The organism is Robinsoniella peoriensis (assembly GCF_000797495.1).
GTDB lineage: Bacteria > Bacillota > Clostridia > Lachnospirales > Lachnospiraceae > Robinsoniella > Robinsoniella peoriensis.
In genome coordinates this window covers 1-115,343 of sequence record NZ_JTGN01000019.1, presented here as the reverse complement: position 1 = coordinate 115,343, position 115,343 = coordinate 1, and the positions used below count along the sequence as shown (strand labels likewise).

The following is a 115,343-nucleotide window of genomic DNA, read 5'->3' as shown; positions in this document are numbered from 1 at the left end:
AAAATAAGGTTATACGTCTGGGTTTAAAAAAATGATTAAAGAGAAAGGCTGCTGTTGCGGAGGTATAGCCAAAACGTAGATATACAGATGGCGGAGATGTATTTTAAAATGCGCTCTGGGAAGCTGCAATATGCAATGGGTGATAATATGAATTTAAAAGCAAAGAAGAAAGGAAAGAATTGGCTGCCATATCTGTTTATACTGCCGGCAATTGTCATTTTCTTATTTGTGTATGCCGGACCAATGGTGGCAACGGCTGTTCTTGGGTTTACGGATTGGAATGGAATTTCACCAAATTTTGAATTTATTGGTTTAAAAAATTTTATAAAAATTTTTACGGATAAAAGTCTTCAGGAACCGCTGCTCAATACATTTGAGTTTACCATTTTAACTGTAGTTATCCAGGGTGTATTGGCACTTCTGCTGGCAGTTGCTTTAAACAGGAGCTTTCGTGGAAGAAATCTGTTCAGAACGGTATTTTTTCTGCCCTGTGTGGTCTCCATGGTAGCGGTTGGATATGCATGGTCTTTGATCTTCAATCCGGTCATGGGGCCGCTGGGGTTGCTTGCAGACCATTTTGGCTGGGAATTTCTCTCTAATATCAAGTGGCTTTCCGATCCTAAGATTGTCATGTATTCCATTGTGCTTGTAAACGTCTGGCAGTGGACCGGTTACAATATGGTAATTTACCTTGCAGGACTGCAGTCCATACCAAACCAGTTATATGAAGCAGCATCTATTGATGGTGCTAATAAAGTACATCAGTTTTTTAAGATTACACTGCCGCTGGTTGCACCATCCATTACGATTAATACAGTAATGGCTACCATGGGCGGATTAAAAGCTTTCGACCTGATGTATGTTATGACCAATGGAGGGCCGGGACACGCCAGCCAGACTTTTGCCATGGCAAGTGTGGATGCATTTTTCAGGCAAAAGGATGCAGGACTTGGATCTGCCATGTCACTCCTTATGTTCCTTATGATTCTGCTGGTTTCCTATGTCCAGAATCGGCTTTTAAGTAAGAGAGAGGTGGGGGTTTTATGATCACAAAAAATAATCGATTACAGAAGTTTTTGAAGATTCTTCTTCTGGGAGTAATTGCGTGTTTTGTAATGGCACCTATTTTAATTGTAGTTATAATTTCCTTTAAGACAGAACCGGAATTTATGAAGTCAAATTTTTTGCCGGGTTTTCCCCTTCATCTGGATAATTACATTAAAGTATGGAAAGATGCCGATATACCGGGGGTAACGTTTACCAGTCTGACCATTACCGTGTGTGCTGTGCTTGGACAGGTTTTTATAGGCTCCCTGGCGGCTTACGCGCTGACCAGCATGAAATTCAGACATGCAAAATTATTTTCTGCCCTGTTTCTGATTCCGCTGGTGTTTGCAATTCAAACCGTAATTTTTCCATTATTTATGATTTATAAAGAATTACATTTACTGAATACGAGATTCGGATTGATTATTATTTACATAGCAACAGGTCTGGCTACCTGTATTTTTATATTTACTAAGTTTATGCAGACGGTTTCCAAAGAAATTCTGGAATCGGCGCAGATTGACGGGGCCGGACATTTCCGGTCATATTTCCAGATTATGCTCCCTTTGACGAAGGCACAGATATCGACGATCGGGATTATAAATGGTCTTGGAGTATGGAACGACTTCTTTCTTCCCCTGATGATGTTCACGGATGGCTCCATAAAAACCCTGCCGTTGAGCATGTATACGTTCACTACGGAGTATGGTCTGAAATGGACGCTGGTGAGTGCGGATATTGTCTTTATGATGCTGCCGATGGTTATAATCTATCTGCTGCTTCAGAAATATATCATTGAAGGTGTGGCTGCCGGGGCAGTCAAGGGATAACTATGGCATCAGGAAAGTTGAGGTAAAGCATATGGTTTACAGCTTATCGAATTGTGAATGGAAAGTAAAAGGATATTATCCATGGGTTCCGTTGAAAGACCGCAGTATGGAGACCGGAAAGGAACTGCTTGGAATTACAGAATGGCTTAAAGCCACGGTTCCTGGTGGTATACATTATGACTTATACAGGGCAGGATTGATCTCCGATCCATATAAGGATATGGACAGTTTCAAATGTGAATGGGTGGAAAACAGATGGTGGCTTTATAAAACAGTGGTACATAGCAAGGTAATTCAGGGGAAATACCAGTCATTAATTTTTAAAGGAATTGATTATAAAGCAATTATTTATGTAAATGGAATGGAAAAATGCCGGCATGAAGGAATGTTTGAACCAATTACCCTGGATATTTCAAATGAAGCAGCATCCGGAGAAGATATAGAATTAAAAGTATTGATTTTGCATGCGCCGGATGAGATGGGGCAGATTGGAAAAACATCACAGACATTTACACAAAAAAGCCGCTTTAACTATAAATGGGATTTTTCAACCAGGTTGGTGAATCTGGGGATCTGGGACGATTGTTATATAAGGTTTGAAGATGAAGCCCTCCTGGAAGAACCCTGTATTTATTCGGATTATCAGGACAGTAAGGGATTTATCAGCTTTGAAGTGAAAATAAGTGAAAGATATTCAGGGCAGGGGAAATATGAAGCAGAAGCAATTCTGGAAAAGGATGGCATAAAAATACAACAGGTATTTCCGGTATTAGCAAAACGGGTAACCGGGAGTTTTGTGGTGGAAAATCCACTGTTGTGGTATCCAAACGGATATGGAAGTCAGGAACTTTATAAACTTAAGCTGACACTGAAAAAGAACAACCGGGTTCTGGATAATTACGAGGCGGAAATCGGTATCCGGAGCGTACAGTACCGGAACAATGAAGGCAGTCCTGAAAATGCGCTGCCGTATACGTTTTGTATTAATGAGGTACCGGTCTACATAAAAGGGGTGAATATGACACCGCTGGATCACATTTATGGAAATGTTTCGGACAGCCATTATGAGCATCTCATTAAAATGATGAAAAATATGAATGTAAATATGGTACGCGTATGGGGTGGAGGGGTCATTGAAAAGGATGTATTCTACCGGCTGTGTGACCAGTACGGTATCTTAGTATGGCAGGAATTTATACAGTCCAGTTCGGGAATTGATAATACACCTTCAAAACGTCCTGTTTTCTTAAATCTGCTGAAAAGAACAGCGGAATCGGCATTACGGAGGATCCGCAGCCACACTTCATTGACCGTCTGGAGCGGGGGAAATGAATTAACAGATAATGATTTTGTGCCGGCAGGTTATGAAGATGAGAATATTGCAATGCTAAAAAAATTGGTGGAATCAATGGATCCCCAGAGGCTCTTTCTGCCCACATCAGCGTCCGGTCCTAATGAGTTTATAAACAAAGAGGAAGGTGTCAGCCATGACATACACGGAAACTGGAACTATATGGGGAATCCGGAACATTATGAATTATATGCAGGTTCTGACAGTCTGTTCCACAGTGAATTCGGGACAGAAGGAATGTGTTCCGTAAGAAGCCTGGAAAAATTTCTTTCTGATGAGTACCGGAATCTACTGCCGGCAGAGGACAACATGGCATACCGTCATCATGGAGAATGGTGGTGTACTTATAAAAGGGATCAGGATATATTTGGAGAACGGAACAATATGGAGCAGATGTCTAAATGCAGCCAGTGGCTGCAGGCTGAGGGACTCAGATATATTTTAGAAGCAAACCGGAGAAGAAAATTCCATAACAGCGGAAGTATCATTTGGCAGATCAATGAACCCTGGCCTAATGTGTACTGCACCAGTCTGATAGATTATTACATGGAACCCAAAATGGCATACTACTGGAGTAAAACAGTTTTTTCTGATCTTACAGTTTCTATGGATTACCGGAAACTGGATTACCAGCCGGGTGAATTATTTCAGGGGACGGTCTATGTGGGAAAAGAGCAGCCGGAAGCTGATATGGAGTACTTGCTGACCTGTGAAGTGATAGATCTGAAGGGAAGGAGCATCCTTCAAAAAGAGCAGGCAGGGAAAGCGGATTGCACGAAAACGTTAAAGGCTATGAATCTCCAATTTAGGTTACCCCAGATTCAGGATGAAATGTTTATAGTCAGGTTACGGGTAAAAATGAATCAGCAAAGCAGTGAAAATCTATATTTCTTTGGCTGCGGAGATGGAATGCCTTATGAAGCGGCAATGGGAATGGAAAAGGGCGAGTTGGTGGTAAAGCAGCAAAACGAAAACGATGGGGTAATAAAGGCAGAAATCAGAAATACAGGAAATACTCCGGTGTTGCATATTCATCCGTATTGTGAGGAATCGTATGATCTGCTCTGTGACCGGAGTTACTTTACCCTATTTCCAAATGAATCAGCAGAAATAAAGGTACAATATACGGCGAAATCTGAGTCCGGATTTTTGAATCACCAGGTGAAGGAGAATAACGGAATCCCAAATATTAAAATGGATTATTTTAACCGATAGGTTTACTGGAGGTAAAACATGGACAGATATGTGTTAGAAAAGCTTGGGCATCGCATACGGGAACTGGAGAGTTATATCCATATGGAGTCACTTCCGGTAACGGAATTATGTTATCTTGAGAAGGATGACAGACGGTATAGTGAGACCGTATTTGATGATTCCGGGTGGACGGACTTAAGGGGCGGACAGGTCTGGGGCGGCAGAGACCAGGTTATTTGGATCAGAGGAAAGATCAGGATACCAAAAGCTTTTAGGAAGAAAACACTGGATCTAAAGGTGGAGGCAGGGCCTGAGGAATCCATGGAAATAAAGGCAGAAGCTCTGCTCTGGATAAATGGAACGGAAGCCTGTGCTTTTGATCAATGGCATTCGAGGATGCGCCTGAGCGATGAGGAGGCAAGCGGAACAGAATTTAGTATTGCCCTGCGGGTATGGTCAGGGATGAACCAGCCAAAACAAATGCGGCATTTTCAGGGAATCTGGCTGGAAACAGTTCATAAAGATACGGAGAAGTATTATTATCTGGCGAAGATTCTGCTGGAAACCATTCAAGAAATGGATCAAGAGGATTATCGCAGAATTGCGCTGATTAAAAACCTGGATCAAAGTTTTAACTGTATTGATTACCGCAACCAGGGCAGTGAAGAATTTTATAACAGCATTAGAAGTGCCTATGGTTTTCTAAAGGAAAAATGGAAGGCGTGGAGCATGGATGGAAGCGGGAAACCGACTGTTTCAGTATGCGGCCATACCCATATTGATATGGCATGGTTATGGCGGCTCAGCCATACTGCTGATAAGGGAGCCAGGAGTTTTTCTACCGTGCTCCATTTGATGGACCGGTATCCGGAATATATATTTTCACAGAGTTCACCGTTGCTTTATGAAATGATTGGGAATAAATATCCCAGGCTATATGAAAGAATAAAAGAAAAGATTCGTGAAGGAAGATGGGAGATAACAGGCGGAATGTGGGTAGAGCCGGATACGAATATACCCGGAGGAGAATCTCTGGTGCGCCAGATTTTATACGGAAAGAAGTATATCAGAGAACAGTTTGGCAAAGATACAACGGTTTTATGGCTGCCGGATGTATTTGGATATTCCTGGGTGCTTCCCCAGATCTTAAGAAAAAGCGGGATTCGCCTGTTCTGGACGAACAAAATGAGTTGGAACCAATACAATAAGATTCCTTATGATACGTTTCTATGGAAGGGCATGGACGGATCTGAGATTCTGACCCAGCTGGGAACCTGTCCGGAAAAAAATGTAACCTGGGGAAGCACTTATAATGGTGTGATAGCTCCCTGGGAAGTAAAGGGGACTTGGGAAAAATACCAGCAGAAGGAAATAAATCAGGAGGTGCTTATGCCCTTTGGATGGGGTGACGGAGGAGGAGGCCCTACCAGGGAAATGCTGGAAGCCTACGAAGTAATGGAAGATCTTCCTGGCATCCCGAAAGTCAGTATGAAGCATATAGAAGAATTTGCAAAGGATTTGGAAGAACGTCTGCAGAATGAGAAAGTACCCGTCTGGGACGGCGAGCTTTATTTTGAATATCACAGAGGAACCTATACTTCTCAGGGATTTGTAAAGCGGGAAAACAGAAAAGCAGAGGTGCTGTATCACGATACAGAATTGTTTGCCTCCCTCAGAGATATTCTGGCTGAAACACAGAAATATCCTTCAAAAGCCCTTGAAAGAAACTGGAAACAAATCTGTACCAACCAGTTCCATGACATTATACCAGGTTCTGGTATAAGAGAAGTCTATGAGGATGCAGCAGAGTCCTATCGGACAATCCGGCAGGAGGGTGAAGAAATAAGAAACAGTGCGTTGGATGAAATTACAGGCGCCATAAGATCTCTTACCGGCGGTGTAACGGTATTTAATTCTCTGCCATGGGAGAGAAGCGGGTATTTAAGAATGGATGATGTTCCTTTAGACAGGGTATTGATGGATGGTGAAGAGATCGTGCAGGCACAATACTATCTGGAGGAAGGCAGAATTTCGGCAGAATATCTTCTGTATGAGGTCCCGTCCTGTGGTTATAAATTTTACCGGTGGGAGAAGGGAAAGCACCATATTCATCAGGAAACGGAGATGTGGGATGGCAAACTGGAAACACCGTACTACCGGATTCGATTTAATCAATATGGGCAGATCGCGGTTCTATATGATAAAGAATTCAAAAGGAACGTATTAAAAAGCGGAGGGCTTGGAAATGAGTTGTGTGTATTTGAAGACAAGCCCCATCAGTTTGACGCCTGGAATACAGAAATTTATGCGTATGAGAAATGTCATAGTATTATAGATTTAGAAGAGTCCGTAATTGAAGAAAGCGGACCAGTGAAGACAGTGCTGCGGTTTACCTATCGGTTTAACCGATCCAGAATCTGTCAAAGAGTTACTGTATACCAGCATAGCCGGGAAATACGTTTTGATACCCAGTGTGACTGGCATGAGAGACAGGCTTTATTGAAAACGGGATTCGAACTGGATATCCGCTCGAATAATGCAACTTATGACATTCAGTTTGGAAATCTGCAAAGGCCTACCCACTCCAATACTAGTTGGGACTATGCCCAGTTTGAAGTCTGTGCACATAAATGGGCAGATTTGTCAGAAGGGAACTATGGGGTGACACTGATAAATGACTGTAAATATGGCTGGGATATTAAAGACAGCAAAATGCGCCTGACTTTAATTAAAACATCCTCTTATCCGGATGAAAATGCAGATCAGGGCAAACATCTGTTTTCCTATGCTCTTCTGCCACATGGTTCATCATGGAAAGAAGCAGGAGCGGACCGCAAGGCTTATGAATTTAATTATCCGTTATATGCGCGCAGAAAAAGTAAAAATAAAGTTGGATATCTCCCGGAGAGTTTTTCATTTGCAGGGACAGACAGCAAAAATGTAGTAATGGAAACCGTAAAAAAAGCGGAAGACGGAAATGGCTGGATATTACGTGCTTACGAGTGTATGCAGTACCGGGGACAGGTGAAATTTACCTTAGGGAAAGTGCCAGTCAAAGTGGCTGAGTGCAATCTGATGGAAGAGGAGCTGGCATTGATTAAGACTGAAGGAAAAGGATTTTCCTGTGAGATGACCCCATATGAAATAAAAACATTTAAAATTATATTTGAAGAAGAGAAAAAAGGATAGATTTACGGATATCGGAACAGGAGGCAGATATGTTTACGATTATGAATGAAAGCATGCTTTCTACCAGTGAAAAAATTCGTGTAATGAAAGAATTTACGGATACTTACCGGAAGTATGAGGATGCGCCGGCTCCAATCAGGGAGGCCATGTGTCTGAAGGTACAGTTTCCAGCAGTGATGGGAAATATGACGGATGAGGATCTGTTTGGCGGAAGGCTGGGGGCTGTGCCCATTGGGTTTAATCCTCAGGAGGAATGTCAGCAGCTAGGGTACTATTTTGATGAATATCATTTTCAGAAAATAATGGATGAGGATATTTCGGCAGATCAGATAATGATAATGGAAGAGCTGCAAAGGTTCTGGGAAGACAACCATACTATTGGGAAAATAAAAAAAGCATACAATCGTGAGCTTAACAAAGCAATCCCGGATAAATTTTATCCCTATGATAGAGCAGCGGCATATACACTTTACCGTATTTCGGGAACCCAGCTAAATTATGGGTATCTGTTAGAGCATGGGATAGAAGAATTATGCTGTATGCTTGCTTATAAACGGAAAGGTTGTGATGAGAAGGATGCAGCATTCTATCAGGGCATGGAAATTGCGTTGGAAGCGTTAGCAGATACCTGTCTGTATTATCGGCAGATGGTACTGAAAATGCTGGAAGAACCAATAGAAGATAAACGTGCTGATCATCTGAAAGAACTGGCCGAGGCACTGCTTCATATCAGTAATGGAAAGCCGGAGAGCTTTCTGGAAGCCATTCAATTAGTGGTTTTGTACTGGCTTCAGTCAGGCAGCCTGAATCTGGGCAGAATGGATACGTATCTGGCATCCTATTACACAGCAGATGTGGACAGTGGCAGGATCACGGAAGAAAGGGCGCAGGAACTTCTGAATGGGATGTGGAAAGCGCTCTCTGTGCGGAACAAACCTTATGACACCCGGGTGGTGATCGGTGGAAAAGGAAGAGAAGATACAGAATCGGCAGACCGGTTCTGCGGGCTTGCAATTCAGGCTACGATGGAAAGAATGGATGTAGTTCCTCAACTGACATTGCGGTTTTCTCATGAAACACCGGAGTGGATTATGAAAAAAGCTTTTGACTGTATAGGTAAAGGTGCTACGTTTCCTATGCTCTATAGCGATGAAGTCAATATTCCCGCTGTACAGAAAGCATTTGGTGTCAGTCTCCGGACTGCACAGGACTACTGTCCTTATGGATGCGGGGAATATGTAATTGCCCACCAGAGCATCGGAACACCCAGCGGACTGATTAATTTGTTAAAGGTACTGGAAGTGACTTTAAATAATGGACATGACATCCATACAGGAGAACAGCTGGCGCCGGAATGGGGCGGTATAGAGGATTTTCATACTTTTGATGAACTGGTAGATGTTTATAAAAAGCAATGCGAGTATTTTCTGAAATACCTTGCCATACAGGAAGAAACAGAATATAAAATTGCGAACAGCCAATGTGCTTTTCTTTATTTCAGCCTGCTTTACGATGACTGTATGGAACGGGGGCGGGCATTGCTGGATGGAGGAGTGCGATATCTGGGAGGAACATTAGAAGCATACGGAAATATTAATACGGCTGACAGTCTAACAGCGATAAAACAGCTGGTTTACGAGGAAAAATCAATAGATCCAGGTATGCTGCTTAAGGCATTAAAGAGTAATTTTGCAGGTTATGAAGAAGTAAGGTGTAAATTGCTGGATGCCCCAAAATATGGAAACGATCACGATGAGGCGGATGCCATGGCGCAGATGGTACACGAACATATTTGTAGGGAAACCGCAAAAGCAGGGAAGAAGTATACGAATCTTCACAGTTATCTTACGGTTACGATTAACAATAATGCCAATACCGTTCTGGGCAAACATACTGCAGCATCCCCGGATGGTCGTCTGGCACATACGTTTATGGCAAATGCCAATAATCCTTTCAATGGAAATGATAAAAATGGACTTACAGCCATGCTGAATTCACTGGTTAAGCTGAATCCTACTATTCATGCGGGGTGTGTTCAGAATATCAAATTTTCAAAGCAAATGTTTTCTGAATATTGGGATAAAGTACGTGCCATGCTAACTGTTTATTTTCAGTCGGGAGGAAGCCAGGCTATGATTAGTGTAATTGGGCGAGAAGATTTGGAAAATGCCATGCAGCAGCCGGAGAGCTATAAAAACCTGCTGGTCAGGGTTGGCGGTTTCAGCGCCAGGTTTGTAGAATTACAGGAAGAGGAGCAGAGGGAGATAATTGCAAGAACACTATATTAAATCGGACATAAAAGGGTGCATTTTTGATATTCAGAGAGGCTGTCTTGATGATGGGCCTGGAATCAGAACGACTGTTTTTCTAAAAGGATGCAATCTCAGGTGCAGCTGGTGCCATAATCCGGAGTCTTTTATCCGGGAACCCCAGCTTGGATATGATTATTCCAAATGTATGGGATGCCGCAAATGTGACATGGTGTGTCTACAGAAGGTACATAGATTTAAAGGAAAGAAGCATGAGGTTGATTTTAAAAAATGTACATTGTGCGGAGCATGTCTGCGAGTATGTGAAACAGGGGCAGTTACACGGATTGGAGAATGGATGGACAGTGACGCAATCCTGGAAATAGCCGTAAGAGATAAGAAGTATTATGACAAAAGCGGCGGCGGTGTCACATTTTCCGGCGGGGAACCTGCTATCTGGAAGGACTTTTTACTTAGCCTATTGAAGGGCTGTAAGGAACGTGGGATTTCCACGGCAATTGAAACAAATGGTATCGGTGCAGGAGATTCTTTATTTGAGATCATGAAAGTTACGGATTTGTTTCTGCTGGATTTTAAACTTTCGGATTGTGATAAGCATATGAAATATACCGGCAGGGGAAATGAAGACGTTTACCGAACGTTAGAGCTGCTTAATGAAGCAAAAAAGGATGTTATTCTCAGATGTCCCATAATACCAGGTGTGAATGATGACGAAGTACATTTAAAGACGGTGCAAAAGCTCCTGAAAAAATTTGGCTGTATCTGTAAAGCAGAATTAATGCCATATCACAGTACGGGATCAGGAAAGTGGGCGAAAATAGGACTGCACTATTCTTTAAATAAATTAAAATCTATGGAAGCAGAAGAAAAAATAAAACTGGAGAGAACCTTATTTGTATCTGAAGGAAGTGGAATATGAATAAAATACTGGGTGTTGATATTGGAGGTACGAAATGTGCGGTTCTTGCCGGAGTAGCCGGTAAGGAGCAGATGAAAATCATAGCAAAAGAAACTTTTGAAACGAAATATTATCCGGGACCTGACTGTGCACTGGAGAAAATAGAAAAACTGATAGATAAAATTGCAGGTAATGAGATACAGGATTACAGCGGTATTGGCATCAGCTGCGGGGGACCGCTTGACACAAAAAAAGGATGTATCCTCTCCCCACCGAATCTGCCGGGATGGGATCATGTAGAGATTACAACGTTTCTGAAAAAAAGGTTTGGATTACCGGTGTATCTGCAAAACGATGCAAATGCCGGGGCATTGGCGGAATGGAAATTCGGCGCGGGTCAGGGGGTTTCAGACATGGTTTTTCTGACTTGTGGTACGGGGCTGGGAGCAGGATTGATTTTAAATGGAAAATTATATTCAGGAAGTAAGGATCTGGCAGGCGAGGTGGGACATGTGAGGCTGTCGGAATTCGGACCCGTGGGATTTGGAAAGAGCGGTGCGTTTGAAGGATTTGGCAGCGGCGGCGGTATTGCCCATTTGGCAGAATTAAAGGTAATGGAGCTTACCCAGAATGGAATAAAGCATCCGTTGACGGAGTTTGGGATTACGGCGAAAAATGTGTTTAACCTTGCTAAAGATGGAGATGAACTGTGCAGGGAAATTTGCAATACGGCAGGTGAATATCTGGGAAGAGGCATTGCTATTTTAATTGATATCTTAAACCCGCAGGCGGTCATAGGGGGAAGTATATTTGCGAGGAACTATGATTTGCTTATACCGGCTGTAACCAGAGCAGTGAAAAGAGAATGTCTCCCGGCATCGGCTGAAAACTGCAAAATCCTTCCGTCAAGGCTGGCAGAGTCAATTGGGGATATGGCGGCATTGACTACGGCATTAGGTTCAGGGGATGGAATGGGGCAGGATTAGATACAGAAGCAGGACCAGGTATAGAAACAGGATGAATTACTGATCAGGAGCAGTTACAGAATATGGAGGGGCAGAATGAAAGAAAAAACAAAAGATATATTTAATTGCCTTTATATGAATTTTCCTGCGTTAAAAGGATATGCAGGGGAAATTGAAACCGCTTTTTCTATTTTATCGGAAAGTTACCGACAGGGAAATAAGGTGCTTGTCTGCGGAAATGGCGGCAGTGCAGCCGATTCAGAACATATCGTTGGAGAACTCATGAAGGGATTCCGGCTGAAACGTCCGTTACCAGCCAAACTGAGAGAAAAAATGGAACGGGAATTTCAGGGAGAGGACCTGGCGGATTATTTACAGGAAGCACTCCCTGCAATTTCATTAACATCCCAATCCGCATTGATGACCGCTTTTAACAATGATGTATCTCCGGATACTGTTTTTGCCCAACAGGTACTGGGTTATGGTAAACGTGGTGATGTGCTCATTGGCATCACAACTTCCGGAAATTCACGGAATGTAATAAACGCTGTAAAAGTGGCAAAAGTGCTTGGCATGAATACAATTGGTGTTACGGGAGCAGGCGGAGGTATACTGGGAAATCTCTGTGATGTAACAATTGCGGTACCGGAAAGGGAAACATACAGGATCCAGGAACTGCATCTTCCCGTATACCATGCGCTATGTGCGGCAGTGGAAAATGAGAGATTTGGCTTATTGTAGCAGATAAAGTTAATAATAAGAAGATAATAATATGGAGGAATCATTATGAATGCGAGAGAAAAAGTAATGAGGGTTTTTGAAAGAAAAGAAGTGCCGGAAGGGGCAATGTGGACAGGTCATCCAAGTGATGATATTATTCCGCTGCTTGCAGATGCCTGGAAGATTCGTCCGGACAGGGAAGCTGTTTTTAACTATTTAAATGATGATATCCGTTGGATTGGAGGCGTAAACTGCTACCATGCTCCTGATGGAAAACCTGCCTTTGATTACTTTTGGAATATGGAGAGAGGGATTTCCTTAAGCTGTCCCGGATGTTTTGCAGAATGTGAGGAGATTAGTGAAATAGAAGCATATCCATGGCCGGATGTGAGCCATTTTGACTTTTCAGAGGTGATTGCCCAGATGGATCAACATCAGGATAAAATGATACTGGGTGGGATATGGAGCGGATTTTTCCAGGATTTATGTAATTTTTTCGGAATGGAAAACTATTTCGTGAAAATGTATACGGATCCGGAAGTTGTAGAGGCGGCTACGGAGCATATTGTAGATTACTATGTGGCAGCTAACGATAAAATGTTAAAAGAGACAGGACACCGCTCGGATGTGATGTTTATTGGAAATGACTTTGGGACCCAGAGAAATCTTATGATCTCACCGGAACTTTTTCGGAAATTTGTGATGCCATCTCTAAAGAGGCTGATTGATGTGGGTAAGAAGCATGGGAAAAAGGTCATGGTACATTCCTGCGGATCCATTTATCAAATCATACCGGATCTGATCGATGCCGGAGTAGACATTCTTCATCCTCTTCAGGCGCAGGCATATGGTATGAGTGCTATTGAATTACAGCAATACAAAAATGATCTCGCATTTGTGGGCGGAATTGATGCACAGTCTTTTTTTGTAAACGCATCTCCGCAGCAGATTAAGGATGAGGTACACCGTGTGAAAGACATTTTAGGTCCGGGTCTGGTAGTCTCCCCCAGCCATGAAGAGCTGTTGGGAAATGTTCCGCCTGAAAACATTCTGGCCATGGCAGAGGCAGCGAGGGAGTAGAGCTTGCTTAAAATTCATTTTATCCATCTGCATGTCCCGCTTTGCCGTATGTATGTGCCAAATTTGGTCAGTGCAGCCTGCTGCACCTCCTAAACTTGGCACGCATATCCCTACCACAAACTTTTTCTCACATCTTTATAATATTCAATTTTCAGACACCCTCAAGCGTGTGTTTAAAATTGTGGTAAACTTCGTTCCTTTTTTTCAGAAATGACAGTTTGTGTTGGAAGTCCATATAATGCACAGATTACTTTATTGTGACTGTGCAAAATTTCAGCATGCTATCTATAGTTTACGTCTATTTAACCTCATCATTTTTTAACGCGTTCTGATATTCCATAGGAGTCAATCCCGTATAACGTTTGAACGTTTTCGTAAAATAATAGGCATTATTAAAGCCTAGTCGAAATGAAATCTCATATATTAAGTATTTCCTTTCCTTAATAAGTTTACAGGCATATTCCATTTTACATTTATTGACATAATCAATAAAACTTTCTCCATATCTTTTTTTAAATATAGAGGACAGATAGGCGGGAGATATATTCACATAATCGGCAGCATCGGAAAGGCTGATACGTTCTTCAATATGATCTTCCACGTATTGTTTGGCGGAATCCACAAAACTGCACCGGTCAGCATTCGCCTGTTCAATTGCTGAAATTGTACATTTATTCAGATGTTCCAGCCAGTCTAAAATCTGGGATCGTGTATGCATATGTTCTATTTGATCCAGCATGTTTTCTGATTGGGAAAAATAAGTACTTAGTCTGGAATCAGGAATACTCTTATGGAATATTTCCGCCACTGTTGTATACAGTTCACTGCACAGCCAGATAGCACTGTTGCGTTCATGATTTATATTCTGAATACGGGAAGCTGCCTTATCCAGCAGGGACTTGCATCTTACTGCATTCTTTTCACGCAGAGCTTCCAGTAAATGTGAGGATATACCGGTAAGCCCCAGTGACATATAGGAAATGGGAGTAATATTGCTTCCCAGTAAAAAAGGCTGTTCGGTGTTGTAAAAATGGTCGACCATTGCAAAAAGCTGTGCGCGGCAATCAGCCATAGCCTGTAAGCCATGAAAGCATTCTGCTGCCATCATGCAAATGGATACCTGTGTAATATTAGCGGAAGAAGAGCATAGTTTTTGATAAAACTGTTCCATTAATTGTTTGAATGCCCTTGGTTCCCTGGGCGTGGAACAAAGTATTACAAGGCTGTCACTGGAATGATCCGGCTCAAATAAGGAGAAGGATGAAAAATGCTTTTGAGCCATTGCATTGACCAGGTCTTTTTCCCAGGTAAATAATTCACCATGGTCTTTTGTATGATCCTGTAAGCTATAATCCATGATCAGATAAATAGCAGTATAGGATTCCAAATCAAAAGGGTGGCCATTATCACTCAAAGGGGCATTGCTGAGCGCCTGAGGAGTAGGTCTTAAAAAAATCTCTTTCCATAATAGTTCTTGGATCACTTTACCCTGGTTTTTTATATAATCTGCATTGTTTAAAAGATTTCGGTTATCCCATTCCTTTTTCGCATTGGTCAGGGAATGTTCCAGCACATCCGGTTCCAACTGGCTTTTTACCAAATAGTCTACGGCACGATAATGGAGAGCATTCTTAACAAGGTCAAAGTCCTGCAGATTTGTTAACATTACAAATACAATAGAAGGATAATCCCTGGATATTAATTGAAGGAGATCAATACCGGACATTGCCGGCATATTAATATCACAAAAAACGATGTTCGGTTCTAACGCACGAATTTTATCAGAAGCTTCCTGTCCATTTCGGGCCGTATCTACGATCTTACAGTCGTTTGCTTCCCAGTTTAGCAGGGATTTAATTCCGGACAAAATAAGTGGTTCATCATCTACTAAGAGTACACTGTACATACAAATTCACCTTCTTTACATATTCTATAATTGGATTAATCTTCCAAAGGGATTTTAATCGTTACCCTTGTATAATGACCAGGTTCACTTTCGTAGTGAAGACCACATTCTTTTCCATAGATCAGCTGCAGCCGCTTGTTTACATTATAGATACCAATACTATTTAAGGAAGCCTTATTTTTAACCGGATTTGGTGTATCTAACAGAGTTTCCAGTTTGTCAGGAGGAATTCCCATTCCATCGTCTTCGATTTCGATATACAAGTAACCATCCTGGGTATGCCCTTTTAATAAAATCATACCGCAAATGCCTTTGGGTTCAATTCCATGAAATATGGCATTTTCGATTAACGGCTGCAGCGTAAATTTTAAAATCCGGTGATGGTATAAGTCTCGGGGAATCAGATCTTTCATCTCAAAAGCATCCATATAGCGGATTGCCTGTATCGAAATATAATCATTTAGCAGGGCTAGTTCTTCTTGTAAGGGGATGTGATCTTCGGTTCCTTTGGCAAGATTTTTTAATAAATTACTTAAGCTGCGGGTCATTTGCTGAATGCCGGTGTTCTTTTGAATGACTGCCATCCAATAAATAGAATCCAGAGTATTATATAAAAAGTGCGGATTAACCTGACTTTGCAGCAGGGCAATTTCAATATTTTTTTGCTGCTTGTACATTTCCTGGGTATTGCGCAAGAGATTTAAGAAGCTGCTGGACATTTCGTTTACCGTGTGTCCGATCGCGCCTATTTCATCATGGGGACGTTCGATTTCGGCATCAAACGAAAAATCACCCTGGGTTATTTTGCATAGCCGCTGATTCAGCCGCTGAATAGGCAGAGATAGAATGTAGGAGGAAAGGAACGCAAGCACTGCACCAACTAATAGTGCCATAAATAATACCAGGATAATAATATAAATTAAATGGCTCCGGTCATTTCCCATTACAGGAAATGGGGCACAGCTGTACAAAGTCATGCCGATATCAGGAAATTGATTACCGGAAAACTCATATGAAGCATCTCCGAAGTTATATATTCCATTTCCAATAGAGGAAAGAGAGATATCAGCAGGTAAAATATTCGGACGCTGTGACAGGGCTTTCCCTTCATCATCAATCAGAAACAGATTGTTTACCTGGGCATAGGGCGATAGCAGGTCGGAAAATAAGCTAAGGCCTATTTCGATATAAATATATCCGTATACGGACTGATTACTTTTTCCATAGACCGGGCAGAGCAAGGTGAGAGCGGTCCGGTTTTGCCTGGTTATGGAAGTATCCAGACTAATGGTATAAGGACTTAACTGATCTGGTTTTAAATAGCGTATGTCGGCTATTTTTGTATTAATCAACTCATTATAATCATTTGGGGAACCGAATTCACGGGCGCTGATAGATTGAACGATGGTACCGTCTGTGTTAAAGGCAATTAACTTGTCCACGTAGGCATAGGCGATAAAACTATCCAGATAGGCATTCAGCTGCTTTTGAGCATTAATGGAATATACTTTTGAATGACTGCTACCGGGGGAAGAAGCATTAAGAGCACGAATTACAGAAGTATCGTTGGCGCAGCGCATACCTAACTCGATGGAATTATCCAGATAGGAAGTGATCTGCTCAGAAACAGTATTTAAATAAATCTCATCAATATGACGAGACTTTTCATAGATCAGCTTATTAATATATTGGTATAGATACATTGTTCCCAAAAGACTTACCAGCATAACACATAAAACGGTAGATATAAAAATTTTGAATTGTATTTTATAAATTTTCATTCAGCCTCCGAAGAAACATATATTTATTTTTATAATTCGCATTATAACATAAAAGAATATCCGTTTCAATTCGTGAAAAAAATTCGAAAAATAGTATTAAATCGTAAAAAAGTAATAGATGAAAATAACAAAATGTAAAATAGTATTATAACGGAAAAATATGCTGAGTTTACTTTTTGTTATGCAAATTGATATAATAATGACAGAAAGAAAAGCCAACAAAAAAGTAAAAAATACAAAAAAGGAGAAGGTAAGTATGAAACGATTAGCAGCAATCATTATGGGGATTAGTATTTGCGGGTCATTATTAAGTGGATGCGGTGGGACAGGCGCTCCTAAGGAGACGAGCAGCAAGGCAGCGTCAGAAGGAACCACAACAGCATCAGAAAATTCAGGAGATACGTCAGGAGAAAGTTCAGGAGAAACCGCCGGGGATACGTCAGGGGAAAACGCAGGAGAAACGGGTGGTTCCGGTGAGGCGACAAGTATTAAGCTGGCAACATGGGATTATACCTCTAATGACAGTACTTCCAATGCAATTGCTGCATTTGAAGCAAAATATCCTGATATTAAGGTAGAGGTTATTGATATCCCGTCTACAGATTATAATACAAAATTAAATGTGATGTTAAATGGAGGAAGCGAATTAGATGCATACTTCATTAAAGATGCGCCTAATACGTATGACTTGTACAAAAAAGGCCAGATGCTAGATTTGACGGATAGAATTGCAAAAGATAATGTGGACATGACCGGATTTAACGGTACGGACCAGCCGTTTAATATTGAAGGAAAACAGTACGCGATGCCGGTTCGTACAGACTATTATGTATTGTATTACAATAAGGACTTATTTGATGCAGCAGGGGTTGCGTATCCGACAAATGATATGACCTGGGCAGAATTTGAAAAGACAGCCAGAGAAGTGGCTAGTGAGGATGTATACGGCGCTTATATCCATACATGGCAGACACAGGTACAGAATTTAGGTATTCAGGACGGAAAGCATGATACACTTGACTTCAGCACCGGATATGATTTCTTTAAACCTTATTATGAAATGGCTGTAGGTATGCAGGATGATGGAATTATACAGGACTTTGGTTCGCTGCAAAGTGCTAATATTCATTACTCCAGTGCTTTTCAGGCAGGTAATGTTGCAATGATGCCTATGGGAACCTGGTATGTGACTACCTTAACAGCTGCTATTAAAGCCGGAGATACAGAAGTAACCAATTGGGGAGTAGCGACAATGCCTCACCCGGAAAACGTAGAAGCAGGATATACCGTTGGAGCAAGTACACCACTGGTTATAAACCCTACATCCAAGAAGCAGGATGCTGCATGGAAATTTATTAATTTCTTAAGCAGTGATGAATGTGCTGGCGAATATGCGAAAGTCGGCGCTGTTCCGGCTCGGCTTAATGACAGCGTTTTAACGGAAATTGCTTCATTGGAAGGTATGCCGGAAGGGCTTGCAGAAGCATTCAAGGTGAAGAGCATTGCAGCAGACAGACCGATTGGGGAAAACGTTACGGAAGTGGATTCTGTGCTGACAGAGGTTCATGGTCTTATTATGTTAGGAGAGGTAAGTATTGAAGAAGGTTTGGCTGAAATGGCTGAACGGAGTGAAGAAATCCAGAAGTAAACGTTTAAGGTGGATAAATGATAATATTACGGAAAGGTATGTAAGTGCCCACCGTTGTTTTAAGGAGGAATTGAGGTTTGATTATTAAAAGAGAAAAGGATAAGAGCCGTAGAAAAATGTCTCTGGGAACACGGAATACCCTGGTTGGTATGTCATTTATTCTACCGAACTTTATTGGCTTTGCAGTTTTTGTATTAATCCCGGTAGTATTTTCATTTGTTCTCAGCTTTATGGAGTGGGACGGGTTTACAGAAATGAAGTTTGCAGGATTGGATAACTTTTTTGCTATTTTCGGTGACCGGGTGTTCAAAGCATCCTTAACACAGACTCTGCAATACAGCTTTTTTACCGTCATACTCAGTATGGCGGCTGCGTTAGGACTTGCTATTTTAGTAAATCAGAAATTAAAGGGGACTACATTTTTCAGGAGTGCCATATTTTTTCCTTATGTAGCTTCTGTTGTAGCGATCGGAGCAGTATGGAAAGCTATGTTTATGAAAGACGGCGGTCCTGTTAACGTAGCTCTGGAAGCAGTGGGATTTGCAGAACAATATCTTCCGGGTTGGTTTTCTTCTACGGACTGGGCTCTGACTGGAGTTATTATCGTCAGTATCTGGCGTAATATGGGTTATTTTATGATTATTTATCTGGCTGCTCTTCAGGGCATTCCTTCCTCCGTATATGAAGCGGCTAAGATTGACGGAGCATCTAAGTGGCAGATATTTAAAGGAATTACATTTCCAATGCTGACACCAAATCATTTTTTTGTATTTATGATGCTTACGATTAACAGCTTCAAGACATTTGACCTTATTTTTGTACTTACTGAGGGGGGACCGGGTACTGCGACTACCTTGCTTAGTACATATATTTACGACCAGTCTTTCTCTTATATGCGTTTTGGAATGGCAAGTGCTGCATCTATGATTCTATTTCTCATAGTGGGAACGATTACGGTAGTGATGTTCCGAATGGAGAAAAAGTTTTCTGATTATATGTAAAGGAGTAAGAGAAAATGGTAGAAAAGAGAAATCCGGTAGTGCGCACCTTGATATATGCAGGACTAAGTATCATTGTAGTGGTGACGCTGCTGCCGTTAATATGGATGATGTCTGCATCCCTCAAAACTTCTAATGAAGTATTTACCAGTCCGATACAATGGATTCCGGAGGTATTTCAATGGGGAAACTATATCAAAATATGGCAGAAAATAGATTTTGCCCTGTTTATCTTTAATAGTACAAAACTGACGGTAATTGTTACGATTATTCAGCTGGCAACCTGTGCCTTTGCAGCATATGGATTTACGAAGTGTAAATTCAAAGGACGGGATACATTATTTCTGTGTTATGTGGCAACCATTGCGATTCCGTGGCAGATTTTTATGCTTCCCCAGTATGTAATGCTGCAAAAAATGGGACTGGTAGATACCCATTTGGGATATATTCTGCTTCAAAGCTTTGCGGCATTTGGTGTATTCCTGTTAAAACAGTTTTTCCAGGGAATTCCAGATGAGCTCTTAGAGGCAGCACGTATTGATGGTCTGTCGGAGTATGGAACCTTTGGGCGAATTGTAGTTCCACTGGCTAAACCGGCAATGGCTACACTGACGATATTTACTTTTGTAACTGTGTGGAATGATTTTATGGGTCCCATGATTTATTTCAGCAGTGAAGCTAATAAAACCATACCACTTGGAATCCGGATGTTTGTAGGACAATATTCTACGGAATACCAGCTTATTATGGCGGCAAGCGTGGTCAGCCTGATTCCCATTGTAATATTGTATGTGTTCTGCCAGCGTTATTTCGTAGAAGGTATTGCTACAAGTGGATTAAAAGGGTAATCAGACAAAATAAAATAAAGATTGATAAGCAGGGTAAGGTTGAAAGAAAATTACAATGCAGAAAGGACGCCACGATGTGTTTCTTTCAACCTGTTTAATTGTGGCAGTATTGCAGGCTTGCCTGCAATATGCATTGGGAATAAATATGAGACGAGAGGAATGTCAATTACATAAATTTTTTAAACCCGCACCGTTGAAGGGTGGATTCTCCATGGAGGATTACTGGGTTTGGTGTGGAAGCGTAATAAAAGGCGAAGATGGAAATTACCATATGTTTGCTTCCAGGTGGAAAAAGACTTATCAATTTCATCCGGGCTGGGGGATAGACAGTGAGGTTGTCAGAGCTGTTTCCGGGACTCCTGAGGGTCCCTATATATTTGAGGAGGTAGTGTTACCTCCCAGAGCCGCAGGATACTGGGATGGACGTATTACACACAACCCGGTAATTCAAAAGCATGGTGATACCTACGTACTGTTCTACATGGGGTCTACATATCCATATCCGGATATACCCCAGGATGGAAGCCTGAATTTTGAAAGCTATCAGTGGATTTGCTCACGCAGCAATAAGCGGATTGGAATGGCAACGTCAAAGAGCATTTTCGGTCCATGGAAACGTTCTGACCGCCCTTTACTGGATGTCCGCCCGGGACACTTTGATGATTTCTTCACTTCTAATCCGGCACCTTGTATCAATCCGGATGGCAGCTGCCTGTTAGTATATAAGACCAGAAGCTGGAAGAAACCTCCTTATGGAGAATATAAATCAGGCAATGAGATGTATAGCGGAATGAAATTAGGGGCAGCATGGGCACCCCATTGGTCGGGACCTTATGAAAGAATCACGGATAAACCTTTATTTGAGGATGGCGGTGAAGTGGAAGATCCTTTTATCTGGAGAACGGACACGGGGTATGCCATGATTGCCAAAGACTTTAACGGCATCTATACAGGAAATATCGGAGACGGTGTATATGCAACCAGTGAAGACGGTGTCAAATGGAATGTCCGGTCAGGACCGTCATTCACCCGTGACATACTTTGGGATGATGGAAAAGTGCGTAAGATGGGCAATATGGACCGGCCATTTCTGCTCATAGATGAAAATGGAGAAGCAACACATTTGTTTGTAGCCACAAATGACGGAACGGATGTTGATTTTATTACCATGAATTGTGCATGGAATGCATGTATTCCATTAGCGTAGACAGTAGATGGAGGAAATAGATGACTGAGTATTTAAATAAATCATTGGATCGGGCATGTGCGCTATTGCATGAAAATCTGGACAACTTTAGAGATTGCTTCCGGCATTCCTGCAGTGAGAATAACTTTTATCCGTCTGTAAAGAATGTGGATTGGACTACCGGATTCTGTACCGGTGAGTATTGGCTGGCATATGAGCGGACAGGCAATGAGGATTTCAAAAGAGAAGCTTTAAAAGAGGTGGACAGCTTTTTAGACCGTATGGAAAGAAAAATTGATGTGGATCACCATGACCTGGGATTTCTTTATTCCCTTTCCTGCGTTGCCGGATACAAATTAACGGGTAGTGAAGCCGCTAAGAAGGCAGCGGTTCTGGCAGCGGACCAGCTCCTGACACGCTTTCAGGAAAAAGGACAGTTTATACAGGCATGGGGCACTATGGGAGTGGAAGAAAATTACCGTCTGATTATTGACTGTCTTTTAAATGTACCCCTTTTATATTGGGCATCGGATGTTACGGGAGATGAAAAGTACCGGGCGATTGCCCTGGCACATACTAGAACCAGTATGGCAAATCTGATACGCCCGGATTCTTCTACTTACCATACCTTCTTTTTTGACCCCAAAACGGGTGCTCCTGTACGGGGATGTACCTATCAGGGTTACCGGGACGGATCCGCGTGGGCAAGAGGACAGGCCTGGGGAATATATGGTATGGCACTGGGATATCGCTATACGAAAGATCAAACATGTATTGACCTGTTCTACAGGGTAACAGAATTTTTTATCAAACGTCTTCCTGATGATTTGATTCCCTATTGGGATTTGGAATTTATGGATGGCGAGGAGCCAAGGGATTCCTCAGCGGCCGCTATAGCAGCTTGCGGTATGCTGGAAATGGCAAAGTATCTGCCAAAAGAGGAAGCTCAAAGATATAGTGAATTTGCAGAGAAGATTGCGCAGTCACTGGCAGAAGACTATAGTGTCGGTGATGTGGGGGAATCCAACGGGTTACTGCTTCATGGTGTGTATGCGAAATCCACGCCTTATAACCCCATCCCGGAAAGTGCAGCAAGGGGTGTGGATGAATGTGTTATCTGGGGAGATTACTTCTATATGGAGCTGCTTACGAGATTGTCAAAGGATTGGGAGATTTACTGGTAGGGATAAAACCGGGCGCAGGACGCGCCCGGTTTTGCTTTGCCTTTATGATATTTAATTTTTAACACTGTTAGGTGAAAAAGCATTATAATAAAAGAGGAAGCGGCAGGAGAAAAAATCTTGTCCAATCAGTTCAAGAAAATAAATTTGAAAAGATATAAAATGAGAAAGAGGTATCGGAATGAAGCAGTGGGACATGGAAAAAGTAAATGCTGTACAAAGGATGCAGGATTATATACGGGATCATGTGGAAAGTGAAGAATTTTCTTTTGAAGAAATGTATTCCTGCGGAGGATATTCGAAAAGGCACGGAGACAGAATATTTAAGGAATTTATCGGAAAGACACCGAAAGAGTACGTCAGGGCAATCCGTCTGTCGGATAGTTCCCTGGAATTATTGAATAGCAGCCAGCGAATTCTGGATATTGCACTGAACTGCAGTTATCAATCCCATGAGGGATATGTAAAGGCATTTTGGGAGGCTTTCCATGTTACGCCCAGTTCGTACCGGAATTCACCGGATCCTATTCCATTGTTTGTTCAGTACCCGATCCGAAATTATTTTACGTTAATTAATCACAAGGAGGACAGAAGTATGTGTAAAGAAATGAAATTATGTATGATTACTGCAGTATCAAGACCAAAAAGAAAGATAATACTGATGCGTTCGGCAACAGCTGTGGATTACTTTTCTTTCTGCCAGGAAGCAGGGTGTGATTGGGAAGGTTTATTTAACAGCATTCCTGAGAAATATGATCTGGCGGCCATTTTGGAACTTCCGGCACATCTGGTGAAAGAAGGAACCTCTGCCGTAGCAGCAGGAGTGGAAGTGCCTTACGATTATGCAGGAGCTATTCCAAATGGATGCGATGTGGTTGAACTGGAACCTTGTGAAATGCTTTATTTTCAATCGGAACCATATGAAAAGGAAGAGGATTTCTGTGTAGCTATTGACAGTGTCCAATATGCCATTGAAAAGTATAATGCGAAAGCTTATGGATATCAATTGGATTCCACGCTGGCACCGAAGTTCAATTATGGAGCGAATACGGTCATGGGGGCGAAGCAGGCAGTTCCGGTTTGTAGGTTATAGGATTAGTTCAGCTATACTAGTGGATTGAGAGACAGGGCAGGTTAGTTCAAATATTAAGTAAAAAGAACGCAGGCAGAAGCGGAAAGGGAGAATAGCTCCTTTACTTGCATCTGACCTGCGTTTTTTGAAAATTCACTTTGGCATACTTCAATTAAGATGTGTTTTTTATTATATAATTTGTTTGTACTGCAAACCTAAGAATACTTTGATAAAGGTTTTCCTATAAGTGGTGCAAAAAATTAGATTAATTAGGAGGCATAGATTATGGCTAGTATGGTGAAGGTAAGAAAAGTATTTCCCGGTTTTATTTTTGTAATATTTATTTTTTTATTAGTTCAAGGATTATCGTTTAGAGGCAAAATGCCGGATGTTATGAAGAAATCCCTAGTCAAGAGTGAGCTTGTCGTATGGGACTCTTTTCAAAAAGAGGGTTTATCACAAACATTAAGTTATCGAAAAGAACACAGGATTACAGTTAGTAAAGTATTGAATGCGAAAGAGTACAACAACCCGTGTCTGTTGATAGGGTCAACGTATTCGAAATTACAAGTAAAGTTGGATGGGAAAGAAATATATCATTTTAGTTGCGGCACACATGAACTCCCTGTCACAAGGATGCTCTATTTGTTTGTAGACCTTCCAAAAGGATATAATGGTATGGAACTGGTAATGGAAATGCGTTCTAGTTACCCTATCTCGTATATGAGAGAACCAACCGTATTAATTGGTAACAGGACGGATATAGTGACAGCTCAGTTAAAAAAGGAACTGCCGCAATCTATAATTGGCATTTTGATTTTTCTTATGGGAAGTATATCAATTATAACATCTGCGATTCTAAATATTTTTTATTGTATACCGGTTAAGGAGGGAAATTATGTGGGAAAAGCATATATGTGTATCGGTGTATGGCTCCTAACAGAATGCAGGTTAATTTTGCAATTTCTCAATAATTATGTATTAATCTATTATATCAATTATTTCTGTTTCTATTTTGGCATTATTTATTTAATACAATATTTAGGATATGTGGAAAACAAAAAGTGGAGGAAAATTCTGAAAACAACAACAACTTTTTATAGGTATTTATTTTACATAGGAACCCTGGGAGAATTTACGCATAAATTTGGTTATCTGGACATGCAGATGGTCTGGTATCCAGCCGCCGCAATCGGTCTTGGAATGGCAGTATTAGCACATATAAGATCGAAAGATAGAGGAAGGCAGCTGATATCGGTCCTTTATTTTTTTACTTTTATTATAGATGGATTTTTTTTCTATCCAAAGGTATACCGTAGTTTTGGAATAGGAGTTGGATCAAGTTATATCACTATTTTTATATTATTATGTTTTATTTTAAATCGTTATTGCACTTTTTTTTCGGGAGCAGTCCGGGAGCAGGTTCAGAATCAGGCATTAAAAATACATTTAAAAACACAAGTTCGGCATTATGCTGGAATGATACAATCCTATAAAGACCTGACTGTTTTCCGGCACGATATGAAAAATAGAATGTTATCTATTTATACTATGGTGGAACAGGGGATGAATAAGGAATGCTTAAATTATATGGGAAAGTTAATAAATGAAATGAAACGTCCGAAAAAATATTTTGAAACAGGAAATCCTGTACTGGATGCGATTTTAACAGAAAAACAAATGGAATCAAAAAATAAAAATATTACTTTTAAAACTAAATTAGAAATACCCCGCCAGTTAAATATCAAAGATGATGATTGGATTTCTATTATGGGAAACCTGATAGATAATGCCATTGAAGCAACTGAAAAATTAAAATTATCTCCGAAAGAAATATCAATGATAATGGTATATCGCCATAGAATTTTATTTATCCAGATTGAAAATACGGTGGAATCTCCGTATGTTAATTTTAAGGTTACCTCTAAAAGGAATTCCATGCAGCATGGTTATGGTTTACTAAGCATCAGAAAAGCTTTGAAAAATTATCAAGGCAGTTTTGATATTTGTATCCATGAAGGCAGATGTCTGGCAGAAGTACATTTAGAGTGTGGAGAAAAAAATGTATAATTCCTTCTATATATTATATAGAGACGAATAATTTGATAAAACCCGACTGTTGAGTTCTGTGTTTACATCCTTACGGTACCGCCTCGATATAGGCAGAGCTTCTCCTGTAGAAAGATAAGCGGTACCTTCTTTTATATAATCCAGATAATCATAATTAATTAAACAACTCTGACTGAGTTTTAGAAAACCATGGGGAATAAATTCATTGCAAAGCTTCGAAATCGTACCTCTAAAACGATAAACCTGATCCTGGCAATGGATGGTTATCATTTTCTGGTAAACCTCAATAAATAAAATATGTGCAATATCGAGATGAACAAATGAATCAGAAGTACGAAAGGAATAAAAATGATCCCGCCGTTGTTTGTATTTTTCCAAAGCCTTGAAGAAGACAGTTTCAAAGTACTTTGGTTTTATTATATCTTTTAATAAATAATGAAATGGATGTACTTCAAAAGATTCGAACACATATTGTTTATAAGCACTAAGAAAAATAATTTCTGCAAAACATCCCATCTTACGAAGGGTTTTAGCGGTAGCAATGCCGTCTAAACCTGTCATTTGAATATCTAGAAACAGCACAGCTACCGCTTCCGGCCTTTCTGAAATATGAAATAATACCTGTTCACCACTGGTATATATTTCTATACAAATCTGTTCATTTATCTTTTTTTTTATGTTGTCAAACAACTTAATATATCTTTGTATAACAGTCAATTCATCATCGCAAAAAATCACTGTAATCATTATTTCACAAATCCTTCCCATCACCAATTAACCAATTAGGGCAAAAGAAATACCGCTTATACCATGATTTAACATATAAGAATTTATTTCATTATAATGACCCAGGAAAAGGCATAAAAAAACGAACTATTCATCGGAATTAAAAACCAATGACCCGTTCGCAAAATTACTGATTTCGTGATATTAAATATGATCTATACCATTTGTAATATCACTGTTTATGGTAATAATTTACCATATTTGTCAAATAATGTCAATATCTAAATAAAAATGTATTGATTAATGGACAAGTAGAAAAATATATGGACTTTATGGATCAAAAGCAAATATCAGATGAAAATTTTTAAGCCGTCAATAAGCCGTCAAATAGAAAGGGGACAGATAACGTGGCAAGACGTGGAGAGAATATATATAAACGAAAGGATGGAAGATGGGAAGGAAGATATGTTACCGGGAAAAAAGATAATGGAAAAACAGCATTTAGTTATGTATATGGAAAAACATATACGGAGGTTAAGAAAAGGTTAGAAATTTATAAAGGAAATCAGAATCTGGCAGGATTATTAAAAGATACGAAGCAGGTATTTGGAGATGGGAAGCTGCGGACCTGGCTGGAATACTGGCTGGAAGAAGAGATACGGCCTCATGTAAAGGAGTCTACGTATGTTGTATACCGAGGGCAGATAGAACGGCACATACTGCCTGCAATTGGAAATGAGCCGCTAGTCGGAGTGAACAGACAAAGTATGAAAAAACTGTATCAGAATATCTTAGATAAGAACATTTCATATGCAACTTCTCATAGTATTTGCAAACGTTTTATAGCAGCATTACAAAGTGCTTACGAGTCTAATTTAATTCATGAAGTACCGGCTATTCCATTTAAAAAGAAGAATGAAACTAAGAAAAAAGCTAAGTTTATGACGATACATGAACAAAAGACATTGGAAAAGAAACTGGATGAGACAAAAAAGAAAGATCTGGCAATTCTTCTATCACTTTATACTGGATTACGTGTAGGTGAATGCAGCGCATTGAAGTGGGAAGATTTTGACCAATTAGAAAAGGGGATGCGAATTACACACACAGTACAAAGAATTCATGATTATGGAAATACGAATAATAAGACAACTCTTTTGTATTCTAAACCCAAAACCCAGGCTTCTGTAAGGTTTATTCCATTGCCTGAATTTATGATTCGTTTATTATCTAATTTAAAAAAGAAACATGAAGGGACTGAAGCTAATTTTATGTTTGGAGTTAAAGAAAGGCCTATAGATCCAAGAGTACTGCAGTATCATATTGAAAAAATAACAAAATCCCTGAAAATAAAAGGTGTACATTTTCACACGTTACGACATACATTTGCCACCAGATTCATGGAAAGAGGGGGGGATATTTTAGCATTGAAGGAGTTGCTGGGTCATACTTCAGCAAAGCTTACTATGGATTGGTATGGACATTCTACAAATGAACATATTCAGCAGTCTATGAAGAAGATGAAGCGATTGGCAGCTTAAAACCAAAAATATAAGCCGTCATGAGCCGTCAGCCTTAAAATGGATGAAACCTATAATTTATAAGAAAACCAGGGCTATTTCGCGAAATCAGTAATTTCATGAAAATTACACGCGCCAATGGAATTAGTATTCCCATTATAATTTTTATTTAAGGTAGCATTATAACATATTTTAAATATGATGGAAAGGGTAGGAATTAAGTGGAAATACAGTGGTGGGTTACGCACGATGAGGAGGGAGCAGAAAAATGAATATGTTTACTTTCGAAGTAATAATGTCGTTTTGTGTTTTTTTTACTAGTGAGTGGTAATTTTATTTGAAATTCTATGTTAGTACACAGTAAATTGAGAAGAGGAAAAGATGGTTGAGGTAGGCGAATGGAAAAGAAGATGAATAATAAAAATGTTAGACGGATTTTGGCATATCTATTGGCGGTGTGTATTTGCATTGGCGGAATACCAATTGCTTATGCTCTCGGGGATGAGCATAGTGCAGAAAATAAAACTTTGCTTACATACAATGATTCAGGTACGGAGGTGGATGTATTTGAACCTTCTGAGGAGTTTAATGAGGCATGGTCAATAGGGCTTGAAAAGGCAGCTGAGCAGCTTGCTTCTGAGGGATATGAGAATTTAGAAGTTGCTAATGAAAAAGATGTAATGATATATGTCTCTAAAGGAGGTTCAGAAGATAGTGCTGGTTATATTAAAATAAATATTGATGAAACTCAGGAAGTCAAAGTTCCATATATGGAAAAATACGATGGAAATGGCGGCAATTATAATCTGTGGAGGTTATGTAAAGCTGTCAAAGTAGAACAGGATATGAAAAATGGTCAAATGGAAAAAGAACATGAGAGTACAGAACCGTTACAGGAAACGGAAGAGATTATAAAGAAAGAAAGCTTAGAATATTTTTGGGTGAGAACAGATAGTCTAATTGAAATAGACTCAACAAAAGAAGAAACTGGAAATACAGAGCATGTAGAAGATACAAAAAATACAGAAGACACAGAACATTTAGAAGATACAGAAATTATAGAAACAGAAGTGACTGAAAGATTAGAAACAGCAGCGACAGAAAACCAAGAGAATATTGATACAGAAAACATGCAAATGACAGAACTGCAGGATACAGATTTATTAGAAACGGAAAGTGTTGACAACGATAAATCTAAAGATAAAGATTCTTACAAAAAACAGATGGATGAAAGTCTATCAATTAGTGAAATAAACAATGGTACAATATCTGTCATAAGTTTTACAGATATGAAAAACACAATAGAAAAAGCAACCTCAGATATTGTGGTTAGTTTTGGTGAGTCTTTTGATGTTACAAGTACAATAACTATACCCACAGGAAGAAAAATTACAGTGACTGGCGGAGGGACGCTAAATCGTAGAAATACATATTTATACAATATCTTCAGAGTGAAAGGGAAAGGTACAGAACTTGTATTGGATAATATTATTCTGGAGGGTAATGATATTGTCTCAAGTGAAGCAGGTGTTTTAGCAGATTATGATGGTACGTTAGTTATGAATGATCCATCAGTGATTAGGAGGTTTAATCGTGGTGGTGATGCAGATGGAAATGCCGTAAGAATTGATCAGGGCGGAAGGTTCTTTATGCGAGGCGGAACGATCGAGGAATGCCGTTCTGGATGGGGAGCTGCGGTCAACGGAAGATTCAATTGCTATTTTGAAATGACTGGCGGACTCATTTGGCATAATATAAGTGATAATGAATCAGCAGTTGATATGTATGATGGCCTTGGAGGAAGTTTTGTCATAACAGGTGGTGAAATAAGAGATAATTATCTTCAAGCTGCAGCATGGAGTTCTGGCATTGTTCATTCACGAGATGCTACAACTTATATGGGACAAAAATATGCAGGTACTTTTTCAATTGAGGAAATTCATAGTATGTTGGATAATGGAACGTTAGATGGTGGAAAATTATTGCAGAATTATAGTTATGTTGGAGGATCTGCGAGAATCTATGATAATTTTGCAGGTACCAATATCGGTTATATGGATGTTACAAAAACGTGGAAAGACCATGCGGCAGTAGCTGAAAAATCAAAATTAAAAGATATGAGTTTATGCTATTTTGGAGGGGGTTATGAGGGGAAAATTATCTTTGGTTCTGTAAATAATGATGGATTATTAAGAACTATTGAATCATATCCTTATACCGGACGTACTGGTGGAACAATAAGCACAGTTGGTATAGGTCAGGATTTTAATAAATATAATTTTGGAAGAACAATAAGTAAAGATGGGAAACGAGATCTTAGAGGAAAAAATGCTGAAATAATGGTAAATTCTAATCTTATTACGCCAGGAATAAATATAGAAATTAATGCTGCAAGCGGTGATTATGATACTTGGATTGCCGCAGCAGACGGCTTTTTGTATTGGATTCCGGATGTCCCAGGCGGATTTTGGAATACAACGACAGTAAAATTAGTTGATCAAAAAGGTAATGTTATCCCATATACAGGAGGTGCGGCAATAACAACGACTACTACAGCAACGACAGCACCACCTGTAAGTAATAGTGCATATACAGTTAATGAAAATACAATTGCATATGAAAATGGTATATGGGAAGCTAATACAGTGAATGCAAAAACATTTTATGCACCAGATTTAGATACCAAAGGCTATAAGTTTTCAGGAAAATATAGTATTGATGGTGGAAACCAGACAAGTGGAAAATTGTTTAAAGTAAATGATTATAAAACAGCTCATGAATTAGTGTTTTATTACAATGCGGAATATTATGAAGTCCAATATGATGGCAATGGAGGCACAGCAGAAAAATCACAAGATTCGGTCAAAGTAGGGGAAAGTACAACACTTCCTAATGCATCTAGAGAGAATTTTGACTTTTTAGGTTGGTTTACCACATCAGAAAATGGTGAAAAAGTTGGTAATGCCGGAGATACATATATACCTGAGAATAATGTTACATTATATGCCCAGTGGGAGAAAAAGTTTAGTGTGATTTATGATCTGGATGCGGGTCAGGGTGGTATCCCCTTGCCGGTTTATTATAAAACAGGGGAGAATATAACAGTTTCGGATACAGCCGATATAATGCCTCCAAAAGATAAACTATTCGACTTTTGGGAAAGCAGTATTGCAGTAAAGGTAGATGGTACAGACACTACAAAACTATATCCTAATGATATATTTATCATGCCAGCTCAGAATATAACTTTGAAAGCAATATGGAAAGATGCTAAAAAGGATATTACATTTGACGGATTTGATGGTGGTAATGCCATGATTAAAATAAAGAATAGCGCCGGTATGACAAGCAGCAAAGCCTTACCAAAGGTTAAAATTAATGGTGTATACGCTTCAGCAGAGGAAATGAAGAAATTTAGCTATAGCTTTGAACGCTATGTAAGGACAGGTACAAGCGGTAATTATAGCTATGGCTGGTCAGGAACATTATTAAAGGAAGGGCAGGACGATGCGGAAATAAAAAAACTCCCGGTAAGTGTAATCAAGCCGGCTGGGGACAAAGCAGAGATCCAGGCAGAGGCAAAAGCAGGACAGGCGGGCATTGTAAGGGTTACGATTACTTACGATGGGAATGAAAAAAATCAGGCATCTTGTATTGTATTTGTCTCTGGAGATGTGGATATGAATGGAGCAGTCCGTGTGGCAGATTCCAGCATTATTACCGAATACCTTCTGGGAACTGGAACAACTCTGGATCTTTATGAATACATGGAAATTATGGCGGATATGAACAGTGAGGCATTAAGTGGAAACCGTATTACCATACAGGATCTTGAAATGCTAGAAGAAATTCTGAACAATTAGGAGGGGGAGAAACTGGCCATGATGAAAAAGAAGAAAAGATATATAGCATTGCTGATGTGTTTGGTTTTTATAAGTGCAGCTTTGTCTAATATCTGGGTAGCAGCACAGATAAAAGCCAGAGAGGCTCTGCCGGATAATGAGTTTGGTGCCAATTATACGGTGTTTGATACGGTGGCAGAACAGACAGGAGAAATGGGATTTTACAATGTCCAGACAACCGCACGGATATCGGTTAATGCGGCAGCCGTAAGCAAAATACAGGGTGGATCCGTAGAGTGGTCCTGGCCAGAGGAATGGGAAAAACCTATTTTGAGTGAGACTCCACCCCTTGGTGCAATTGAGGCAGGTGATGATGGAAACGGTTATATTCTACCAGAAGATGAGCAGTCCGGATATAAAAGTATCCGTCAGATGTTCCGTTGGTATATAGCGCCTGATGGGGGAGTTGTTACACCAGACGAAAATGGGATTGGCTCAAAGGAATTTAAGTTGGCATTCTCCAACATACAAGCATTGCCGGGAGAAATCCAAAAAATTCGCGTTCGGGATTATTATCGGGAAAATGTAGGTGAATCTTCGTTAACGGTCTGGAGTAAGGCACTTGATGATGAAGTAGTCAGTGTGCGAGAAAAAGTAATTGAAGGAAAGGTGCGTATGCCGGGAAGGACGATTGTTTACAAATCGGATGAAGAGGGTACGGTAAGTTTTACCCAACAGTATCAGACGGATGAAGAACTGGCAGGCAAAACCATACTGGATCTTGCGGCTACGGGAATTTCAGCGGGAGAGCATCCATTTTTGGGATGGAGCATAACTCCAAATAGTCAGAACGTAGATTTTAGCGCAGGAGAAGCATTAGATAAGAAAGATGCAGAAGGCGAATATGCCATTAAGAACTTGGTTTTATATCCGGTATGGCAAAGTGAAGAGCATATCGATGGGAATTGGATCGATTATAAGGTATATGATACGAAAGCAATGACTGATACAACGTTAGCAAAGGGTCAGTATAATGCTACGATGAAGGTAAGGCTGATAATGGATCCTGCAGTATTTTCAAAAATTTCAGGAGGAACACTGGAATGGTCCTGGCCGAAACGCCTGCCAAAGCCATCTTTAGAAAATGTGCCGGATATGGACAGTGGCAGTATTGTGGAACCTTACCAGAATGAAGAGGATATTCCTTTGGATTTAATGAGTTTCCGTTCTATATTTAAGTGGTATAAAGATGCGGACAAGGGAGCCATAAAGATCGGACATGATGGTCTTGGCTATAAAGAGTTTCAACTGGAGTTTTTCAACTTTAAGGCAGAACCAGGGGAAATTATCAAAAATATACGGTTAAGGGATGTAGACGACCGATATGGCTCAACTGTTACTGGAAGTTCGGTGGATGAAGAAGAAGTCTTTTCTGTCAGATGTCATCTGCTTCTTGGAAGTATAACTATACCAGGTAAAAAAATGCTGTATAAATTCGATGATTCGGAAGGTGCAGCACAATATCAGCAGATCTATTATACGGATGAAGAGGCAGAAAACGCTAAAATTCTGAATAATGATCCCACACAAAATACAAGCCAGCCTCTTACGATGCCTAATTTTACAGCACCGGAAGGTAAGGAATTTGGTGGATGGAGTACGGTTTCCGGAGCAGAGACGGCAGAGTACCAACCGGGAGATGCGATTAAAGATCTGACTAACCTGATACTTTATCCGGTATGGACAGCTAAAGACGGGTATACGGTGACTTATGACGGAAATGGCGGTACTCCGGAAAAAGCTAGTGATACCGTTTTAAAAGGAGATGCGGTTGCTTCTTTCCCAACAGCAGAACATCCGGAGCATTATATTTTCAAGGGATGGTTTACGGAAGCAGAAGGCGGCACCCAAGTAAAAGCACCTTATACTCCCACGGGAGATGTTACTTTATATGCACATTGGGAGATGACATATAAAGTGCTCTACAGTGCAGGAAACGGAAGCGGCAGCATAACGGATAGCAATAGCCCTTACCAGACAGATGCTTATGTCGTTGTTCTGGGTAAAGAAGGGCTGACATCTCCAGGAGCAGGCTGGATATTTGCAGGATGGGAAAGCAATGTACCAGTTTTAGTAGGCAGTGAGGAGAAACAGCAGTTAAACCCTAATGATACCTTTCGGATGCCTGCTCAGGATGTGACTTTGACAGCAAAATGGTCAAATACAATTTCAGACGTATGCCCGCTTGTTTTAGACATTGCCGCAGGAACATTAAAAAATGCAAAGAATGAGAATATTACAAGTGGTTTCACGGTTACAAGTAAGACAATTGTTATGACTAGCAATGCCTTTGTAAGCTGTAATACGGATCACATCCATGAGTTAGAGATAATAGGAAAAGCTGATAAAAGTGTGATTGTTGAAGGGTCAGAAGATAAAAAATTTAATATTACAGTAAAAGGTGTAAGCGCTAAGCAGTTGAATCTGGATAGCTATGGTATAGTGACGTTTGGAAGCAATGCTGGCGATATGGATAATCTTTTTACAAATATCAACGGTGAAGGACTTGTTATCAGCGAAAATATTACAAGTATAAAGATCAATGAAGGCTGTACGGTGAGTGCTGCAGCTGATAAGGGAAAAGAACCAATCCAGGGTATTACAGGAAAAGCTAAAAAACTGGATCTTACCTTGTATAGCAAAGTTTCTGAAAACTTAGACTTAAGTATTAAGGGATCCGCATTTACCATACCGGGGAATTATCAGATGATCTCTGTATTAGATAATATAGATGGTACATGGTTAAAAGATGATGTAGCTGTTACCGACCCGGTAACCGGAAAAGCTTTTGTCAGAGGACTTGCAGAAGGGGATCAGGATACTAAGTACCTGGATCCATCCTATAGTGCAAATAACCTTTATGGTAAAACATTCGGGCTGACAGGAACTAATACAGCGGATACAAGCGGAGTTTATGGCCGTTATCAGGCAGTCCGCGTTCCGGAAGCGGTTAATCAATTAAAAATAACCGTTCCTACAAGAATTATCTTTAATATTTATACCAGCGGTCTGAATGGAACAGAAAAAGGATTTATTGCGCCTCCTGCTGTTTTAAATAATGAAAGTGCTTCATTTGAAGATACCATTTTAATCGATGGACAGCAAAAGGATTATGGCAAGAAACAGCATGTGGCAAATGTGGGTTATAAAGGAATTCAGACACGTGCCACGTCCAGTTACTCATTAGTTGATTTTGCAACGGTAACTGCGGAACAGATGGCGAAGCCTTCTACTCATCCACTGGTAGCGCTGGAAGCATTGGCGAATGTGGATGGACAGCAAAGAATCTCATTAGATGATAGTGCGGGAACTGTGGATAAAGTCTGGTTCGGAGCACCATATGGTGAATCAAAGATTCAGCTGGCAGTTCCAAGTGCATATACAGATCCGCAGACAAAGCGCTATTATCAGGAGCCCAGTGATATTACAGACAATACTATTGTATTAAATGGATTTCATACTATGAAGCTTTCATTTTCATTTGGAAGCGGACAATAATAACGGATTAACAGCCAATGGCGTTAATTATATATAGTAGCCAAACTTAATTTAGGAGGAAGAAACATATGAAAAACAAGAAGAGATTTATCGCGTTAGGTTTAACAGTAGCAATGGCGGCGTCCATGTCAATTGGAGCATTTGCAGCCACACCGGATCAGGTTTTAAATCAAAGAACGGAGGGAGATAATACTCCCGCTAATGCAGAAGCAAGTGTGGATGTAGACGGTTGGCTGACTAAAGATGCTGTTATTGATTCTAGTGGTAGCTCTGTTAACCCTTCACTTCCTAGCTATACAGGATCTGCAAAACCTTTGGACAGCAACAGTACCACAACTGACTGGGGCGGCGATGGAACAGAAGATTCTGCTCAGCTTATTATAACTGCACCTACATACCTTTCTTTCCTGGTAGCAGGTAATGGTGCCGATGCTAATATTCAGCTTACTTCCAGTGATAAATCAGTAAAAGGTACGATTTTAAATCAGTCCTGTTATATCCAGTCTAGTAAAGTGCCGGTTCCTAAGACAGTTAGTGTAGCAGTAACAAAAGCAAATGCAACAGGAGACTTTAAAGTTGTAAGCGGCATCAATGCAGCAGAAGATTCAAATCAGGTTGCTGGTGTTTATCTGAACCTGAAGGGTGGAACGGCACAGGATTTAGGTGCTAATTTAAACAAGGCAGCATTAGGAACTTTAGCGGCAGGAACAAGAGCAGCAGGAGATGCTGTAAATCCATCTTCAACAGATTTATTTTTTGCTGACCAGAATGGAGCTGCAACAGGTGTTACAACTAAATTTGCAACAAGCTACGAGGATGGCAAAGAACTGAAAAGTAATTTCAAATTGAATATGGTTTATAGCTACAACAAATAATAACTGAATACATATGATGGCTGTCCGTTCATTAGAATGGACAGTTTAAAAAACAAAAAATACGTTGGCTACTTATTTTTTTAACTGGGGTTGAGAAATACTTGACCCCTTGAGAAACAGCTGAAAAGATGCAGCTGTTTCTCAAGGGGCCACGTTGAAAATTACAATACAAGGAGGACTTTATGGAAGAAAGGATAGGAAGAAAAGCGTGTAAAACTAATATCTTTTTGCTGCTGGGAATTTTGTTGTCGATTTCTCTGCTTTTAACGTTACCGTACAGAGCTTATGCGGCTGAAGCAGAGAGTAAAACAATTCAGCAGCAATCTCCCGGGAATAAAGAACCTGTGCAGGGAAATGGAAAGGTGGATGTTGATGGTACGGTAAAGGCAAAGAATGGAAGTACAGCTTCATCAGGTAAGTCTTCGTCATCTAAATCGTCAAAACCATCAACCACTCAGGTTGGAAATGGACTAAATGATAAGCTGACTCAGAATGCAAAAACCGGAGATTTAAACAGAAATCTGATATTTCTGGTTTTACTGATTGTATCAGTAATCATTTTAGCAGTGGTGATAAAACAGAGAACTGCAAGAAACAAACAATAGGCGGGGAGTTCCCAAATGCATATTGGAGAATATTTTTCGTCAGCCTATCAGGCTGACGATAATAATTTAAAGAGGTAGATCATGGATGAAAACAGAAGACTCTCCGCATTGGAGCAGCTGGAAAAAGAATTTGAATCTTCCAAGAGTGTAAAGGAAGAATTCGGTAAGCCCCCGGAAAGAGCGAAAAATAGGGGAGCGGGTAAGAAAAAAAGAAATATAGTGGGAAGAAAAAAGCAATTGTATATTTTGGCTGCCGTAATTCCTGCGTTGATTCTTGTAATAATAGGAGGAATATTTCTGGGAGTGAATAAAATGAACAGCAGTGATATCCGAAATAAATATCCATCTTTCATCACTAAAGAAGAAAAAGCAGACTGGAAAAATAAAAGTGTAGATAAAGGTCAGATTTATGTGTATGTGAATACCAGTTTAGATGTAAAAGCGGATGGAAAAACGGTTGCGCTGCGTTTAGCAAATCCACCTTATTGTGCATATCCCCTTAAAATTAAGTTGTCTATAGATGAGAAAAAAGAGGCTTATCTCTATCAGTCAGAGTTGATAAAACCTGGCGACAGCGTGGAAGATGCAGAACTCACCGGATTGCCAGCTGAAAAAGGAATCTATAATGCAACGATTTATTATACATTTTATGACGAAAAGGGGGAGACAGTGGTAGGGGAACACCAGGTGACAGCTACTATTGAAACCCATGAGCAGGCAGATAGATGACACAGTCATAGAAATTTAAAGGAGATTATAAAACAGATGAAACTAGATGAATTAAACAAGGCTTATGAAGAAGAACTGGAGGAACAAAAAAAAGAAACAACGGAAATGCATGAGCCTGAGCCAAAGTCAAAAGGAAAATGGGTTCTGCTGATTGCAGTTGTTCTGATACTTTCAACCACAGCGTTTGCGCTTTCATCAAAGTTTAAAAACAATACAGCAGATGAAGCCGAAACTGCAGGTATAGCTGCAGAGGGAGCTATTATGAATGGTTTGCCGGAAGGAATGAAGGAAGGGGAATTGGGAGATGCACTGCAGCAGAAAATAGATGAATCTATGTTTACAGTTAATGTAAATAGCCAGCCGATTTTTCAGAATGGAACTTCAAAGGGCAAGGTAGATATTGTAAACAGCCCGGGCAATAGTTTTCCGTGTACGGTAGCTTTAACTTTAGATGAGGATGGATCAGAGCTGTACCGCAGTGATGACCTCATTTATCCTGAGCAGTATATCCCCACAATTAAACTTACCAAAAACCTGCCAAAAGGTGCATATCCGGCTACACTCACCTATTATGTCTACGATGTGGACGGAAAAGAAGTGACCGGAACGATGAAAGCAGCAATGACCATAGTAATCCAGAATTAGGGTAATTATAGTGAAAAATCACATTGAGAAAAAGAAAAAATTAGCTGCAGAGTGGCTCTATTTCTTTCTTCAAATGGCAGCAGTGGGGCTTGTTATTTTTCTGATAAATTTAACAGTAGGCGGATTTGCGTTAGTTCATGGTGAGAGTATGGAGCCTACGCTGCAAAATAAAAATTTATTGATATACATAAAGTTGGGATATGAACCTAAAAGGGGAGATATTGTGATTTGTCATTCCGGAAAAGGAATGGAAGAGGAACTGGTAAAGCGTGTAATAGGGGTGCCCGGTGATGTGATTGATATAAATCCACTGACTGGTAATTTATATGTCAATGGAGAAGAATTAAAAGAGGATTATATTATGGATACCACGATTGTCACGGGTGATATTCACTATCCAGCCAAAGTTCCTAAGGGGCAGTATTTTTTATTGGGAGATAACCGAACGGTCTCTATGGACAGCAGATACAGTGAAATAGGGACGATTCCCAAGGAGAAAATTGACGGACATATTGTTGCACGGGTTTTTCCTTTTCATAAAATAAGTCTGATGAAATAAAAGGAGTACAGGAATGGAACTTTTTACACACAAGCAAAAAAAAGAAAAAATGAATGCAAAACAATCATTTAACTGGAAAGAATGGATAAAAGAAAATCGTGTGTATGTAATCGTACTTGCAGTCTCGGCTTTGTTCTGGGTCTTGATTTCTATATTTATGGGATATGCTCCTTTTGGTAATAATTCATTTCTGACAAATGATGCAATTCATCAGTATTATCCATTTATGGGCCAGTATAGAGAACGTCTCTTAGAAGGACAGTCTTTACAATATTCATTTGGCGGAGGTATGGGATTTAATTTCTTGAGCTTATGGTCTTACTATCTCTCATCTCCATTGAATTTGATCATACTTTTATTTCCAGCAGATGGCCTGGATTTTGCAATGAATTTTTTGATTGGTTTAAGACTGGTGCTGTGCAGCCTCAGTTTCGCATTTTATATTGGCAGCCGGGGAAATAAACATGATTTACGAATTTTACCATTTGCATGCGCTTATGGCATGTCCAGTTTTATGATTGGGTATTCTTTTAATATTATGTGGCTGGACAGTCTTGCACTGTTTCCTCTGATACTTACAGGTCTGGAGAAACTGCTGAAAAATGGTAAATGGAAGTTATATGCCGTTAGTTTGTCGCTTTCTTTATGGAGCAGTTTTTACATTACTTATATGATCTGCATCTTTTTAGTAATATGGTTTTTCTTTTATCAGTTTGAAAATATTAAATGCTTTTTTAAGCGTGGATTTTTGTTTGCTGGTTCTTCTGTTTTAGCGGCAGGAATGGCCTGCCTGGTTCTTATACCGGCATATATTGGAGTGTCTCAGACCTCCGTAAATGAACAGCTGCCACAAATAGAATTAATGACGACATTTTCTAATATTTTAGCTGGAAAAGAAGGGGGGATATTTGCCTTCTCTGATCCGGTTTCTGTTGTGAATAATGCTTCCTATAATGCAAATTTATACGCTGGAATTGCTATGTTAGGACTTGCTTTGCTTTATTTTTTAAAAAGGGGAATAAAGATAAGCAGCAAATTAAAAATGGCTGGGCTCATACTGCTGTTATTTTTAAGCACGAATGAAAAATGCCTTAACTTTATCTGGCATGGTTTTCATAATCAGGTCGGAATTCCGAACCGTTTTGTATTTTTATTAATTTTTGTAGTTCTGTTACTGGCATATGAAGCTTTTTGCAATTTAAAGAAGTATCCCCTGTGGCAGATCCTGCTGGCTGACATCTGCGTCATCGCTGGTCTATCTGCCCTGTATGTTCTGCAGCGTGAAAATATTTCAATTAAAATGTTCTGGTTTAGCGTGGCATTAGCAGCAGGATATATGATTATGCAGATCTGGTACGTAATAAAAGCAGAAGACCGGAAATTCGTAATGGGAATCATGATATCTGTTATATGCCTGGAGCTTTTGGCAAGTGCTGTAACGGGAAGTAAACTACAGGGCGGAATTACCGTCACTGACTTTTACAGGAGCCAGAATGATGTCTATGAAGCGAGAAAATTACTTGGTAAGGATCTTTACCGGCAGGAATTGTCAAATCCTACAGTAGAAAATGAGGGGATGGCGTATAACTTGTACGGCACTGGTTTATTTGGATCTATGGTAAACAGCACAATGGCAACATTTCTTGGGAATATTGGTTTTTCTTTCAGCAGTAATCATTTTGGATATGCCAGTGGAACGCCGGTTATTAATACACTTTTTGGTCTGAAAAATATACTGGTATTAAATGGTGATGCCAGTCGTCTGGATAACCGTTATGAACTTAGTACACAGACCGGAAATGTTGATGTATATGAAAATAAGCAGATACTGCCAATAGCATATATGTGTGAACCCGAGGTAAGGGACTGGAAATCTCTGAATGCCGATTATTTTTATAATCAGTCGCAGCTGCTGCATCTGATGACGGGCAAACAATATCAGGTGTTCATAGAGCAGGAGTTTCAGTTAAAAGAGCAGAATGATGTGGAGGTTCAGATTATTGATAACCAGCAGTTTGGATATCTATCTGCAGAAGGCAGCAGAAAGGATCATATCGTCTTTGAAGCAGTAGTAAAAGAGGATGAAGATCTGTATCTGCGTCTGGCAGCAGCTTATACATCCGGAGTCCAGATCTTTATAAATGATGAGTTAATTGCAGATAAGCAGCTGAGCAATCATTTCTATCATGTGGGAAATGTAAAAAAGGGAGATAAGGTAACTCTGAAGATAGGGATCCAGGAAGAGAGTGTGACATTTGGTAAGATCAGCCTTTCTATGTATGCATATCATCAGAAGGAGATGGACCGGGCATTTGAAGATTTGAACAGTGAATCGCTTCTGATTGAAGAAGGCAGGGATGGGTACGTCAGAGGAAAGGTACATGCAGAAAAAGATGGAGTTCTATTTACCACTATTCCTTATGAAAAAGGATGGAGAGCTTTTATAGACGGTGAAGAGGCTGAAATAATGCCGATTAATCAGTCTTTGATCGCATTGGATCTGGAAACAGGAGAACATGAAGTTATTTTTAAGTATACTTCGCCAGGTTTATATGCGGGCCTTGGGATCAGTTTACTCAGTCTGGCAGTTATGGTTCTGTTGTGCATCTGCAGCAGAAGAAGAGATGCAAAGGAAAATCGCGGCGGACAGATAACGGAAATGGAAAAGGGAAATGAAGATTAAAAAAAGACTTAAAAATCTAAATTTAAAATATTTGTTTCAAAAAAAGTCTTACCATCGGCTTATTAAGCAAGTTATAGCAGTGTGCCTTGTATGTATGCTGGCGAGTCAATGTGGAATTTGGTTTAACCGTAGTAAGATTACCTGGTTTAATGAAAAAGTCTCTAATGTGGTAACCGACGAGAACAGCAGATTGATTATTGCTACGAGTTCAGAGAATGGTAAATCAGGAGCGCTCAACTACGAAGGAGAGGTGGTACTCCCATTCGAATCTACGATATTTGATCCGTGGACCGGAGAATTAATCAAAGATGGGATGTATCACGAAGGAAACTTATTCTGGGTGATCTCCGACCGTAAGGTGGGAATTGTAAATGATAAAAATGAGACTGTAATTCCACAAGAATACGGGTTTTTACAAAAAACACAGGAGAACCAGTTTATTGCAGGAACCGGTGAACTTTCCAATGCGGGGGCAGGCGGAGGATATTATGCTTATAAAAAATATGGAGTAATAACGGAAAAAGGTGAAACGCTGATCCCGTTAGAATATGACAGCTTGACAATGAGTGATGACGGCGGATATATCGGAGTAATCCATGAAGATACCAGAACCGTTACCAGATATTTCTTTGATAGTGGGAACTTAGATAAAGAAAAGATACAGGAACGGGAAACGGAACCTGAGACAGAAGATATACTTCAGGAAAGCGAACTTCAGGAAAACAGCACAGAGGAAGGTGAGACGGAAGAACAGAGCGGAACAGAGGGCAGACAGACGGAAGAACAGAGTGGGACAGAGGGCAGTTCGGAAACTACAGATAGTGCCGGAAATAATAACGCAGAAGGAACTGGCGGAACTGGAAATGGAGTAACGGAATCCGGAAATGAAGCGGAAGATAATGGTGAATCCGAGAATAGGGACACTACAGATACAGATGCTGCTGAGGCAGGCAATATGGATATTCAAAACTATGAAGGAGTAGCAGGAAATTATGACGGTGTTAACCGGTATGTTGACGGAGGGGACAGAAGGCTGAGAATTTTTAAGGGAACCTGTACACTGGAGGACAGAAATGAAAATATTATTTTAACCTTCGAGGGTCCCAGAACAGAGAATGTAGATATGCCGGTTTTTGCCCAAGATAATAAGCTGCTGATCGATACAAAAGATACTTTTTACCGTGTATATAATGCTGGTGATGGCACGCTATTATGTGATGTTGGGGCGGAAACGGATTGTATGATTACATCGGAACTGATTACTTATGATGACGGTAAGGATTATGTTGTAAAGAATTATCAGAATCGTGAGTTGTTCCGAATTGGAAAAGGAGAACAGGATCGGTTTTTTAATTCAACAAATGAAAAGTCCCGGTTTATTTTTCAAAACAGTTATTTTGTATATCAGGGTGACAAGGGCAGAACGCTGGTAACCAACAGTGGTGTTGTGGTTGCCGAGTATCTGGACAGTATTTTATACAATGATGAGAATAACACAAAAGAAAAAGAGACAGAAAGGGTATTTATCTGCGAAAGAAATGGAAAATACGGAGCTTTTACGGCAGGTGGAGATAAAATACTGGATTTTGTATATGACGATATTGAATTTTTTAATGGACATGTAGATGCATTGCGCATAACAGAAAAAAAAGGTCTGGTTGGAGCTGCGAATTACCAGGGTCAGGAGATTATACCGATTGAATATGACAATGTGGGTTATGGAAAGACAATTTATGCAGCAGACAGCAGGAACAGCAAGAGTTATACCATACTTTCCGACGGGGGTCAGGAGAATTGGTATTTTGGACAAAAAGGGAATGATATTTATTATCTGGACAATGAAGGAAACCAGCTGCAGAAGGTACGGTATGTAATGGAGGAAGAGAAGGGAAATGATCTGTCAGACTATGTACTGATACATAATATTCCCGAAAATCCGGTATCTTATCGAATTACCGGGAACCAGACAGTAATGGATAACACTTATTCCATGGGTCTGGCTTTTAGCAGAAGCAAAATTGTGACAAAGATAGAACAGTCGGATATTACATTTCTGCTGGTAGATAATCTAAGTGAAAAGCTTGGTATTTACAAATACAATTATGGAACGATTACGCTGACCGGATACCAGCATCTGTTCTGGCAGATCTGGCATGCATCAAGCAGACTGGCACTTGTTTTACTTTTACTAATGTTGTTTACGGGTATCTGTTACACAGAAATAGCGGATAGTTTTTATTTTTGGAGAAAGAAAACAGCCCAGAGGTTAAAACAGAAGAGGGGCAGAAAAGATGGCACGCAGAAAGCAGGAACTGGAAGAAGAATTAAAAAGCTTTGAATTAAAAAACAGGCCGGAAATTGAGGAGAAAAAAGGCATCTCCAATAAAATTTTCAATCTGCTCATCCTCGTTTTAATTTTTATAATGATATATTCTTTTTTTCAATTATATCAGACGAATGCTGATTATTCAGATGGGAAAGAGGAGTATCAAAAGCTTGAGGAAGAAGTTGTAGAACAGATCCCGGAACAGATGAAAACCATTGAGAAAGAAAATAAAGACGGCATACGAAAAAATGCAGGTGAAACGCCGGCGAAAGAAAATAAATTAACAGCGCCTATAAGCGTGGATTTTAAAACCCTGAAGCAAAAGAACTCCCAGATACTGGCATGGATTTATATTGAAGCATTGGATATCAGCTATCCGGTGGTACAAGGAAAAGATAATGACTATTACCTGCACAGAACGATAGAAGGAAACTACAATTTTGCTGGTTCCATATTTATGGATTGGGAGAATTCAAGCGATTTTAAAGATTGCAATACGGTTATATACGGACATAACATGGCGGATGGCAGTATGTTCGGGAAATTAAAAAAAATGACGTTAGAAGGAGCATATGACAGAAATCCTTATGTATGGATATTGACGGAAGATAATAATTACCGATATGAAATATTTTCAGCACAGGTAGTAACTGTGGCAAACGAATGTTATACCCTGTTTGCACAGCCCGATGATAATTATCTGTCATTTTTAGAACGGATGAGTCTAAATTCGGGTATTCAGACAGAGAAAAAGGACTTTAATATTGACAACAGAGTGCTCACGCTTTCAACCTGTACGGGGGATGGAACAAACCAGGACCGCTATGTTGTTCAGGCTGTCCGATAGATTGGGCAGAAATAAAACAGTAAAGAGAGGATAAGGAAGATGAATAAAGTGACGTTTTCAGAAGAACGCAGAGGTTATAACAAAGAGGAAGTAGAGAAGTATATTGCAATCCTGCAAAAGGGAGTTGCGGACATTGATGAAGAGTTAAAGGAAAAAGAAGAAGAATGTGAAGGTATTTATAATAGATTAGAGGAGGCAAACACTAAGATAAAGGCTTTAAATAAGCAAGTGGTGGATAGTCAATTGGAAGTAGGGAATTTCAATAATCTCTTAGAAGACCAGCGAAGAGAAAAAGAATTACTGAAAAAACAGTTAAAAGCAGACAATGAAACACGAAAAGAATTGGAAGATCTTAAAAAACAATACCAGAGTTTACAACGTGAAAAGGAAATGCTGACAGAAAGAATAACGGAATTGACGAAAGAAAGTGAAAACTGGAATAAAGCCGTGGAGGATATAGCGGTGAGCAGCAGAAAGCCGGATGTCTCAGAGGAAATGAATACTTTGATGGAGGAAAACGTTCAATTGAAGGATGCTGTGGAAAAACTGGTAAAAGAAAAAGAAGCCTGGGAAAAATCGGTATGGGAAGATGCGGTAAGGGAAAAAGAAGAGTCGGAAGTGAAAAGTAGTAATGAAGAGATTCTGGATATGGAACGGTTTTCCAGTATATTTGATAATGCGAAGAAGGAAGCAGATGAATATCTCACCGCTGTAAAAAAACAGATAGATGAGAAGGAAAAAGAGGCAGACAGAAAAATTGCTGACTTGATTGAGAAAGCCCGTAAAGATGCTGAAACAATACGTTCAGAAGCAGAAAAGATCAAAGAAGATGCCAAGCAGGAAGGAATTGATTATGTTGCAAAAATTCGGTCAGATGAAGCAGAAATTTTAGAGGATGCCCGATTTGAAGCAGAGAGCATGAAGCGGGAAGCAAAGGTAAAACTGGATCTGACAATCAGAAAAGAAGAAAGAATTATGCAGAGGGCAAATGAAAGAGCCAGTAAAGTAATTCAGGCAGTAAGTGAGGATTATAACAGATATCGCATGATGCAGCAAAATGCAATCAAGAGTTACCAGGATCTGTTTAACTACATAGGGAATACGGTAAATATTCAGGAATTGAGTGATCTGTCACAGTTAGATCTGGACGACGAAAAAGAAGCGCAATAAGACGGTGATCCGGAGAGGAGAATGGTAAATGCATTATAAAAAGGCTGCTGCAGTATTATTGACGGTTGTTATATTAATGCCAATTCCGGTACATGGGGTAAATGCTGCTTCACTTCCTGAAGTTTATGCCGGGAACCTGACGGGAGATTCCGGGGCAGGAGCAGAGTTACTGTCAGCGGGGGGGAAGGAAACCCAGCCTGAACAGCAGCCAAGGATGAGAGCAGGAAACCAGCCTGGAATGGATGGCGGGGGTGATTCTGGAACAGAGTCTGGAAGCAAGCCAGAGACGGAGCCCGGAAGCGAATCTGGGACTGATGCTGGGAGTGAGCCAGGAACGGATGCTGGAAGCGAGCCAGGAACGGATACTGGAAGCAAGCCGGAGACAGAGCCGGGAAGTAAGCCGGAGACGGAGCCGGGAAGCAAGCCGGAGACAGAGCCGGGAAGCGAGCCAGAAAAGGAGCCAGGGAGTGAGCCAGAAAAGGAGCCAGGGAGTGAGCCAGGAACAGAAGCGGAAAGCCGTCCAGGAACAGATACAGGCAGCGAACCCGGAACAGAGCCAGGAAGCCATCCCGGAACAGAGCCGGAAAGCCTACCAGGAACAGAGCCGGAAAGCCTACCAGGAACAGATACTGAAATTCCGTCGGAAACAGATACAGACACCAATATAACAAAGAAACCCGGCTCCGAAGCAGAGGGAGACATTAAGAAAGATCAAGCGGAAACCGCTGAAACCCAGAGGCAGTTTCAATCAAACCAACAGTTGCTGGCAAACCAGCAGATCGTCCGTTTGCCCCAGATAGAAGACGACTTTCGTTTCGTAACAGTGAAGAAGAAAGCCGCTATGGCAAGCGAAGAAGTGGTACCGGTCTATGAAGAAATGAAGGAAGATTCACGAAAAGCCGGGAGAATGAATATGGATGATATCTGCTATATCCTGAAAGAGGAAGGGGAATGGACATACATTGAATCCGGAGTTGTAAGAGGGTTTGTAAAGAGCGGGATGATTCAGACCGGTGAGGATGTCGAGGCACTAATCAAGCAAAGAGAAAGCAGTTTTGTGAAATACGAACTGAGCCTGGATCGATTAATGGACAGTAATACATCCTACTCGGTGGACTTACAGACCGAAAAGCAGACAGATAAGAAAAAGGATAAACCCAAAATAATTTCGAATCCGAAAAAACCGGATAATGGATCTGAAATAAGCGGTCAGGTATCGTATACGCTCTTGCTGGAAGAGTTATCAGAGGATAAGCAAAGGGAAACGGTGCAGAGTGAATCCATAGCTGAGCCGGATGAAGAGATGCAAAAGTCCGGGGAAGACAGACAAACCAAGTCAGAATATACAGAAACAGAAGCGCAGGGTGAGGATAGTTATCAAGGTGACTTGCACCAAATATCGAAGGAAGTAAGCGGGGCATTGACTTATGCAAAAGCCCTCATTGATCCGCTGGAGAATAAGGCGCTTGCATTTACAAGAACTACTACCCGCAGGACATTGGCAGACAAGGTCTATGTGATAGCACAGAAAAATACTGCTGTAATGGAATCCACAGATGCCGGTGCAGAAACGGTAGGAAAATTAAAGAAGGATACCTTGTGTTACTTACTGGCTAATGATAATGCTGACTGGCTGTTTGTAGAATCCGGTGATGTAAGAGGATTTGTAAGAAGTGATGAAATGATTCTGGGAGATGAAGCGAGGGAGATTGTGGAAAAAGAGGGAGAGGAGCATCTTCTGTCAGCTGAGATGACGAAAAAGCCTGAGGAAAATAAAAGCCTTTACTATACGTTTACGTCAGTCAAAGAAGGATCTGTTTCCGGCCCTATACGAACGTCTATGGTTGATTTCGCACTGCAGTTTGTTGGGAATCCTTATGTATGGGGAGGAACGAGCCTGACAAATGGAGCGGACTGCTCCGGATTTGTACAGACCATTTACAGTACATATGGGTACTCCATTCCAAGAGTTGCAGAAGACCAGGCACAATATGGCACGAAGATACCAGTGGAAGATGCTTTGCCCGGAGATCTTATCTTCTATGCGAAAGATGGCTATATCTATCATGTCGTTATGTATATCGGAAATGGACAGACGGTACAGGCAGCCAATTCCGATATTGGAATTATTACAGCAGAAGTAAGCAGGGGGGAATCTGTCTGGGCTACTAGAATTATATCGGATACTGATAATGAACAGATTGAGAAAGTAAACCAAAAAGCAGGTATTTCTTATGATTCTGCTTATACTGCAGCAGCCAGGGTGGATTTTGGTGAACTGTTAGGCAACTTCAAATTGACTGCTTACTGTAACTGCGCAATCTGCTGCGGACAGTGGGCCGACGGAGCTACAGCCAGCGGCACTGCAGCAACCCAGGGCAGGACGGTGGCGATGGCAGGTCTGCCTTTTGGAACACGGTTGATCATAGGCGGGAAAATTTATGTGGTGGAAGACCGGGGAACACCTTACGGCCATGTGGATATTTATTTGAATTCACACGAAGAAGCACTTCAGTTTGGGCTTCAATATGGAGATGTATACCTTGCAAAGTAGCGGAATATAGAGGTGGAGGCGTAATTATGGAAAAGATGAAAGAGCTGTGTTCCTTTGTTATTCCTTGCTATAACGAAGAAGAAGCCATTCCCATTTACTATGATGAGATGGAAAAAATGCTAAAAAATATGCCGGAGAACCTTTGCTTTGAATTTATTTTTGTGGATGACGGAAGCAGTGACCGAACTCTGTCTGTTATACGTGAACTGCATCAGAAAGACGATAGAGTTCGCTATATCTCATTTTCCAGGAACTTCGGGAAAGAGGCAGGCATTTATTCAGGACTTATGAAAGCAAAAGGAGCATTTGTTACGGTGATGGATGTAGATCTGCAGGATCCGCCTGATCTAATTCCACAGATGTATGAGGCTGTTGTAACAGGTGGCTATGATTGTGTGGCGACCAGACGCTGCAGCCGTGAAGGCGAACCAAAGCTGAGGTCATTCTTCGCAAGACGGTTTTATAAACTGATGAACAGCATTTCTAAAACGGGTATTGTAGACGGTGCAAGAGATTTCAGATTTATGAAGCGCCAGGTAGTGGATGCAATACTGCAGATGAATGAATACAACCGTTTTAGTAAGGGTATTTTTGAATGGGTGGGTTTTAAGACGAAGTATATCGCATACGAAAACAGAGAGCGTTCAGCAGGAAATACAAAATGGTCATTTTTAAAACTGTTTGGATATTCCATAGAAGGAATTATTGCATTTTCCACCACGCCTCTGGCATTGGCTTCTGTTGGAGGGATTGCATTATGCGGTATTTCATTTTTATTAATCTTGCTGCTGATCGTACGGTTTTTACTGTTTGGTGATCCGGTAGCAGGTTGGCCATCCCTGGCAGGTATCGTAATATTTCTGGGAGGACTGCAGCTTTGTGCTACTGGAATTATAGGAATGTATCTGTCTAAAACTTATTTAGAGTGTAAGGGGAGACCGGTTTTTATTGTAAAAGAAGAGGGATGACGGATAAGAGAATGGCAAAGAGTGAGAAACGATAGAAAATTTGAAAAGAGAGAAGAGGGAATGATATGAAGAGATTGCAGACAATAAAAAATTTAAAAAGACATGTTATCGCCTTTAGCACAATGGTTATTTTGGGCGTGTTTATGCTGGGAATGACTGCGATGGCGGCAGGAACCAGACAGGTAAGCCTGTCATCAGGGAAGACTTACATTGGAAATGAAGCAGATTATAATACTTCAGTTTATCACAAAATCACGATTCCCAGAAATGGTTATATAAAAGTGACCGGATGGGGACGTTCTGCATACAGTGTGAACCGGTATAGTATGGGGGTTCTGTTGTGTAATTCAAAAAAGAAACCAATGGAGGACTATAAGACCTACCTCTCCAGTTATTCCAAGCCAGGATTCACAGGCTATTATGGAGTCAGGAAGGGGACCTATTATCTCAAGGTGGAAGGGGAGAAACTTTATAATCTCTCGTATTCTTTTTCTTCCGTAAAAGAGAAAAGCGGTTCAAGCCAGAGAAAAGCAGTTGCAATTAAGAGGAATAAAACCGTAAACGGAGTTTTGCCAGCCGGAGAAAACGGTTCAAAGACAGACTGGTATAAGATCAATCTGAAAAACAAACAAAAGATAACATTATGGTATGGCGCAAAAGCAAACGATTATATTAACTTCAGGATTGCGGCAGCAGATAAAAATGTATTTATTACAGGGAGCAGCGCTATCGTGAAGTCAGGTACGAATAAGTATGTTACAAGAGATAAATTTCCTAAAGGTACCTACTATATTAAAGTAACAAGATCCAGCAACTTAAAATCAACTTCCGGAGCCTACAGCATCAAATGGAAATAGTGCTGAAAACCGTGAAAGAGAGGGAATGATATGAGAAAGTATATTGCAGAATTTATTGGGACTTTTGTATTAGTATTATTTGCCTGTGGTGTCGCAGCAGTAACGGGATGCAACGGTGAAGCCAATGCGTCTTATCTCCTCACTGCGCTGGCATTCGGCGGTGTCATTATAGCCATGGCATATTCTATTGGAAGTATATCGGGATGTCATATTAATCCGGCGGTATCCTTGGGTATGCTGCTGACAAAAAGAATGGAATTAAAAGATTTTGCCGGTTATGCAGTAGCTCAGGTATTGGGTGCCATAGCTGGAGCCGCACTGCTGCGGTTGTTAATTGGTACGGATATGGGCTTGGGGGCAAATGGGTTTTACCAGGGAAGTGTATGGAAATCAATTATTATTGAGATAGTATTATCTGCGGTATTTATTGTTACAATTCTTGCAGTTACCAGCAAAAAGGAAAACAGCAGTGTTTCCGGTCTGGTAATCGGGGGAACGCTGACACTGGTTCATTTGTTTGGTATTTATTTTACGGGTACTTCTGTAAATCCTGCCCGTTCTCTTGGACCGGCGTTGCTTCTGGGGGGAAATGCATTGATGGAAGTATGGGTATTTATAGTTGCACCGTTGTTGGGCGGGGTGGCTGCAGCCGTAATCTGGAAAGGTTTGTTTGACACAAAGACACCGTAGTTCTAATGAAGAAGAGATTCAGGCGAAGAAGTCTAAGCGAAGAGTTCTGAGCAAAACGGTTAAAGCGAAAACGTACAAAGGGGAGAAAATATGCAGAAGGTAGTGATTATTGGAGCCGGTCCGGCAGGCTTGACGGCAGCGTATGAATTATTAGAGGATCCATTAAAATATGAGGTTGTTATTTTAGAGGAAACGCCGGATATTGGCGGTATCTCCATGACTGAGAAATATAACGGGAAACGTATGGATATAGGAGGTCACCGTTTTTTTTCCAAAGACAAAAGAATTATGCAATGGTGGGAAAATATAATGCCCATTCAGGGGAAACCATCTTATGATGATTTGGTTTTGGGACGGGTAAAACAGATGTCAAAGGGAGGCCCCGATCCGGAAAAAGATGACAGGGTTATGCTTTTAAGACAAAGAGTTTCCCGGATATATTACCATGAAAAATTTTTTGACTATCCTATCTCTATGAAACCTCAGACTTTTATTAACATGGGAGTATTGCAGACTATAAAAGCGGGATGCAGTTATCTGGGCTCCTGTTTACATAAACTTCCTGAAAATTCATTGGAGAACTTTTATATCAACCGTTTTGGAAAAGTTTTATATTCCATGTTTTTTGAAGGGTATACAGAAAAATTATGGGGAAGGCATCCGCGTGAAATTTCTGCGGACTGGGGAGAGCAGAGGGTTAAGGGGTTATCTGTTTTTGCACTGCTGAAAAACATATTTATCCGTGACAAAAAAGAAACGTCTTTAATTGAAGAATTTATATATCCCAAGCTGGGACCGGGGCAGCTTTGGGAACTGGTCGCCGAAGAAATTCAGAAAAAGGGTGGCAGGATTCAGCATGGAGCATCTGTCAGAATGATTGAAGCTGCCCAAAATAAGGTGACAGGCTTAATATACTGGGATAAGCAAAGCGGTATGGAAAAGAAAATAGAGGGGGATATTTTTATTTCCTCCATGCCGTTAAAAGATCTGGTGCTTGGAATGGGGAAATATGTGCCCGGACAGATAAGGACAATAGCAAACGGATTATCATACCGGGATTTTGTTACCATTGGTCTTCTGGCAGACAAGCTTAAAATAAAAAATGAAACAAGCATTAGAACCATAAACAATATCGTACCGGACTGCTGGATCTATGTACAAAATGAAGACGTTAAATTGGGAAGAATACAGATTTTTAATAATTGGTCACCATATCTTGTTTCCAATGCTGAATCAAATGTCTGGCTGGGCCTGGAGTATTTTTGTAATGAAAATGATGACTTCTGGAATTTAGAAAGTAATGAGCGTGTGGAAATAGCAGTAAAAGAACTGATTAAAATGGGGGTAATAGAGAGCAGGGAAGATGTGAAGGACTATCATTGCAAGAAAGTAAAAAAGGCGTATCCGGCATACTTTGATACATATAAACAGATTGATAAACTGATCCAGTGGGTGGATCATATTGAAAATCTATACTGTGTGGGACGGAACGGACAACACCGTTACAATAATATGGACCATTCTATGGCAACGTCTTTGGAAGCAGTGAAAAATATCAGGAGTGGGAATAAGGATAAAACAGCGATTTGGAACGTGAATACGGAAAAAGAATACCATGAGGAAAGTAAATCCTGTGAAATGAAAGGGAAACCGGCGTGAAGAACCTGATGGAGCAAATACTAAAATTTGGAATGGTTGGATTTTTATGTTTTGTCATAGATTATGGACTGATGACCTTTTTAACAGAATTATTTCATTTACATTACCTCGTATCCTGCAGTGTTTCATTTACAGTTTCTGTTGCCGTTAATTATCTGTTAAGCATGAAGTTCGTATTCCGCCCAGGAGGGAAAACAGATAAGAAAAAAGAATTTCTTGCATTTATTATTCTGAGTGCAGTGGGGTTGGGAATTAACCAATTCGTAATGGTTGTTATGGTAGAGGCAGCTGGTATTCACTATATGATTTCCAAGATTGCAGCTACAGCTATTGTGATGGTTTATAACTTTATAAGCAGGAAAATGCTCTTAGAAAGTAAACGGGCATAAGGGGATTAAGGCATGAATAAAAACATTTCAAACAGTCAGGAAAGAAAAGGGCTGAATATGATGTACAGGTATCCAATTTTGGCAATAGTATTTTCCTGTATCTGTATATGGGCTGTTGGTTCCATAGAGTTTGTTCAGCGTGTAATCCTGGGAAACAAACGATTCCTGGCTGTTTTGATAATTGCCGGATACCTTGCGTATTATGGCTATTGTTATTTTAAGGGAACTCTTAATAAGAGAAGAATAATTACGGGTATTTTTTTAGGAAGCTTTTTGATCAGAGCACTTTTTATCCTGGTTTCCCCTTATGAACTGGGACAGCATGATGTTCATTTCGTCGGCGGATGGGATACAAATGAAATTGGATCCGGGCATTTTGGATATATTGAATATTTATATAAATTCAAAAAATTACCAAACTTTGATCCAACAAGAATATGGGCATTTTATAATCCGCCGCTGCATCATATCATTTCCGCTGTTTGGATAGGGATCAACCGGATGCTGGGATTTAATTACGAGCTGTGTATGGAGAATTTACAGATTCTTACATTATTTTATGGATCAGTAAGTACCTATTTTGTTTATCGCATTTTACAGGAATTCAAAATAAAAGAATGTAATTTATTAATTTTAACAGGTGTATTGATTTTTCATCCGGTTTTTACAGTATTAAGCGCATCTTTGAATAATGACTGCCTTGCGGTTTTATTTTCATTGAGTACCCTCCTATATACCGTTCGATGGTATAAAAAACAAAGTATCAGCAGAATTTTGCTGATCGCATTATCGATTAGCCTGGGGATGCTCACAAAAACATCAGTGGGTCTTTTAGCCCCCGGTGTTGGAATTGTATTTTTGATGGAAATGGTTAGAAAACGAGATCAATGGATAAAAATCTGTCGTCAGTTTCTGGCTTTTGGAGTGCTTTGTATTCCTATTGGAATGGCATGGGTAGTCAGATTAAGAATGTTGTATCAGATTCCATTTACTTATGTGCCTATGTTGGGTGAAATAGATCAGTATCAATACGTAGGAAATTATGGTGTATGGGAAAGGCTTGGTATTCCAGGGGCAGAGTCTATGAGTCATGCATGGAACAAATGGAATCCGGGAGCGGAACATAATATATGGGCAGAATTATTCCGTTCGGCTTTGTTTGATGAAAAAGCCTTTCAAATGACGGGAACTCTGTATGAATGGTTTGCAGTCATATTGCTAATTACCAGTATTCTGGCTGCTGTTTTGATGAACGTGATACTGATCCGTGTGCTTATTCAAAAAAGAAGTATGGATGGCGCATTAAAAGGCATGATTGTCGCAGGATACGCAGTGCTGCTTATCTCATATATAAAATTTTGCTTTCAGTATCCGTTTATTTGTACGATGAACTTTCGTTATATAGTGGTGACAATCCTGTTTCCTGCAATTGGGACAGGCATTTGGCTTGAAAAGAGTAAAAATCAGGGACAAGCACTGGCAGTTAAAATTATGATTTGCGGATTTAGTGTTTTGTGCATTGGATTGATGATTGCGTATTGTTTGAATTGGAGTGCTACTGATATTCAAACGTTGAATAGTGTAAATGGATAAAGGCCATGTTGTTTGACTATAAAAATTTTAGAGAAATAGTCAAATATTATATATATATGGGCTCCAACCGCCCGAAAGTTTTGGGTAAGGGAGTATTAATATCAAATGGGGAGGTAGGAAATCACAAGATGTAGGAAATTTTTATGGATAGGAGGTAAATGCTTTGAAATTAAAAAAAAGTATAACAAGGATTGTTGCATTTGTTTTATGCGTTGTTGTATGTATGACAGCCAGTCCCATATGGTTACAGCAGTCTGAGGCAGCATCATTAGTGGAAGGAATTTCGGAACAGTCAGAGGTATCGAAACTGCCGGAAACAGAACTTAAGGAAACGCATAAAAAAGAAACGGAGCAGGTATCAGAATCACAAAATCAAACAGATACAGAAGAAAAACAGAGTGATACAAAGCCTGAAACCGAAAAGCAATCAGACACAGAGAAACACTCAGAAACAGGAAAGAAAGAAGAATCAGAAAAACAGACAAATACACAGAAGACAGAGAGTGAGAAAGGAAAGGAGGATGAAGAAAAAGGTTCAGAAAAAGCAAGTGAAAGTCTGAATAATAAGACGGTTACGCCGAAACTAGGTGCAAGTGAGTTTACTGTAGATGCAATTGTAGCAGCTGGAATTGAGGACCGGAATTTTGCGCAGGCTATATATGATTCTATAGTGGCAGATCCGACGAAGTTTTTGAATGGGAATACGTTGGAGGTAAATAGCTTTATTTCAGTTAAGGAGTTATTAGCTGCATTTACTGGAAATGTTAATGCGGATGGGACGGGTAAGGGTGAGGCAGGAAAGATAAAAAGTATCAAAGGTGTACCTTTAATTAAATCCATTAGTAGCTTAAATGTTTCAAATAACCTTATAACTGATATTACTCCGCTATCAATTACTGATGCTAAAGATCAAACGGAGGTAACACAGGCTGAAAAGTTACATTATGGCACTCCAAAAAAGAATATGGTAATAACAGTTACGGGAAATCCGGTAAGTAAATATCCTTATTGGATTGGTGGAAGAATTAGATTTGATCCTTCTTTTAGTCTAAATCCTGTTTTTTTAGAAAGCAAAGAGCTAGTTTTTGTCAGTGATGACTCTGGAAATTTTTCTAGAGAATATACAGTTGACTTGGATTTATGGAGAGATGATGAACGTATCTATATTACTGAAGATGTCATGTATATAGTTAATAACGATGGAGTTGTTGTTGACAATCCTAAGGTTTCGCCAGAATCTATGCCTGGCGGCCAACTGGAAAATATAAAAGTTATAGATATAAAACAGACTGGCTCCTATTACATAGGACTAGAGTCTAAAAAGATTTCGCAGATGAATTGGTTTACTTGGAATGGAAGTTTTGTAGATACTGCGATAGTTGATTCAGCTTCTTTAAGTTGGTTTGTTCCTTTTGTAACAAAAATATACACCAAAACCGAACCAGCCCAACTAACCACATCTCATTCTGTATCCCTAAAAAAACTGGGAGCCGATGACAACAAAGGAAAAGCCGGTGCAGTCTACAATCTTTATAAAAAGAACGGCACAGGAACCGACGATCTGGTAATGGAAAACTTGACTACAGATGCCGACGGTTTGTTGCGAGTAACGCAGGGGCTTACCGCAGCGGAGTATTATTTCCAGGAAATAAAGGCTCCGGAAGGATATGAAATTAACCCGGCTAAGGTACCTTTCGTGGTAGAAGATGGGAAGATCATTATTAAAGGAGGATCCGGCAACAAGCTTGAAACTGCGGATGGTAGTAAAGAGACAGATGGAGTATTTATGTTAAGCGGGGATACAAAAGACCCTGTAAAACTGGAGGTTCAAGCGCCCGCTAACGGAAAGCTTGCATCCATCACAATTGAATGGACCGAGGGTAACCAGGGGGGAACTGCCGACAATCAGACATTTACGGTCACAGATACCGAAAATGCAGATGCAATAGTTGCAAAAGCAGAGTCAAAAATCAATGATGCCCGTCAGTTATACCAGAATGTAAAAGTATCTGCATCCTTTACACAAACGTTATCCGTTCAGCAATTAGATACACTGACACCAGTTGAATTTAATTTAAAGGCTGATAAAAAGTTGGTTACGCCAAATGGAAGTGAAGCTGTTGTTCCAGAAGGAAAATTTAAGTTCCATTTGGTAAATGATAAGACATCTGCTGTCACTCCGGCGGTTGATGAGGTAAAAGCAAATGATTTAGATGGTATTGCTGAATTTTCAGCCTTATCCATTGGTGCAGAAGGGACTTATCATTTTATCATTACAGAATTAGATGATAAGGATCCTGATTATATCTACGACATAAATGAATATAAGGCGGAAGTAGTGATTGCCAAAATACCGGGTACTGACAAGCTGGAAGTAAAGAGCATCACTTATTCTTCAAAAGGCGGAGATAAGAATACAGAAGCTGCTAAATTTACAAATACGCTGCTTACGGTTCCATTTCGATTCCTTAAAGTAGACGGGGATGATCATACCAAACCATTAAAGGATGTAAAGTTTACGTTGTATATATGCAGCAAAAACCATGCAGATGATTCTCAGCATGATGTACTCGTGACCAATGATCCTGAAAATTGCTGGAAAGAAAGAGAAACGGTTGCAAGTGATCAAAATGGATTGGTTAGTTTTAAGGATTTACCCAGTGGGGACTATCAGCTGGTAGAAATCCAAACTAATCCGGACTATGCGCTGCCCTTGGGACAATGGAGAATCCGCGTAGACATAACAAATGCGCAGGAACCAATTCAAATAAAAGCAGTCGGGAATCCCCAGCCGCCAGCGTTTATAAAAAAAGACGCAGGAAATGAAGTGTCATATGTATTACCCAATTTCAAGAAGACAGATTTACCTCTTACGGGTGGCATAGGAACTATTATTTTTACAGTAACAGGCATTATCCTCATTGGAGGTGCAATTATATTATTCATCATAGTAAAAAGAAAACCAAAAAGAAAAGGAGAGTAAACTATGGTTAAGAAAAAATTTTTTAAAAAGGTTACAACAATGGTGTTGGCTTCTGTAATGGCAATCGGAATGCTATCCACAACTGCTTTTGCAACGACTTTGCCGCAAGAGGCATTACCAGATCCGGCAAGGAACGGAAACAGCTCAATAACGATTCACAAGTTTCTTATGGATGACATAGCAGATGCAGGCAAGCCATCCGACGGAAATGAGGTTGCAGGGGATAAAATTCCTGCGGGAGCAAAACCATTAAAAGGTGTTACATTTAACATCAGTAAACTGGCGAAAGATACGGACCCGGTAACCAGCACTGACTATGATACAAATTTTGCTACTAATGGTACAGACAAAGGAACTACAAAAGATGATGGAACATTATCATTTAGTGATCTGCCATTTGGAACTTATAAAATTCAGGAGACTAACAGCGTAACAGGAGTATCTCCGGCTGCACCATTTCTTGTAAGTGTTCCAATGACGAATCCGACTGGAGATGGATGGATCTATGATGTTCATGTGTATCCTAAGAATGAAAAACTTGCTATCGACAAACATGTTGTAAATATCCCTAATAAGGATCATGCAGCAACGGTAGGAAAAGACCATGAGTGGATTATCTCATCAACTGTACCTACGAATATGGTAGTGGAAAATGCGGATAAGAGCATTACAGCATCTAAGAAATATAATATTTCCGATAATTTGGATACACAATTAACTTATGTTGGAAATGTAAAAGTATGTGCTGCAGCAAAAGACAATACTGAACTTGCTAACGGCACTTTGGTATTAGATGATGATTATAAGTTGACAAAACCTGTAGGTAAATATGGCGGAAAATTAGAAGTTGCACTGACAGAGGCGGGAATTAAAAAGGTTGCAGCACTTGGGGCTAAAAAAGTCCATGTTCATTTTACTACACAATTAAATGAAACAGCAAAACTTGGCGTTGCCATTCCTAATGGAGCTACTCTGGAATATACAAATGCACAAGATCAGTCAACTGCCCCAGTTATCGTACCGGATGGTATGGATCCAACTGATCCAAGTAAACCATATGATCCTGATAAGGATGAAAGACCGGAAGTACATACTGGTGGAGTGAAAATCAAAAAGACAGATGATAAAGGAGATGCACTGAAAGGGGCTGAATTTAAAATTTATGCTTCCGAGAAAGATGCCAGGGCCGGAACAGATCCTATTTCTGTAATTAACAATGCAGGCACCGGATTTACGGATACTGTAATATCAGATGATACCGGGTTGGTAAAATTCTATGGACTTGCTTATGGCGGCATTAAGGGAGAAGATTTCGATACAACAAAAGAAACATCATATTGGATTGTAGAGACTAAGGCGCCAACGAATTTTAGTTTATTAAAAGATCCAGTAGAGGTAAAAGTGAGCGCTACATCCCATTTAGATAGTGCAATAGCTAAAACTATCATAAATAAAAATAAAATAATTTTACCGGTAACTGGCGGTATGGGAACCGTAATGTTCACAGCTTCCGGGTTAGCATTAATCCTTCTTGCTGTATTCATGGGATTCAAAGCAAGAAAAAAAGCACAATAATAAATTGCCATAAAATAATAAAGGAAGTAGGAAGACCCTACTTCCTTTCTGGATAGGTGGATAAATGAGTAAAAAATTAGCAACATGTTTTATTGTTTTCATTTTTATATTAGGTGTTGGAATACTTAGCTATCCGACTGTGAGTAATTATATTGCAATCAAAAATCAAATTCAAATAATATCAAATTACCAAAATAAAGTTAGTAAATCAAACGAGAAAGATATAAAAGCAGAGTGGGAAGCTGCGGAGAAATATAATGCTTCACTATCGGGAGCAGTGATCGGAGATCCTTTTGTGCCCGGCAGTGGAAGAGTAATCCCGGATAATTACGAAGAAATTTTAGATGTAGACGGAATAATGGGATATATAAAGATTCCGAAAATTAAGGTGGATTTACCCATTTATCATGGCTGTAAGGAAGAGTCTTTACAAAAAGGAGTGGGACATTTAGAAGATACAGCGTTGCCTATTGGAGGAAAGGGTAATCATTGTGTCTTGTCGGGACATCGAGGATTACCAGCAGCAGAGTTATTTACAGATTTGGATAAATTAGAAAAAGGTGATCAATTTTATTTATATATTTTAGACAAGATACTGACCTATGAAGTGGATCAGATAAAAGTAATCAGCCCGGATGAAGTGCAGGATTTGCGGACTATACCGGATAGAGATTTGGTTACGCTGATAACGTGTACGCCCTATGGAGTGAACAGTCATCGACTGTTAGTCAGAGGTACCAGAGTTGCGGATGTGGAACAAGCAGAAAATACGAGCGGGATAAAGGAAACAGAAGCAGCAGTTACTGAGGGGACATCTCATATGGAATATTTGGTCACAGGTGCATGTATATTCTTTATTCTATTGCTGATTTTAATATTCTATAAAATGTTAAAAAGGAAAAGCAGAAACAGGAGGGAATAGAATGAAAAGAAATATGGCACTTGCAGCAGCGGGTATTTTCCTGTTACTTGGAATTAGCATAATTTTATATCCTCATATACGCCAATATATGTATGCGGATCAGGCTAAGAAAATTATAGAAGAATTTGATAAGAAGATGGAAAGCGATTATTTGGAGGCGGATGAAAAGAACGGTGTTGCGGTGAAATCGGAACCGGCATCCGGGAAAAAAGAGATTAATCTGGGACATGAAGATTTATATCAGAAAATAGTGCAATATAACCGAAAGCTATTTCGAACCGGTCAGGAAGATTTAGTGGATCCTTTTTCTTATCAACAGGTAGATTTCAGCTTAAAAGAATGGGGATTTGATGAGGATATGATTGGCAGCCTGAAGATACCCAGAATGGGAATTGAATTACCCATATATTTAGGCGCAACTGATGAGAATATGATAAAAGGGGCGGCGCATTTATCGCAAACGTCGCTTCCGGTAGGCGGCAATAATACGAATGCAGTTATAGCGGCTCATCGGGGATATAGTAATGCAGCTATGTTCAGGGATATAGAGGATTTACAGATAGGAGATCCGGTTACAATTAAAAATTTTCGGGAAACACTAACCTATGCGGTGGTTGAAATTAAAGTAATCATCCCAACGGATATAGATCAGATACTGATACAGCCCAACCGTGATTTAGTGACGTTAATTACGTGTCATCCGTATGGATATAATTATCAAAGGTATGTGGTTTATTGTGAGCGGGTGGAAGATAAGTAAATGGTAATATTGGGGGAAGTTATGACAACTAAAATGGAAGAAAAATAAAAAGAACATGAGGGTTATCATATGGGCTTGTTAAACAGAGAAAAGTATGGCGATGAAGATGAAAGATATGATTTGTCAGGTAAAAGTGTACGGATTTTCACACCAAAAGAAAAGCAAAACATGTACGACATTGTAGAAAGTGCAGAATACCAGGTAGTTCTGATGAACATGGGAAATTTGGAACAAAACGAAAAGCAGAAAATGATGGACTTTATAAGCGGAGCAATTTTTGTTCTGGAAATCCGGTTATTTCAAGTAGCAGAAAATATCTATATTTTAATACCACGGGGATCCAGAATAAGAGAGTTAGTATAAGGCAGATAGTATCAAGTTTAATTAGAGTAGAGAAATAACAGGGAGGAGTGCTGTGAGACATATGAATGAATCAAAGAAGGATATAGGATTTCTAAGTGGAGGAATCGGAACCATATTTATTTCAGTTACAAAAATTGTGGAAAATAAAGTTTGTGGATATTTTTACAGTCCCTTTTACCGGAAACTAATATATTTTGAGAATTTTGCACAAATGTATATTATGGCGGATACCCTGGTTCGAAAATTAACAAAAGAAGAAAGAGCTTATTTAAAACCTGTTATAAATCCGGAAAAAAACTGTTATTCTATCAAACCTAAAATATATTTCTTTGCCCTTAATATCTTATCTTTAGAAGATAATACCTGGCATGGGATAATGAGTTACAGTGGCTGTAAACAAAAAACTTACTTCAAAAATTCAAAGGAAATGTTAAAGAAAATGAATGCTTTATTGGGAATCACTAATATTGAAGATCCGGAGGTAAAATAGACGGGATGATCGGACTTTACTGGATTTCACTAACACTAATTTTTATCGTAATTATATATGGAGTTCTTATGATACAAGACAACAAAAAGACATATGAAAAAAAAGATTTAAGAGGAAGAATACGGATTATAAATGGTAAGGAATACTTTACGGTCAAAGTGTACATATGGCAGAGAAAAAAAATGAGAGCTATTGAAAATACATATAAAGTAAATAGTATTGTGATGTCGGATGACAGGATCAAATACAGAATCATAGAGACTTTAAGAATGGTGCAGTTTCCTGCAGTTAAAATTCAGTACAGGTATCAATTGATGCAGGAATTTAATTTATATAATGGAGATGTTATATATGTGAGTATCACAGATTATGATAATCTTCAGGTTAAAATTCAGAATCATAGAAAATTAAAGCATTATTGTGATCTGATAAAGAAAAGAAGAGATATATGTTCTGCCGATAAACAAGAGATATTGTTAATTTTAAGAGGGATGTTAAGCGGAAGGAATATCACAATTAGCGAGATCAGAACTTTATATACAAAATTAAAAGAGTGGGTGCCATATGTAAGCAGTGCAGTTGGTATTATGAATACCATAGACGTAATAATACCACTTAATGAATATTCTATTCCATTGGAAGAAATAAATTTTTCTCACAAACCCGACCGCATATCTTGATTAAACTTTCCAACACGCTCTCAAAGAGAGGAATAAAAGATGAGACAAAAAGAAATCTTAGAATATATTCGGGAGTTGGAGGAAAAAACTTTTGCAGAAGGGAGGTAATCATGAGTACTTTTGAATCTACCAAAAAACAAACATATACACGTTTATCGTGGGATGAGTGGTATGCGTTAGCAAAAGAATTTTATTCTTTAGAGCATCATTTAAAAATACCTGTGAATTATAAAACACGAGAAGGATTTCTTCTTGGTCGGTGGATCGAAAGACAGAGGTCTGCATACCACCAAAAGGGCGTTTATAAAATTGATGCCAGAAAAATTTATCTGTTAAACCAGATCGGGATGATGTGGACACTTGGGGTGAGAAGAACATGGGAGACAGGGTATAAATATTGCGAAGCGTATTATTTAGAATTTGGGAACATTGATATACCCAAGAATTTGATATATAAGCAAATGCCTCTTGGAGAATGGCTCCTTTATCAAAGGAAATGCTATCGCCTGAATAAAATAAGTAAATGGAAATGCGAAAAATTAGAAAACCTTGGAATTAAGTGGCAGATAAGATATAGAAGACATGAAAGAGAGAAATGAAATCAACTACCGTATGGTTCATGTCAATAAACTTACCTTTAGATACATAAACGACCAGATATAATCTTTCGTGGTATATAATATCTTAGTATAATTTATAAATTAAAGAATTTGAAGCTTTCAATGAAGAGGAAAGCCCGTTTAATAAAAGGAACCTTTTAAATATTTTCATAAATACATTGACAACATGCTGTCTTAATGTTAACATACATTTAGACAGCATGTTGTCGTATGAAAGGAGAATATAATGAAATACGCAAATGATTTATTTCTAATGAACCAGGCATATGCCACACTTTTTTCTGTTACCAATAAACTACAGGTAAAAGGAGACCAGTTTATGCAGGATTTAACTTCCCGGCAGTATATGGCTATGCTTGCGGCAGCGCATTTAAAAGAAGGTGAAACAACACTGAATAATATTGCAAAAAAGCTTGGTACTACAAAACAAAGTGTAAAGCATTTAATTACTGCCATCGAAAAAAAGGGGTATGTGGTTACGGTACCCAGTGAACAGGATAAAAGAGCCGTGAATGTTAAAATAACTGATATTGGTTTGCAGGTTATGATGGAGTGTTCGGAACGTTCCTTAAAGTTTTTTGCCGATGTTTTTCAGCGTTTTACAACGGAAGAACTTGAAATTTTATGGAGCCTGCTCAAAAAAATGTACCGTTATGATGGAGAAGAAATGGATGGTTTTGAGGAAGATGTAGATAATCGGGTGGTTGGAGACGGAGAGCTTACCAAAAGCCAGAAGAAAGCACTGGAAGAATTTGACCGGAGCCGATATCATGCCCATAATGGAGGAAATAAAAGTGAATAGTATTGTTAAAGTCCATAATCTGGAGAAAAGCTATCATACAAAGAAAGCGGTTAATGGTATTAACTTTGTGGTGAATGAAGGAGAAATTCTTGGTTTCCTTGGACCAAATGGGGCTGGAAAAAGCACAACGATTAATATTCTGTCAACCATTCTTTCTATGGATCAGGGAGAGGTCACGATTTTTGACCGGGATTTAAAGAAGAATGTAAAGGAAATTAAGCGGTTGCTGGGGGTAGTACCTCAGGATTTAGCTATCTATGAAGAAATTACAGCCATTCAAAATGTACGTTTCTTTGGCAGTCTCTATGGAATAAACGGGAAGCAATTAGAATTACGGGCAAAAGAAGCTTTAGAATTAGTCGGTTTATATGATAAAAAGGATGATAAGCCGAGAACTTTTTCCGGTGGTATGAAAAGAAGGCTGAATATAGCCTGTGCCATCGTTCACCAGCCGGAACTGATTATCATGGATGAACCTACGGTGGGGATTGATCCGCAGTCAAGGAATCACATTTTAGAGTCAATCAGGACTTTACGGCAGAGAGGGGCAACTGTTATTTATTCCACACATTATATGGAAGAAGTGGAGGCAATCTGTGACCGGATTATTATTATGAACGAAGGAACGATTATTGCGGAGGGGACAAAAGAAGAATTGAATCAGAAAGTAAATAATGATGTCACGTATTACTTTGAGGTTGAGGAAAAGGAAAAATGCAATGAGCAGGATTTTCTGGACTTGAAAGGTGTTCGGGAAGTTGTTTTTTCTGAATCAAATATTGCAGTTACTTCGGACCAATCAGAAGAAAATCTAAATGATATTATATCCGTAATCATTGCAAATGGCTGTAAAATTGAAAGTATGCGCAGTGAAGAGGCGTCCCTGGAAACAGTGTTTCTTGAATTGACCGGACGAAAATTAAGAGATTAAGAAGGTGATTAGTTTGAACTTTATAAAAATCATAAAATTCGATTTTATGAATATTATCAAAAATCCAATGCTGCTCATAGTCAATACCATATTTCCGTTTATCTTAATTGGGGTAATGGGACTTGTAACATCAGGCAGTTTTGGAGCAGGCAATGTGAGTTCTTTCGACTACAATGGGATCACAATGATGATTTTTGTGGCATTCCTGATAGCAATGACAGCATCAAATACATTTATGGAAGAAAAAGTAAAGAGAGGAAATACCCGGATTATTTATGCACCGGTTTCCAAAGTGAAAATATATCTGTCAAAAATGATTTCTACTTATATTCTGGGCAGTATTTCATACAGTTTCATTTGTTTTCTCGGGCAGTTTATCTTCCATATAAATTTTGGCGGAAAAAACCTGGTCTATATTATGCTGCTGATTAATTTTGCTGCACTATTTGGAACTGCTTTCGGCATTATGTGCTGTTGTCTTCTAAAAAGTGAAGAGGGAGCAAATTCCGTGATACCCCTTGTTATACTGGTATTCGTCTTTTTTGGAGGCATATTTTTTCCTACAGCGAGCTTTGGCAGAATGGTGGAAATGATATCTGTTATTTCACCGGTAAGATGGGTAACAGAATGTGCTTTTCAGATAATCTATGACCAGAACTTTCATCTGTTTCTTCCTGTAATGGGTATGATGCTGTTGCTGTCAGTCATATGTATTGCAATCTGCCAGATTACATTTAAACCGGAGGACTATGTAGCATGAATTGTATAAATTTAATTAAAAACAACTTTAAACGTATTCTTACACATAAAGAGATTCTGGCAGTTGCCATAATTATTGTACCGGTTTTCATAGGAATTGCTGTGATATTTTCTGAAAGGGCTGAAATGAAATTATCCGTTGCCTTGGTTGGTGATATAAGTGGGATATCCCGGGAAATATCGGAAAATAACAAATATAAAATAGATGTTGTGAAAGAGAGGCCCCCTGAATCTGCCCTGCTTATGGGGACATATGCAGCTGTCATCGAGCAAAATAAGGATGGAACTTATCGGGTTGAAACCATCAAAAGTAAAAAAGAACAATCTGCAATGGAAAACTATTTTAATACCGGCAAAATGGAAATAGAAAACAAAAGGGGTGCAGGAACGAATATACTGGGATATATTTTCATGATTATGATTATGCAGGCGGTAGCTTTAACGATACTATATCCGGAAGACCGAATTAAGAAAACATTTCGCAGGATTATGACAGCGCCTGTAAGTGAAAAACAATATCTTTTCTCACAGGGTATTTTAACAGTTCTGTTCCTTTTCATACCAACATATGTTGCAATTGTTATTGCAAATGCCGGCTTTGGAATAAATCTTGGTTATAGCCTTGGAATGATGGCGTTATTACTTGGGATTCTTACAGTTTTTTCAACATCATTTGCCCTGTTCATTTCTTCGCTGATTGAAAGGAATACTTCGCTGGCAGCTAGTGGTATTGCGGTAATTACCTGTATATTAGCCGGCTGTTTTATATCATTTTCGGATAACAACACTCTGCTAGACAATGTATTAAATCTCATACCGCAAAAGGCATACATGAATATGATTCAGGGAATTGCTGGTGGTGGGAAATTCTTTAATTACATGGATCAAGTTATCTACTTAATGATCTGGATTGTTGGATTCTGGGTGATTGGAGGAGTGATTACGAGCCATAAAGTAAAGAAAGGGATTTATTAATTTAGAAATGCAAAATGCAATAAAATGTGTTTGGTGAGGCAGGGCCGATAACCTATGAAATATATATGGTTATCGGCTTTTTATATGCAAAAGCCAAATATCTTCCCACCGTCAGAGATATCTGACCATCATGGTGCTACAATCACATCAACTTCATTTTTAACCAAAGTATGATAAAAGTCCTGGGATATACCCGAATCTGTAATGAGGGTGTATCCCTTTTTCAGCTGGCAGAGCTGCACAAAGGTTTTTTTCATAAATTTAGTGGAATCGGCAACTACAATAATATGGCGGCTGGATTCCAGAACGGCAGTAAAAGTTCCGGCCTCTATATAATTGTAGTTATAAATATAACCGTTTTCATCGATGGCAGCAGCGCTGATAAAGGCATAATCAAATGAAAAGCTGCGAATCATATTTTCAGCAACATGCCCCACTGCATTCAGGGAAGGGAGAATTAACTGGCCTCCGATAGAAATTACTGTGTAGTCCGGGTGGCTTGCCAATACCTGGGATACGCTTACGTTGTCTGTAACCAGGGTAGTATTACTTAACGGATAATTGATTTGCAGTGCCATACTGTACAAAGTTGTACCGGAGGCAATATATACTGCATTACAGGTGGGGAGTATGCTGGCTTTTTGCAGGTATTCTGCTGCAGCCAGTCCTAAACTCATTTTAATCTGCTGGTTTACATTGAGCCGTGTTTGAAATGGAGCGGCATTTACAGAGGAGGTTATTTCCTGTATCAGGGTGGCGCCTCCGTAATGCCGGATTACAGACTTGTTATTTTCCAGTGTCTGCAGATCTCTTCGGATGGTCATATCTGAAACACCGAATTTCTCACATAAGTCAACAACATTTGCGACACCGCCATGAGTACGCATATATTCAATAATTTGATCTGTTCGTTTGATTTTCATATAATTTTATGTTCCTTTCAAAAAGAATCAAACACAAATAAAACATAGTTACCTTATGTTTGTTTATTCTATTATATAGTTTAGTAGAAAAAATTACAATAGGATTCTTGGAATAAAATGTTTGTTTGTGTACAAGTGTGAGTGATATCAAAAAAAATGTTCAATACCATAATAAATGATATATGAATTAAACAAACAAATGAATAAAAAAGACAATAAATTATAAAATACATCAAAAACATCTTGACAAAACGAACAGGATATGATTATATGTAACTATAAACAAAACAAACACAATAAACAAATAATAAACATTGAATAAACAACGAGGAAGAGAAAATGGATAAACAGTATATTATCAGCGTTGATCTGGGGACGTCCAGCTGCAAGACGGCTTTATTTAATGGCGAAGGTGTAATGGTTGGCATAGCGTCCAGAGAACATAAAACATTTTTTGGAGAGAACGGTGCTGCAGAGCAGGATCCCAATGAGTGGTGGAGGGGTGCCTGTGAAACAATCCGGGAAGTATTATGGAAAGCCGGGATCAGCAGCCAGCAGATTGCTGTGGTGGGAATCGACAGCCAGAGCAGTGCCATGATACCAATAGGAAGAGACGGAGAAATACTTCACAATGCAATGATCTGGACAGATCGCCGTGCCGTTATGGAAAAGAAATGGATCGATATCAACGTGGGGCAGGAAATACTCACGCAGATAAATGGTAACCGCAATGATGAATCCAATATAGCACCTAAGCTGATGTGGTTTAAGAACAATTGTCCAAAGCATTATCGGCATACCTATAAGATATTAAATGCTGCAGGATTTCTTGCCTATAAGCTGACCGGAATATTTTCCTGCAATCTTTCGGAAGGAGGATTGACCCAGCTGTTTGATGTTGAGAAGGGGGAGTGGTCCGGGGAATTGGTGAAAGCCTGTGAACTGGATATGGATAAACTGCCCTTGATTTACCAGTGCTTTGATGTGGTGGGAAATATTACTGCACAGGCTGGTGATAACACTGGTCTGCTTATGGGAACTCCGGTAGTGGCAGGTGCCATGGATGCAGTCTCCTGCGGTCTTGGATGCGGAATTACAAAAGAAGGCGATGCTTTTATTACCGGGGGTACTGTCACCGCCCTTGGAGTATGTACTAACAGGCCGGTTAGAAGTGGTTCCCTCCATGTATATCACCATATTGTTCCGGGGACATGGTGCAATATGGCGGGGGTTGATTTTGGAGGAGGAAATTACAGGTGGTTCCGGGATAAATTCATGCAGGAATTTAATTCGGATTCTGTTTATGAAGAAATGAACCGCATGGCTGAAAAGGTGAAGGCGGGTGCCGATAAACTATTATTCCTTCCTACCTTAGTGGGACAACGATGTCCTCAATGGGATGGTAGTATGAAAGGCGTCTTTTTTGGAATATCCCCAAATCATGGGAGAGAACATTTTTTAAGGGCAATTATGGAAGGGAACGCTTTGGCAGTGAGGGAGATCATGGAATTACTTGGCAAAGAAGGTGCCGTAGCCAAAAAACTTCGAATAGCTGGCGGAATAGCAAAGAGTAATATCTGGATGAAGATATTTGCAGAAGTACTTGCAAGACCCTTGTATCTGGCAGAGTGCGAAGAGGCTACTGCAATGGGAAATATGATAAATGCAGCATATGGAGCGGGAATTCTGAATACGTTTCAGGACGGAAAAAAATATCTGAAGTTTGAACCGGTATCCGTGGAGGAAGCAAACGCTGAAAAGTATGACCGTCTGTATGGAATATATACAAAGCTATATTCCGCAATGAAAGAGCAGTTCAGAGAACTGGCAGCTTTACAGTTATAGATAAAAGAGCTGCTAAAATAATCAGATAATGCATAACAAGGAGGAACAAAAATGACACCCAGAGAAAGAGTGCAGTGTATTTTGGAACACAGGAGACCGGACCGTGTAGCAATTGATATCGGTTCAACCGCATCGGGTATGACCAATCCCACCTTCAGGCGGGTAAAGGAATATTTCCAGGTGGAAAGCGAGGATCTTGTGATTCGGCCGGATGAGAGTTCTGCATTGTATAATGATGAACTGATGGAAAAGATGGGAGGAGATTTTCGCCATGTTTTCTTGCTGCCGCCCGATGGATATGAGCCGGTATACGATGAGGAAGGTGTGATCACAAATGAATTCGGCATTAAGAAAAAGCTGGTCAACGGCCTGTCCCAGGGGCACAGCAGTCCCCTGGAGGATGCAGAAATAGAAGATATTGATACCTATCCCTGGCCGGATCCTTATGCTCCCGGACGTGCGAGGGGGATGAGGGAAAGAGCAGAATACCTGTATTATCACACTGATTATGCAATTGCATCCAGAGCAGTATCACATGGATTTTTTGAACTTGCCTGGGAATTGCGGGGAATGGAAAATATGCTGGTTGATATGCTGGTGGATAAGGAATTTGCCAACAGACTGCTGGATAAAACACTGGAAATTCAGATGGGGCTGTATGATGTTCTGTTAACGGCATGTGGCGAGTACATACAGATTGTGGAGACGGGGGATGATTATGGGACACAGAGGGGACCTATTATATCTCCGGAGTTATTTAATGAAATGATCGTTCCCAGGCGTAAAAAATTAAATGATTTTATTAAATCAAAAGCACCCCGGGTAAAGATATTCCATCACACCTGCGGATCTGTCTATAAAATATTGGACGGAATAATTGCTACGGGAGTTGACATATTAAATCCCATTCAGCCAAGTGCAGACGATATGGATACGTTCCGGCTCCAAAAGGAGTTTGGAAATAAGCTGATCTTCCATGGAGGCATTGATGAGCAGACGGCGCTGATCGGCTCCCTGGAAACGTTGAAGCAGGAAATGGAGGTGAGAGTGCAGTCCCTGGGAAAAGAAGGCGGATATATTATGGCGCCTACCAGTAATTTCATGGATGATATGCCATTAGAAAATATTGTGAATTTTGCACGGTTGGCGAAAGAAATCGGAGTGTATGTCTAGAGCTTTTTGACGCACAGCTGGCAAAAAAGCAATTGTCAGACACGCTGGGGAGCTTGTTTGAAAAATTAGCACAAGCGGAGAAGGGAATTCATGTGTGGGAAGTTGCGGTAAAATCATATGTTAATGAAAATAAGCGGAGGTATTGGTATGTTGAAGAAAATATTAAGTGCGGTGTTATGTTTCACAATGGTAATAACAATGGCAGGATGTGGCAGCAATGGGAAGGGTGAAGAAACAAAAGCGGCAACAGCAGCGGCTGCAGGACAGGAAGCGGAGGATGTACAGGAAACATCGGATATTAAAGTCGGTTTTGCAATAAAGACACAGGATTCCCCCTATTTCGTCAGCCTGGTGGAGGCTGTAAAAGAACTGTCCCAGGAAAAGGGATGGAAGTGTACCGTTCTGGATGCGAACAGTGATACTAGCAAAGAAGCTGAAAATTTAGAGACTTTTATTACTCAGGGGATGGATCTGATTTTTCTGGACAGTGTGGAGCCGGATGCCTGCATTCCAAGTATCAATGCAGCTGCAGAAGCAGATATACCGGTCATTAATCTGGACAGCGGAGTGGGAGAGTGTAATCAATGTACTACCATATACTCTGATAATAAGCAGAATGGACGGCTGGTCGGAAAAGCATATGGTGAACAGTTCGACAAAGACAAGGAAATTATTGCAGTACTTCTGAGTGCACTGAAAGGAAATGTGGCATGTATGGAAAGAAGGCTGGGATTATTCTGTGGAATCATCGAAAGCAGAGCAGGATACAGTGAAGAGGAAGCGTGGAAAGCGGCGCAGGAATTTGAAGATGATTTAATGAAAAATGGAAAAGCATCCAATGAGAAGGCCAGATTTACGCTGCGCGGACAAGGCTGGGGTGCAGGAACAAGAGAAGAAGGATTAACTGCGGCGGAAGATTTAATAACAGCAAATAAAGATTTAAACTGTATGCTGGGTGAAAATGACCAGATGCTGTTCGGCGGAATGGAAGCACTGGAAAATGCAGGTATCACAGGGGTGGATATGGTTGCAGCAGCAGATGGTGCAAAGGAAGCATATGATCTGATAAAGGAAGGAAAATATTTTGGCACAGGAGAAAATTCTCCATATAAAGTTGCAGAAAAAGGCATAGAAGTTGCCAAAGAGATTCTGGTGGATAAGAAGGATTGGAAGAGCTATGAAGATGTTATTTTGACGGAGGCAGTTGCGGTGACAAAAGAAAACGTCGATGAACATTATCAATTCGGATTTTAGATTGCCGGAAGATGGAGGGATGCTATGCAGGATGAATACAGACTTGAGATGAAAAATATAACCAAGCATTTCGGAGGCGTTAAGGCACTGACCGGTGTTTCGCTAAAAGTTCAGAAAGGAGAGGTACATGCTCTGATTGGAGAGAACGGGGCAGGCAAGTCAACTCTGATGAAGGTTTTATCCGGCGCGTATCAGAAGGATGACGGGGAAATTCTAGTCGATGGTGTCCGGATCAAAATAAACGGTCCGAAAGATGCGAAAGAGCATGGAATTGCAGTTATTTACCAGGAATTTATGCTGGCACCGGATCTGACAGTGGCGGAAAACATCTTTATTGATAAATTGTCTGCAGGAAAGCTGACCATTAATTGGAGAAAATTAAAGTTGGACGCTAAGAAACAGTTAGAAAAACTGGGATTCGGGGAAATAGATCCCGGTGTGAGGGTAGGTACCCTGAGTGTGGCATATCAGCAGGTGGTAGAGATTTGCAAATGCCTCACACGCAATGCCAGGGTATTGGTGTTGGATGAACCAACTGCAGTTTTGACTTTTTCCGAGATCGAAAAATTATTTGAAGTAATCCGGAAATTAAAATCGGAAGGAACCAGTATCATTTATATCTCCCATCGTTTGGAAGAGATATTTCAACTAAGTGATCATATCACGATCCTAAAGGATGGCACCTACGTGGGTACGGTGCCAACTGATTCCATTGATAAACAAAAGCTGGTCAATATGATGGTGGGCAGGGATCTGACCCAGTTATTTCCCGGGCGGCATGCAGTGATTGGAAAAGAAGTGCTCCGGGTGGAAAGACTGAATGCCGGTGAGCTGGTCAATAACGTAAGTTTCCATGTGAAATCCGGAGAAATACTGGGATTCAGCGGCCTTGTGGGATCAGGCAGAACGGAAACAATGCGGGCCATTTTTGGAGCCGACCGGAAAGATTCCGGAAATATAATCTACTTTGGGAAAAAAGTGAATTTTAGAGATCCGAAAGAAGCGATCAAAAGCGGGTTTGGTCTGCTTCCGGAGGATCGGAAAAAGCAGGGACTTCTATTGGAACAGAGTATCCGTGTGAATACCACGCTGGCTGCAATTGGGAAAATAACAAATAGATTTGGTGTAATCAATCATAAGAAAGAGAAAAAATATGTCTGTGAGTTACTGACCGGACTGGCAACAAAATATGGCTCTGCCGAGGACAATGCAAATAGCCTGAGCGGCGGGAACCAGCAAAAAATAGCTCTTGCCAAATGGCTGGCGGCAGACTGTAAATGTATCGTCTTTGACGAACCGACCAGGGGCGTAGACATTGGCGCCAAGATAGAAATTTATAAGATAATGAATACACTTGCGGAAAATGGCGTGGCAGTCATTATGATTTCATCAGAAATGCCGGAGATTATCGGCATGTGCGACAGAGCCATGATTATGTTTCAGGGCAGGATTACCGGGGAACTGAGTAAGGAAGAGCTGGCAGAAAGTAATCTAATTAAATATGCTATGGGGGTATAAGCGGATGCAGCAGGAGAAAAAGAAGCGCCGGATACGGCAGCTATTCATTCAAAATAATACATATATTATCTTTATCATTTTATTTATTGTCTGTTGTCTGCTGTCGGAAAACTTTCTGACAGTAATGAATCTGAGAAATATTGCTTTGCAGCAGGCAGCACCGATCTGTGTGGCAATCGGCATGCTGTTTGTAATCTTAACCGGAGGAATCGATTTATCGGTAGGCTCTGTTATGGCTTTCGGTGCAGCCCTGACAGCCATACTGATCAGAGATTTTTCCATGAATTTATTCCTGGCAATTCTCATATCACTGGCGGCTGGGCTGCTCATGGGAACTTTTATCGGTGTACTGGTTGCTTATACGAAGATGCAGGGATTCGTGGCATCTCTTGCAATGATGACAATAGCCCGTGGGATGGCATTTGTACTTACCAATGGAACTCCAATCAAATTAGATAAGGGGTATCTGGATCTGCTGGTAAAAAAAGAACTGTTTTATCCTATTATTATAATTACAGTGCTTATAGTGGTGATTTTCTGGTTCATACAGAAATATACGGCATTTGGACGTATTGTAATAGCTGTGGGAAGCAATGAGACCACGGTTGAACTGGCTGGAATACGAGTGAAACGTTATCTGATTTCTGTCTATGCAATCTCCGGTGTACTGGCTGCCCTGGCAGGAATTTTTGTGGCATCAAGAAGCTCTACCGGCAGTGCCTCCGTGGGAATGGGGCAGGAGCTGGATGCCATTACGGCATGTGTAATCGGCGGAGCAAGTCTGGCGGGCGGAAACGGATTTGTAATAAAGACTGTAGTGGGAGCCTTGGTATTGGCGCTCATTGGAAATATTATGAATCTTATGGCGGTTCCGTCTTATCCACAGGATATTATTAAAGGATTTATAATTATTGCAGCTGTGCTGCTTCAGATTGTAACGGAGCGTTCGGAAAAGACAGTATAAGTTACAGTGGCAATCCTGCTTCTTATCCTTTCTTCTTTATCAGGAATTGCTTGTGCTGCACGGTATGTTCGATTAAACCGATGCAAAAAACCAGAGCAGACAGTTTATGTATTATTTTGAATATCAGCAGACCTGCTGACATATGGGATGCAATTCCTGAAATCAATATGAATACGAATGAAAGTATTAAAATTTGATCTACTAATCTGAGGTTTGGCGGCATATACCTGTATTTTTTCCATTTCGCATACAGGTGAACAGAGGAGATGACAACTAACAGAAAACCAATGAGAGTATGCACAGCGTTTCCTGTAATCTTTACGAAAAATAGTGCAGCACATAAAATAACAGAAATTATCATAAAAGTAAATTCTTTGTGTTTAATCATTTGCATTTTCCTTTTTTGTTTTATAGTGTTTTACATTCTGACATAGCATCGTTCGTTTGCGGTTGTGGGGCCCGGCAGAGAACGGTTATATGATCTTGGACATACAGAAAAGAATTATGGAAGTTAGGCGCGTCTAACCAGTGTATCATACTATAAAATTTTGGAAATGCCAAGAGGAAAGCAGTTAATAAGAAAAATTCTCATTAGCTGCCAGGGAAATGGAAGTTGGAGATTTTATCAATTTCGTCATTATTATTTCGGAAATATGAATCATGATTTTATTACATACAAAGCAGATTCTGGCTGGTAAAGTTCTGAAAAGGAACATTTGCCGCTTTTGTTTTCGCAATCACATTATTAACGCGACATTTATCCCAACAGGACGATATCTAATGAAAATGAGCTTTGCATATGCTATTATAGTGTTAGTCGTATCCAGGCTCTTTCCAATACGGAAAGTAGTATGACAGCGTGTCAGAAAAGAGAAGAGATAACAAAGGTCGCATATTAAAGGCCGGAGAGAGCCAGAGAACAGACGGCAGATACTTGTACAAATAGGAAATTGGCTATTTTATAGAAACGCATTTAGTGAAAACATAATTAGGATGAAGTGCTGAGGGAGGGAAAGCAGAAATGAATGAAAAAAAGAAAAATGTTTTATTGTTATTTTTGAGTGCGTTGATTATGGTTCCCCTATATATTTTTCTTCATGAAGGGGGACATGCGTTAGTGGCACTATTTTGCGGTGCCAGAATAACAGACTTTAGTATTTTACAGGCTCATATGAGTTCTGTAGGCGGTGTTTATCAGCCGTTAACTTCTGCGCTGCTTAAGGCGGGTGGCATGTTGCTGCCGGTTATAGTCTCCATTATCTATTTGCTGTTGTATCAGAAAGAGAAGCAAAATGTGTTTTATAAGATTTTTTCTTTTATGTTTATAATAGGGGCTACTTTCTCTGCTGCAGCATGGATTTTAGTACCGCTGCTTTATTTGAATGGAAAAGCACCGGTAGGTGATGATGTGACGCAGTTTCTGGATGTTTGCGGGATGAATCCCGTTGTTGTAATCATTTTGGCGGGGCTGGTTATATGCTTTAATATATTGCTTGCATGGCGTAAGCGGGTTATACAAAATTATTGGAAAGTTTTTAATGAGAAAAAATGAAGTTGGTGGAATACCTGCACTTAGGGAATTTAGTTAATGGCTATTCACCCATGCAGCAATTTCTTTCATAAAAGGCTCTGGGGAAATAAAATAGCTATTGTGGACATCATTGATCTCAACGAGTTTTTTCTCACAGGTTAATGCATCAAAGTACTGATTGAAATAATCGCAAGAAAAATAACGGTCATGTAATGTTTTAAACACCAGAGTCGGACAGGCAAGGGGCACTTTTAATAAGCTTTCTTTTCCAACCATACACTCCAGCATTCGGAGCAGTGTATTTATTTTCATGATGAAAAAGTTGGCATCCCGTAAGCGGAAAGATTTATAAAACTCATTATCCAATTCAGCATGATAACCTTTTGCTGGCGGTGGGGTAAAGGTAATTGCCAAAGTTGGTTTTATCCTGATTAATAGACGGCAAACTTGAATTAACGGTTTTGCAAGGAACTTCGGAAGTCCTAAAGGAGCTATGTCTCCGTAAATTCCACAAGCAAATTGCGCAAAGCTCTTGAACTTACAGCCTGTTCCCAAATAATATTGTGCCATAATGCCGCCAATGCCCGTATAACCCAATAGATGAATATCCCCCGAATATTTTCCAGATACATACTCATACACGGCATCTAAATTTGCAACCATGTTAGGAAGTGTAAAATCTTTTGTCGTACCACTGCACTCTCCTTCGCCCGGTACATAATCCACAGCAAATACATTGAAACCATAAATGCTGCCAAGCTGTTCATAACATTCATAACAATTTTTTACAGCAATTACAGGTGTGTGTAAAACAATTATATTTTTACTGGCTGCTTCTGCATGATAATAAAAAATATGTACCCGTTCAGAATAGCCTGAAATATAAGTGTCATTCCAGCCAGCTTGTTTAATCGCTTCTTCATTTAATGGTTTAATTAGCATTCTCTCTCCTCCTGTATTAGATGCTCTGACAATGCCTTTAATACAATCTTCATCAACTCAATATCTTGTGTTTCATGTTTAAGATAAGATAATTGAATAAACTGCATCTGCAAGATTTTAGTTGTGATTTCTAAGTTATATCGATACATAAAACCCGAGTTTTCTAACATGGATATTAATTCCAAGTCTCTATCATTATTCTCATCTATACACGATTTTGGTGCTTTTGCTACAATTCGTTCCCATAACTGTGCATCAATGTTCATAATAAGTGGATTTTCAATAAACTTTTCCATTACATAGCATAACATACGGTAAAAAGTTTCAGCATTATGACAACTTTTATGTTCTTCCAGCATTGTAAGCAGGAATTCAAAAATATTAGCTTGCAAACGATTATTTATCACCATATATAGATGTTCTTTATTGTCAAAAAAATGGTAGAAGGTTCCTTTTGCTATTCCGGCTGCTAAAGAGATATCTTCTGCTGTTACTGCGTAGAATCCTTTTTCATTAAATAACGTTTTGCCTTTTTCCAAAAGCAGGGAGAAAATCTTTTCACGTTCTGTCGCTGTAAATTTAGGCATGTACACTCCTTTATATGACTTATTTTTTGGTTAAGGTCATATAAATAATAGCATATTATTTCTAATCAGTCAATACAAATCATCTTACAGTCCACGAAAACAATTCTTCTGGATCTTCCAAACCACTCACTGAAATGATTGCACAACCACTTTTTCTATGCTAAAATGAAAATAATATTTTCAGGCGAAATAACTCGAAATATCTCTGTAATCCTAACCGTATAAACCGGCGGTTTATCAGGCAGTGTGACGTTAAGTTTTACGGCATTTCTTCGGTCATGCCATAGGTGTTCAGACAATTTAGCAAGTGAAAAATTATAATAAAGGAAATATTTGTTTATGGAAAGAGGAAATGATATGAAAGAACAAATTTCTGCACGGCAGACAGTCCGGCTATTTTGCAGTTCTTGGTTTGAACAGCGGGACGCAGCGCTGGCCACGGAATTCCTGGCGGATGATATCCAATTTATCGGCACGGGGGAGAAAGAGTTTGCCTTGGGGAAGACGGATATGGCGAATTATGTTCTTACTGATATCCGGGAAATTCCGGAACCGTTTGAAATGGAACTGACGGTTATCCACGAGCAGGTTTTTAACGATGCAATTTATATTATGACTGCTGAGTTTACACTCAGAAATTCCGTGTATGCCTGGCGCCTGCACGGCTTTTTTGCACTGTGCAGGCAGAGTAACAGATGGCTGGTATGCAGCCTGCACTTTGCTGAACCTGGCAGCAGCCAAAGGGGCGGGGAGCACTATCCGCAAACGTTGGTTCTGGAAAATGTGATGAAGCAGCGGCAGGCACTTCTAAATGATTCCCTGGCAGGCGGAATGATGGGCGGTTATATTGAACCGGGATTTCCTTTTTATTTTATTAATCGCCGGATGCTGGAATATCTGGGCTATGATAGTGAAGCAGAGTTTATTTCGGATATTGGCGGAATGATAACCCAATGTATGCATCCGGATGACAGGGAACGGGTGGATCATGAGGTGGATGTCCAGATAGAGGAAAAAGGAGAATATGTCGTAGAATACCGGATGAAGAAAAAAGATGGTACTTACATCTGGGTTCATGATACAGGGCTTAAGATGACTGCAGAGAACAACAAGCCTGCCATCACCTCAGTTTGTATTGATATTACAGCTCAAAAGCAGGCACAGGAAGAAGTGCTTCATATCTATAATAACATACCCGGTGCAGTGTTTCGCTGCCGATTTGATGCCGATTTTTCTGTAATCGATGCAAATGACGGGCTGTTTGAATTTATTGGCTATTCCCGTGAAGAATTTTCAGCAATGGGCAACAAAATGTCATCTGTAATTTATCCGGAGGATCTGTCAGTTATGGCGCAGCGGCTGAAAGTACAGCTGGCGGATGGAAATACCATACAGAATGAGAACCGGTTGATCTGTAAAGACGGGACGGTAAAGTGGATTTCGATTAAAGCCCAACTTCTTACAGAAGAGGATAATGAGAAGTATTTCTATTGTGTTTTTGTTGATATTACGGAAGAAAAACTGCTGCAGCAGAGGGAGAGGGAGCTGTACGAAAAGGAACTGGAGTATTTTGCAGAGTTGTCTTCCGCAGGAGGAAGTATTCAGGGACGGATTAATGTCACGAAGGATAAGCTGGAAAGTTATGCAGCCTCTTCGAATATAGCAATTGCACATGTAGGGAATACCTATGAAGAGACTGTCGAGAGTATATCAGCTTCTGCTGTAGACAGGGATTATGGGCAAAAGATCCGCAATACCCTGAGCAGGGAGAAGCTGCTGGCTGACCATGCTGCCGGTAAAGTAGATTATCACTTTGATTTCTTATGCAGGAGTGAAGGCGGAGAAACTTTTTGGGGCAGTATGAGTTTCCGTTCTTCGCTGAACCCTGAAACGGGGGACGTGATCGTTTTTTTCTATATGTTTGACGTTACGGAGCAGAAATTGCAGGAACAGCTGCTAAATAGAATCACAGAACTGGATTATGATATTATTATGGAAATTGATATACAGCAGGATTCCCAACGTCTGTTTTCTTTTAGCAGCAGCCAGAAGAATATCTTTCCGTGTCAGGATGGTTTTCAGCAGGAAATACGTGTCATTGCCGACCAGTTTATGGATGAACCGTCAAAGAAAGAATTTCTTGCTAAGCTGGATTACGGATATATGAAAAAGACATTGGTAAAGCAGGATAATTATACTTTTATTGTGGAGATGAAAGATGAATTTGGTATGGTTCATGTCAAACGCTTCCAGATATTCTATATCAGCCAGGATCTGGGACGGGTCTGTGTAACGTGTAATGATGCCACGGATGTTGTACGGCAGGAACAGAAACAAAAAGAGGAGCTGTCGGCGGCTCTTGTTGCCGCGGAGCAGGCCAATGCTGCAAAATCGGACTTTCTTTCCCGTATGAGCCACGAGATCCGTACACCGATGAATGCAATTATCGGCATGAGCGCAATCGCTGCCCGTTCTATTGGTGATGATGAACAGGTTGCGGACTGTATTTCTAAGATTGGTATTTCCTCCCGATTCCTGCTTGCACTGATTAATGATATTCTGGATATGAGCCGGATCGAGAGCGGTAAGATGCTGCTGAAAAAAGAGAAGATACCTGTGGAGGAATTTTTAACCGGGATTAACTCTATCTGCTATTCCCAGGCGGCAGCCAAAGGGGTGGAATATGAGTGTATTGTGGATCCTGTACTGGATGATTATTACATAGGCGATGCGATGAAGCTGCAGCAGGTCCTTATTAATATTTTAAGCAATGCGATTAAATTTACAAAGGAAGGCGGAAAGGTCACTTTTTCCGCAGCGCAGCAGAGGAAGACGAAAAATGATGCCGTTCTTCGTTTTATCATCAATGATACCGGCGTGGGGATGAGCGAAGGGTATCTGGTACATATTTTTGAGCCATTTTCTCAGGAAAGCTCCGGAACTACTGCTTTGTATGGAGGAACCGGGCTGGGTCTGGCTATTTCCAAAAACATAGTGGATATGATGGATGGAAAAATAACTGTCAGGTCGATAAAAGGAATCGGCTCAGAGTTTACCGTGGATGTGAAGCTGGGTATTACGGAGGAGGAAAAGCTTCGTCACAACCAGAAGAAAACAAATCACAATTTTTCACATTTGAAAACACTGGTGGTGGATGATGATGTAGCTGTCTGTGAAAGTACCATCAATACGCTTCAGGAGATAGGTATCAGGGCGGAATGGGTAGACAGCGGCCGTAAGGCAATTGACCGGGTCAAGGATCTGTGGGATAAATCCCAATACTATGACATGATTCTCATTGACTGGAAAATGCCGGAAATGGACGGTATTGAGACTGCCCGGCGTATCCGTGCGATTGTAGGCCCGGAAGTTACGATCATTATTATGACGGCATATGACTGGATTTCGATTGAAAATGAGGCAAAGCTTGCGGGGGTAAATTTACTGATGAGCAAGCCGATGTTTAAATCTACTTTGGTCTCCGCATTCACAAGAGCGTTGGGAGAGCAGGAAGAACAGGCTCAGCAGACGGAGGTGATCAATTACGATTTCACCGGCAACCGTGTGCTGCTGGTGGAAGATAATATGATTAATACGGAGGTGGCTGCCATGCTGCTGGAGGATAAGGGATTTGTTGTGGACACGGCTGAACACGGACTGCGGGCTATAGAATTATTCAGCAAATCAGAGCCGGGATATTATAATGCCATCCTAATGGACATCCGGATGCCTCTGATGGACGGATTGACTGCGGCGAACAATATCCGTCATCTTAGTAATGTGGATGCTAAGACCATTCCCATTATTGCCATGACTGCCAATGCCTTTGATGACGACATCGAAAAAAGCAAGGCGGCGGGGATGAATGCCCATCTGGCAAAACCCATTGAACCAGACCGGCTGTATCAGACTCTATATGATTTCATCTATGGAAAGGAGGTCTGAGAGGATGGGGGAATTAAATAATGAGGAAGATGGGATAATGCAGGATATCTCCCTTTCAACGGAGCAGATGGAGGCCATATTGGACAATGCCCCGGTAGCTATATATGTAAGCGCAGCTGAGAATATGGAACTGCTCTATGCCAATCAGATAGTAAAGGATTTGATTTTTCAGTATCCTGGCATTGGTGGGATTACTTGTTATGAAGCGGCGGGTTATGACAGGCCATGCCCCTTTTGTCATGCAGGAGACATGAGCCGGACCGAGCTTTTTGTCCGTGAATTCCATCATCCCGGCAATAACCGGACCTACCAGCTCAGTGGGAAAATTATCGAATGGGGAGGCAAATCCGCTCATATCGAGTACATACTGGACATTACGGATAAAAAACGGGAAGAAAATCACTTCAAAGCGGTGAAAGAGGAGCTGCAGACAACATTCACAAGCATTCCCTGCGGCTTATGCGTTTATGAATTTGAAGCCGGGTGCATCTCTCCATTATTCCATAACTCTGCATTTTATGAAATTATGGGGTATTCAGAAGAACATATACGGTTATTGGAACAGAAGACAGATTTTCTGGGGGTTCATCCGGAAGATCTTGAGCTTTTACAGGGAAAAATCCAAAGAGCAATCCTAAGTAATGGATTCGTCCGTCAAACTTACCGGGTGTTCAATGACCGGCTGGGAGAATACCGCTGGATTCATCTTGAGGGAGCGGTAAAGGAACAGGCTGACGGAAAAAAATTATTATATGGCGTATACAGCGATGTAAGCGAACAGGTGCATCTGGAAAAGGAACTTGCCGGAGCCAATGAAAAGATGCAGGAAGCACAGCTGGAAATGGATCATCTGGTTAATTCCATACCAGGTGGCATTGCCAGTTATCTGGTAAAAGGAAAGCGTTTCATCCCAACATTTTTCTCGGATGGGGTAATGGCACTTTCCGGTCATTCACGGGAAGAATATTCAGAGATGGCAAGGCATGATGTGTTTGACATTGTATACGAGCAGGACAGGGAGCGGGTTCTGGAAGCGGCGCAGGCAGCTCTTGCCAGCGGAGAAGTTCTGGATGTCTCCTATCGTATGCGTCATAAAGATGGCCGTCTGATTTGGATTCATCTCAATGGAAGACGTATGGGACCTCTGTCAGAGAACTCAAAATTTTATGCAGTTTTTACCGGCATGTCGGCAGAGACGCACCTGTTTCAGAATATTGCCAACGAAACCGCGGATGGAATTTATGTGATCGACAAGAGAAATTATGATCTGCTCTATGTCAATGAATCCAAGAGTCTTTTCAGCAAGAAAGTGGATTGTATCGGTCTTAAATGCTATGAAGCAATGCATGGCAAAAGCGCACCCTGCGAATTCTGCACATTGAAAAATAATAAGCCTGACGGGGAAGAACAGGAGATCATGTCTGATGAGTCAGACGCCTGTTACAGTATACGTTTTCGTGAAACGGAGTGGAATGGAATTCCGGCGTATGTCAATTATGTCAGGGATATTTCGGAAGAGGTTCGGATTCGAAAGGAAAAAGAACGTCTGGAGCAGTATTTTCAGACTTTAGTTAAAAATCTTCCGGGGGGAGTTTCGGTTGTCCGTTATGAGAAGGACAGGAAAATGGTTCCTGAGTTTTTATCTGATGGATTTGCAGAACTGACCGAAATGACCCTGGAAGATGCTTGGGAGCTATACGAGAAGGATGCTTTGGCGGGTGTACATCCGGATGATCAGGAAATGGTGAACCAGCAGCTGACAGCATATATTTCCAGCGGTGAGAACCAGTGTGAAATGGTATATCGTCTGAAAAAGGGCGACAATAGTTATGTATGGGTGAAAAATAATCTCTCCCTTATTCAGAATGAGAATGGAGAGAGCCGGGTTTATGCTGTCTATCATGATATGACCAGGGAATTAGGGGAACAGGAACAGCTCCGGGAGCAGTATAAGGATATGATTATACAGCATTATCGGATTCCGGTACCCAATGCACTGATTATCGGCCACTGCAATATCACGCGGAATAAGATTCTGGAAATAATTGATCTTACAGATTCAGACCTTTTAAAAACTCTTGGTACGGTACGGGAAGAGTTTTTTACCGGGATAGCAGGACTTGTTGTTGATGAAAAGGAAAGGCAGACATTTTTAAAGACCTATCTGAATGCACCTGCGCTGGAGGCTTTTGAAAGAAATGACAGGGAACAGATCCTAAAGTGTTTTATAAAAATGCCGCGGGAAGATTTTGGACGTTATGTTCAATTTAAGGTAAATTTGGTGGAGGTGCCCGATACCGGGGATATCACCGGGATACTGACGGTAACGGATATTACGGAGCAGACCATATCTGACCGGATTCTGCACCAGCTTTCAGTCACCAACTATGACTTTGTCATAGATTTAAATCTTAAGCAGGATTCGTATACGGTTTTGACATTTAATGAGAATTCAGATTTTTTACCGGCAACCAAAGGCTGTCATTCGGAAAGGATTGCAGATATGCTTCGGTCTCCCATTGTGCCCAAGGACAGAGAACAGTATGCCAGGGCACTGACACCTGATGAAATTTACCGGAGGCTGACGGAGAAGAGTTCCTATACGTTTGCTTTTTCTACGATTGATGAAAAAGGTGAAATCCGTACCAAAAATATGACTGTTTCTGCTGTAGATCTGCGACTTGGGAGGGTCTGTCTGGTACGTACAGACATTACGGAATCTGTGCGGGAGCAGCAGGGTCTGCTTAATATGATTGCCTATACTTTTGAACTGGCGGGATTTATTGATGTCAACACCAAACGACTTGTGACATATACCCGTCAGACCGTGTTGGAAAACCTGTCTCCATATATTGCAGATAATTATGATAATGCAAAAGCATTTGCAGACCATTATGGTACAGAGGAAGACCGGGCAGAAATATTGCAGCGGTTCTGTTTGGAGAACATGCTTCTGCGTCTGGAAGAAAAGCCGGAGGGTTATGACTTTGTCCTTCCTTACCAATCCAGGGACGGTTTGTTGTATAAGCAGATTAATGTACTGTGGGGAGATGTAAACCACAGTACGGTCTGTATGGTTCGGGCGGATGTAACGGATATGCTGACGGCTGAAAGGCAGGCGAAAAAGACCCTGGAAAATGCGCTTACACTTGCAAAGGAAGCAAACCGTGCCAAGAGCGATTTCCTGTCTGCCATGAGTCACGATATTCGTACACCTATGAATGCGATCATGGGGATGACTACGCTGGCAACAGCTCATATTGAAGAACCGGAGCGGGTGAAGGACTGTCTGCAGAAGATTTCTATTTCTTCCAGGCATCTGCTTAGTCTGATCAACGATATTCTGGATATGAGCAAAATCGAGCGGTCTAATATCACGCTAAACCGCATGAAGATATCGATGTCTGAGCTGCTGGAGCAGCTGACGGCTATTGTGGCACCCCAGGTCACGGCGTCCGGACTGAAGTTTGAACTCCGGACGGAGGGGATCTGCCATGAATATTTCTATGGGGATTCTTTGCGTATCAATCAAATCTTCATCAATATTCTGGGCAATGCGATGAAGTTTACCCCGGAATGCGGTAAGGTTCAGTTTCTGGTGGAGGAAGTGCCTTCCGTCAAAGGCGGGCAATGGGTGCGTTACCGATTCTCGGTTCGTGATACGGGGATAGGGATGTCCAAAGAATTTCTCGGGCATATCTTTGAACCGTTCACACGCAGCAGTGCAGCAGTGAATGTGGAGGGAACAGGACTTGGTCTTAGTATTACTAAGGGATTAGTGGATCTGATGAATGGAGAGATATCTGTTGAGAGTGAGCTTAATCAGGGATCTACATTCCGTGTGGAACTGGAATGTGAGGCAGCGCAGGGTGAACCGGATATTTACGCAGAAGATGTCCGAAGGGTTAAATCAGCTGCTTCCCAGGATGAAATATTTGCAGGACGCCGCTTTCTGGTAGCAGAGGATAATGCCATTAATGCAGAAATTCTCTGTGAACTGCTTCAGATGCACGGAGCAGAATCGGTTGTGAAGATGGATGGGGCAGAAACAGTACTGGCATTCCAAAATACAGCCCCCAATACCTATGATGCAATTCTGATGGATGTCCGGATGCCCGGCATGAATGGATACGAGGCTACCCGGGCGATCCGTGCACTGGACAGAGAGGATGCAAAAAATATTGTTATTGTTGCGATGACCGCCAATGCTTTTGAGGAAGATATTCAGGAGGCACTGGATTCCGGAATGGACGCGCATCTGGCGAAGCCTCTTGATTTTAAGGTGCTGCATGATATTTTGTGTAAATTGCTGAGAAGATAATCGAAGCATTTTAGCATTTTACTATAGAATGTCTTGGAAATTGGACCGCAAATTAATATTAACATTTTTAAGCTTGCGCTGGAATAAGGCCGCTGTACTTTCCTGTTGTTTGATGAGACATAAGGGAGTACAGCGGCTTTTTTATTTTTAGAAATGGGAACAGCTGTTAAAATACAGCAAAAGCATAAAAAGAAGACATTTTTATAGTAAACTTGTATAATATTTTACTGCTTAATAGAAAGGCGAAAATAAAGAATGAAAAATACATTACTCTTAGTGGAAGATGAAATGCTTATTCAGGAGATGGTAGCGGACTTTTTTACCGTACAGGGATGGCAGACAGCATGTTTTGATAATGGCAGGGAAGCGCTTGCTTATCTGCAAAGGAATGAGGTTCAGATGGTGCTGCTGGATGTAATGATTCCTGATATGAATGGATTTGAAGTCTGTAAGGAGATTCGGAAAAACATGGAGATTCCGGTGATTTTCCTGACTGCATTGGAAGCGGAAAATATGCAGTTAAGAGGATATGGTTGCGGTGCCGATGACTATATAACAAAGCCCTTTTCTCTTCCGGTACTTTTGGCGAAGGTACATGCATTGGCCCAGCGGACCAGTAAGGACAGGAAGGAGCGGGTATTACAGAAAGGCATCCTCACGCTTAATCCGGAACAGAGAAAAGTAACTGCATCAGGTCGGGAGTGTATCATGGCAGACAAAGAATATCAGCTCCTGCTGTATTTTATGGAGAACGAGAACCGGGTACTGTCCAGAGAACAGATTTTAAACCAGGTTTGGGGAGTGGATGCCGAGATTCTGGACCGGGTTGTGGATAAACATATCGTTAAGCTGCGCCAGGCTCTGGGAGATGCAGGCAGCTATATCCGAACGGTTTCAAAAGCAGGCTATTCTTTTCAGATTCAATAAGGGAGAAATATATGACCAAAAAGGAAAAATATCGTATTCTGCTTAAAACCGGAGGTTGTTTTTTACTTTTGTTTTTGCTTTGTGCATGTATCATAACTACCTACGATACTTTACGAAACAGGAAACTGGGACAGGAGGCATTTCAACAAAAGAAAAATTATATATATGAAAAATTAGTAAAAAGCAGCGAAGAGGATTTTCAGAAAATCGTTAACGAAGTGGGAGACAGTGCGAAAAGCAGTCTGAATGGAAACTTCCAGAACCAATATTACAGTTACCTGGTTTACAATGATAAGCAAGATTTACTGGCGGAAAGTAAAAATTATCTGAATGTTAAAATAGAGGATGGAGAAACGACTGAATCGAAGCTGATATTTCCGGAAGAGCTGTTTTCTATAGAGCAGAAAAATGTTTTTATAACGGCTATAAAAGAAAACAGCAGGAATAAATCGAAACCACCGAAATATCGTTTTCTCTGCAGTACCGATAGCAGGGATGGGCAAGGGTTTTTAACGGGTCTGTATGTTGAAAAATTAGAGTGGGTCAGTGGAGAACAGGGAGAGAAAGCACAGCAGGATCCCTGGTTATTAACCTCACGCTCATGGAAATCAGAGTATGATGGGAAGAATTATTGTCAGTCCGGCAGTGAAATTGTAATGGAATGGATTTCTCCAGAAATAAGCGCCATATCTGAAAACGAAAAATACAGAGAAATACAGATATTGGGATTTCCTTACTACCAGGATGGTTTTGAAGAGTGGAATTACTGGGAGCAGGAGGAATGGCTGCATAACAGGAAAGAAATTTCAATGAACACCGCATCCGGTCAGGAAATGAATTGGGATAATGGGAAGACCCTGACCTCTGGATTTCTAACAACACAGATGGAGACCCGTATGAGGTTTTCGTTACTCAACAGCAGGTCGTATATCTGCCTTCAAATACGGGCAAGCGGAAGGCATTTGTATACATCTTTGGTAAATCTGAAGTGGGCTTATCTGGTCATGTTCTTTATTTTAGGCTTATGTGCGCTGTATCTGTCTTATGGCCAGATAAAAACAGAAGAAAAGCGGCAGCAGATGGAACAGGATCGTAAGGATTTTATCAATGGAATGACCCATGAACTGAAGACGCCGCTGGCAATTATACGGATGTGTGATGATAATCTGCGGATAAAAGAGCTGGAATATAAAAAGGAATATTATCTGGATATGATTAACCAGAAGACAGAAGAGATGGATACTATGATTCGCCAGATGATGACGTTGTCGCAGATAAATTCCATACATTTCATGCTTCAGCTGCAAAGGACAAATCTGGCGAAACTGGTAATGGAATCTCTGAACCGGATTGCCCCTCTGCTCTTGGAAAAAGACATCGATTTACAGATGGATATAGAACGGGTGGAAAAAGAAGTGAATCAGAATTATTTTGAACAACTGGTATCAAATCTGCTGTCTAATGCTGTTTCCTATGTGACACCTGGTGGTTATATTCGTATTATGCTGGATGAAGAAGAACTTTCAATTGAAAATGCAGGGGAACCTATTTCGGAAGATTGGAAGAGGGATATGTTTGAACTTTTTTCCAGTGGGAAACAGCTGTCCGGAGGCAGGGAGAAGCATCTGGGATATGGGCTGTATCTGGTTAAAAAGGTTGCAGGTCTGCATGGAATGAGATGCGAGGCTGAAAATACATCTGCCGGGAATTTATTTCGTATTCGATTTAAGGCAGAAGAATAAAAAGGGGATATTTTTCTGTTATGCTTTTGTAAATGAAAAGACACCGGTAAATATGCCAAAGAGGGATGGATGTGCGATGGTGAAAGAAATAAGAAAACGAAGCAGACAAAATAAACAATACAGACAAAACAATAGAAAAAAGTGGTATGGTATGATTCTGCTGGCCGTCATGTTAGGATGTACGGTAACTGCCTGTCAGAAAACGCCTGACCAGGCACCGGTTGTTAATAAATCAGAAGGACTTCCCAAAGGATGCATAATTGACAAGGTGAAAGATGGAGAATTAAAACAGATTGATGCACCGGAACACTGGAAGGAAACCATGGAGCGCATGGATGGACGTGTGACAGTAGACGCGGATGTGGACATACCCAGGCTCTCGGTAAGTAATACTCCGGTATTAGAATTAAAAAAAGCGAACTTTGATAATGAGCAGTTGAAGAAATTGACCGATTATTTCTTCAAAGGGAGGAAGTTTTATCAAAAGCCGCAAATGACAAAAGAAGAGTTATCACATCAGATTACTAATATAGAAAATAAATCAGGGATATACGGAGAGGGCACTTTTCTTATGCTCAGCAAAATGGAATGGAAGCCGCGATTGGAAGAATTAATGGAAAAAGCACCGGATAAAAAGCAGGAAAAAATATATAGGAAGCCGGAGTTTTCAAAACCGGTCCAGTCAGAAATGGAATATATGTGGTGGGGTACTGAAGATGAGATGGTACGTACTGAGAATAACTGTTTTTGGGCAGTAGTGGAAACAGGAGAAAAAGTGGATCCTATAATAAAAGCTTTCAGCCTCAATGAAAAAGCAGGAACTGCAGGTTACTTTTCATACTCTATTGGGGATGTTTATGATGAAGAATTCCTGAATTCTGATAAGGAAGATTGTATATGGGATAGGAAAAACAGATATCCCCAGGGGAGCAAACATCTGGATGACAAAGAGGATTTTATACAGAGATGTGAATCAGCAATGGAAAATCCGGCAATAGCAATAGATGATGCTGTTGAAACAGGAAATAAAATATTGAAGGATCTGGGGATTACCGGTCTTTCATTGGAACAATGCAAGAAGGCCGTTTGGTTTCCGAATCCCCCTATATGGGGGCATGGCTATGAAGATTATGATTCAGATTTGGGAGAGAACAAAGCAGCCTATACGTTACTGTATAGTTGGAATCTGGATGGAATTTCGGAATATAGACCTATTAGAGGTACTTTGCATAATGATATGCCTGAACTAACTTATAATCCTCCTTTTCAACCGGAAAAAATCGAAATAACGGTTACGGAAGACGGAGTCGTGGGATTTTCCTGGACCAATATGGCGGAGTTGTATCAGGTGGTTGCAGAAAATACGAAACTTCTGCCTTTTGATAAAATCAAGGACAGGCTGGCGGAACATCTGCAGTATATCGGTCTGCCGCCAGATGGTGCAGGTGGGGCAGATAAAGATCAGACAGTAGTCACTTTCAAGGTAAAAAGTGCAGAATTAAAAGCGGCTTATTCCACGGCCTTTAATGCTCCCGATCATGTCTGGTTGATTCCGGTCTGGGTATTTGTAGTCCAGTCTTCTTACGAGGGCAGTGAGATGTATACGATGCCGGAAACGGTATTTCTTAATGGGATTGACGGAGGTTTTGTAAATCCTTCATAAAGTTACGGCAACAGGCAGGAGAAGTCTGAAAGTTCCTTTTAAACCACTTATTAAGGCAGTATCGCAGGCGGGCCTGCTATATGCAGGAGGTATGAAGATGAGAAAAGTATTTTTCGCAGACTGGAAAAGGGCAGTGTTATCTATGGGATTCCTTACCGGCATTATAGGACTTGTCATCGCAGGCATCTGCGGTGGATTGCCTGCAGTGACATATATGAAGGAAAACAGGGTTTATGATTCTCATGGCAGCTGGATTTATTTAGCAGAAGCGGTGATCCATTCAGAATTGTTTTTGATGGCGATTCCGCTGGTTAGTTCACTTGCTTATGGGGCTGCATTTTCGGATGAACTGAAGTACCGATTTGCATTAGCAGGACTTGTACGTACCGGATGGAGACGATATCTTAGTTCAAAAGTAATTGTGACAGCTTTATCCGGCGGCTTGATAGTATTGTTTGGGGTGCTGCTGCTCTTAGCAGGTATAACACTGGTAGTTTTTATAGATCCGAAGCAGGGGATTTTCATGAAAACAGAAATTTTTCCCCACCTTACGGAAGCGGCAGGGTGGATAGTCCTCACCTGTTTTAGCGGCAGCCTCTGGGCATTGCTGGGGGGATTTTTTGCGGCTGTAATGAAAAACAAATATATGGCATATACCACACCTTTTATTTTGTATTATGTGTTGAATGCATTTCAAGAAAGATATTATTCTTCTCTGTATATACTGAATCCCCGTGAGTGGGCAGCACCAAGGGTGATACAGATTTGGGAAGCCGGACTGATGGTTTCTGTGGTAGGTTTTGCAGCAGCAGCGGCTTTTGTGATAACCATGGAAAGGAGGCTGAAGGATGCGTGACATAAAACAGTCTTTTCAGATTGCGTTCTATAATTTCCGTCTATGGAAGAAGAATCCCAGAGTCATTATGACTTTTGCCCTGGCATTTGTACTTTGTCTGATGTTATCGGACAAAGCAGTGTCCCTGGCGAGAAGTTACGGTACAAATATGCAGATATTGGAGGCCTTTGTATGGACATTCGGAGATGGGAATTCCATTATGATATCCTCTTTGCTATTGATTTTACTGTTTGCAGACATGCCTTTTATCAGCCAGGGAACCCCTTATTATCTTTATCGGACGAAGCGGTCCCTGTGGGTATGGGGGCAGGTAATCTATGTAGTGCTTGCTACAGTGCTTTATACTTCTTTCTTACTGGCGGTCAGCTGTATCATCTGCGCTCCTCTGTCTTTTCCGGGGAATATGTGGAGCGAGACGGGGGCTCTTCTTGGTTATTCCGGCGTTGGGGTAAAGATCGCACTGCCGGCATCTGTTAAGACCATGGAAATGTCTTATCCATACCAGTGTGCAGCGGTTATATTTTTACTGACTACCTTGTATTCTCTGGTGATTGCCTCTGTTATGCTGCTTTTTAATCTCTGTAAAAGCCAGTTTATGGGAGTAATCAGTGTTTTTGTTTTGAATCTGTACGGACTGCTGTTGAGTCCTCAGATTTTTATGGCACTGTTTCAATTACCCCAGACGATGGAATATAAAGCAAATTTAGCAGTTGGATGGCTCTCTCCTCTTAATCATGCCACTTATTATATGCATAATTTTGGATATGATTATCTTCCCCGGATATGGATGAGTACAGGCATGTTTGGGGGAATTTTAATAATTATTTTACTGCTTATCTGCAAAATGGCGCATAGATATGAATTTCATTTCCTGCAGCTAAATGAGTAGTGAAGAACTTATTTGCGGCAATAGTGAAGGCGGGTTTGGAATACGGCAGAGGGATAGAGATGGTGAATAAGATGGAGAATATTGCAATCAGTTTAAGAAATGTGTGCAGAGATTTTGGTGAGGAGAAAGTATTAAAGAATATTACGCATGATTTTGCATGTGGAATGGTGCACGGTATTGTAGGGATGAATGGATCCGGAAAAACGGTGCTGTTAAAATGTATCTGCGGATTTTTATTTCCAACTAAAGGACGGATTTATGTAGAGGGAAAACTGGTAGGAAGGGATATCGATTTCCCGGAATCTTTAGGAATGATTATCGAAAGTCCGGGATTTCTTCCGAATCTTTCCGGGTTTAAGAACTTAAAATTACTGGCATCGTTAAGAGGGGAAATTGATGATGAAACAATCCGGAGTGCAATCCGGCGCGTAGGGCTGGATGCAGAGTCAAAGAAGCATGTGGGAAAATATTCTATGGGAATGCGGGAACGGCTGGGGATTGCCCAGGCGATCATGGAAGACCCAGATATCTTAATCTTAGATGAGCCCTTTAACGGTTTGGACAAGCGGGGAGTGCAGGAAGTGTACGATCTGATGTTGGAATTAAATGACCAGGGAAAGACGATTTTCCTGGTCAGCCATAATGCCGCCGATATTGAGATGCTGTGTGATACGGTATGCGAGATGGATGCGGGGGAATTGAAAGTTTTAGTATCCTGAGTGATTATAAATGAGGGAAAGGGCTGCCGCCCCGGCTGAATATGAGCCGGGGCGGTTCTCGTACTGTGCAAAACCCTTACTTTGAAGATTTTCCGGAAAAAACTTATACCCGCATTCTTTTAGTTTTTTTCTAAGAATTGTCACATCCATATTGACATTGACGGTATAGCTGGTTGATGCCATTTTCAGTAAAAAGCCTGTGTCATAGGCCATGTCGGTATATCTATTGGTTGAAAATTACTCATTATTTTTCCTTCCTAAGTACAGCCTGTTTTTCTTTACCGAATCTAAGCATATCTATAAATTAGAATAAAAGCAATAAACGCTCCGTAGAGTTTACGGACGTCTGAAAACTTTATTTAATTTTTTTCATCTAATAAAAATATAAACAAAAATTCAAATAATAAATTATATATAATAAACAAAAAAATATTAAATAAACCATTTCTATTGACAAAAATGCCAGAGAAGAGTAATATTCTACTCATCACCTGTAATACAACTGACATATAACAACATACAAAATAGTGAAGGAGGAAATGGAATGGTTTATGACAATAAGTTGATTGAAGAGCTTCAGACGAAAGCAAAGCAAATCAGAAAAGATGTGGTCGTTAGCATCGGTGTAGGGGTTGCCGGTCATATCGGAGGATCTAATTCTTCTGCTGACATCGTAACTGCTTTATATTTTTACAAGATGAAACATGATCCCGTGAATCCGAAAATGGAGGACAGAGACCGGTTTTTATTAAGTAAGGGACATGTGGCAATCCTGCAGTATGCAGCTTTATCAGAAGCCGGTTATTTCCCGGTGGCAGATTTGAAGACCACCAAAGAAATCGGTTCTTACCTGCAGGGGCATCCGGATGTATTGAAAACACCTGGGATTGAAGCCGGGACCGGTTCACTGGGACAGGGGCTGTCAATTGGTCTTGGAATGGCACTGGGGATGAAACTGGACGGGATCGGCCGGAAAGTATATGTGCTCTGCGGAGACGGTGAAATGGCAGAAGGCCAGATATGGGAAGCGGCTATGGCTGCAAGTGCATATAAGGCAGATAATCTCGTAGCCATTCTGGATAGAAACGGGCTGCAGGCAAACGGTAAAATTGTGGATCGGATGAATTCGAATCCCATAATTGAGAAATGGGAAGGCTTTGGGTGGAATGTCATTGAAATAGATGGACACAACATGCAGGAAATCTTAAGTGCGCTGGATGAAGCAGATACGGTTAAAGGAAAACCGACCATGATTGTTGCAAATACTGTAAAAGGCAAGGGCGTAAGCTTCGCAGAAAATGTAGTGGGATTTCATAATGGAATGCTGACAGAAGAAAATTATAAACAGGCTATTGCAGAATTATCTTAAAGGAGGCTGAGAGAATGAGTTATACAAATCAGAGAATCGCTTACGGCAGAACACTGGTGGAGTTAGGAAAAGAAAACAAAAATATTGTAGTGCTGGATGCTGATCTTGGAGGTTCTACAATGGGTAAGCTGTTCGAAGAAGCGTATCCCGACAGGCATTTTGAAATGGGTATTGCAGAGGCGAACATGACATCGGTTGCGGCAGGGCTTGCACAAACCGGAAAAATCCCATTTACAAATTCTTTTGCCGTATTTTCTGGAGGAAGGGCATTTGATCAGATCCGCCAGACGATCGCAATTGGAAAATTAAATGTTAAAATATGTGGTTCTTCTTCGGGAATGTCTGATTTTGGTGATGGGGCGACCCACCAGTGTGTGGAAGATATGGCAATCTTCCGGGCTGTCCCCAACATGACGGTAATTTGTCCGGCAGATGCCAATGAAACCGTGGAAGCAGTAAAGGCAATTACAGAATACAATGGTCCCTGTTATATCCGGTTGAATCGAAATGATTATGAAAATGTAACGCCGGAAGGCAAAAAATTTGAGATCGGGATGCCGTCAGTTTTAAAAGAAGGAAAAGATATCGTTGTATTTGCTGCCGGAATTATGGTGGGGCTTGCATTAAAAGCAGCAGAAGAATTGGAAGGAAAAGTGTCTGTAAAGGTAGTCAATGTCAGCACTATAAAACCATTGAATCAGGAGGCTGTTATCCAGCTTGTAAAAGATGCAAAAGCAGTCGTGACAGCAGAAGAACATAATGTAGCCGGAGGGATGGGATCTGCTATTGCAGAGGCAATCTGCAAAGAATGCAAACCCATTGAGTTTGTAGGAATTCATGACACATTCGGCTGCAGCGCACATAACTATGCGGATGTGCTGCACTACCACGGACTGACGAAAGAGCGTATTGTGGAAGCTATCGAAAAGATGGATAACTTTAACTGATTAGAATAATCACAAATCAAAAACATTTTAGAAAATGGAGGTAATGAAAATGAAAGTAGGCTTTATCGGACTGGGAATCATGGGGAAACCAATGGTTAGAAACCTGCTAAAAGCGGGATATGAGGTTGTGGCATTTGACGTAATGGAGGCAAATGTTGAGGAAGCGGCAGCGGATGGGGCAGTTCCCGCACAATCTTCCAAAGCAGTTGCACAACAGTGTAAAACCATTATTACCATGCTGCCTAATTCACCACATGTAAAAGCGGCTGTTATGGGAGAAAACGGAGTTCTGGAAGGTGCACAGGAAGGAAGCATATTAATTGACATGAGTTCGATAGCACCGCTTGCATCCCAGGAGATTTCCAGGGCATGTGCCGGAAAGGGAGTAAAAATGATTGATGCACCGGTATCCGGCGGCGAGCCAAAAGCAATTGACGGAACCATGTCAATTATGGTTGGCGGAGATAAAAAGGTCTTCGACCAGGTGTATGATCTGCTAATGGTGATGGGGGGCAGTGCGGTACACTGTGGTGACATCGGTGCAGGAAATACAACGAAATTAGCCAATCAGGTTATTGTGGCATTGAATATTGCTGCTGTATCGGAAGCATTTATGTTATCCACAAAAGCAGGAGTGGATCCGGTGAGGGTATTTGACGCAATTAAAGGCGGGCTGGCAGGCTCCACAGTTATGAATGCTAAGATACCAATGATTACAGCAGGCAACTTTAATCCGGGATTTAAAATTGATTTACATATTAAGGATCTGAATAATGCTTTGGAAACAGGCCATGGAGTCGGCGCACCGCTTCCGATGACCGCATTGGCCATGGAAATGCTGCAGACGCTACGTGCTGACGGATGCGGGCAGCAAGATCACAGTGCAATTGCAAAGTATTATGAAAAAATTACAGGTGTAGAAATCCGCGGATAATCTGAATCTGTTCGGACCGGGGTGTGTCAGAAAGTAAATTTCAAACAAGCTCGAATTCCGGCAGATATCATCTACTAGGGGGGTCTTTATGGACGTTGGTACTTTATTAATTATTAATCTGGTCATTTCGATTGCAATTATTTTGTTTTTAATTATGGTTTTGAAAATCAACCCAAGTATTGCAATGATTATTGCCTGCTTATATATGGGGATTGCATCAAAATTGGGTGTCATGGGTACAATTACGCAGATTTCAGACGGCTTCGGCAGCATGATGTCCAGTATGGGACTGCCTATCGGATTTGGTGTTATTTTAGGCCAGTTGCTGTCAGACAGCGGCGGGGCGAGCGTAATTGCAGAAACGCTTGTCAGAAAATTCCCTGCTAAAAAAGCTTTATATGCCATTGCATTTACGGGCTTTGTATTATCCATACCGGTTTATTTTGATGTTACCTTTGTGATTCTGATTCCAATCGGAATTGCTATTACAAGGCAGATCAACAAACCGATGGCATATACAACGGGGGCACTTACGATTGGTGCAACCACTGCCCATTGTATCGTTCCGCCAACCCCGAATCCATTGGCAGCACCGGATATCTTCGGGTTTGACCTGGGCATCATGCTGATCTTCGGATTGATTTTCGGTATTATTACGGTAACGGTTAGTGTATTTTTGTATACCAAAATTCATGACAGGCATTTCTGGAATGAGGAAAAGGATGTAAATCATTCTTCAAATGTTGTGAAAGAATTAGAAGAACAGGGTAAAGTGATCAAGGAGAACAGACCAAGCTTTTTCATCTCGCTGCTGCCAATTGTAGTTCCTATTATCTGCATTTTATGCGGAACCGTGGGAACGGCAATATTTGGAGAAGAGAATCAGCCAATAATCAGCCAGTTCCTGGGCAATAAATTAACGGCTCTTCTATTAGGCGCACTGGCATCTTATTTATTAGGTTATAAATATATTGGTAAGAAAAATATTGAAAACTCTGCCGGAGAAGCATTAAAGGCTGCCGGAGTAGTTCTTCTGATTACCGGAGCCGGCGGTTCTTTCGGTGCAGTGATCAAAGCAACCGATATTGGTACAATTTTAGTTGACAAGCTGGGACTGGATACTAGTTCTGCCATTGTGGTATTGTTCCTGGCATTCTTCATCGGATTTATCTTCCGTGTAGCTCAGGGTTCCGGTACGGTAGCAGGACTAACCTCTATGACGATTATGGCAACCCTGGCACCAACGGTGGGCATACATCCGGTTTATATTGCCATGGCATGTCTGGCAGGCGGAAATAGTGTGGGGCATGTAAATGACAGTGGATTCTGGGTGGCAACGAATTTGTCGGGATTAACGGTGACCGGCGGTTTGAAAACTTATACACTGGGGTCTTTTATATCAGCAATCTGTATCTTTATATTAGCAATTATCGGGGCATTGGTATTCCCGGTATTCTAGAGTGTGTTTGAAAGGAGGAAGAACGTAATGAAAGCATTAAAATATATGGGACCAGGCAAATTAGAAATACAGGAAGAGCAGATGCCGGTTCCCCGGGAACAGGAAGTGCTTCTGAGAGTCAGGGCATGTGGTATCTGCGGAAGTGATGTGCACGGATATCTGGGTTTGACGGGAAGAAGGATTGCACCAATGACGATGGGGCATGAGTTCGCGGCTGAGGTAGTGAAGCCGGGGGCAGGTGCCACAAAGTTTAAAGAGGGTGACAGAGTAATCGTTCAGCCGATTCACTTCTGCGGTACCTGTGAAAACTGTAAAAGAGGACTGACAAATATGTGCCTGAATAAAAGATTCTTTGGTGTACTGACGGTAAACGGGGCGATGGCTGAATATGCAGCAGTACCCGAAAAACTTCTGTATAAGTTACCGGATAATACGGATTATGAAATCGGTGCTTTGGCAGAGCCTTATGCGGTTGCATACGGAGCGGTGAAGAAGGCAGGAAATTTAGAAGGCCAGAATGTGCTGATTATTGGAGCCGGTGCCATTGGGCTTTGCATTTTGCAGATTGTAAAATTACAGAATCCGGGCAGGATCATAGTTTCGGATTTAAGTGATACAAGACTTGCTGCGGCAAGAGCCTTTGGAGCGGATGAGGTAATTAATCCTAAGGATGAAGATTATATGGAAGCTGTTTCCAGATATACGGATGGGAGGATGATTGATACTTCCATTGAGGCAGTGGGCGTTCAGGCTGCAGCCAACCAGTCCATTAAGTGCCTGAAAATCGGCGGACAGGCAATCTGGGTGGGAATGTCCCAAAAGGAAATGGAAATTAATATGCAGGATATCGTATGCTCTGCCCGCAGAGTGATTGGCTCCTTTAACTATACCCATGAAGAATTTGGAGAAGTAGTGGATTTAATTGGAAGCGGCAGATTGAATGCAGCAAAGCTGATAACGAAAACAATTTCTCTGGAGGAAGTAAAAGATGCTATGGATGATTTGCATATGAACCCGGATGATTATATAAAAGTCATGATTGATCCCAGTATAAAAAGAGGTAAAAGAAAATGAGATTTGGTTGTTGTCTAAATATGATAGCGGAGGGTGCAGACGGAACGGGCATCGAATTCCTGGAACAATTAGTATCTTGCGGATATGATTATGCAGAATTACCCCTTGCGCAGATGATGGATTTGAGTGAGGATGAATTCGGGAAATTAAAGCATTGTGTAGACACCTCCGGTGTAAATTGTGAGGTTTGCAATAATTTTTTCCCAACCGGTTACCGGCTTACAGGTCCGGATGCAGATATGGAAGCCAATTTGAATTATGCTGCAGAGGCATTAGAGCGGGCACACCGGTTAGGTGTGAAGTATGTAGTGTTCGGCAGCGGGCCTGCAAAAAATGTACCGGACGGATTCCCCCTGGAACAGGGATACCAACAGGTAGTTTCTTTATTGCAGCAGGTAAATGACATTGCACATAACTTGGATATTACAATCGTGATTGAACCCCTTCGCAGACAGGAGTGTAACCTAATCAATACTTTTGAAGAAGGATGCCGGCTGGCAAGGGCTGTGGATAGAGAGAATGTTAAGGTACTGGTTGATTTTTATCATTTGACGGAAGAAAAAGAACCGGTTGAACACCTGTTGAAAGAAGGAAAAGAGTATTTGCGACACGTTCATTTTGCAAGACCGGATGGGCGTGTATACCCGGAGTCCATAGAGGAAGAAACTTATCAGCCCTTTATAGATGCACTGAAAGCTGTATCCTATGACGGACGCGTCAGCTGTGAGGCATATACCCATGATTATGGGGTAAGTGCTCCAAAAGCACTTGCGTTTTTTAAGAAATATTTCAGATGATGAATCTAGTGTCGCCCGGCGGCACCAGTACTCCATCCGGACAGTAACAATAGTGACAGCACTGCCTATTTTGCCAACTGCTGCGTTGTCGTCAGTCAGCGGAGGAATCACTCCGCTTCCATCCTTCGCCTTGCAGATGGCAGGAATGAATTCAAAACACGCTCTAGGCCGCAGTGGTTTGCAGCAGTGGCGGCAATTCGGCAGTGGGGAAATTGGAAAAATAGAGTGCCCCTACAGATCAGGCGGAAAAGATTATATTTATATGGATATTCATAAGAAAAAGCCTTACAAAAACAGTTGCAATCATGCTAAAAAGAAGGTATGATGATTGTATCTGTATGACAACGTACAGGCAGAAAGATGGAGGCACGTATGAGTATAAAACCAATCAAGCGCGTGAATGTCGGGGAGCAGGTATTTGATCAATTAAAACAGATGATTATAGATGGAGAATGGAAGCAGGGGGATAAGCTTCCTTCGGAGAATGCTTTGGCGGATATGCTGGGTGTCAGCAGGATCACTGTCCGCCAGGCACTGCAGAAGTTAGGGACGCTGGGACTGATTGAAACCCGCCTGGGCGAAGGGTCTTTTGTGAAAGTGATTGATATTAGTGAGAATATGCAGGCATTAGTGCCGGCAGTGTATTTAAGCGGGCAGGAAACAGAACAGGTATTTGAATTCCGCCAGATCATCGATGTGGAGTCGGTAAGGCTTGCAGTCCGCAGAGGTACCCAGGAGGATATTGAAGAATTAAAGAAAATTCATAAGAAAATGCTCCAGAAAAAGGATGAGTCCGATTCCTTAGGATTTGCGGTAATGGATACCGAGTTTCATTTTAAAATCAGCCAGATGACAAGAAATCCTCTGATTATAAAGACAAATGAAATATTAAGGGAAGTCATCAATTCTTACGTGACGACCATTATCGAAAAAATGGGCTGGGATCTTGCCCTGAAATATCATGGAAAAATAATTGATGCAATCATAGCAAAAGATGAAAAGGGTGCTGTGGAGGTAATGAGGGAACATCTTGAGAATAATGTGAAATATATTGAAGAGATAAAGTGTGAAAGTTCCATTCGAACTACTTATTAATGCATATCTCAGGCGGAACCTGCGATATGCAGGAGGTATAAAAGGAAGGCAGGTAAGCTGCGTCTGCAGGTGGAGGGATGATTGTATGAAAGTGGTAGTTGCTATTGATTCTTTGAAAGGAAGCCTGAGTTCCATGGAAGCAGGCGGTGGCATACGCGCAGGAATAAAACGGGTTTATCCGGATGCAGAGGTCATTGTAAAACCACTGGCTGATGGTGGTGAGGGCACCGTTGAAGCTTTCGTGGAAGGATGCGGAGGGACCTATATCAGCCGTTATGTCTGCGGTCCGATGAGAGAACCGGTAAATGCCGCATATGGATTCATACCGGATAAAAAACAGGCGGTCATAGAAATCGCAGCGGCAGCCGGAATTACTCTTGTAAAAGCAGGAGATAAAAAACCGTTATCAGCAACGACTTTTGGTGTGGGAGAATTGATCCTGGATGCAATAAACAGAGGTTGCCGCAATTTTATGATAGGAATTGGCGGAAGTGCTACTAATGACGTCGGCATCGGGATGCTCACTGCGTTAGGGTACCGGTTTCTGGACAAAGAAGGAAATCCGGTGGGTATCTCCGCAGACAGCTTAAAGCTGGTCGCATCCATCAAAACGGATGCCGTAAATCCCGTGATCAGGGAGTGTACTTTCCGGATAGCGTGTGATGTTAATAATCCACTGTGTGGTACAAACGGAGCAACCTGGATCTATGGTCCCCAAAAGGGTGTAACGGATGAGATGAAAGAGGCGCTGGACAGGGATCTGCAGCATTTTGCAGATGTCACTGCCCACACTTTTGGACATGATTATTCCGGATATCAGGGTGCAGGTGCAGCAGGCGGGCTTGGATTTGCATTTTTAAGCTTTCTTAACGGAACGCTTTCGCCCGGAATTGATCTGGTGATGAAAGCGGTTGATCTGGAAGAAGAGATAGCTGACGCAGATTTTGTGATTACAGGAGAAGGACGGCTTGATTTACAGACTGCCATGGGAAAAGCACCGGTGGGCGTAGCAGGTCTTGCCAAAAAACATGGAATTAAAGTGATCGCCTTTGCCGGCAGTGTCTCCAAAGATGCAGTGAAATGCAATGAAAAAGGGATAGATGCATACTTTCCCATCTTACAGGAGATAACAACATTAGAGCAGGCAATGGACAGCCGGGTGGCGCTTACCAATATTACAAATGCGGCGGAGCAGGTATTCCGGTTGATAAAAAGCCTTGATTAAATTAAGGAGAGCTGTCAGCAATGCAATTCCTTTTCGGGAAAATAGCAATATCTTGTCATAGTGACAAGATATTGCTATTTTTTTGCAGCTATGACAAGATAATAGATAAAACAGCAAAATCGTTCCTTATGCAGCAATATGCTGAGGTTGCGCTGCTCACGGAATTTACAGTGTCTTTAGAAGAAATTCTAACCTTAAACGATACAAAGGAATTAACGTTTTATTTGGAAATGCAGCTGATTACCATGCAGGAGGGAATCCTGAAATTTAACCGGACCAATAATCACTATATTGTGGAATAGGCGATGATGTATATCTCAGAAAATTACAGCCATAACATTACACTGGATGATATGGCGGCATATCTGCGCATCTCTCCGCATCTCTCCATTTTATCTGAGCCGGGTGTTCAAAAAAAACACCGGGAAAAACTTTACGGATGTACTTGCAGAAAGGAGGATTGAAGCGGCAAAGCGTCTGCTTCATCAGAAAAAAAGCATCAAAGAAGTCACTTATGAGACCGGATTTAACAGCCAGAACTATTTTTCCAAAATATTTAAAAAATATGTAGGGTGCAGTCCCAGGGAGTATCGTGGGGATAACAATCCCCGGTGATCTTTATAGGGATTCTTTGTACTGAACAGGGGTCATCCCTTTCACGGATTTAAACATCTTATGAAAATATGCATTATCGTAGATCCCTGTCTTATCACTGATGGATTCGCAGCTCAAATCCGTATTCTGCAGCAGATAACAGGCATATTCAATGCGCTTCATGTTGATATACTTAACAGGAGTCACACCGACATTTTTCTGAAACAGTTTCGTAAGATAAGTATGACTGATATGAAGATTGTCTGCTATGTCACGAATCTGAATCTGACCGGTAAAATTTTCATCGATGTAAGTTAGTGCTTTTACAATAAGCGCAGGTGTATTTTTTGTGGGAATACCGGTCATTAAATCCAACAAATACATGATAAAAGTGTAAATTTTAGATGATAATTCATATTTATTTATAGTAACCGGGGGACTTAAATATTCTAAAATATCAAGAAGCTGCTGACCGGCTTTTTCAGTGGATACATTTTTGAAAACATATTGATTATTGGATAGCAGATAACTGAATAATTCTTTACAGTTACTGCCCGACAGTTCAATCCACAGCAGTCCCAGGGAAGAATGGCTGTAGTTGCTGTAGTCATGGGCCTCTCCGGGGAAAATAATAAATGCATCTCCTTTTTTCAGGAGATGTTCTTTTTTTGAGATATGAAAAATTCCGCATCCGTCGAAAACAAAATGAACCGTATAATAAGGGTAATTATTGTCACGGATAATTTCAAAATCTTCATCAAAATAACTGCATCCGGCACGGATTACGTGAAATAAAAAGTTATCGTTTGCTGGTGGCGAAGATAAACGGTAGTTGAAATGCAGTACGTTTTTTATTCTTTCATCAATTGTCATATAATAACCTCTAAATTGTCAATAGTAAAATGCAAACCCACATATGGAAACATCGAATATGAGTATATCTCCATTATAAATCATGGTATAAAATTGTCAATTGAAGTTTATAATTAGTTTTAAAATATACAATAAAATGTACTGTTTTCTTCATTGCTGTAAGAGGGGGTAAATTGTACAATAAGGCTATCATAAGGTACTGAAGGAGGATAATTATGACATCCAGAGAAAGAGTCAGGGCGGCAATTGCCCACCAGAAGCCGGACCGGACACCGGCGGCATTTGAAGCTGTAGATTCCGTAGTGGAAAAATTAATGGTGCACTATCAATTTACGGATTACAGCCAGTTATTAGATAAGTTTAAAATCGATGTAGTACCGGTTTCGCCAAAATACATCGGACCAAAATGCAAGGAGTATGTAAACGAAAAAGGGCAGAAAGTCACCACCAGCTATTGGGGATACGAAACTACCATCCATAAAACAGCTATTGATGAGTACGGTATGACATCCTATTTTCCGTTAAATGATGTTACAACCATAGAAGAAGTGGATGCGTATCCATTCCCTGATCCGGATTGGTTTGATTATAGCGTTATCAAAGAAGAATGCGATAAATATCCGGATAAGGCTATTATTGTAGGACATGAAGGACCTTTCCAGATAGTAACATTTCTGATTGATATGGATCGTTTTTTTGTAATGATGATTGAAGAACCGGAAGTGGCACAGCGTATATTAGACCGCATGGTAGCTTTTGAACTGGAATATTATGAAAGAATTTTTAAGGCTGGAGAGGGCAGAATTGACATTTTAAGGCCCCACGATGATTATGGTACCCAGATTTCCCTCTTATTCAGTGTGGACATGTGGAGAGATTTCTTCAAAGAAAATACGAAAAAGCTCACCGCACTGGCACATAAATACAACGCGTTTTACCAACAGCATTCCTGCGGCGCCGTGCGCCCTATTATACCGGAACTGATTGAGTGCAATGTGGATGTACTGGAGCCGATCCAAAAAGTTGCGGGTTTGGAACCGGAGAGCCTCCAGGAAGAGTTTGGCGGAAAAATCACATTTCACGGCGGAATCGACACGCAGGGAATACTCCCTTATGGGACACCTCAGGAAGTTGCAGAAGAGACAAGGCGTTTTATTAAAACATTGAATCGGGATGGCGGTTACATATTAATGGCAAGCCAGGCTTTTGAAGGAGATGTGCCGATTGAGAATATTGAGGCGCTGTATGAGGTAGAACGGCAGATACCCCGTTAAGCCTGCAAGCTGTAAGGACGAAACGGAATTAGCGGTGAGGCCGGCCGCCAGTTTGGCCGGGGCTTGCCGTTGCCCGTCAAAACAACCCCTCTCCTAAATATTTGTCATGTGGCACTATTAAGCACTTTTCGATAGATTTCCAATAACTATCGTAAAGGTTTTTCTGTGCAGTTCCATAACTTTCTTTAGTATCAAATTCCCAATAAAGCATGTACTTAACGCTTTTTACAATGCGCGTAATTTTGGGAGGGGGAAGCCCCTCTTTAATTTGTTTTAAGTCTATATGATACTCCCTTTTGACAAATCGAAGTAAAAGCAGTCCTACTTGCTTTTCTAAAAAACTCTTAACCTCAAGCATGAGTGCTTCAAACTCGTCCACCTTTTGCGGCTTGACCTGATAAATACATATTTCGGTAAATGGCATATTAAATTCCTCCTTCACAGTTCAATTTTATATTTTTAAAACTATATTTTGTTATGACTGATATAATTATCATTATTCCACAAATAAATAATACAGGTAAGTAGAAATTACCGCTAAAGGTTTCCAGTATATTTCCGCATATAATTTGTCCAATTGGTGTACTGCATTGTGCCCCGGCAATCATGATTGACATGACTCTGCCCAACATTTCATTTGGTGTTTGCTTTTGAACCTTACTAACTACAAAGATAGAAAGTATTTGTATCATAGCGGATAGCGGAACTGCCCCTAACATAAAAATTGAAAATGCAGGTAAATATCCAAATTTCAAGACCGATGGTAAAATTGATACTGCTATAGGAAGGAACATTACGCTCATAACCAGCACCCAGCGATACACTCTATTAAAATGCAATTTTCTCGCAAAAATACCAACCGTCAATGCACCAACGACTGTTGCAAAATTGATCAGACCCATGCCTAGACCATACATTGTTTCTGTACTTCCCATAACCAGACGAAGAATTGTGGGAGTTGCAATTACTAAAAGTGGTGTCACTATAAGATTTAGTGCCATTGCAAATAGGACGGATTTATAGATATAAGGTTCTTTTACTACATATATAAAGCCACTTTTTAAGTCAGATATAGTCGTATGTATGATATGTCCTTTTTCCCTGGTTTTGCTAAAGGGAATATCAATAAAAATTTCCATAATTGCAGATAGTATAAATAATATACTACATACTAATATGAGAATATTAAAATCTATAGCGCTATATAAAAGACTACCTATAATTGGAGCAGAAACCATTGCCAATGATTGAACAGCCATTACAATCCCATTGCTGCTTTCAATCTTTTTTTCTTCAACCAGTAACGGTACACTGGCTGAAACAGTTGGATTGTACATTGCGCTGATTGCGGAAAGCAGTATCATTATGATACCAATTACTACAATAGAAGTATTTCCAGTTAAAAGTAAAAGAAATAAACAAAATACAATCGTACCACTACAAAAATCATAGATTACCATTAAATTTTTACGATTAAACCGATCCGCTATGGCCCCACCAAACGGACCTAATAAGAGTGGGATATTAGAAATAGCAAATAAAGTCGCAAACACATCTGCACGACCTGTTTTATCTAAAACAAACAACGATAACGCGAATCGTAATAGTGAAGAACCTAGTATTGATATGATCTGCCCTAAGACCATTAGTTTAAAGTTTTTTAACGGTGGAATATTTCTTTTTTCCACAGAATTGCATTGTATATTATCATTAATTGTATTATTCACATTCTCCTCCTTTATATCATAATTCCTGTTTGAATAGTTCTTTGGCTTTATTTATTCCATCACTATCAATAATTGGTATCTCCATTTTCTTTAAAAGAAAAAATAAAAAGTCTAATCTGCTGCATACTTCAGAATAACTACGAGTGAATAATGTCGGGTTGAGTAAAACGTCGACAGCAAAAATAAGAATTTCAGCCAATTCTTGCGGATATTCGCATTCATATTCATGGTTTTCAACGCCTTGCTCTATTATTTTACAAAAATATGGAGCAGCCACATTGTTAAGGTATTGTACTTCTTCTAATAGAGCAAACGGTATTTTTTCACTCCAATAGCAATCTACCATTTGTTTATGTGTATAATCCTCCGCGCTATGAGTAATAAGTTTCATCAATTTTTCTTTTGATGTAAGAGTAGTATCTGCAACAAGATTTTCTAAGAAACTATTCATATGTGAATAGAATCCTTCTGTTACACTTCTTAAGATATCTTCCTTACTCTTAAAGTGATGATACATTGCGCCTCTGGACAGACCAGATAGATCTATAATATCTTGTGTAGAAGTCGCATCATATCCTTTTGCTGAAAACAAAGAAAATGCTGATTGAATTATTTTTTCTTTACTATTTTTACTTTTTTCTTCCCTATTCATATTAATCCTCCAATAAACAGACTGTCTGTTTGTTTTATTATAGGGTTTCATTTTTGATTTGTCAAGGTAATAAATAATAAATAGCAAAAAGGGGCTTGCTGCATAAGCACGGACATTACCAACGGACATTATCAATACACAAGTAATTCACAATTTAGAAACATTTCTCAAACAAATCACAAACAAAATTCATTTATAATCAATCCTATCATACAACAAATATACTTTATTTTAAAACGGGGTATCACCAATGAAGAAAATGAGAGAAACAGAACTGCTGCAAAAAGTAAAAAGAATCTGTAATCCAAGACGTTCTCTGCAGATTACCGGAGCATCCTGTATTGGAAATATTCTTGTGGGGGCCGGGAAGCTGATTATGGGAATACTCTCATTTTCTGTATTTACCTGTGTCAGTGCATTTTATACTTTTGGTATGGTTCTGGCTAAGCTTTTTGCGTTATCCGGGATCTCAAAAGGGAAAAGCCGGGAACTACAGTGCCGCTATTATATGCTTTCCGGAGAAGTTCTCATTATAGCCAGTGCGTTATATATTGCTTACTCTGCAAGGCTTTTCTTCTATCCAGAGGTCAGTTCGTACCATCCCTATGTGGGAATTACCATTGCAGCTTTTACATTTACGGAGTTAACGCTGAATATCCGGGGAGTTATCTTAGAACGCCATAATCATACTCTTTTAATCCATGCAATTAAAATGATTAATCTGGCATCTTCTCTGATCTGCCTGGTTCTGACCCAGACGGCACTGCTGTCATTTACCCATGAGCGTGAAATCGGCTACGATCCATCCCTGTCCAATGGATTAATGGGTGTGTTGATGGGAAGTGCAGCCACGCTGCTGGGAGTGATCATGGTGATCCGGGTAAACCGGATAAAAAAAGAATGCAGCAAATAGATTATATGTTAAAATAATGAGAAGTTCTTTGAGTGCGTTGGTTTCTGAAAGAAAAAAGGAGGTACGGAATGATTCGTATATTAGTAGTGGAAGATGATGAGCGGTTAAATAAAATTGTCTGTACATATTTAAATGACAGCGGATTTCAGGCTAAGGGCTGTATGTGTGCGGCGGAGGCATATGATGAGATGTATCAATCAATCTGCAGTATGATTATTTCTGATATTATGATGCCGGAAATCGATGGTTTTGAGTTTGCCCGGACGGTGCGTCAGGTGAATAGCTCTATTCCCATCCTGTTTATGTCGGCTAAAGATGATCTGCCATCCAAACAGAAAGGGTTCCGGCTGGGGATTGATGATTATATGGTGAAACCCATTGAACTTGATGAACTGCTGCTTCGGGTCAGGGCATTGCTGCGCCGCGCCAATATTGAAACGGAAAGAAAGCTTGCAGCAGGTAATCTGGTGATGGATTCGGATGCTATGACTGCGATTGTCAATGATGTGGAAATCCCAATTACCACAAGAGAGTTCCATATCCTGTATAAGCTGCTTTCTTATCCAAAAAAAACTTTTACCCGTGCACAGCTGATGGATGAATTTTGGGGTGTTGATTGTGATACCAGCCTTCGGGCTGTGGATGTCTATGTGACAAAACTAAGAGATAAATTTTCGGGATGTGATGGATTTCAAATTGTGACTGTACGCGGAATCGGATATAAGGCGGTGTTATTATGAGCGAAAAAGAATATGCCGATCCCCGCGTAAAAGTCAAGCATTTCCCTATCCGCATATTTGTGGTTACGTTTTTTGTACTGGCTTTCCTGACTACCACGCAGAATAAAATTTTAGGAGCATACATTGATGTTGCATCCATTCCCAAAGGATATATTTTTGGAATGACTGCGTACTGGCTTCTGGTTTCGGCAGCATTTACTATACTTATACGCTGGCAGATAGTCCGGCATTATGATAAACCTTTAAAGCAGTTTGTAAAAGCGACGAAGGATGTTGCCAACGGTGATTTTTCAGTTTATGTTAGACCCATTCACACAGCAGATAAGGCGGACTATCTGGATGTCATGATTGCAGATTTTAACAAAATGGTGGCGGAGCTTGGAAGTATTGAAACGTTAAAAACAGATTTTCTCTCAAACGTGTCCCATGAGATCAAAACTCCTTTGGCTGTGATCCAAAATTATGCCGAACTTTTGGGGAAATCAAATCTGTCAAAGGAGAAAGTTCAGGAATATGCAGATAACATATTACAGTCTTCCAGACGGCTGTCCCAACTGATTACAGATATTTTAAAGCTGAGCAAACTGGAAAAGCAGACGATTCACCCGGCAGCAAGTGAGTATGACTTATGCAGTCAGCTTTGTGAATGTGTGCTTCATTTCGAAACACTGTGGGATCAAAAAGAAATTGAGTTTTCAGCAGAGATGGAAGATGAGGCGATTATTCTTGCAGATGAAAATCTTATGGAACTGGTGTGGAACAATCTGATATCCAACGCCATTAAGTTTACGAAACCCGGTGGTACCGTAACTTTAAAGCAGAGTTCCACGGAAAAAGAAATCATTGTTCAGATATCGGACAATGGTTGCGGCATGAGTGAAGAAACATTAAATCACATTTTTGATAAATTCTATCAGGGGGATACCTCCCACGCAACGGAAGGGAACGGACTGGGATTGGCAATAGCGTTACGTGTATTGCAGTTAATGGAGTATACAATTTTGGCAGAAAGTGTAATGGGTCAGGGCACCACCTTTACGGTGCGGATCCCGATTACGGAGGCAGGTGAGTAGAGAATGAGTGGTATTGTGAAAGAAGGAAAGGATTTTGTGGGATATGAATATAAGGAAGTAGAGATTGAGGAAGAACAGTTATCCCGTTATCTGGATGGTTACAAAAATTTTGGATGGATATCAGATGAAAATGTAGAGACGGTAAAGAAGAATTCAAAAGTTATTCTCCGTTTAAAAAGGGACCGTAAAATATTAAACAGAGCAGAGCTGACCCGTCTGCAGCGGCACTTCGAAGCATGTATGGATGAAATTAATGCCGCTAAGAAGTCAGAGACAGCCATGCCAACAATAATGGCGATAACGATTGGCATTTTGGGTACAGTATGTATGGCAGGTTCTGTATTTGCCGTGACAAATGAACCCCCCATTATCTGGCTCTGCATTTTACTTGCTTTCCCGGCATTTGCAGGCTGGATACTGCCGTATTTTGTTTTCCGAAGCTTAAGGATGAGCCGCAGAAAGAAAGTAAATTTGTTGATGGAAGACAAATATGATGAGATATATGAAATATGTGAAAAAGGAAACAGTCTATTATAAAAGCAATGTTATTGAAAGATTAAAAGGAGGGTAAAAAAGTATTTGCGGTACGGATGTGGCAGTTTACCAACATGGACCCGGCACAGGGCATAAAATTAACGTTGGTGAGGAACTGCCGGAAGCGATAGAAAAAGCCGCTGATGTTGAACGGGCATTAAATGTAGTAATTCATTATGAACAATAAGAATATTATTTGGGGAGTACTCCGCAACGTGTGGGAGTTGCGGAGTATAAATTGAAAAATTAAATACAATTATATTATAACTATTAATTTTAAATGTAGTTGTGAAATGTATTGAAATACCGGTTTTATGTTATGAAATATTAATTTCATATTTTTTCGGTTATTTCCTGGGTTTACGGGGTTTGTAATGGTAGTAAATTTTACCAATCGTGCATGGATGTTTCTAATTCGGGTAAGAATGTGAGATTTACAGATCATTTCAGATAATCCATATTTTGAACGTATGCCAGGTGTGTCAAAATGAAATAGCCCAGACGTGGGATCTGGGCTATGAATCATATGTGTCGAATTAAGAAGTTAACACGTTCTATAGTATATAATTCCGAGCGGAATATGTCAATTCGTTTTACGACACGATTCGAGTCGATTTGCGAAAAAATGATTCAATTTACTTCTTTTAAGAGATTTTCCATCTGTTTAATTTCTTCTTTTTGAGCGGTGATTATATTTTGAGCCAGTGAGATTACCTGTTCTTCATCTGTATATTTTAAAATAGATTCTGCCATATCAACTGCCATCTGGTGGTGCATGATCATGCCTTCAGCAAAAGCGGCTTCTACATTATTAGCAGTAGAGTGATTCATTTGGTGGGAAGAAAACATCTTTTTATACTCTTCCAGATAGGCATTTTCCTGATCCTGATCCTGTCTGCCGGCAGCTTTTAATTCCTTAGCGAGTGTTTGCATTTGATCAATTTCCTGTTTCTGGACGTCAATTATATCGTTTGCAAGTTTTTTCAATTCTTCGTTGGCACCGCCGTATTTCAGGTAGCTTTGCGACATGGAAATAGCTGCTTCATGATGGGGAAGCATTCCGTTTAAAAAATCAATAGCAGCATAGCCTGTTTTGTCAATCTCCTCCATGTCCTCCATCATATCTTCCATATCATCGTCCTGCTCATCCAAATAGGAAGCCAGATTTTTATCTCCATGGTTGTTCGTATTATCATGAATCATACCGCTGTGGTCAGCAGCATTGCTGTTAGTATTGCTGTTTGCGTGGTCAGCACCGCTGCTGTTGGTAGTAACCTGGGTGGTGTTTGTATCTGTGTTTGGCATAGGAGCAGTTTTATTTCTTCCGGCAAAAAACAGCCAGATCAGAAGAACCACTAAAAGAGCAGCTATGATTCCCATCGTCCAGTAAAATCCTTTTTTATTCATAAAGACCTCCATTCAGCCGTTCAGGCAGTAAGTTAGATTTAGTTATAGCTTTTTCAGGATAGGGGAAATTATACAGTAAATATTGTTTTTCTAAAACTTTGGAGGTAAAATGACCGTAATAATTGGATTTTTCAAGAAAAGTGGGATATAAAACGAGAAAAAGGGTAAACGGTATATACGGTTTACCCTTTTTGCAGATTATTTAGTTCTTAAGTATTTAATCAAAGCCAATATGGCAAGAACATATAATATTAATTTTAAGACATTGAAAAGGATACTTAAAAACATACCGAACTGCCCCATAAAAGCTGCTAACATGCAACATACCTCCTTTCACATAAACATAATTATTATTGCAAAGCGAACAAACCGATCAGTAGTGCTGAAATCGAATATTACCGTTTTATAGAAAAATGTACTTGGGATATTCACTATAATGTATATAATCATCATAAAATGATTTATTATAAATATCTGTCAGAAGTTTCGCATCTTCTTTTTTGGCATTTCTATATTCAAGTTTCATATTTGCTCCTTCATAGATATCACAAATACTGCGTAGAACCTGTTTGTAAATTCATTTCCACAAGCTGCCTGTGATGATTACAACGCTTATATTCACACTTTGATTATTAATTAGTTTCATTGTAACACATGGGAGTATAATAATATAGATTAGGATGTTTTTACAGCAAATATCTTACTGTAAATTTGCGGCTTATTTGCCTTGCCTTTGAAAAAGAAAATATAGAAGATAAGGAAAAATAAGAATATTCATAATAGAAAAATAAGAATATTAATAATAGAAATATAAAGGATAGTTGTGTTAGTATATTTCTATTATAGAATAAGGAGGAGAAAATGGAGAATAAGAGTCAAAGGAAATTAACATGGATCTTGTTTATAATCTATGTTTTTGTATTAGTATGGATTATATTATTAAAAATGCAGTTTACACTAAAAGGCTTACCACATCTAAGAGGAGTAAATCTAATTCCTTTTGCCGGATCTGTAATAATTAATGGGAAAATGGATTTTGATGAAATAATTAACAATGTACTTATTTTTATCCCTTTTGGATTGTATATCTGTATGCTAAAAAGTAACTGGTCATTTTTGAAAAAAATCGTACCGATTGCACTTACAAGTTTAGCGCTGGAAATACTACAATTTATATTCGCAGTTGGAGCAACTGATATAACGGATTTAATTGGAAATACCCTTGGAGGTGTAATTGGTTGTTTGATCTATATAGTTTTTTATAAGCTGTTAAAGGATAAAACCAACAAAGTATTAAATATATTAGCCTGCATTGGGACAATTGGGGTTATTGCATTTTTGGGACTTCTCATTATTGTAAATTTATAGCAAATATTGTTTGGGGCATAAAAAGGATCAGCGGGACGATTGATCCTTTTTTATGCAAGTTTCCTTTATCTTTTCTAATAAAGTAGCAGCGACACTTATTACTGTGTATCCTCTTTCCCTGACCCAAATGAAACAGCACACCATGCGATCCCCGCTATAATCAACACGGCTAAAAACAAAAGTTTACTCTGGGGATCAATACCATCCTTCTTGCTTTCAACAGTAGGCGGCAGATCGGCATCTTGATGACTTTGCGTGCTCTCGCTTGGCGGAGTATCCGATTCTTGCGGAGTACCTGATGAACTAGGGGTAGCCGAAACTTCTGCGGATGCCTGATTGCTGTCTTTTTTTAACAGGTATGCGTAACCCAGGTGATGTTCTCCATAATCATACCGGATGACGCCGACGGCATTGGAAGGTGGATTATTCGGAAGCCCTTTGATTAAGATACGTTTAATTCCTTTAAAGTCAGTAGTATCTGCAGGTACGGATACTATGCTGTTACCGGCAAGTTCCAGTTGTGACGGTTCGTAAGTATTTCCATTTATGGTAACGGGTTCTTTAAAGAGATTGGATGTATTGTCGTATTTGGAAATATCCAGGTTCTTGAAGTTTTGAAAGCCGCTTTGCAGCTGAGCCTTGCTATCAAGATAATATTGGGAAGGTGTGCCCCGTAAGATGACACTTATCAGTCTACGGCCGTCCTGTTCCGCGTAAGTGACCAGGGTATTTCCCGCAGGGGTGGTGTATCCGGTCTTGCCTCCGATGGCAAATGGACAGTAGAATTCGCTGTTTTCATCGGAGGTGCTGACCAGTTTATGTTCCATATATATCGTGATCCCATTGGGATTATTAAGAGTCGGACTGATATCATGAGACAGGGAAGAATCAATTTCCAGAAGCTTTGGATTGGAAAATGCCGCCTGAGCGATGCGCGCCATTTCATATGCGGTGACAACCTGTGTATCATCATTTAAACCGGATGGATTTGCAAAGTGGCTCTTGGTGCATCCGAGTGCTGCTATTTTATCGTTCATCATCTGTACGAACGCCTCACGGCTTCCGGCAACATGCTCTGCTAAAGCATTTGCCACCTGATTGCAGGAGTGCAGGAGCAGGGAATAAAGGCAGTCCTCTACGGTTAACTGATCACCTGCAGCAACATTGAGCTTGTTCCCGCTGCCTTCTTCCACGTTATTTACCGCATCCTCAGAGAAAGTCACAATGTCTTCTAAATTACTGTTTTCTATAACGATCAGGGCAGTCAGAAGCTTCGTGATACTTGCAGGAGGATAGGGTGTATCAATATTCTGACCCAAAAGAACTGCACCGGAATCCATATCAACTACTACGCCAGCTTCCGCCTGAATCCAGACATCAGAAGGCCAATCCGGCATTGCATATACCGTTAGGAGTATGGCGGGACATATGAACATGGAAATTAAAATAGCGATGGATATACGTTTCATGGACATCTCCTTATCAGGTCTTATTTTTTAAGTGACCGGAATGGCGGACAGATAAAAAGCGGTACAATCTGCCGGCTCTTTAATATACTATTACAAAGATGTCTCAAATAGAAGGCTTAAATTAAAGTCATTAGCAGTCATTAGCAGTTGACTGTTATTGCGTAAGGAGAACGTGGATTACCTTTCTGATATCATCATTGATACAAATTGACTGGCTTTCGATTTCAAAAGGGCAGTGCTCTAGTCCAGGATTGATACAGGCAACGTTTTAAACCGCTGGCACTCTAACGAACCACAATAATCCCTAAGAAACAGTTACGCATCATTTGAATTGCGTAGCTGTTTTTTTGTTGCTTTTTTGTCAATTTACGCTCAATCTGCGCTCAATGTGTTTCAGCCCTCTTTCTCTTAAACTAATCGTGCAAGGCAACGGTACCATCATATCCGTTTTGCAGGCTGCACCCTCTATCCGCAAGGTTATCCTGCCATTGTCAGCCTGATTTCCAGCTTCATGGGAACCAATCTTCTTGCAGACATCGGTAACGGCACCATGAATTTGCTGTATATCAACAACAAAAAGCCGATGGAAAACAAGTGCTGGACAGAAAAACAGGGTGTAAACAAGTGCATGATTGCCACCCGCAATGCCGTGCTGGACGAGGGCACTGAAAAACATATGTTTTTAAATCCTTCCTTATTAATAAAACACAAAATCCACCAGACTCAAATTTTTCTGGTGGATTTTTGTGCATTTTCTATGGATGATTCCTTTTTCTGAACTAGGGATTCCTTTATTTTTCCCCCATCACTTTCATGATTCGTTTGAGGTTCACTGCAAATATTGCCATCGCTCCCTGCATTTCCATGCCAATAAGACCTGATGATGACGCAACGTCATAACCATGTCTATGTTTTAACTCGCTGTTTTTTGCTTCTATCTTATAACGCTCTTTTACTTTTTCTTTAAAATATTCCGTTTCCTGAAATTGTGCCTGTTCGCTATGGGTATCACTGATGACCGTCTCTGTATATGTCTTTTTTTTCGCTCCCTCTTTGTAGCATCCTTCTCTATAAAGGCATTTTTTACATTTTTTTATATCAAAAGTATAGGTTATCCGCGCATTCCTGCCC

At 40.4% G+C, this 115,343-nt stretch carries 94 protein-coding genes and 1 pseudogene; 80 read left to right on the top strand and 15 right to left on the bottom strand.

Going from position 1 to position 115,343, the window contains the following annotated elements; translation table 11 throughout:
- Positions 1-87 precede the first annotated feature (87 nt).
- The 9 genes from QR40_RS26705 to QR40_RS26665 all read left to right on the top strand — a co-directional run bounded on the left by QR40_RS26705 (position 88) and on the right by QR40_RS26665 (position 13,544).
- Positions 88-1,047 carry a carbohydrate ABC transporter permease gene (locus tag QR40_RS26705; RefSeq protein WP_052431076.1) on the top strand — a complete coding sequence of 320 codons (960 nt, stop codon included), beginning with the start codon at positions 88-90 and terminating at the stop codon, positions 1,045-1,047.
- Complete coding sequence (locus QR40_RS26700; RefSeq protein ID WP_044297581.1) at positions 1,044-1,877, top strand: carbohydrate ABC transporter permease; 834 nt, start codon at positions 1,044-1,046, stop codon at positions 1,875-1,877. Before QR40_RS26705 ends, QR40_RS26700 begins: the two co-directional genes overlap by 4 nt.
- 31 nt (positions 1,878-1,908) lie before the next feature.
- Positions 1,909-4,443, top strand: coding sequence for a glycoside hydrolase family 2 protein (locus tag QR40_RS26695; RefSeq protein ID WP_044297580.1), 2,535 nt, complete (start codon positions 1,909-1,911; stop codon positions 4,441-4,443).
- 18 nt (positions 4,444-4,461) lie between these two features.
- Positions 4,462-7,611 (top strand): alpha-mannosidase, encoded by a 3,150-nt coding sequence (locus tag QR40_RS26690; RefSeq protein ID WP_044297579.1) that lies wholly within the window; start codon positions 4,462-4,464, stop codon positions 7,609-7,611.
- Positions 7,612-7,640: 29 nt separating this feature from the next.
- Positions 7,641-9,899 carry a pyruvate formate lyase family protein gene (locus QR40_RS26685; protein WP_052431075.1) on the top strand — a complete coding sequence of 753 codons (2,259 nt, stop codon included), beginning with the start codon at positions 7,641-7,643 and terminating at the stop codon, positions 9,897-9,899.
- On the top strand, positions 9,880-10,800 hold the full coding sequence (locus QR40_RS26680; protein ID WP_081999065.1) for a glycyl-radical enzyme activating protein: 921 nt from the start codon (positions 9,880-9,882) through the stop codon (positions 10,798-10,800). Before QR40_RS26685 ends, QR40_RS26680 begins: the two co-directional genes overlap by 20 nt.
- Positions 10,797-11,765 (top strand): ROK family protein, encoded by a 969-nt coding sequence (locus QR40_RS26675; protein ID WP_044297577.1) that lies wholly within the window; start codon positions 10,797-10,799, stop codon positions 11,763-11,765. Before QR40_RS26680 ends, QR40_RS26675 begins: the two co-directional genes overlap by 4 nt.
- A 75-nt stretch (positions 11,766-11,840) precedes the next feature.
- Positions 11,841-12,485, top strand: a complete 645-nt coding sequence (locus QR40_RS26670) for a D-sedoheptulose-7-phosphate isomerase (protein WP_044297576.1) — start codon at positions 11,841-11,843, stop codon at positions 12,483-12,485.
- 45 nt (positions 12,486-12,530) lie between these two features.
- Positions 12,531-13,544, top strand: a complete 1,014-nt coding sequence (locus tag QR40_RS26665; protein ID WP_044297575.1) for a uroporphyrinogen decarboxylase family protein — start codon at positions 12,531-12,533, stop codon at positions 13,542-13,544.
- A 298-nt stretch (positions 13,545-13,842) separates the two neighbouring features.
- Here the strand turns inward: QR40_RS26665 and QR40_RS26660 are convergent, their stop codons facing one another.
- Positions 13,843-15,450: a response regulator transcription factor gene (locus QR40_RS26660; protein WP_044297574.1), complete on the bottom strand. Its 1,608-nt coding sequence runs from the start codon at positions 15,448-15,450 to the stop codon at positions 13,843-13,845.
- A 35-nt stretch (positions 15,451-15,485) separates the two neighbouring features.
- A complete protein-coding gene (locus tag QR40_RS30365; RefSeq protein WP_052431074.1) occupies positions 15,486-17,231 on the bottom strand; it encodes a sensor histidine kinase in 1,746 nt (581 codons plus the stop codon).
- Between the two features lie 256 nt (positions 17,232-17,487).
- Here QR40_RS30365 and QR40_RS26650 point away from each other — a divergent pair, with 256 nt between their 5' ends.
- From QR40_RS26650 to QR40_RS31975, 7 genes are all read left to right on the top strand, one after another.
- Positions 17,488-18,879, top strand: a complete 1,392-nt coding sequence (locus QR40_RS26650; RefSeq protein ID WP_081999067.1) for an ABC transporter substrate-binding protein — start codon at positions 17,488-17,490, stop codon at positions 18,877-18,879.
- Positions 18,880-18,995: 116 nt separating this feature from the next.
- The gene (locus QR40_RS26645; RefSeq protein WP_027292346.1) at positions 18,996-19,880 is read left to right on the top strand and encodes a carbohydrate ABC transporter permease; all 885 of its coding nucleotides are present in this window, start codon (positions 18,996-18,998) and stop codon (positions 19,878-19,880) included.
- 14 nt (positions 19,881-19,894) lie between these two features.
- A complete protein-coding gene (locus QR40_RS26640; protein ID WP_044297573.1) occupies positions 19,895-20,725 on the top strand; it encodes a carbohydrate ABC transporter permease in 831 nt (276 codons plus the stop codon).
- Positions 20,726-20,825: 100 nt separating this feature from the next.
- Positions 20,826-21,932, top strand: a complete 1,107-nt coding sequence (locus QR40_RS26635) for a glycoside hydrolase family protein (RefSeq protein WP_242858593.1) — start codon at positions 20,826-20,828, stop codon at positions 21,930-21,932.
- Between the two features lie 20 nt (positions 21,933-21,952).
- Positions 21,953-23,095, top strand: coding sequence for a glycoside hydrolase family 88 protein (locus QR40_RS26630; RefSeq protein ID WP_044297572.1), 1,143 nt, complete (start codon positions 21,953-21,955; stop codon positions 23,093-23,095).
- A 178-nt stretch (positions 23,096-23,273) separates the two neighbouring features.
- Positions 23,274-24,185, top strand: coding sequence for a helix-turn-helix transcriptional regulator (locus QR40_RS26625; protein ID WP_242858592.1), 912 nt, complete (start codon positions 23,274-23,276; stop codon positions 24,183-24,185).
- 1,500 nt (positions 24,186-25,685) lie between these two features.
- Complete coding sequence (locus QR40_RS31975; RefSeq protein ID WP_160295880.1) at positions 25,686-26,234, top strand: sensor histidine kinase; 549 nt, start codon at positions 25,686-25,688, stop codon at positions 26,232-26,234.
- Between the two features lie 6 nt (positions 26,235-26,240).
- Here QR40_RS31975 and QR40_RS26615 read toward each other — a convergent pair whose 3' ends face one another.
- Positions 26,241-26,981: a LytR/AlgR family response regulator transcription factor gene (locus QR40_RS26615; RefSeq protein ID WP_027292341.1), complete on the bottom strand. Its 741-nt coding sequence runs from the start codon at positions 26,979-26,981 to the stop codon at positions 26,241-26,243.
- Positions 26,982-27,367: 386 nt separating this feature from the next.
- Between QR40_RS26615 and QR40_RS26610 the strand changes: the two genes are divergently transcribed.
- From QR40_RS26610 to QR40_RS26455, 31 genes are all read left to right on the top strand, one after another.
- Entirely contained in the window at positions 27,368-28,501 is a 1,134-nt protein-coding gene (locus QR40_RS26610; RefSeq protein ID WP_044297570.1) for a tyrosine-type recombinase/integrase, read from the top strand.
- 377 nt (positions 28,502-28,878) lie between these two features.
- Positions 28,879-32,343: an InlB B-repeat-containing protein gene (locus tag QR40_RS26605; RefSeq protein ID WP_044297569.1), complete on the top strand. Its 3,465-nt coding sequence runs from the start codon at positions 28,879-28,881 to the stop codon at positions 32,341-32,343.
- Positions 32,344-32,361: 18 nt separating this feature from the next.
- On the top strand, positions 32,362-35,880 hold the full coding sequence (locus QR40_RS26600; protein WP_044297568.1) for an InlB B-repeat-containing protein: 3,519 nt from the start codon (positions 32,362-32,364) through the stop codon (positions 35,878-35,880).
- 68 nt (positions 35,881-35,948) lie between these two features.
- Positions 35,949-36,755: a hypothetical protein gene (locus tag QR40_RS26595; protein WP_044297567.1), complete on the top strand. Its 807-nt coding sequence runs from the start codon at positions 35,949-35,951 to the stop codon at positions 36,753-36,755.
- A 182-nt stretch (positions 36,756-36,937) separates the two neighbouring features.
- On the top strand, positions 36,938-37,360 hold the full coding sequence (locus QR40_RS26590; protein WP_044297566.1) for a hypothetical protein: 423 nt from the start codon (positions 36,938-36,940) through the stop codon (positions 37,358-37,360).
- An 81-nt stretch (positions 37,361-37,441) separates the two neighbouring features.
- Positions 37,442-38,089 carry a hypothetical protein gene (locus QR40_RS26585; protein WP_027292333.1) on the top strand — a complete coding sequence of 216 codons (648 nt, stop codon included), beginning with the start codon at positions 37,442-37,444 and terminating at the stop codon, positions 38,087-38,089.
- Between the two features lie 36 nt (positions 38,090-38,125).
- Positions 38,126-38,734, top strand: a complete 609-nt coding sequence (locus QR40_RS26580; protein ID WP_027292332.1) for a flagellar basal body-associated FliL family protein — start codon at positions 38,126-38,128, stop codon at positions 38,732-38,734.
- Positions 38,735-38,744: 10 nt separating this feature from the next.
- Positions 38,745-39,293 (top strand): signal peptidase I, encoded by a 549-nt coding sequence (gene lepB / locus QR40_RS26575; protein ID WP_052431072.1) that lies wholly within the window; start codon positions 38,745-38,747, stop codon positions 39,291-39,293.
- Positions 39,294-39,306: 13 nt separating this feature from the next.
- Positions 39,307-41,976, top strand: a complete 2,670-nt coding sequence (locus tag QR40_RS26570; protein WP_044297564.1) for a YfhO family protein — start codon at positions 39,307-39,309, stop codon at positions 41,974-41,976.
- Positions 41,977-42,070: 94 nt separating this feature from the next.
- Entirely contained in the window at positions 42,071-44,314 is a 2,244-nt protein-coding gene (locus QR40_RS26565; protein ID WP_160295879.1) for a WG repeat-containing protein, read from the top strand.
- On the top strand, positions 44,268-45,149 hold the full coding sequence (gene srtB, locus QR40_RS26560; RefSeq protein WP_052431071.1) for a class B sortase: 882 nt from the start codon (positions 44,268-44,270) through the stop codon (positions 45,147-45,149). Before QR40_RS26565 ends, srtB begins: the two co-directional genes overlap by 47 nt.
- 39 nt (positions 45,150-45,188) lie before the next feature.
- Positions 45,189-46,319 carry a hypothetical protein gene (locus tag QR40_RS26555; protein ID WP_044297562.1) on the top strand — a complete coding sequence of 377 codons (1,131 nt, stop codon included), beginning with the start codon at positions 45,189-45,191 and terminating at the stop codon, positions 46,317-46,319.
- A 28-nt stretch (positions 46,320-46,347) separates the two neighbouring features.
- A complete protein-coding gene (locus QR40_RS31560; protein WP_052431070.1) occupies positions 46,348-48,873 on the top strand; it encodes an NlpC/P60 family protein in 2,526 nt (841 codons plus the stop codon).
- Between the two features lie 35 nt (positions 48,874-48,908).
- Positions 48,909-49,841 (top strand): glycosyltransferase family 2 protein, encoded by a 933-nt coding sequence (locus QR40_RS26540; RefSeq protein ID WP_200889773.1) that lies wholly within the window; start codon positions 48,909-48,911, stop codon positions 49,839-49,841.
- Positions 49,842-49,906: 65 nt separating this feature from the next.
- Positions 49,907-50,698 (top strand): hypothetical protein, encoded by a 792-nt coding sequence (locus QR40_RS26535; protein ID WP_044297560.1) that lies wholly within the window; start codon positions 49,907-49,909, stop codon positions 50,696-50,698.
- Positions 50,699-50,728: 30 nt separating this feature from the next.
- Positions 50,729-51,388 carry an MIP/aquaporin family protein gene (locus QR40_RS26530; protein WP_044297559.1) on the top strand — a complete coding sequence of 220 codons (660 nt, stop codon included), beginning with the start codon at positions 50,729-50,731 and terminating at the stop codon, positions 51,386-51,388.
- Positions 51,389-51,478: 90 nt separating this feature from the next.
- Entirely contained in the window at positions 51,479-53,047 is a 1,569-nt protein-coding gene (locus QR40_RS26525) for an NAD(P)/FAD-dependent oxidoreductase (protein ID WP_044297558.1), read from the top strand.
- An 8-nt stretch (positions 53,048-53,055) separates the two neighbouring features.
- Positions 53,056-53,436: a GtrA family protein gene (locus QR40_RS26520; RefSeq protein WP_044297592.1), complete on the top strand. Its 381-nt coding sequence runs from the start codon at positions 53,056-53,058 to the stop codon at positions 53,434-53,436.
- A gap of 12 nt (positions 53,437-53,448) precedes the next feature.
- Positions 53,449-55,029: a phospholipid carrier-dependent glycosyltransferase gene (locus tag QR40_RS26515; RefSeq protein WP_044297557.1), complete on the top strand. Its 1,581-nt coding sequence runs from the start codon at positions 53,449-53,451 to the stop codon at positions 55,027-55,029.
- A 163-nt stretch (positions 55,030-55,192) separates the two neighbouring features.
- On the top strand, positions 55,193-58,012 hold the full coding sequence (locus tag QR40_RS26510) for a prealbumin-like fold domain-containing protein (protein WP_044297556.1): 2,820 nt from the start codon (positions 55,193-55,195) through the stop codon (positions 58,010-58,012).
- Between the two features lie 3 nt (positions 58,013-58,015).
- Positions 58,016-59,587, top strand: coding sequence for a SpaH/EbpB family LPXTG-anchored major pilin (locus tag QR40_RS26505; RefSeq protein ID WP_044297555.1), 1,572 nt, complete (start codon positions 58,016-58,018; stop codon positions 59,585-59,587).
- Positions 59,588-59,651: 64 nt separating this feature from the next.
- Positions 59,652-60,509, top strand: a complete 858-nt coding sequence (locus QR40_RS26500; RefSeq protein ID WP_044297554.1) for a class C sortase — start codon at positions 59,652-59,654, stop codon at positions 60,507-60,509.
- Position 60,510: 1 nt separating this feature from the next.
- The gene (locus QR40_RS26495) at positions 60,511-61,269 is read left to right on the top strand and encodes a class C sortase (protein WP_044297553.1); all 759 of its coding nucleotides are present in this window, start codon (positions 60,511-60,513) and stop codon (positions 61,267-61,269) included.
- A gap of 69 nt (positions 61,270-61,338) precedes the next feature.
- Positions 61,339-61,632: a cell division protein SepF gene (locus tag QR40_RS26490; RefSeq protein WP_044297552.1), complete on the top strand. Its 294-nt coding sequence runs from the start codon at positions 61,339-61,341 to the stop codon at positions 61,630-61,632.
- Between the two features lie 52 nt (positions 61,633-61,684).
- Complete coding sequence (locus tag QR40_RS26485; protein WP_027292318.1) at positions 61,685-62,122, top strand: hypothetical protein; 438 nt, start codon at positions 61,685-61,687, stop codon at positions 62,120-62,122.
- 5 nt (positions 62,123-62,127) lie between these two features.
- Positions 62,128-62,802 carry a hypothetical protein gene (locus QR40_RS26480; RefSeq protein WP_044297551.1) on the top strand — a complete coding sequence of 225 codons (675 nt, stop codon included), beginning with the start codon at positions 62,128-62,130 and terminating at the stop codon, positions 62,800-62,802.
- Positions 62,799-63,401: a helicase associated domain-containing protein gene (locus tag QR40_RS26475; protein ID WP_160295878.1), complete on the top strand. Its 603-nt coding sequence runs from the start codon at positions 62,799-62,801 to the stop codon at positions 63,399-63,401. Before QR40_RS26480 ends, QR40_RS26475 begins: the two co-directional genes overlap by 4 nt.
- Before the next feature lie 247 nt (positions 63,402-63,648).
- Complete coding sequence (locus QR40_RS26470; RefSeq protein WP_044297549.1) at positions 63,649-64,224, top strand: MarR family winged helix-turn-helix transcriptional regulator; 576 nt, start codon at positions 63,649-63,651, stop codon at positions 64,222-64,224.
- A complete protein-coding gene (locus QR40_RS26465) occupies positions 64,217-65,155 on the top strand; it encodes an ABC transporter ATP-binding protein (RefSeq protein ID WP_044297548.1) in 939 nt (312 codons plus the stop codon). Before QR40_RS26470 ends, QR40_RS26465 begins: the two co-directional genes overlap by 8 nt.
- Before the next feature lie 13 nt (positions 65,156-65,168).
- Positions 65,169-65,915: an ABC transporter permease gene (locus tag QR40_RS26460; RefSeq protein ID WP_044297547.1), complete on the top strand. Its 747-nt coding sequence runs from the start codon at positions 65,169-65,171 to the stop codon at positions 65,913-65,915.
- Complete coding sequence (locus QR40_RS26455; RefSeq protein ID WP_027292312.1) at positions 65,912-66,889, top strand: ABC transporter permease; 978 nt, start codon at positions 65,912-65,914, stop codon at positions 66,887-66,889. The genes QR40_RS26460 and QR40_RS26455 overlap by 4 nt, the downstream gene beginning before the upstream one ends.
- Positions 66,890-67,017: 128 nt before the next feature.
- Here the strand turns inward: QR40_RS26455 and QR40_RS26450 are convergent, their stop codons facing one another.
- Complete coding sequence (locus QR40_RS26450; RefSeq protein WP_044297546.1) at positions 67,018-67,812, bottom strand: DeoR/GlpR family DNA-binding transcription regulator; 795 nt, start codon at positions 67,810-67,812, stop codon at positions 67,018-67,020.
- A 339-nt stretch (positions 67,813-68,151) separates the two neighbouring features.
- Between QR40_RS26450 and QR40_RS26445 the strand changes: the two genes are divergently transcribed.
- The 7 genes and pseudogenes from QR40_RS26445 (at position 68,152) to QR40_RS26415 (ending at position 76,118) form a co-directional block, all read left to right on the top strand.
- Positions 68,152-69,657 (top strand): xylulokinase, encoded by a 1,506-nt coding sequence (locus QR40_RS26445; protein ID WP_044297545.1) that lies wholly within the window; start codon positions 68,152-68,154, stop codon positions 69,655-69,657.
- Positions 69,658-69,708: 51 nt separating this feature from the next.
- Complete coding sequence (locus QR40_RS26440; protein ID WP_044297544.1) at positions 69,709-70,830, top strand: uroporphyrinogen decarboxylase family protein; 1,122 nt, start codon at positions 69,709-69,711, stop codon at positions 70,828-70,830.
- A 117-nt stretch (positions 70,831-70,947) separates the two neighbouring features.
- A complete protein-coding gene (locus QR40_RS26435) occupies positions 70,948-72,084 on the top strand; it encodes a substrate-binding domain-containing protein (RefSeq protein WP_242858591.1) in 1,137 nt (378 codons plus the stop codon).
- Between the two features lie 24 nt (positions 72,085-72,108).
- Positions 72,109-73,602 (top strand): sugar ABC transporter ATP-binding protein, encoded by a 1,494-nt coding sequence (locus tag QR40_RS26430; protein ID WP_044297543.1) that lies wholly within the window; start codon positions 72,109-72,111, stop codon positions 73,600-73,602.
- Positions 73,603-73,606: 4 nt separating this feature from the next.
- A complete protein-coding gene (locus QR40_RS26425; RefSeq protein WP_044297542.1) occupies positions 73,607-74,566 on the top strand; it encodes an ABC transporter permease in 960 nt (319 codons plus the stop codon).
- A gap of 859 nt (positions 74,567-75,425) precedes the next feature.
- Positions 75,426-75,509: pseudogene (locus QR40_RS31130) on the top strand (integrase DNA-binding domain-containing protein); the annotation flags it as partial.
- Between the two features lie 78 nt (positions 75,510-75,587).
- On the top strand, positions 75,588-76,118 hold the full coding sequence (locus QR40_RS26415; RefSeq protein WP_044297540.1) for a hypothetical protein: 531 nt from the start codon (positions 75,588-75,590) through the stop codon (positions 76,116-76,118).
- Positions 76,119-76,151: 33 nt separating this feature from the next.
- Here QR40_RS26415 and QR40_RS32375 read toward each other — a convergent pair whose 3' ends face one another.
- Together QR40_RS32375 and QR40_RS30355 are read right to left on the bottom strand one after the other, a co-directional pair.
- Positions 76,152-77,039: an alpha/beta fold hydrolase gene (locus QR40_RS32375; protein WP_242858590.1), complete on the bottom strand. Its 888-nt coding sequence runs from the start codon at positions 77,037-77,039 to the stop codon at positions 76,152-76,154.
- Positions 77,033-77,626, bottom strand: coding sequence for a TetR/AcrR family transcriptional regulator (locus QR40_RS30355; protein WP_052431069.1), 594 nt, complete (start codon positions 77,624-77,626; stop codon positions 77,033-77,035). The genes QR40_RS32375 and QR40_RS30355 overlap by 7 nt, the downstream gene beginning before the upstream one ends.
- 357 nt (positions 77,627-77,983) lie before the next feature.
- Between QR40_RS30355 and QR40_RS26400 the strand changes: the two genes are divergently transcribed.
- The 19 genes from QR40_RS26400 to QR40_RS26305 all read left to right on the top strand — a co-directional run bounded on the left by QR40_RS26400 (position 77,984) and on the right by QR40_RS26305 (position 102,203).
- Complete coding sequence (locus tag QR40_RS26400) at positions 77,984-81,571, top strand: response regulator (protein WP_152614296.1); 3,588 nt, start codon at positions 77,984-77,986, stop codon at positions 81,569-81,571.
- Positions 81,572-81,575: 4 nt separating this feature from the next.
- Positions 81,576-85,892 carry a PAS domain-containing hybrid sensor histidine kinase/response regulator gene (locus tag QR40_RS26395; protein WP_242858589.1) on the top strand — a complete coding sequence of 1,439 codons (4,317 nt, stop codon included), beginning with the start codon at positions 81,576-81,578 and terminating at the stop codon, positions 85,890-85,892.
- A 255-nt stretch (positions 85,893-86,147) separates the two neighbouring features.
- Positions 86,148-86,819, top strand: coding sequence for a response regulator transcription factor (locus QR40_RS26390; protein ID WP_044297538.1), 672 nt, complete (start codon positions 86,148-86,150; stop codon positions 86,817-86,819).
- Positions 86,820-86,830: 11 nt separating this feature from the next.
- On the top strand, positions 86,831-88,561 hold the full coding sequence (locus tag QR40_RS26385; protein WP_044297537.1) for a sensor histidine kinase: 1,731 nt from the start codon (positions 86,831-86,833) through the stop codon (positions 88,559-88,561).
- Between the two features lie 52 nt (positions 88,562-88,613).
- A complete protein-coding gene (locus tag QR40_RS26380) occupies positions 88,614-90,224 on the top strand; it encodes a DUF6034 family protein (RefSeq protein ID WP_152614295.1) in 1,611 nt (536 codons plus the stop codon).
- Positions 90,225-90,321: 97 nt separating this feature from the next.
- Positions 90,322-91,080, top strand: coding sequence for a hypothetical protein (locus QR40_RS30350; RefSeq protein ID WP_052431068.1), 759 nt, complete (start codon positions 90,322-90,324; stop codon positions 91,078-91,080).
- Positions 91,073-91,969, top strand: a complete 897-nt coding sequence (locus QR40_RS26370) for a hypothetical protein (RefSeq protein WP_044297535.1) — start codon at positions 91,073-91,075, stop codon at positions 91,967-91,969. The genes QR40_RS30350 and QR40_RS26370 overlap by 8 nt, the downstream gene beginning before the upstream one ends.
- Before the next feature lie 59 nt (positions 91,970-92,028).
- Positions 92,029-92,688, top strand: a complete 660-nt coding sequence (locus QR40_RS26365; RefSeq protein WP_377145011.1) for an ABC transporter ATP-binding protein — start codon at positions 92,029-92,031, stop codon at positions 92,686-92,688.
- Between the two features lie 544 nt (positions 92,689-93,232).
- On the top strand, positions 93,233-94,057 hold the full coding sequence (locus QR40_RS26355) for a transketolase (RefSeq protein ID WP_027292294.1): 825 nt from the start codon (positions 93,233-93,235) through the stop codon (positions 94,055-94,057).
- Between the two features lie 14 nt (positions 94,058-94,071).
- On the top strand, positions 94,072-95,004 hold the full coding sequence (locus QR40_RS26350) for a transketolase family protein (protein WP_044297533.1): 933 nt from the start codon (positions 94,072-94,074) through the stop codon (positions 95,002-95,004).
- Positions 95,005-95,053: 49 nt separating this feature from the next.
- Positions 95,054-95,938, top strand: coding sequence for a 2-hydroxy-3-oxopropionate reductase (gene garR, locus QR40_RS26345; RefSeq protein WP_044297532.1), 885 nt, complete (start codon positions 95,054-95,056; stop codon positions 95,936-95,938).
- 88 nt (positions 95,939-96,026) lie between these two features.
- Positions 96,027-97,397 (top strand): GntP family permease, encoded by a 1,371-nt coding sequence (locus tag QR40_RS26340; protein ID WP_044297531.1) that lies wholly within the window; start codon positions 96,027-96,029, stop codon positions 97,395-97,397.
- Between the two features lie 27 nt (positions 97,398-97,424).
- The gene (locus QR40_RS26335) at positions 97,425-98,471 is read left to right on the top strand and encodes a zinc-dependent alcohol dehydrogenase (RefSeq protein ID WP_044297530.1); all 1,047 of its coding nucleotides are present in this window, start codon (positions 97,425-97,427) and stop codon (positions 98,469-98,471) included.
- The gene (locus QR40_RS26330; protein WP_044297529.1) at positions 98,468-99,268 is read left to right on the top strand and encodes a sugar phosphate isomerase/epimerase family protein; all 801 of its coding nucleotides are present in this window, start codon (positions 98,468-98,470) and stop codon (positions 99,266-99,268) included. The genes QR40_RS26335 and QR40_RS26330 overlap by 4 nt, the downstream gene beginning before the upstream one ends.
- Before the next feature lie 136 nt (positions 99,269-99,404).
- Complete coding sequence (locus QR40_RS26325) at positions 99,405-99,593, top strand: hypothetical protein (RefSeq protein ID WP_044297528.1); 189 nt, start codon at positions 99,405-99,407, stop codon at positions 99,591-99,593.
- 47 nt (positions 99,594-99,640) lie between these two features.
- Entirely contained in the window at positions 99,641-100,363 is a 723-nt protein-coding gene (locus QR40_RS26320; RefSeq protein ID WP_044297527.1) for a FadR/GntR family transcriptional regulator, read from the top strand.
- 85 nt (positions 100,364-100,448) lie between these two features.
- Positions 100,449-101,588, top strand: coding sequence for a glycerate kinase family protein (locus QR40_RS26315; RefSeq protein WP_044297526.1), 1,140 nt, complete (start codon positions 100,449-100,451; stop codon positions 101,586-101,588).
- Between the two features lie 128 nt (positions 101,589-101,716).
- On the top strand, positions 101,717-101,890 hold the full coding sequence (locus tag QR40_RS31970; RefSeq protein ID WP_160295877.1) for a hypothetical protein: 174 nt from the start codon (positions 101,717-101,719) through the stop codon (positions 101,888-101,890).
- Positions 101,891-101,936: 46 nt separating this feature from the next.
- On the top strand, positions 101,937-102,203 hold the full coding sequence (locus tag QR40_RS26305; protein ID WP_044297524.1) for a helix-turn-helix domain-containing protein: 267 nt from the start codon (positions 101,937-101,939) through the stop codon (positions 102,201-102,203).
- Between the two features lie 3 nt (positions 102,204-102,206).
- On the opposite strand, the gene QR40_RS26300 is transcribed toward QR40_RS26305, so the two are convergent.
- Positions 102,207-103,055, bottom strand: a complete 849-nt coding sequence (locus QR40_RS26300; protein WP_044297523.1) for an AraC family transcriptional regulator — start codon at positions 103,053-103,055, stop codon at positions 102,207-102,209.
- Between the two features lie 215 nt (positions 103,056-103,270).
- Between QR40_RS26300 and QR40_RS26295 the strand changes: the two genes are divergently transcribed.
- Complete coding sequence (locus tag QR40_RS26295) at positions 103,271-104,329, top strand: uroporphyrinogen decarboxylase family protein (RefSeq protein WP_044297522.1); 1,059 nt, start codon at positions 103,271-103,273, stop codon at positions 104,327-104,329.
- Between the two features lie 76 nt (positions 104,330-104,405).
- Here QR40_RS26295 and QR40_RS26290 read toward each other — a convergent pair whose 3' ends face one another.
- The 3 genes from QR40_RS26290 to QR40_RS26280 are packed head-to-tail and all read right to left on the bottom strand — an operon-like array spanning position 104,406 to position 106,708.
- The gene (locus QR40_RS26290) at positions 104,406-104,753 is read right to left on the bottom strand and encodes a hypothetical protein (protein ID WP_027292284.1); all 348 of its coding nucleotides are present in this window, start codon (positions 104,751-104,753) and stop codon (positions 104,406-104,408) included.
- A 1-nt stretch (position 104,754) separates the two neighbouring features.
- Entirely contained in the window at positions 104,755-106,056 is a 1,302-nt protein-coding gene (locus QR40_RS26285; RefSeq protein WP_242858587.1) for an MFS transporter, read from the bottom strand.
- 16 nt (positions 106,057-106,072) lie between these two features.
- Positions 106,073-106,708, bottom strand: a complete 636-nt coding sequence (locus tag QR40_RS26280) for a TetR/AcrR family transcriptional regulator (RefSeq protein WP_027292282.1) — start codon at positions 106,706-106,708, stop codon at positions 106,073-106,075.
- Positions 106,709-106,958: 250 nt separating this feature from the next.
- Between QR40_RS26280 and QR40_RS26275 the strand changes: the two genes are divergently transcribed.
- The 5 genes from QR40_RS26275 to QR40_RS32745 all read left to right on the top strand — a co-directional run bounded on the left by QR40_RS26275 (position 106,959) and on the right by QR40_RS32745 (position 110,155).
- Positions 106,959-107,621, top strand: coding sequence for a hypothetical protein (locus QR40_RS26275; protein WP_044297521.1), 663 nt, complete (start codon positions 106,959-106,961; stop codon positions 107,619-107,621).
- A gap of 68 nt (positions 107,622-107,689) precedes the next feature.
- Positions 107,690-108,361: a response regulator transcription factor gene (locus QR40_RS26270; RefSeq protein ID WP_027292280.1), complete on the top strand. Its 672-nt coding sequence runs from the start codon at positions 107,690-107,692 to the stop codon at positions 108,359-108,361.
- Entirely contained in the window at positions 108,358-109,434 is a 1,077-nt protein-coding gene (locus QR40_RS26265) for a HAMP domain-containing sensor histidine kinase (protein ID WP_044297520.1), read from the top strand. The genes QR40_RS26270 and QR40_RS26265 overlap by 4 nt, the downstream gene beginning before the upstream one ends.
- 3 nt (positions 109,435-109,437) lie before the next feature.
- On the top strand, positions 109,438-109,971 hold the full coding sequence (locus QR40_RS26260; protein WP_044297519.1) for a hypothetical protein: 534 nt from the start codon (positions 109,438-109,440) through the stop codon (positions 109,969-109,971).
- A gap of 55 nt (positions 109,972-110,026) precedes the next feature.
- The gene (locus QR40_RS32745; RefSeq protein ID WP_276325469.1) at positions 110,027-110,155 is read left to right on the top strand and encodes a hypothetical protein; all 129 of its coding nucleotides are present in this window, start codon (positions 110,027-110,029) and stop codon (positions 110,153-110,155) included.
- Positions 110,156-110,598: 443 nt separating this feature from the next.
- Here the strand turns inward: QR40_RS32745 and QR40_RS26255 are convergent, their stop codons facing one another.
- Complete coding sequence (locus tag QR40_RS26255; protein ID WP_044297518.1) at positions 110,599-111,375, bottom strand: DUF305 domain-containing protein; 777 nt, start codon at positions 111,373-111,375, stop codon at positions 110,599-110,601.
- Between the two features lie 403 nt (positions 111,376-111,778).
- Positions 111,779-111,901 carry a hypothetical protein gene (locus tag QR40_RS32740; RefSeq protein ID WP_276325468.1) on the bottom strand — a complete coding sequence of 41 codons (123 nt, stop codon included), beginning with the start codon at positions 111,899-111,901 and terminating at the stop codon, positions 111,779-111,781.
- 335 nt (positions 111,902-112,236) lie between these two features.
- On the opposite strand from QR40_RS32740, the gene QR40_RS26250 reads away from it, so the two are divergent.
- A complete protein-coding gene (locus tag QR40_RS26250; RefSeq protein ID WP_027292275.1) occupies positions 112,237-112,743 on the top strand; it encodes a VanZ family protein in 507 nt (168 codons plus the stop codon).
- A 98-nt stretch (positions 112,744-112,841) separates the two neighbouring features.
- Here the strand turns inward: QR40_RS26250 and QR40_RS26245 are convergent, their stop codons facing one another.
- The 3 genes from QR40_RS26245 to QR40_RS26235 all read right to left on the bottom strand — a co-directional run.
- Entirely contained in the window at positions 112,842-114,212 is a 1,371-nt protein-coding gene (locus tag QR40_RS26245; RefSeq protein ID WP_052431067.1) for a D-alanyl-D-alanine carboxypeptidase family protein, read from the bottom strand.
- A gap of 361 nt (positions 114,213-114,573) precedes the next feature.
- Positions 114,574-114,888: a hypothetical protein gene (locus QR40_RS33990; RefSeq protein ID WP_200889772.1), complete on the bottom strand. Its 315-nt coding sequence runs from the start codon at positions 114,886-114,888 to the stop codon at positions 114,574-114,576.
- A 115-nt stretch (positions 114,889-115,003) separates the two neighbouring features.
- Positions 115,004-115,343: transposase (locus tag QR40_RS26235; protein WP_044297516.1), on the bottom strand; the 340-nt coding region annotated here is incomplete at its 5' end.

Bases quoted from the DNA above. Each gene is read 5' to 3' on its own strand.
- QR40_RS26705 (WP_052431076.1), top strand. From the start codon at position 88: ATGGCGGAGATGTATTTTAAAATGCGCTCTGGGAAGCTGCAATATGCA.
- QR40_RS26700 (WP_044297581.1), top strand. From the start codon at position 1,044: ATGATCACAAAAAATAATCGATTACAGAAGTTTTTGAAGATTCTTCTT.
- QR40_RS26695 (WP_044297580.1), top strand. From the start codon at position 1,909: ATGGTTTACAGCTTATCGAATTGTGAATGGAAAGTAAAAGGATATTAT.
- QR40_RS26690 (WP_044297579.1), top strand. From the start codon at position 4,462: ATGGACAGATATGTGTTAGAAAAGCTTGGGCATCGCATACGGGAACTG.
- QR40_RS26685 (WP_052431075.1), top strand. From the start codon at position 7,641: ATGTTTACGATTATGAATGAAAGCATGCTTTCTACCAGTGAAAAAATT.
- QR40_RS26675 (WP_044297577.1), top strand. From the start codon at position 10,797: ATGAATAAAATACTGGGTGTTGATATTGGAGGTACGAAATGTGCGGTT.
- QR40_RS26670 (WP_044297576.1), top strand. From the start codon at position 11,841: ATGAAAGAAAAAACAAAAGATATATTTAATTGCCTTTATATGAATTTT.
- QR40_RS26665 (WP_044297575.1), top strand. From the start codon at position 12,531: ATGAATGCGAGAGAAAAAGTAATGAGGGTTTTTGAAAGAAAAGAAGTG.
- QR40_RS26660 (WP_044297574.1), bottom strand. From the start codon at position 15,450: ATGTACAGTGTACTCTTAGTAGATGATGAACCACTTATTTTGTCCGGA.
- QR40_RS30365 (WP_052431074.1), bottom strand. From the start codon at position 17,231: ATGAAAATTTATAAAATACAATTCAAAATTTTTATATCTACCGTTTTA.
- QR40_RS26650 (WP_081999067.1), top strand. From the start codon at position 17,488: ATGAAACGATTAGCAGCAATCATTATGGGGATTAGTATTTGCGGGTCA.
- QR40_RS26645 (WP_027292346.1), top strand. From the start codon at position 18,996: ATGTCTCTGGGAACACGGAATACCCTGGTTGGTATGTCATTTATTCTA.
- QR40_RS26640 (WP_044297573.1), top strand. From the start codon at position 19,895: ATGGTAGAAAAGAGAAATCCGGTAGTGCGCACCTTGATATATGCAGGA.
- QR40_RS26630 (WP_044297572.1), top strand. From the start codon at position 21,953: ATGACTGAGTATTTAAATAAATCATTGGATCGGGCATGTGCGCTATTG.
- QR40_RS26625 (WP_242858592.1), top strand. From the start codon at position 23,274: ATGAAGCAGTGGGACATGGAAAAAGTAAATGCTGTACAAAGGATGCAG.
- QR40_RS31975 (WP_160295880.1), top strand. From the start codon at position 25,686: ATGAAAAATAGAATGTTATCTATTTATACTATGGTGGAACAGGGGATG.
- QR40_RS26615 (WP_027292341.1), bottom strand. From the start codon at position 26,981: ATGATTACAGTGATTTTTTGCGATGATGAATTGACTGTTATACAAAGA.
- QR40_RS26605 (WP_044297569.1), top strand. From the start codon at position 28,879: ATGGAAAAGAAGATGAATAATAAAAATGTTAGACGGATTTTGGCATAT.
- QR40_RS26600 (WP_044297568.1), top strand. From the start codon at position 32,362: ATGATGAAAAAGAAGAAAAGATATATAGCATTGCTGATGTGTTTGGTT.
- QR40_RS26595 (WP_044297567.1), top strand. From the start codon at position 35,949: ATGAAAAACAAGAAGAGATTTATCGCGTTAGGTTTAACAGTAGCAATG.
- QR40_RS26590 (WP_044297566.1), top strand. From the start codon at position 36,938: ATGGAAGAAAGGATAGGAAGAAAAGCGTGTAAAACTAATATCTTTTTG.
- QR40_RS26585 (WP_027292333.1), top strand. From the start codon at position 37,442: ATGGATGAAAACAGAAGACTCTCCGCATTGGAGCAGCTGGAAAAAGAA.
- QR40_RS26580 (WP_027292332.1), top strand. From the start codon at position 38,126: ATGAAACTAGATGAATTAAACAAGGCTTATGAAGAAGAACTGGAGGAA.
- QR40_RS26570 (WP_044297564.1), top strand. From the start codon at position 39,307: ATGGAACTTTTTACACACAAGCAAAAAAAAGAAAAAATGAATGCAAAA.
- QR40_RS26565 (WP_160295879.1), top strand. From the start codon at position 42,071: ATGCTGGCGAGTCAATGTGGAATTTGGTTTAACCGTAGTAAGATTACC.
- srtB (WP_052431071.1), top strand. From the start codon at position 44,268: ATGGCACGCAGAAAGCAGGAACTGGAAGAAGAATTAAAAAGCTTTGAA.
- QR40_RS26555 (WP_044297562.1), top strand. From the start codon at position 45,189: ATGAATAAAGTGACGTTTTCAGAAGAACGCAGAGGTTATAACAAAGAG.
- QR40_RS31560 (WP_052431070.1), top strand. From the start codon at position 46,348: ATGCATTATAAAAAGGCTGCTGCAGTATTATTGACGGTTGTTATATTA.
- QR40_RS26540 (WP_200889773.1), top strand. From the start codon at position 48,909: ATGAAAGAGCTGTGTTCCTTTGTTATTCCTTGCTATAACGAAGAAGAA.
- QR40_RS26535 (WP_044297560.1), top strand. From the start codon at position 49,907: ATGAAGAGATTGCAGACAATAAAAAATTTAAAAAGACATGTTATCGCC.
- QR40_RS26530 (WP_044297559.1), top strand. From the start codon at position 50,729: ATGAGAAAGTATATTGCAGAATTTATTGGGACTTTTGTATTAGTATTA.
- QR40_RS26525 (WP_044297558.1), top strand. From the start codon at position 51,479: ATGCAGAAGGTAGTGATTATTGGAGCCGGTCCGGCAGGCTTGACGGCA.
- QR40_RS26520 (WP_044297592.1), top strand. From the start codon at position 53,056: ATGGAGCAAATACTAAAATTTGGAATGGTTGGATTTTTATGTTTTGTC.
- QR40_RS26515 (WP_044297557.1), top strand. From the start codon at position 53,449: ATGAATAAAAACATTTCAAACAGTCAGGAAAGAAAAGGGCTGAATATG.
- QR40_RS26505 (WP_044297555.1), top strand. From the start codon at position 58,016: ATGGTTAAGAAAAAATTTTTTAAAAAGGTTACAACAATGGTGTTGGCT.
- QR40_RS26500 (WP_044297554.1), top strand. From the start codon at position 59,652: ATGAGTAAAAAATTAGCAACATGTTTTATTGTTTTCATTTTTATATTA.
- QR40_RS26495 (WP_044297553.1), top strand. From the start codon at position 60,511: ATGAAAAGAAATATGGCACTTGCAGCAGCGGGTATTTTCCTGTTACTT.
- QR40_RS26490 (WP_044297552.1), top strand. From the start codon at position 61,339: ATGGGCTTGTTAAACAGAGAAAAGTATGGCGATGAAGATGAAAGATAT.
- QR40_RS26480 (WP_044297551.1), top strand. From the start codon at position 62,128: ATGATCGGACTTTACTGGATTTCACTAACACTAATTTTTATCGTAATT.
- QR40_RS26470 (WP_044297549.1), top strand. From the start codon at position 63,649: ATGAAATACGCAAATGATTTATTTCTAATGAACCAGGCATATGCCACA.
- QR40_RS26455 (WP_027292312.1), top strand. From the start codon at position 65,912: ATGAATTGTATAAATTTAATTAAAAACAACTTTAAACGTATTCTTACA.
- QR40_RS26450 (WP_044297546.1), bottom strand. From the start codon at position 67,812: ATGAAAATCAAACGAACAGATCAAATTATTGAATATATGCGTACTCAT.
- QR40_RS26445 (WP_044297545.1), top strand. From the start codon at position 68,152: ATGGATAAACAGTATATTATCAGCGTTGATCTGGGGACGTCCAGCTGC.
- QR40_RS26440 (WP_044297544.1), top strand. From the start codon at position 69,709: ATGACACCCAGAGAAAGAGTGCAGTGTATTTTGGAACACAGGAGACCG.
- QR40_RS26435 (WP_242858591.1), top strand. From the start codon at position 70,948: ATGTTAATGAAAATAAGCGGAGGTATTGGTATGTTGAAGAAAATATTA.
- QR40_RS26430 (WP_044297543.1), top strand. From the start codon at position 72,109: ATGCAGGATGAATACAGACTTGAGATGAAAAATATAACCAAGCATTTC.
- QR40_RS26425 (WP_044297542.1), top strand. From the start codon at position 73,607: ATGCAGCAGGAGAAAAAGAAGCGCCGGATACGGCAGCTATTCATTCAA.
- QR40_RS26415 (WP_044297540.1), top strand. From the start codon at position 75,588: ATGAATGAAAAAAAGAAAAATGTTTTATTGTTATTTTTGAGTGCGTTG.
- QR40_RS32375 (WP_242858590.1), bottom strand. From the start codon at position 77,039: ATGCTAATTAAACCATTAAATGAAGAAGCGATTAAACAAGCTGGCTGG.
- QR40_RS30355 (WP_052431069.1), bottom strand. From the start codon at position 77,626: ATGCCTAAATTTACAGCGACAGAACGTGAAAAGATTTTCTCCCTGCTT.
- QR40_RS26400 (WP_152614296.1), top strand. From the start codon at position 77,984: ATGAAAGAACAAATTTCTGCACGGCAGACAGTCCGGCTATTTTGCAGT.
- QR40_RS26395 (WP_242858589.1), top strand. From the start codon at position 81,576: ATGGGGGAATTAAATAATGAGGAAGATGGGATAATGCAGGATATCTCC.
- QR40_RS26390 (WP_044297538.1), top strand. From the start codon at position 86,148: ATGAAAAATACATTACTCTTAGTGGAAGATGAAATGCTTATTCAGGAG.
- QR40_RS26385 (WP_044297537.1), top strand. From the start codon at position 86,831: ATGACCAAAAAGGAAAAATATCGTATTCTGCTTAAAACCGGAGGTTGT.
- QR40_RS26380 (WP_152614295.1), top strand. From the start codon at position 88,614: ATGCCAAAGAGGGATGGATGTGCGATGGTGAAAGAAATAAGAAAACGA.
- QR40_RS30350 (WP_052431068.1), top strand. From the start codon at position 90,322: ATGAGAAAAGTATTTTTCGCAGACTGGAAAAGGGCAGTGTTATCTATG.
- QR40_RS26370 (WP_044297535.1), top strand. From the start codon at position 91,073: ATGCGTGACATAAAACAGTCTTTTCAGATTGCGTTCTATAATTTCCGT.
- QR40_RS26365 (WP_377145011.1), top strand. From the start codon at position 92,029: ATGGTGAATAAGATGGAGAATATTGCAATCAGTTTAAGAAATGTGTGC.
- QR40_RS26355 (WP_027292294.1), top strand. From the start codon at position 93,233: ATGGTTTATGACAATAAGTTGATTGAAGAGCTTCAGACGAAAGCAAAG.
- QR40_RS26350 (WP_044297533.1), top strand. From the start codon at position 94,072: ATGAGTTATACAAATCAGAGAATCGCTTACGGCAGAACACTGGTGGAG.
- garR (WP_044297532.1), top strand. From the start codon at position 95,054: ATGAAAGTAGGCTTTATCGGACTGGGAATCATGGGGAAACCAATGGTT.
- QR40_RS26340 (WP_044297531.1), top strand. From the start codon at position 96,027: ATGGACGTTGGTACTTTATTAATTATTAATCTGGTCATTTCGATTGCA.
- QR40_RS26335 (WP_044297530.1), top strand. From the start codon at position 97,425: ATGAAAGCATTAAAATATATGGGACCAGGCAAATTAGAAATACAGGAA.
- QR40_RS26330 (WP_044297529.1), top strand. From the start codon at position 98,468: ATGAGATTTGGTTGTTGTCTAAATATGATAGCGGAGGGTGCAGACGGA.
- QR40_RS26325 (WP_044297528.1), top strand. From the start codon at position 99,405: ATGGCAGGAATGAATTCAAAACACGCTCTAGGCCGCAGTGGTTTGCAG.
- QR40_RS26320 (WP_044297527.1), top strand. From the start codon at position 99,641: ATGAGTATAAAACCAATCAAGCGCGTGAATGTCGGGGAGCAGGTATTT.
- QR40_RS26315 (WP_044297526.1), top strand. From the start codon at position 100,449: ATGAAAGTGGTAGTTGCTATTGATTCTTTGAAAGGAAGCCTGAGTTCC.
- QR40_RS31970 (WP_160295877.1), top strand. From the start codon at position 101,717: ATGCAGCAATATGCTGAGGTTGCGCTGCTCACGGAATTTACAGTGTCT.
- QR40_RS26305 (WP_044297524.1), top strand. From the start codon at position 101,937: ATGATATGGCGGCATATCTGCGCATCTCTCCGCATCTCTCCATTTTAT.
- QR40_RS26300 (WP_044297523.1), bottom strand. From the start codon at position 103,055: ATGACAATTGATGAAAGAATAAAAAACGTACTGCATTTCAACTACCGT.
- QR40_RS26295 (WP_044297522.1), top strand. From the start codon at position 103,271: ATGACATCCAGAGAAAGAGTCAGGGCGGCAATTGCCCACCAGAAGCCG.
- QR40_RS26290 (WP_027292284.1), bottom strand. From the start codon at position 104,753: ATGCCATTTACCGAAATATGTATTTATCAGGTCAAGCCGCAAAAGGTG.
- QR40_RS26280 (WP_027292282.1), bottom strand. From the start codon at position 106,708: ATGAATAGGGAAGAAAAAAGTAAAAATAGTAAAGAAAAAATAATTCAA.
- QR40_RS26275 (WP_044297521.1), top strand. From the start codon at position 106,959: ATGAAGAAAATGAGAGAAACAGAACTGCTGCAAAAAGTAAAAAGAATC.
- QR40_RS26270 (WP_027292280.1), top strand. From the start codon at position 107,690: ATGATTCGTATATTAGTAGTGGAAGATGATGAGCGGTTAAATAAAATT.
- QR40_RS26265 (WP_044297520.1), top strand. From the start codon at position 108,358: ATGAGCGAAAAAGAATATGCCGATCCCCGCGTAAAAGTCAAGCATTTC.
- QR40_RS26260 (WP_044297519.1), top strand. From the start codon at position 109,438: ATGAGTGGTATTGTGAAAGAAGGAAAGGATTTTGTGGGATATGAATAT.
- QR40_RS26255 (WP_044297518.1), bottom strand. From the start codon at position 111,375: ATGAATAAAAAAGGATTTTACTGGACGATGGGAATCATAGCTGCTCTT.
- QR40_RS32740 (WP_276325468.1), bottom strand. From the start codon at position 111,901: ATGAAACTTGAATATAGAAATGCCAAAAAAGAAGATGCGAAACTTCTG.
- QR40_RS26250 (WP_027292275.1), top strand. From the start codon at position 112,237: ATGGAGAATAAGAGTCAAAGGAAATTAACATGGATCTTGTTTATAATC.
- QR40_RS26245 (WP_052431067.1), bottom strand. From the start codon at position 114,212: ATGAAACGTATATCCATCGCTATTTTAATTTCCATGTTCATATGTCCC.
- QR40_RS33990 (WP_200889772.1), bottom strand. From the start codon at position 114,888: ATGTTTTTCAGTGCCCTCGTCCAGCACGGCATTGCGGGTGGCAATCAT.